This window comes from Burkholderia sp. Bp9004, from assembly GCF_003858025.1.
In the GTDB taxonomy this organism is placed as follows: domain Bacteria; phylum Pseudomonadota; class Gammaproteobacteria; order Burkholderiales; family Burkholderiaceae; genus Burkholderia; species Burkholderia diffusa.
Genome location: NZ_QTQD01000015.1, coordinates 57,672 through 154,531 on the forward strand (window position 1 = coordinate 57,672; position 96,860 = coordinate 154,531).

General features: G+C 66.1%; 93 protein-coding genes and 1 tRNA gene (1 of these 94 only partly in view). 44 read left to right on the forward strand and 50 right to left on the reverse strand.

Annotation, left to right across the window (positions count from 1 at the left end):
* Window positions 1–1,020, reverse strand: partial view of a uroporphyrinogen decarboxylase gene (gene hemE, locus DIE08_RS17830; protein ID WP_124627913.1) — the 5' portion only. It extends 75 nt beyond the left edge of the window; 1,020 of the gene's 1,095 nt are visible here — the first part of the coding sequence; it begins with the start codon at window positions 1,018–1,020; its stop codon lies off the left edge, out of view.
* 148 nt (window positions 1,021–1,168) lie between these two features.
* Here hemE and DIE08_RS17835 point away from each other — a divergent pair, with 148 nt between their 5' ends.
* A complete protein-coding gene (locus DIE08_RS17835; protein ID WP_124627911.1) occupies window positions 1,169–1,978 on the forward strand; it encodes a transporter substrate-binding domain-containing protein in 810 nt (269 codons plus the stop codon).
* A gap of 693 nt (window positions 1,979–2,671) precedes the next feature.
* Here the strand turns inward: DIE08_RS17835 and DIE08_RS17845 are convergent.
* The 26 genes from DIE08_RS17845 to DIE08_RS17970 form a co-directional block, all read right to left on the reverse strand.
* On the reverse strand, window positions 2,672–4,399 hold the full coding sequence (locus DIE08_RS17845) for an AMP-binding protein (protein ID WP_124902791.1): 1,728 nt from the start codon (window positions 4,397–4,399) through the stop codon (window positions 2,672–2,674).
* A 259-nt stretch (window positions 4,400–4,658) separates the two neighbouring features.
* Window positions 4,659–5,084: a F0F1 ATP synthase subunit epsilon gene (locus tag DIE08_RS17850; protein WP_006477288.1), complete on the reverse strand. Its 426-nt coding sequence runs from the start codon at window positions 5,082–5,084 to the stop codon at window positions 4,659–4,661.
* Between the two features lie 104 nt (window positions 5,085–5,188).
* Entirely contained in the window at window positions 5,189–6,583 is a 1,395-nt protein-coding gene (gene atpD / locus DIE08_RS17855) for a F0F1 ATP synthase subunit beta (RefSeq protein WP_034183838.1), read from the reverse strand.
* Window positions 6,584–6,649: 66 nt separating this feature from the next.
* Window positions 6,650–7,525 carry a F0F1 ATP synthase subunit gamma gene (atpG, locus tag DIE08_RS17860; RefSeq protein WP_059602072.1) on the reverse strand — a complete coding sequence of 292 codons (876 nt, stop codon included), beginning with the start codon at window positions 7,523–7,525 and terminating at the stop codon, window positions 6,650–6,652.
* Between the two features lie 69 nt (window positions 7,526–7,594).
* Entirely contained in the window at window positions 7,595–9,136 is a 1,542-nt protein-coding gene (gene atpA / locus DIE08_RS17865; RefSeq protein WP_059602075.1) for a F0F1 ATP synthase subunit alpha, read from the reverse strand.
* Window positions 9,137–9,180: 44 nt separating this feature from the next.
* Entirely contained in the window at window positions 9,181–9,720 is a 540-nt protein-coding gene (locus tag DIE08_RS17870) for a F0F1 ATP synthase subunit delta (RefSeq protein WP_014895498.1), read from the reverse strand.
* Window positions 9,721–9,722: 2 nt separating this feature from the next.
* The gene (locus tag DIE08_RS17875; RefSeq protein WP_006477283.1) at window positions 9,723–10,193 is read right to left on the reverse strand and encodes a F0F1 ATP synthase subunit B; all 471 of its coding nucleotides are present in this window, start codon (window positions 10,191–10,193) and stop codon (window positions 9,723–9,725) included.
* A gap of 129 nt (window positions 10,194–10,322) precedes the next feature.
* A complete protein-coding gene (atpE, locus tag DIE08_RS17880; protein ID WP_006482730.1) occupies window positions 10,323–10,592 on the reverse strand; it encodes a F0F1 ATP synthase subunit C in 270 nt (89 codons plus the stop codon).
* 75 nt (window positions 10,593–10,667) lie between these two features.
* Window positions 10,668–11,519 (reverse strand): F0F1 ATP synthase subunit A, encoded by an 852-nt coding sequence (gene atpB, locus DIE08_RS17885; protein ID WP_039351439.1) that lies wholly within the window; start codon window positions 11,517–11,519, stop codon window positions 10,668–10,670.
* Window positions 11,520–11,629: 110 nt separating this feature from the next.
* A complete protein-coding gene (locus DIE08_RS17890) occupies window positions 11,630–12,157 on the reverse strand; it encodes an ATP synthase subunit I (RefSeq protein WP_059682672.1) in 528 nt (175 codons plus the stop codon).
* Window positions 12,158–12,483: 326 nt separating this feature from the next.
* On the reverse strand, window positions 12,484–12,609 hold the full coding sequence (locus DIE08_RS36245) for a hypothetical protein (protein WP_260436541.1): 126 nt from the start codon (window positions 12,607–12,609) through the stop codon (window positions 12,484–12,486).
* A 123-nt stretch (window positions 12,610–12,732) separates the two neighbouring features.
* The gene (locus tag DIE08_RS17900) at window positions 12,733–13,863 is read right to left on the reverse strand and encodes an SLC13 family permease (RefSeq protein WP_124902795.1); all 1,131 of its coding nucleotides are present in this window, start codon (window positions 13,861–13,863) and stop codon (window positions 12,733–12,735) included.
* Between the two features lie 13 nt (window positions 13,864–13,876).
* Window positions 13,877–14,770, reverse strand: a complete 894-nt coding sequence (locus DIE08_RS17905) for a ParB/RepB/Spo0J family partition protein (RefSeq protein WP_059682910.1) — start codon at window positions 14,768–14,770, stop codon at window positions 13,877–13,879.
* A gap of 31 nt (window positions 14,771–14,801) precedes the next feature.
* Entirely contained in the window at window positions 14,802–15,581 is a 780-nt protein-coding gene (locus tag DIE08_RS17910) for a ParA family protein (protein WP_124902797.1), read from the reverse strand.
* Between the two features lie 51 nt (window positions 15,582–15,632).
* Window positions 15,633–16,319 carry a 16S rRNA (guanine(527)-N(7))-methyltransferase RsmG gene (gene rsmG, locus DIE08_RS17915; RefSeq protein WP_124902799.1) on the reverse strand — a complete coding sequence of 229 codons (687 nt, stop codon included), beginning with the start codon at window positions 16,317–16,319 and terminating at the stop codon, window positions 15,633–15,635.
* A complete protein-coding gene (mnmG, locus tag DIE08_RS17920; protein ID WP_124902801.1) occupies window positions 16,316–18,286 on the reverse strand; it encodes a tRNA uridine-5-carboxymethylaminomethyl(34) synthesis enzyme MnmG in 1,971 nt (656 codons plus the stop codon). The genes rsmG and mnmG overlap by 4 nt, the downstream gene beginning before the upstream one ends.
* A gap of 518 nt (window positions 18,287–18,804) precedes the next feature.
* Entirely contained in the window at window positions 18,805–19,560 is a 756-nt protein-coding gene (locus DIE08_RS17925; RefSeq protein WP_059602253.1) for an ABC transporter ATP-binding protein, read from the reverse strand.
* Window positions 19,560–21,344, reverse strand: coding sequence for an ABC transporter permease subunit (locus DIE08_RS17930; protein WP_124902803.1), 1,785 nt, complete (start codon window positions 21,342–21,344; stop codon window positions 19,560–19,562). Before DIE08_RS17930 ends, DIE08_RS17925 begins: the two co-directional genes overlap by 1 nt.
* A 4-nt stretch (window positions 21,345–21,348) precedes the next feature.
* The gene (locus DIE08_RS17935; RefSeq protein ID WP_059682658.1) at window positions 21,349–22,404 is read right to left on the reverse strand and encodes a branched-chain amino acid ABC transporter permease; all 1,056 of its coding nucleotides are present in this window, start codon (window positions 22,402–22,404) and stop codon (window positions 21,349–21,351) included.
* Window positions 22,405–22,605: 201 nt separating this feature from the next.
* The gene (locus DIE08_RS17940; RefSeq protein ID WP_124902805.1) at window positions 22,606–23,763 is read right to left on the reverse strand and encodes an ABC transporter substrate-binding protein; all 1,158 of its coding nucleotides are present in this window, start codon (window positions 23,761–23,763) and stop codon (window positions 22,606–22,608) included.
* Window positions 23,764–24,887: 1,124 nt separating this feature from the next.
* The gene (locus DIE08_RS17945; RefSeq protein ID WP_170296431.1) at window positions 24,888–25,862 is read right to left on the reverse strand and encodes a branched-chain amino acid ABC transporter permease; all 975 of its coding nucleotides are present in this window, start codon (window positions 25,860–25,862) and stop codon (window positions 24,888–24,890) included.
* A complete protein-coding gene (locus tag DIE08_RS17950; RefSeq protein ID WP_059602103.1) occupies window positions 25,862–26,746 on the reverse strand; it encodes a branched-chain amino acid ABC transporter permease in 885 nt (294 codons plus the stop codon). The genes DIE08_RS17945 and DIE08_RS17950 overlap by 1 nt, the downstream gene beginning before the upstream one ends.
* Before the next feature lie 114 nt (window positions 26,747–26,860).
* Window positions 26,861–28,060: an ABC transporter substrate-binding protein gene (locus DIE08_RS17955; protein WP_059682654.1), complete on the reverse strand. Its 1,200-nt coding sequence runs from the start codon at window positions 28,058–28,060 to the stop codon at window positions 26,861–26,863.
* Between the two features lie 76 nt (window positions 28,061–28,136).
* A complete protein-coding gene (locus tag DIE08_RS17960) occupies window positions 28,137–28,892 on the reverse strand; it encodes an ABC transporter ATP-binding protein (RefSeq protein WP_124902807.1) in 756 nt (251 codons plus the stop codon).
* Window positions 28,889–29,668: an ABC transporter ATP-binding protein gene (locus tag DIE08_RS17965; RefSeq protein ID WP_021160426.1), complete on the reverse strand. Its 780-nt coding sequence runs from the start codon at window positions 29,666–29,668 to the stop codon at window positions 28,889–28,891. Before DIE08_RS17965 ends, DIE08_RS17960 begins: the two co-directional genes overlap by 4 nt.
* 486 nt (window positions 29,669–30,154) lie before the next feature.
* On the reverse strand, window positions 30,155–31,840 hold the full coding sequence (locus DIE08_RS17970; protein WP_124902809.1) for a GMC family oxidoreductase: 1,686 nt from the start codon (window positions 31,838–31,840) through the stop codon (window positions 30,155–30,157).
* Between the two features lie 163 nt (window positions 31,841–32,003).
* Between DIE08_RS17970 and DIE08_RS17975 the strand changes: the two genes are divergently transcribed.
* Window positions 32,004–32,903 carry a LysR family transcriptional regulator gene (locus DIE08_RS17975; RefSeq protein WP_124902811.1) on the forward strand — a complete coding sequence of 300 codons (900 nt, stop codon included), beginning with the start codon at window positions 32,004–32,006 and terminating at the stop codon, window positions 32,901–32,903.
* A 233-nt stretch (window positions 32,904–33,136) separates the two neighbouring features.
* Window positions 33,137–33,670: a class IV adenylate cyclase gene (locus DIE08_RS17980; RefSeq protein ID WP_124902813.1), complete on the forward strand. Its 534-nt coding sequence runs from the start codon at window positions 33,137–33,139 to the stop codon at window positions 33,668–33,670.
* Window positions 33,671–33,724: 54 nt separating this feature from the next.
* On the opposite strand, the gene DIE08_RS17985 is transcribed toward DIE08_RS17980, so the two are convergent.
* Window positions 33,725–34,210, reverse strand: a complete 486-nt coding sequence (locus tag DIE08_RS17985) for an Lrp/AsnC family transcriptional regulator (RefSeq protein ID WP_006408082.1) — start codon at window positions 34,208–34,210, stop codon at window positions 33,725–33,727.
* A 106-nt stretch (window positions 34,211–34,316) separates the two neighbouring features.
* Here DIE08_RS17985 and phhA point away from each other — a divergent pair, with 106 nt between their 5' ends.
* Both phhA and DIE08_RS17995 read left to right on the forward strand, forming a co-directional pair.
* Window positions 34,317–35,243 (forward strand): phenylalanine 4-monooxygenase, encoded by a 927-nt coding sequence (gene phhA, locus DIE08_RS17990; RefSeq protein ID WP_124902815.1) that lies wholly within the window; start codon window positions 34,317–34,319, stop codon window positions 35,241–35,243.
* 156 nt (window positions 35,244–35,399) lie between these two features.
* The gene (locus DIE08_RS17995; RefSeq protein WP_059452552.1) at window positions 35,400–35,708 is read left to right on the forward strand and encodes a 4a-hydroxytetrahydrobiopterin dehydratase; all 309 of its coding nucleotides are present in this window, start codon (window positions 35,400–35,402) and stop codon (window positions 35,706–35,708) included.
* 92 nt (window positions 35,709–35,800) lie between these two features.
* Here DIE08_RS17995 and DIE08_RS18000 read toward each other — a convergent pair whose 3' ends face one another.
* Window positions 35,801–36,031, reverse strand: coding sequence for a DUF3717 domain-containing protein (locus DIE08_RS18000; RefSeq protein ID WP_006756491.1), 231 nt, complete (start codon window positions 36,029–36,031; stop codon window positions 35,801–35,803).
* Between the two features lie 123 nt (window positions 36,032–36,154).
* Here DIE08_RS18000 and DIE08_RS18005 point away from each other — a divergent pair, with 123 nt between their 5' ends.
* Together DIE08_RS18005 and DIE08_RS18010 are read left to right on the forward strand one after the other, a co-directional pair.
* Window positions 36,155–36,847, forward strand: coding sequence for a response regulator transcription factor (locus DIE08_RS18005; RefSeq protein WP_006401494.1), 693 nt, complete (start codon window positions 36,155–36,157; stop codon window positions 36,845–36,847).
* A 116-nt stretch (window positions 36,848–36,963) separates the two neighbouring features.
* Window positions 36,964–38,448: a sensor histidine kinase gene (locus tag DIE08_RS18010; protein ID WP_124902817.1), complete on the forward strand. Its 1,485-nt coding sequence runs from the start codon at window positions 36,964–36,966 to the stop codon at window positions 38,446–38,448.
* Window positions 38,449–38,543: 95 nt separating this feature from the next.
* Here DIE08_RS18010 and DIE08_RS18015 read toward each other — a convergent pair whose 3' ends face one another.
* The 7 genes from DIE08_RS18015 to mnmC form a co-directional block, all read right to left on the reverse strand.
* Window positions 38,544–39,065: an SET domain-containing protein gene (locus DIE08_RS18015; RefSeq protein ID WP_124627886.1), complete on the reverse strand. Its 522-nt coding sequence runs from the start codon at window positions 39,063–39,065 to the stop codon at window positions 38,544–38,546.
* Between the two features lie 188 nt (window positions 39,066–39,253).
* The gene (locus DIE08_RS18020) at window positions 39,254–40,366 is read right to left on the reverse strand and encodes an NADH:flavin oxidoreductase/NADH oxidase (RefSeq protein WP_124902819.1); all 1,113 of its coding nucleotides are present in this window, start codon (window positions 40,364–40,366) and stop codon (window positions 39,254–39,256) included.
* Window positions 40,367–40,571: 205 nt separating this feature from the next.
* Window positions 40,572–41,282, reverse strand: a complete 711-nt coding sequence (locus DIE08_RS18025; protein ID WP_124902865.1) for a glutamine amidotransferase — start codon at window positions 41,280–41,282, stop codon at window positions 40,572–40,574.
* A gap of 28 nt (window positions 41,283–41,310) precedes the next feature.
* Window positions 41,311–41,949: a MarR family winged helix-turn-helix transcriptional regulator gene (locus DIE08_RS18030; protein ID WP_059602129.1), complete on the reverse strand. Its 639-nt coding sequence runs from the start codon at window positions 41,947–41,949 to the stop codon at window positions 41,311–41,313.
* 505 nt (window positions 41,950–42,454) lie between these two features.
* The gene (locus DIE08_RS18035) at window positions 42,455–43,570 is read right to left on the reverse strand and encodes a YbdK family carboxylate-amine ligase (protein ID WP_006490006.1); all 1,116 of its coding nucleotides are present in this window, start codon (window positions 43,568–43,570) and stop codon (window positions 42,455–42,457) included.
* Window positions 43,571–43,585: 15 nt separating this feature from the next.
* Window positions 43,586–44,800 carry a cation:proton antiporter gene (locus tag DIE08_RS18040; RefSeq protein WP_059682635.1) on the reverse strand — a complete coding sequence of 405 codons (1,215 nt, stop codon included), beginning with the start codon at window positions 44,798–44,800 and terminating at the stop codon, window positions 43,586–43,588.
* 675 nt (window positions 44,801–45,475) lie between these two features.
* Window positions 45,476–47,437: a bifunctional tRNA (5-methylaminomethyl-2-thiouridine)(34)-methyltransferase MnmD/FAD-dependent 5-carboxymethylaminomethyl-2-thiouridine(34) oxidoreductase MnmC gene (mnmC, locus tag DIE08_RS18055; protein WP_124902821.1), complete on the reverse strand. Its 1,962-nt coding sequence runs from the start codon at window positions 47,435–47,437 to the stop codon at window positions 45,476–45,478.
* A gap of 389 nt (window positions 47,438–47,826) precedes the next feature.
* Between mnmC and DIE08_RS18060 the strand changes: the two genes are divergently transcribed.
* The gene (locus DIE08_RS18060; protein ID WP_006401505.1) at window positions 47,827–48,105 is read left to right on the forward strand and encodes an HU family DNA-binding protein; all 279 of its coding nucleotides are present in this window, start codon (window positions 47,827–47,829) and stop codon (window positions 48,103–48,105) included.
* Between the two features lie 144 nt (window positions 48,106–48,249).
* On the opposite strand, the gene DIE08_RS18065 is transcribed toward DIE08_RS18060, so the two are convergent.
* Together DIE08_RS18065 and DIE08_RS18070 are read right to left on the reverse strand one after the other, a co-directional pair.
* A complete protein-coding gene (locus DIE08_RS18065; RefSeq protein ID WP_124627879.1) occupies window positions 48,250–49,563 on the reverse strand; it encodes a GTP-binding protein in 1,314 nt (437 codons plus the stop codon).
* Between the two features lie 159 nt (window positions 49,564–49,722).
* Window positions 49,723–50,172: a lytic transglycosylase domain-containing protein gene (locus DIE08_RS18070; protein WP_124902823.1), complete on the reverse strand. Its 450-nt coding sequence runs from the start codon at window positions 50,170–50,172 to the stop codon at window positions 49,723–49,725.
* 367 nt (window positions 50,173–50,539) lie between these two features.
* Between DIE08_RS18070 and gspD the strand changes: the two genes are divergently transcribed.
* From gspD to gspF, 3 genes are read left to right on the forward strand one after another with little or no spacing between them, the layout of a single operon-like run.
* Window positions 50,540–52,864 (forward strand): type II secretion system secretin GspD, encoded by a 2,325-nt coding sequence (gene gspD, locus DIE08_RS18075; RefSeq protein ID WP_124902825.1) that lies wholly within the window; start codon window positions 50,540–50,542, stop codon window positions 52,862–52,864.
* Entirely contained in the window at window positions 52,861–54,360 is a 1,500-nt protein-coding gene (gene gspE, locus DIE08_RS18080; protein WP_059602146.1) for a type II secretion system ATPase GspE, read from the forward strand. Before gspD ends, gspE begins: the two co-directional genes overlap by 4 nt.
* Window positions 54,361–54,364: 4 nt before the next feature.
* Complete coding sequence (gene gspF, locus DIE08_RS18085) at window positions 54,365–55,582, forward strand: type II secretion system inner membrane protein GspF (protein ID WP_059602149.1); 1,218 nt, start codon at window positions 54,365–54,367, stop codon at window positions 55,580–55,582.
* Between the two features lie 30 nt (window positions 55,583–55,612).
* Here gspF and DIE08_RS18090 read toward each other — a convergent pair whose 3' ends face one another.
* The gene (locus DIE08_RS18090) at window positions 55,613–56,023 is read right to left on the reverse strand and encodes a type II secretion system protein N (RefSeq protein WP_059602152.1); all 411 of its coding nucleotides are present in this window, start codon (window positions 56,021–56,023) and stop codon (window positions 55,613–55,615) included.
* Window positions 56,024–56,201: 178 nt separating this feature from the next.
* Here DIE08_RS18090 and gspG point away from each other — a divergent pair, with 178 nt between their 5' ends.
* From gspG to DIE08_RS18130, 8 genes are read left to right on the forward strand one after another with little or no spacing between them, the layout of a single operon-like run.
* The gene (gene gspG, locus DIE08_RS18095; RefSeq protein WP_059531290.1) at window positions 56,202–56,654 is read left to right on the forward strand and encodes a type II secretion system major pseudopilin GspG; all 453 of its coding nucleotides are present in this window, start codon (window positions 56,202–56,204) and stop codon (window positions 56,652–56,654) included.
* A gap of 42 nt (window positions 56,655–56,696) precedes the next feature.
* Window positions 56,697–57,233 carry a GspH/FimT family pseudopilin gene (locus tag DIE08_RS18100; RefSeq protein ID WP_124627874.1) on the forward strand — a complete coding sequence of 179 codons (537 nt, stop codon included), beginning with the start codon at window positions 56,697–56,699 and terminating at the stop codon, window positions 57,231–57,233.
* The gene (gene gspI, locus DIE08_RS18105; protein ID WP_059602158.1) at window positions 57,230–57,634 is read left to right on the forward strand and encodes a type II secretion system minor pseudopilin GspI; all 405 of its coding nucleotides are present in this window, start codon (window positions 57,230–57,232) and stop codon (window positions 57,632–57,634) included. The genes DIE08_RS18100 and gspI overlap by 4 nt, the downstream gene beginning before the upstream one ends.
* Window positions 57,612–58,316: a type II secretion system protein J gene (locus tag DIE08_RS18110; protein WP_059602162.1), complete on the forward strand. Its 705-nt coding sequence runs from the start codon at window positions 57,612–57,614 to the stop codon at window positions 58,314–58,316. Before gspI ends, DIE08_RS18110 begins: the two co-directional genes overlap by 23 nt.
* A gap of 2 nt (window positions 58,317–58,318) precedes the next feature.
* Window positions 58,319–59,443 carry a type II secretion system minor pseudopilin GspK gene (gene gspK, locus DIE08_RS18115; protein ID WP_124627872.1) on the forward strand — a complete coding sequence of 375 codons (1,125 nt, stop codon included), beginning with the start codon at window positions 58,319–58,321 and terminating at the stop codon, window positions 59,441–59,443.
* Window positions 59,444–59,467: 24 nt separating this feature from the next.
* Window positions 59,468–60,832: a type II secretion system protein GspL gene (gene gspL, locus DIE08_RS18120; RefSeq protein ID WP_124902827.1), complete on the forward strand. Its 1,365-nt coding sequence runs from the start codon at window positions 59,468–59,470 to the stop codon at window positions 60,830–60,832.
* Window positions 60,829–61,335: a type II secretion system protein GspM gene (gspM, locus tag DIE08_RS18125; protein ID WP_124902829.1), complete on the forward strand. Its 507-nt coding sequence runs from the start codon at window positions 60,829–60,831 to the stop codon at window positions 61,333–61,335. The genes gspL and gspM overlap by 4 nt, the downstream gene beginning before the upstream one ends.
* 31 nt (window positions 61,336–61,366) lie before the next feature.
* Window positions 61,367–62,155, forward strand: a complete 789-nt coding sequence (locus tag DIE08_RS18130; RefSeq protein ID WP_124902831.1) for a type II secretion system protein N — start codon at window positions 61,367–61,369, stop codon at window positions 62,153–62,155.
* 29 nt (window positions 62,156–62,184) lie between these two features.
* Here DIE08_RS18130 and DIE08_RS18135 read toward each other — a convergent pair whose 3' ends face one another.
* Together DIE08_RS18135 and DIE08_RS18140 are read right to left on the reverse strand one after the other, a co-directional pair.
* Entirely contained in the window at window positions 62,185–63,744 is a 1,560-nt protein-coding gene (locus DIE08_RS18135) for an efflux transporter outer membrane subunit (protein ID WP_124902833.1), read from the reverse strand.
* Window positions 63,745–64,024: 280 nt separating this feature from the next.
* Complete coding sequence (locus DIE08_RS18140; RefSeq protein WP_124902835.1) at window positions 64,025–64,312, reverse strand: multidrug ABC transporter ATPase; 288 nt, start codon at window positions 64,310–64,312, stop codon at window positions 64,025–64,027.
* Between the two features lie 175 nt (window positions 64,313–64,487).
* Here DIE08_RS18140 and DIE08_RS18145 point away from each other — a divergent pair, with 175 nt between their 5' ends.
* Complete coding sequence (locus DIE08_RS18145; RefSeq protein ID WP_124902837.1) at window positions 64,488–64,976, forward strand: MarR family winged helix-turn-helix transcriptional regulator; 489 nt, start codon at window positions 64,488–64,490, stop codon at window positions 64,974–64,976.
* Window positions 64,977–65,150: 174 nt separating this feature from the next.
* Window positions 65,151–66,713 carry a DHA2 family efflux MFS transporter permease subunit gene (locus tag DIE08_RS18150; RefSeq protein ID WP_124902839.1) on the forward strand — a complete coding sequence of 521 codons (1,563 nt, stop codon included), beginning with the start codon at window positions 65,151–65,153 and terminating at the stop codon, window positions 66,711–66,713.
* Between the two features lie 53 nt (window positions 66,714–66,766).
* Here DIE08_RS18150 and DIE08_RS18155 read toward each other — a convergent pair whose 3' ends face one another.
* Window positions 66,767–67,693 (reverse strand): LysR family transcriptional regulator, encoded by a 927-nt coding sequence (locus DIE08_RS18155; RefSeq protein ID WP_059531322.1) that lies wholly within the window; start codon window positions 67,691–67,693, stop codon window positions 66,767–66,769.
* A 139-nt stretch (window positions 67,694–67,832) separates the two neighbouring features.
* On the opposite strand from DIE08_RS18155, the gene DIE08_RS18160 reads away from it, so the two are divergent.
* From DIE08_RS18160 to DIE08_RS18240, 17 genes are all read left to right on the forward strand, one after another.
* The gene (locus DIE08_RS18160; RefSeq protein ID WP_059602183.1) at window positions 67,833–68,309 is read left to right on the forward strand and encodes a CidA/LrgA family protein; all 477 of its coding nucleotides are present in this window, start codon (window positions 67,833–67,835) and stop codon (window positions 68,307–68,309) included.
* 13 nt (window positions 68,310–68,322) lie between these two features.
* Window positions 68,323–69,045 (forward strand): LrgB family protein, encoded by a 723-nt coding sequence (locus DIE08_RS18165; RefSeq protein ID WP_059531328.1) that lies wholly within the window; start codon window positions 68,323–68,325, stop codon window positions 69,043–69,045.
* A gap of 179 nt (window positions 69,046–69,224) precedes the next feature.
* Window positions 69,225–69,761: a flagellar basal body-associated protein FliL gene (gene fliL, locus DIE08_RS18170; RefSeq protein WP_059602185.1), complete on the forward strand. Its 537-nt coding sequence runs from the start codon at window positions 69,225–69,227 to the stop codon at window positions 69,759–69,761.
* A 22-nt stretch (window positions 69,762–69,783) separates the two neighbouring features.
* Window positions 69,784–70,782, forward strand: coding sequence for a flagellar motor switch protein FliM (gene fliM, locus DIE08_RS18175; RefSeq protein WP_059465946.1), 999 nt, complete (start codon window positions 69,784–69,786; stop codon window positions 70,780–70,782).
* Entirely contained in the window at window positions 70,775–71,266 is a 492-nt protein-coding gene (gene fliN, locus DIE08_RS18180; RefSeq protein ID WP_124627861.1) for a flagellar motor switch protein FliN, read from the forward strand. The genes fliM and fliN overlap by 8 nt, the downstream gene beginning before the upstream one ends.
* Complete coding sequence (gene fliO / locus DIE08_RS18185) at window positions 71,263–71,832, forward strand: flagellar biosynthetic protein FliO (protein WP_059602191.1); 570 nt, start codon at window positions 71,263–71,265, stop codon at window positions 71,830–71,832. The genes fliN and fliO overlap by 4 nt, the downstream gene beginning before the upstream one ends.
* Before the next feature lie 36 nt (window positions 71,833–71,868).
* Window positions 71,869–72,630: a flagellar type III secretion system pore protein FliP gene (gene fliP, locus DIE08_RS18190; protein WP_124627857.1), complete on the forward strand. Its 762-nt coding sequence runs from the start codon at window positions 71,869–71,871 to the stop codon at window positions 72,628–72,630.
* 16 nt (window positions 72,631–72,646) lie between these two features.
* Complete coding sequence (fliQ, locus tag DIE08_RS18195) at window positions 72,647–72,919, forward strand: flagellar biosynthesis protein FliQ (protein ID WP_006750427.1); 273 nt, start codon at window positions 72,647–72,649, stop codon at window positions 72,917–72,919.
* A 28-nt stretch (window positions 72,920–72,947) separates the two neighbouring features.
* A complete protein-coding gene (fliR, locus tag DIE08_RS18200) occupies window positions 72,948–73,730 on the forward strand; it encodes a flagellar biosynthetic protein FliR (RefSeq protein WP_124902841.1) in 783 nt (260 codons plus the stop codon).
* A 165-nt stretch (window positions 73,731–73,895) separates the two neighbouring features.
* Entirely contained in the window at window positions 73,896–74,900 is a 1,005-nt protein-coding gene (locus DIE08_RS18205) for an ABC transporter substrate-binding protein (protein ID WP_124627853.1), read from the forward strand.
* A 121-nt stretch (window positions 74,901–75,021) separates the two neighbouring features.
* Complete coding sequence (locus tag DIE08_RS18210) at window positions 75,022–75,819, forward strand: ABC transporter ATP-binding protein (protein WP_027788757.1); 798 nt, start codon at window positions 75,022–75,024, stop codon at window positions 75,817–75,819.
* 24 nt (window positions 75,820–75,843) lie between these two features.
* The gene (locus DIE08_RS18215; RefSeq protein ID WP_108064675.1) at window positions 75,844–76,701 is read left to right on the forward strand and encodes an ABC transporter permease; all 858 of its coding nucleotides are present in this window, start codon (window positions 75,844–75,846) and stop codon (window positions 76,699–76,701) included.
* Between the two features lie 73 nt (window positions 76,702–76,774).
* Entirely contained in the window at window positions 76,775–78,142 is a 1,368-nt protein-coding gene (locus DIE08_RS18220) for a sensor histidine kinase (RefSeq protein WP_124902843.1), read from the forward strand.
* Window positions 78,143–78,154: 12 nt separating this feature from the next.
* Window positions 78,155–78,832 (forward strand): response regulator, encoded by a 678-nt coding sequence (locus DIE08_RS18225; RefSeq protein ID WP_124902845.1) that lies wholly within the window; start codon window positions 78,155–78,157, stop codon window positions 78,830–78,832.
* 271 nt (window positions 78,833–79,103) lie between these two features.
* Entirely contained in the window at window positions 79,104–80,234 is a 1,131-nt protein-coding gene (locus tag DIE08_RS18230; protein ID WP_124902847.1) for a porin, read from the forward strand.
* A gap of 332 nt (window positions 80,235–80,566) precedes the next feature.
* Window positions 80,567–82,585 (forward strand): site-specific DNA-methyltransferase, encoded by a 2,019-nt coding sequence (locus tag DIE08_RS18235; protein ID WP_124902849.1) that lies wholly within the window; start codon window positions 80,567–80,569, stop codon window positions 82,583–82,585.
* Window positions 82,585–85,620, forward strand: coding sequence for a type III restriction-modification system endonuclease (locus DIE08_RS18240; RefSeq protein ID WP_124902851.1), 3,036 nt, complete (start codon window positions 82,585–82,587; stop codon window positions 85,618–85,620). The genes DIE08_RS18235 and DIE08_RS18240 overlap by 1 nt, the downstream gene beginning before the upstream one ends.
* 226 nt (window positions 85,621–85,846) lie before the next feature.
* Here DIE08_RS18240 and DIE08_RS18245 read toward each other — a convergent pair whose 3' ends face one another.
* The 5 genes from DIE08_RS18245 to egtB form a co-directional block, all read right to left on the reverse strand.
* Window positions 85,847–86,215: a hypothetical protein gene (locus DIE08_RS18245; protein WP_124902853.1), complete on the reverse strand. Its 369-nt coding sequence runs from the start codon at window positions 86,213–86,215 to the stop codon at window positions 85,847–85,849.
* Window positions 86,216–86,439: 224 nt separating this feature from the next.
* Window positions 86,440–86,694 (reverse strand): hypothetical protein, encoded by a 255-nt coding sequence (locus tag DIE08_RS18250; RefSeq protein WP_124627843.1) that lies wholly within the window; start codon window positions 86,692–86,694, stop codon window positions 86,440–86,442.
* A gap of 56 nt (window positions 86,695–86,750) precedes the next feature.
* Window positions 86,751–87,053, reverse strand: a complete 303-nt coding sequence (locus DIE08_RS18255) for a hypothetical protein (protein WP_059448027.1) — start codon at window positions 87,051–87,053, stop codon at window positions 86,751–86,753.
* 247 nt (window positions 87,054–87,300) lie between these two features.
* The gene (egtD, locus tag DIE08_RS18260) at window positions 87,301–88,314 is read right to left on the reverse strand and encodes an L-histidine N(alpha)-methyltransferase (protein ID WP_059602217.1); all 1,014 of its coding nucleotides are present in this window, start codon (window positions 88,312–88,314) and stop codon (window positions 87,301–87,303) included.
* A complete protein-coding gene (egtB, locus tag DIE08_RS18265) occupies window positions 88,298–89,527 on the reverse strand; it encodes an ergothioneine biosynthesis protein EgtB (RefSeq protein ID WP_124902855.1) in 1,230 nt (409 codons plus the stop codon). Before egtB ends, egtD begins: the two co-directional genes overlap by 17 nt.
* 581 nt (window positions 89,528–90,108) lie before the next feature.
* Between egtB and DIE08_RS18275 the strand changes: the two genes are divergently transcribed.
* Entirely contained in the window at window positions 90,109–90,585 is a 477-nt protein-coding gene (locus DIE08_RS18275; RefSeq protein ID WP_124902867.1) for a carboxymuconolactone decarboxylase family protein, read from the forward strand.
* Window positions 90,585–91,466: a sigma-70 family RNA polymerase sigma factor gene (locus DIE08_RS18280; protein ID WP_124902857.1), complete on the forward strand. Its 882-nt coding sequence runs from the start codon at window positions 90,585–90,587 to the stop codon at window positions 91,464–91,466. The genes DIE08_RS18275 and DIE08_RS18280 overlap by 1 nt, the downstream gene beginning before the upstream one ends.
* Before the next feature lie 195 nt (window positions 91,467–91,661).
* On the opposite strand, the gene DIE08_RS18285 is transcribed toward DIE08_RS18280, so the two are convergent.
* Window positions 91,662–91,738 (reverse strand) — tRNA-Val (locus DIE08_RS18285).
* Between the two features lie 94 nt (window positions 91,739–91,832).
* On the opposite strand from DIE08_RS18285, the gene DIE08_RS18290 reads away from it, so the two are divergent.
* Window positions 91,833–92,072 (forward strand): EamA family transporter, encoded by a 240-nt coding sequence (locus DIE08_RS18290; RefSeq protein WP_260436543.1) that lies wholly within the window; start codon window positions 91,833–91,835, stop codon window positions 92,070–92,072.
* A 493-nt stretch (window positions 92,073–92,565) separates the two neighbouring features.
* Window positions 92,566–92,841, forward strand: a complete 276-nt coding sequence (locus tag DIE08_RS18295) for a hypothetical protein (protein ID WP_124902859.1) — start codon at window positions 92,566–92,568, stop codon at window positions 92,839–92,841.
* Window positions 92,842–93,362: 521 nt separating this feature from the next.
* Here the strand turns inward: DIE08_RS18295 and DIE08_RS18300 are convergent.
* Window positions 93,363–94,124: an anti-sigma factor gene (locus tag DIE08_RS18300; protein ID WP_124902861.1), complete on the reverse strand. Its 762-nt coding sequence runs from the start codon at window positions 94,122–94,124 to the stop codon at window positions 93,363–93,365.
* The gene (locus DIE08_RS18305) at window positions 94,121–94,639 is read right to left on the reverse strand and encodes a sigma-70 family RNA polymerase sigma factor (RefSeq protein WP_124627827.1); all 519 of its coding nucleotides are present in this window, start codon (window positions 94,637–94,639) and stop codon (window positions 94,121–94,123) included. The genes DIE08_RS18300 and DIE08_RS18305 overlap by 4 nt, the downstream gene beginning before the upstream one ends.
* Window positions 94,640–94,796: 157 nt before the next feature.
* On the opposite strand from DIE08_RS18305, the gene DIE08_RS18310 reads away from it, so the two are divergent.
* Both DIE08_RS18310 and DIE08_RS18315 read left to right on the forward strand, forming a co-directional pair.
* Window positions 94,797–95,885, forward strand: a complete 1,089-nt coding sequence (locus DIE08_RS18310; protein WP_059602233.1) for a catalase family peroxidase — start codon at window positions 94,797–94,799, stop codon at window positions 95,883–95,885.
* A complete protein-coding gene (locus DIE08_RS18315) occupies window positions 95,882–96,415 on the forward strand; it encodes a cytochrome b (RefSeq protein ID WP_124902863.1) in 534 nt (177 codons plus the stop codon). Before DIE08_RS18310 ends, DIE08_RS18315 begins: the two co-directional genes overlap by 4 nt.
* Window positions 96,416–96,860: the final 445 nt, after the last annotated feature.

Genomic DNA, 96,860 nt, shown 5'->3' on the forward strand with positions numbered 1-96,860 from the left:
CGACGTGAACTGCGAAATGCCGTGGCCGAGGTTGAATACGTGACCGGGGTGATTGCCGTAGCTGTCGAGCACCGCACGCGCCTGCTCGCGCACCACGGCCGGCGGCGCAAACAGGATCGTCGGGTCGAGGTTGCCCTGCAGCGCGACGCGCCCGGCGACGCGTTCGCGCGCGGCGCCGAGATTGACCGTCCAGTCGAGGCCGACGGCGTCGACGCCGGTCGCCGCGATTTCCTCGAGCCACAGGCCGCCGCCCTTCGTGAACGTGATCACCGGCACGCGCTCGCCGTCGTGCTCGCGCTTCAGCTGCGCGACCACGCGACGGATGTAGTCCAGCGAGAAGCGCTGATATGCGCCGTCCGCGAGTGCGCCGCCCCACGTATCGAAGATCATCACGGCCTGCGCGCCGGCTTCGATCTGCGCGTTCAGGTACGCGGCCACGGCCTGCGCGTTCACGTCGAGGATCCGGTGCATCAGGTCGGGGCGCGAATACGCCATCGACTTCACCGTGCGGAAATCGTCCGACCCGCCGCCTTCGACCATGTAGCACGCGAGCGTCCACGGGCTGCCCGAGAAGCCGATCAGCGGCACGCGCTGGCGGCCCTGGCCGTCGGTCAGCGCGCGGCGGATCTCGCGCACGGCGCCCGTCACGTAACCGAGCGTCTCCTCGATGTCCGGCACCGCGAGCTTCGCGACGTCGGCCTCGGTGCGCACCGGATGCGCGAACTTCGGCCCTTCGCCGACCTGAAAGTCGAGGCCGAGGCCCATCGCGTCGGGAATCGTCAGGATGTCCGAGAACAGGATCGCGGCGTCGAGCGGGAAGCGCTCGAGCGGCTGCAGCGTCACTTCGGTCGCGTAGTCGGGATTCTTCGCGAGGCCGAGGAAGCTGCCGGCGCGCGCGCGCGTCGCGTTGTATTCGGGCAGATAGCGGCCGGCCTGACGCATCAGCCAGATCGGCGTGTAGTCGGTCGGCTCGCGCAGAAGCGCACGCAGGAAGGTGTCGTTGAGCAGGGTATGGGCCACGGTAGGAGCGACGAGCGAAGGCAAAGCGGCATTTTACCGGAGCGCGGCCGCACGGCTGCGTATGCCGATGCGATGGCGGCCATATGACGCGCGCGATGGCTCCGTTATGATCGGACGCTGATATCGAACCGACCGAAGGAGGAGACCGATGAAGACATTCGCCACGCTGGCTACGCTCGCCGCTGCCATGCTTTGCTGCGCCGCCGCGCACGCGCAGGGTACGACCACGACGGCGGCCCCGACCACTGCGGCCGTCGGCTCGCGGCTCGACGACGTGGTCGCACGCGGCACGCTGCGCGTGTGCACGACGGGCGACTACAAGCCGTATTCGTACTACCGCGCGGACGGCCGCTTCGAGGGCATCGACATCGACATGGCCGAGTCGCTCGCGAAATCGCTCGGCGTGAAGGCCGAGTTCGTGAAGACGAGCTGGTCGAACCTCACCAACGACTTCGTCGCGAAGTGCGATGTCGCGGTGGGCGGCGTGTCGACGACACTCGAGCGCCAGAAGCGCGTGTTCTTCACGCAGCCGTACGTGGTCGATGGCAAGACGCCGATCGTGCGCTGCGCGGACGCCGACAAGTACCAGACCGTCGCGCAGATCGACCGGCCCGAGACCCGCGTGATCGTGAACCCGGGCGGCACCAACGAGCGCTTCGCGAAGCAGTTCTTCACGCATGCGAACCTGAGCGTCTATCCGGACAACGTGACGATCTTCAAGCAGATCCTCGCGGGCAAGGCGGACGTCATGGTGACGGATGCGTCCGAGACGCTGCTGCAGCAAAAGCTGAATCCGGGCCTGTGCTCCGTGCATCCGGACAAGCCGTTCCAGTTCGGCGAAAAGGCATACATGGTGCCGCGCGGCGACGTCGTCTTCCAGCAGTACGTCGACCAGTGGCTGCATCTGGCGCTATCGTCCGGCGAATACCAGGCGATCTCCGACAAGTGGCTGAAGTGAGCACGATCGCTTGCGGAACGGGCGTCCGATAACGACGTGGACCCGTTGCCGCCGCCGGCCACGCCGTTACACATCGGCGTGGCGCGTGGCCGGCGTGAAATCGCGAAAACCGGCCGAATGGCCGACTATCGCGTGCCTCAATCACGTTTCAAAATCTTTCCGACGAATGAATCGTCATGTGCGGTATCTGCCGCGCGATGCACATTCCGGCGTGTAAATCGGCATTTCATCGACGCCGATACGCATGAAAAACGCATTATGCGCACCCGATGAAAACTCTGCGGAAATGACGAGTAAATATGACCTTCTTCAGGACCCCGAAAACAGAAAAAAATCCCGGAAAGCCTTATCTGGCGGGCGTTACAACCTGAAACACTTTGTTACCGTGAGGGATCATTAATTCGCCCACAATGGGCTCAACGGTTTCAACACGGATGCGGTCTCGTGTGCCAAGTGTGAGCGGACGCGAAGCGCTGCGAGCCAGTCGGTCACGTACCGAAGCCCTTCCGAGGGGCATCCCTGTTGGAGTCGTTTCCGGCTCCCGCCGGACTCGGTTTCATCTTTGGTCTCCTCGCGCTAACCCCGTAGCGTGTGGTTTTTAGCGGGCTTATAAGCCCGCTTTTTTTCGTCCATCGAAAACGCAACGGCCCGCAGGCCGCCGCGTTCGTCCCGCCGCCGGGCCGCTTGCTCGTATCAAGCGGTCTTCTGCACGTCGAGCTTCAGCTCGTCGATCATCCGTTCGCGCATCACGAATTTCTGCACCTTGCCCGTCACCGTCATCGGCAGCTCGTCGACGAAGCGGATGTAGCGCGGAATCTTGTAGTGCGCGATCTGGCCGCTACAGAACGCGCGCACGTCATCCTCGGTCATCTGCTCGTTCGCGCGCAGCACGATCCACGCGCACAGCTCCTCGCCGTATTTCGCGTCGGGCACGCCGAACACTTGCGCGCTCTGAATCTTCGGATGCCTGAACAAGAATTCCTCGATCTCGCGCGGATACACGTTCTCGCCGCCGCGAATGACCATGTCCTTCAGCCGGCCGACGATGTTGCAGTAGCCGTCGGCGTCGAGCGTCGCGAGGTCACCCGTATGCATCCAGCCGTCGACCAGCACCTCGCGCGTCTTCGCGTCGTCGTCCCAGTAGCCGAGCATCACCGAGTAACCCTTCGTGCACAGCTCGCCCGTCGCGCCGACCGGCACGATCTCGCCGGTTGGGTCGACGATCTTCACCTCCAGGTGCGGCTGGATGCGGCCGACCGTCGTCGTGCGCTTCTCGAGCGGGTCGTCGGTCGAGCTCTGGAACGACACGGGGCTCGTCTCCGTCATTCCGTACGCGATCGTGATCTCGGACAAATGCATCTGCGACACGACGCGCTTCATCGTCTCGATCGGGCACGGCGAGCCGGCCATGATCCCGGTGCGCAGCGTCGACAGGTCGAACTTCGCGAAGTCCGGATGATCGAGCTCCGCGATGAACATCGTCGGCACGCCGTGCAGCGCGGTACAGCGCTCCTCGGCGACGGCCGCGAGCGTCGCGACCGGATCGAACGCCTCGCCGGGGAACACCATCGCCGCGCCCTTCGACACGCACGCGAGCACGGCCAGCACCATCCCGAAGCAGTGATACAGCGGCACCGGGATGCAGAGCGAATCCTGCTCGGTGAAGCGCATCGCCATCGCGATCGAGCGCGCGTTGTTGACGACATTGCGGTGCGTGAGCGTCGCGCCCTTCGGGCTGCCGGTCGTGCCGCTCGTGAACTGGATGTTGATCGGATCGGTGGCCGCGAGCGTCGCGCCGATCGCGTCGAGTCGCGCGACATCGAGCGTGTCGCGGCCGCGCGCCATCACGTCCGCGAAGCGGAACATGCCGGCCGGCGCGACCTCGCCCATCGACACGACCGTGCGCAGGCTCGGCACGCGTGCCGCATGCAGGTCGCCCGGCGTCGCGCTCGCGAGCTCCGGCGCGATCGTCTGCAGCATCTCGACGTACGCCGACGTCTTGAAGCGCTCGGCCGCGATCACGGCCTTGCAGCCGACCTTGTTCAGCGCGTATTCGAGTTCCGCAAGTCGGTAGGCCGGGTTGATGTTGACGAGGACTGCGCCGATGCGCGCGGTCGCGAATTGCGTGAGCAGCCATTCGCTGCGGTTCGGCGACCAGATGCCGACGCAGTCGCCCTTCACGATCCCGAGCGCGGCGAGGCCCGCCGCGAGCACGTCGACCTCGTGCGCGAACGCGCGCCAGGTCCAGCGCACCTGCTGTTCGCGGAACACGACGGCCGGGCGATCGGGGAAGCGGCCCGCCGTGTCGAGCAGGAACCGGCTGATCGTCGCTTCGGATAGCGGCACGTCGGTCGCGCCGCGCACGTACGACAGTCCGTTTTCGGGCGCGATCAGCGCCCCCTTGCCAAGGTCTGCTGCCATCGATGTCTCCGTCCGTTTTTGTCTGATCGGCTCAACACGCGGCTGACGCGCGCGCCTGCTCCGCCACGATCGCGGCGGACTGCCTCTGCGCGGATGATGCCGCGTTCTGCTGACGACACTCTGACATCAAATCGCGGCGGGCGGATGAAATAGCACGACCGGACGATACGATCCGGCCCGCAAAAAACCGACGAAAACGACGGACGAAAAAAAAAGCAGCCCGAAGGCTGCTTTCTTTCGCGGGATACGCGCGCGCGGCTCAGTGCCGGCTGCGAATCTTCGCCAGACGCTGGATCGCTTCGAGCTGCGCCATCGCGGTCGCGAGCTCCGATTGCGCCTTTGCGAGGTCGAGGTCCGACTTCGCGTTCTGCAGCGTTTCCTCGGCACGCTTGCGCGCTTCCTCGGCTTTCGCCGCGTCGAGGTCCTTGCCGCGGATCGCGGTATCGGCGAGCACCGTCACGGCGCCCGGCTGCACTTCGAGAATGCCGCCTGCGACGAACACGAATTCGTCGTTGCCGCCCTCGACTTCGATGCGCACCGCACCCGGACGAATCCGCGTGATCAGCGGCGTGTGACCCGGCAGAATACCCAGCTCACCCGTTTCGCCCGGCAGCGCGACGAATTTCGCCTCGCCCGAGAAGATCTGCTCTTCCGCGCTGACGACGTCTACTTTGATGGTTGCCATATCGACTCCTGGTTGAGCGTATTACGTGGGCGCCCGTCCGTGAAAAGATGCCATCGAGACATCCTTCACGAACGCACGGGCGCCCGCTGCGTTACACCCGACCTTTACTGGATCTTCTTGGCCTTTTCGAAGGCTTCGTCGATCGTGCCGACCATGTAGAACGCCTGTTCCGGCAGGTGGTCGCACTCGCCGTCGACGATCATCTTGAAGCCACGGATCGTTTCCTTCAGCGGCACGTACTTGCCCGGCGAGCCCGTGAACACTTCAGCGACGTGGAACGGCTGCGACAGGAAACGCTGGATCTTACGAGCGCGCGCGACCGACAGCTTGTCTTCCGGCGACAGTTCGTCCATGCCCAGAATCGCGATGATGTCGCGCAGTTCCTTGTAGCGCTGCAGCGTCTGCTGAACGCGACGGGTGATCGAGTAGTGCTCTTCACCGATCACGTTCGGGTCGATCTGGCGCGACGTCGAGTCGAGCGGGTCGACCGCCGGGTAGATACCCAGCGAAGCGATGTCACGCGACAGAACGACGGTTGCGTCCAGGTGGCCGAAGGTGGTTGCCGGCGACGGGTCGGTCAAGTCGTCCGCAGGGACGTACACGGCCTGAACCGACGTAATCGAGCCCTTCTTGGTCGACGTGATGCGTTCCTGCAGCTTGCCCATTTCTTCAGCCAGCGTCGGCTGATAGCCCACTGCCGACGGCATACGGCCGAGCAGTGCCGACACTTCGGTACCGGCCAGCGTGAAACGGTAGATGTTGTCGACGAAGAACAGCACGTCGAGGCCTTCGTCACGGAAGTGCTCGGCCATCGTCAGGCCGGTCAGCGCAACGCGCAGACGGTTGCCCGGCGGCTCGTTCATCTGGCCGTACACCAGCGCGACCTTGTCGAGAACGTTCGAGTCCTTCATTTCGTGGTAGAAGTCGTTCCCTTCACGGGTACGCTCGCCCACGCCCGCGAACACGGAGTAACCGCCGTGTTCCTTCGCGATGTTGTTGATGAGCTCCATCATGTTGACGGTCTTGCCCACGCCAGCACCGCCGAACAGGCCAACCTTGCCGCCCTTTGCGAACGGGCAGATCAGGTCGATAACCTTGATACCCGTTTCGAGCAGTTCGGTCGACGGCGACAGTTCGTCGAACGCCGGAGCCTTCTGGTGGATCGAACGCGTATGTTCGCTCACGATCGGGCCGGCTTCGTCGATCGGACGGCCGAGCACGTCCATGATACGACCGAGGGTCGGCTTGCCGACCGGCACCGAAATCGGATTTGCCGTGTTCTTCACGGTCAGACCGCGGCGCAGGCCGTCGGATGCACCCAGACAGATGGTACGGACAACGCCGTCGCCCAGCTGCTGCTGGACTTCGAGCGTCAGTTCCGAGCCATCGAGAATGAGCGCGTCGTAGATCTTCGGCATGCTGTCGCGCGGGAATTCCACGTCGATAACGGCGCCGATGCACTGTACGATCTTGCCTTCTACCAAAGCAGCAGTACTCATCGCTTTTCCTTTAAATACCTGATTCTTTACTCGCGCAAAGGCGCAGTTGTCGTCCGTGGCGCGCGCTTAAACAGCAGCTGCGCCGCCGACGATCTCCGACAGTTCTTTCGTAATCGCGGCCTGGCGGCTCTTGTTGTATACGAGCTGCAGTTCGCTGATCACCGTCTTCGCGTTGTCGGACGCGGCCTTCATCGCGACCATCCGCGCCGATTGCTCGGACGCCATGTTTTCAGCGACGGCCTGGTACACCAGCGCCTCGACGTAACGCACGAGCAGTTCGTCGACGACTGCCTGCGCGTCCGGCTCGTAGATGTAATCCCACGACGTCGCCGGCGTACCGTCATCGGCTTCGAAGTGTTCCGACGACAGCGGCAGCAGCTGCTCGATCACGGCTTCCTGCTTCATCGTGTTGACGAAGCGCGTGTAAGCGATATAAACCGCCGACAGCTTGCCTTCCGAATACAGGTCGAGCTGCGTCTTCACTGCGCCGATCAGCTTGTCCAGATGCGGGGTGTCGCCGAGGTGCACGACCTGCGACATCACCTTCGCGCCGAAGCGGTTCAGGAAACCGAGGCCCTTGCTGCCGATCGCCGTGGCTTCGACCTTCTGGCCCTTCTCTTCCAGCTCCTTGAACTTCTGCACCGTCGCACGCAGCACGTTGGTGTTCAGCCCGCCGCACAGACCCTTGTCCGTCGTGACGAGGATGATGCCGGCCGTGTTCGCGCCGTCGTTTGCCACCATGAACGGGTGGCGGTACTCCGGGTTCGCGCGGCTCATGTGCGCGGCGATGGCACGGACCTTGTCCGCGTAAGGACGAGCGGCGCGCATGCGTTCCTGCGCGCGGCGCATCTTCGATGCGGCCACCATCTCCATCGCCTTCGTGATCTTGCGCGTGTTCTGCACGCTCTTGATCTTGCCGCGAATTTCCTTCATTCCAGCCATAGCTTGCTCCTTGACCGAAGCTGCGCGGGCGCATCAGCACCCGCGCGGCCTCAGTGTGTCACTCGCGGATCAATAGGCACCCGACTTCTTGAAGGATTCGATCGCCGCGCGCAGCGCGCCTTCGTCGTCCTTCGAGAGATCCTTGGTGTCTTCGATGCGCTTGATGAGGTCAGCGTGGCTGGTCTTCAGGTTGTCGCGCAGGCCCTTCTCGAACGGCAGCACTTGCTTCACGTCGAGGTCGTCGAGGTAGCCGTTGTTCGCGGCGTACAGCGACACGGCCAGTTCCCAAACCTGCAGCGGCTGGTACTGCGGCTGCTTCAGCAGTTCCGTCACGCGGCGGCCGCGCTCGAGCTGCTTGCGGGTCGCTTCGTCGAGGTCCGATGCGAACTGCGCGAATGCGGCCAGTTCACGGTACTGCGCGAGGTCGGTACGGATACCGCCCGACAGCTTCTTCACGACCTTCGTCTGAGCGGCGCCACCGACTCGCGACACCGACACGCCGGCGTTGATTGCCGGGCGGATGCCTGCGTTGAACAGGTCGGTTTCCAGGAAGATCTGGCCGTCGGTAATCGAGATCACGTTCGTCGGAACGAACGCGGTCACGTCGCCAGCCTGCGTTTCGATGACCGGCAGTGCCGTCAGCGAGCCGCTCTTGCCCTTCACTTCGCCGTTCGTGAACTTCTCGACGTACTCTTCCGACACGCGAGCAGCACGCTCGAGCAGACGCGAGTGCAGATAGAACACGTCGCCCGGATATGCTTCACGGCCCGGCGGGCGGCGCAGCAGCAGCGAGATCTGACGGTATGCCCAAGCTTGCTTGGTCAAGTCGTCGTAAATGATCAGCGCGTCCTGGCCGCGGTCGCGGAAGTATTCGCCCATCGTGCAGCCGGCGTACGGTGCGAGGTACTGCATCGCTGCCGAATCCGAAGCCGTGGCGGCGACGACGATCGTGTATTCCATCGCGCCCGTTTCTTCGAGCTTGCGAACCACGTTCATGATCGACGAAGCCTTCTGGCCGATCGCGACGTAGATACAGATCAGGTCCTTGCCCTTCTGGTTGATGATCGCGTCGAGCGCCACCGCGGTCTTGCCGCACTGACGGTCGCCGATGATCAGCTCACGCTGGCCACGGCCGATCGGCACCATCGCGTCGATCGACTTGATGCCCGTCTGCACCGGCTGCGACACCGACTTACGCCAGATCACGCCCGGGGCGATCTTTTCGATCGCGTCGGTCAGCTTCGCGTTGACCGGGCCCTTGCCGTCGATCGGGTTGCCGAGCGCGTCGACCACGCGGCCGACGAGTTCCGGACCAACCGGGACTTCCAGAATGCGGCCCGTCGTCTTGACGACGTCGCCTTCCGAGATGTGTTCGTATTCGCCGAGAATCACCGCGCCGACCGAGTCGCGCTCGAGGTTCAGCGCGAGGCCGAACGTGTTGCCCGGAAACTCGAGCATTTCGCCCTGCATCACGTCCGACAGGCCGTGGATGCGCACGATACCGTCGGTCACGGAGATCACGGTGCCCTGGTTGCGAACGTCTGCGCTCGCTTCAAGGCCCTGGATCCGGCTCTTGATCAGCTCGCTGATCTCAGAGGGATTGAGTTGCATTATTCGCTCCTGATAGTCAATTCTGTTGCGTGCCGGCGTGGCGCTCAGGCGGTCAAGGCAGCCTGCATCGATGCGAGGCGCGCGCGAACCGAGGTGTCGAGCACTTCGTCGCCGACCGTCACGCGCACGCCGCCGATCAGCGACGAATCGACTTCGACCGTCGGCTTCAGCTTGCGCTTGAACTTGCGTTCGAGGCCAGAGACGAGGCTTTCGAGATCCGCGCCGTTCAGCGGGAACGCGCTCACGATCTCGGCGTCGGCTGCACCTTCGCGTTCGTTCTTGAGCGCCTCGAACTGCTCGGCGATTTCCGGCAGCAGCGCGATGCGATGATTGTCGACCAGCATCTGCACGAAGTTCTTCGCTTCGGCGCCAGCCGCGACCGGCGACTTCACCGCAGCAAGCAGCAGCTCGGCCACTTGCGTGCGCGTCACCTTCGGGCTCGACGCGACCGACAGCACTTCCGGCAGACGCGCAACCTGGGCCAGCTCTTGCACGAGCGTGGACCAGGCGGCGATGTCACCTCCCTCGGCCACGCGGAACAGCGCTTCTGCGTAAGGGCGGGCGATGGTTGCAAGTTCGGCCATGATCAGAGCTCGGCTTTCAGTTGATTCAGCAGTTGGGCGTGGGCCGTTTGATCGACTTCGCGCTTCAGGATCTGCTCGGCGCCCTTCACGGCCAGCGCGGCGACTTCGCCACGCAGCGCTTCGCGCGCCTTCACGATTTGCTGTTCTGCTTCCGCTTTCGCCTGGGCGACGATGCGGGCGGCTTCAGCCTGGGCGTTGGCCTTGATTTCCTCGGCGACCGCCTGTGCACGCTTTTCAGCGTCGGCGATGCGCTGCTGGCCGTCGTTGCGGGCCTGCGCGAGTTCCTGGTCCACGCGCTTGTGCGCTGCGTCGAGTTCCGCCTTGCCCTTCTCCGCGGCGGCGAGGCCGTCGGCGATCTTCTTCGAACGTTCGTCGAGGGCGTTGATCAACGGCGGCCACACGAATTTCATCGTGAACCACGCGAGGACCAGGAACACGACCATTTGCGCAAACAGAGTTGCGTTGAGATTCACGGTGTTTCCTTATCTGCTATTCCGGAAAAATGAAACGGTAAGGCGCTCATCGAGTTGCATTCGATCAGCGCCCCAAGTCTCCGTTCCGCCCTGCGCCGGCTCACGCCGGGCGCATATTTCCGAGGAACCTTAGCCTGCGAGCTTCGACAGGAGCGGGTTCGCGAACGCGAACAGCATTGCGACACCAACGCCGATCAGGAATGCAGCGTCGATCAGGCCGGCCAGCAGGAACATCTTCGTTTGCAGCGGGTTGATGAGTTCCGGCTGACGTGCGCAGGCTTCGATGTACTTGCCACCCATCAGCGCGATACCGATACAGGCGCCGATTGCACCCAGGCCGATGATGATGCCGATACCGATGGCGGTCAGACCCTGGATGTTGGCGATGTAAGCTTGCATGATCACTCCTTTGTGAAAAGACTTGGAACTGAGATTTAAAAAACTAAAACGGAAACTCTTTTTTGCACGCCGCGCTTAGTGCTTGTCGTGCGCCTGGCCGAGATACACCAGCGTCAGCATCATGAAAATGAATGCCTGCAACAGAACAATCAGGATGTGGAAGATTGCCCAGACGCTACCCGCGATCACGTGACCAACGAAGCCGAGGAACGTTGCGTCGCCACCGAAGCTCCACATGCTGCCGAGCAGGGCGATCAACAGGAACAACAGCTCACCCGCGTACATGTTGCCGAACAGCCGCATGCCGAGGGAAACGGTCTTTGCGAGATATTCGACGATGTTCAACGCGAGGTTCGGGATCCACAGCAGCGGGTGCGCGCCGAACGGGGCCGACAGCAGCTCATGCACAAAGCCGCCCGCGCCCTTGATCTTGATGCTGTAGTAGATCATCAGGACGAACACGCCGAGCGCGATGCCGAGCGTGCCGTTCAGGTCGGCCGTCGGGACGATGCGGTGGTGGGAAATCACGTCCGACAGACCGAGCAGGCCGATGACGCGGCCCGGCAGGTCGACGGGGAGGAAGTCGAGGGAGTTCATCAGCGCGACCCACACGAACACCGTGAGGGCGAGCGGAGCGATGAAGGTGCGGTTGCCGTGGACGATGGCCTTCGATTGATCCTCGACCATTTCGACGAGCATCTCGATCGCACACTGGAAACGGCCCGGCACGCCCGAGGTCGCCTTGCGGGCGGCCAGACGCAGCAGGAGGATCGTCACGATACCGCACACGATCGACCAGAACAGCGTGTCGAGGTTCCAGACGTGGATGTCGAAAATCGACGTCTGATGCGAGGTGGAGAAATTCTGCAAGTGGTGCGCAATGTACTCGGACGGATCCGGACCGCGCGTGCCTTCGCTAGCTGCCATATCGTTAATGCCACCCAAATTGTCGAAAATCGTTTTGCCCCGTTCCGCAATACGCTATTGCGGGAACGGGCCGGTGCGGTTCATTGTCGAAACCGCACGCTGCTTGTTGCTTACCGCCAGGCCAGCGCGATCCAGTACGTCTTCAGCACGACGAGGTAGGTGACGAGGAGCGCCGGCCAATGCACGCCGGCATAGCCGTACGCCACTGCGGCGAACATCCCGATCGTCACGCCGAGCTTCAGGGCTTCGCCCATCACCCAGCTCATCACGGTGGCCGAACCACCTGCCTTCAGTCGTGCCACGAACAACGCGCTTGGCACCCAGCCGATCGCCCCGCCCAGAAACGCGGATTGCGCAGCGGCGCCCGGCGACTTCGAAAACAGCCACCACGCCAGCGTTGCAACCAGGGACAAGACCACCTGCGCGATCACCACCTTGTAGGGGGTTACGCGCGGCGGCTTGCTCACGTTCGGACCGAACAGCCTCTCGGCTTCCGTCCGCGTGAGCGGAACGATGTTGTTATCTTGCAGCTCGGCATCCCAGTCATCGCCATCGGACTCGCGCCGCTCGCCGGCCGCTGAAGCGGTGCGTTGCGCTCGGTGATCATCGTGCCTGTCGTTCGGCGCCTGACCCGCCATCGCAATCTTCCGCAAAATCCTTGAACCCGGCCCCAAGCTTTCTGAAAGCTTTCAGGGGTGCCTAGCTAACAAATCCGGGCGATTGTAAGCGATAGTTGCAGGTGATTCAAGGCTTTAGACGCGACAAAAACCTGCGTAAAACGACGCCTCATGATGTGAAAAAGCGTGCGCGTCGATGACGTACGATGACAGTTGTAAGGTCGGCTTTTTGCGCCGGCATTTCTTGCCCGAAAAAGCGCGGTCGCGATGAATTGAGGTGACAACGAAGTCTGGTGCAGGCGACACCGGTGCGACGTGATCGCAGCAGAAATCCTGCTGTGACGCGATCACGGGAAATGACCCGACGCGGCGACGGGTAACAGAGGAAACACTGTGGCCGCCACGTCGAGCGCGATGCGCGAAATGTGCTTGAACGTGAGCACGCCGATACCTGCAATCAGTTGTTGTGCCACCACAGTAGTTCGACTGTGGTGGCACAACACTTATCAACAGGACCGTCTTCGCAACGACCGGGAACGCTGTGCGCCCTTCCCGCCACGCTTGCGGCATGCATAAGCCGCACTGATCCGCATCGCTCAGCCGTGAACGAGCAACCACGCACCCAGCGCCGCGCTCAGGATCGCGAACGGAATCGACACGAGGTGAAACGGCAGCCACATACGAGGCTCCTTCGCAAGACGCACCGCGATCAGGTTCGCGAGCGAACCGATCGCGAAACCGAAGCCGCCGACCGATACGCCGAACGCGAGCGCCCGCCAGTCGCGCGTGAATTCCGACAGCAGGATCGCCGCCGGCACGTTGCTGATTCCCTGTGACACCACCGCGCCCGCTGCGAACACACGCAGCGGCGAATCGAGATGGGTTCGCGCGATCGCATCGTGGACGACCGGCAGCGCAGCCGCGCTGCGCAGCACGACGAACATCAGCACGAAGATCAGCAGCAGCAGCCAGTCGATCTTCAGGACCGCGTCACGTCTCGCCACCAGCAGCGCGATCACGACGGCGATCAGACCCGGCACGGGATTGTGCGCATCGGCGAGCAGCACGAACGCACCGAACAGCACCGCCGCGAGCAACGCATGCATGCGCTGTACGGGAACGGCCTGGACGTCTCCCGACAGATCGAGCGGCTTCGCGCGAAACGCGCACGCAGTCAGCACGAGCAGCAGCGCCATCAACGCCAGTGCGAGCGGCCCGAGCGTGACGACGAAGCGGCCAAACGACACGCCGCTCAATTGCCACAGGAAAAGGTTCTGGGGATTGCCGAGCGGGGTCGCGACGGACCCCGCGTTGACGGCCAGCGCGACCACGATCACGAGCCGCCGGAACGGCAGCGGCGTCAACGTGCGTAGCGATACCATCAGCGGCACGACGACGAACAGCGCGACATCGTTGGTAAGCCACATCGCGAGCGCCGCCGCGAACACGACGAGCAGCATCGCAAGCCCGCGCTCGGAATGCACGTGATGCACGATGCGATGCGCGAGCCACATCAGGCACCCGGACAGCTCGAGCGCCTTGGTCAGCATCAGCAGACCCGCGAGCGTCGCGACGGTCTGCCAGTCGACGAGACCGACCAGCGCGGCAATTGGTTGCGGACGCAACCATTGCAGAACAACCAGCGCAAGCGCCAGCACCGTTAGTACGGGTTCCTGCAAAAGCCAGCCAAGCCACCGGCGCGGCGCCGGTGCGCCCGTGTTTTCCATCGATCGTGCCTCGTTATTCTTCGGCCGCGACGTTGCCGCGCAAGCGCGCAAGAATGCCCTCGAGCGCGTCGAGGTTGCCGAAATCGATCATCACCTGCCCTCGCCCGCGGCGGCCGAGCTTGATCTTCACCGTCGACGCGAGCAGGTCGGACAACTCCTCCTCGAGACGACGCGTGTCGCGGCCGCCGTCATCCTTCGCGCGCGCCTTCACCGCCGGCGCTTCCTTCGTCGTATGCGCGACCAGCTTCTCGGTCTCGCGCACCGACATGCGCTTGTTGACGACCTGGTGCGCGAGCGTGATCTGCGTCGCGGCATCGACCGCAAGCAGCGCACGCGCGTGACCCATGTCGAGGTCGCCGGCCAGCAGCATCGTCTGCACCGGCGCTGCGAGGTTCAGCAGACGCAGCAGGTTCGATACCGCGCTGCGCGAGCGGCCGACCGATTCGGCCGCCTGCTCGTGCGTGAAACCGAATTCGTCGAGCAAGCGCTGGATACCGTGCGCCTCTTCCAGCGGATTCAGATCCTCGCGCTGGATGTTCTCGATCAGCGCCATCGCGGCGGCGGCCTGATCGGACACGTCCTTCACGAGCACCGGTACTTCGTCGAGGCCGGCCAGGCGTGCCGCGCGGAAACGCCGCTCGCCGGCGATGATTTCGTATTTGTCAGATGAAATAGGTCGTACCAGGATCGGCTGCATCACGCCTTGCGCGCGAATGCTGGCCGCCAGCTCCTGCAAGCTGCCTTCGTCCATCCGCGTCCGCGGTTGGTACTTGCCCGCCTGCAGCTTGCCGAGCGCGAGCGTGTTCGGCGCCCCTTCGATCTTCACCGCTTCGGTGATGTCCGCACTGCCGCCGAGCAGCGCTTCGAGGCCACGTCCCAAGCCCTTCTTCTTTGGTACCGCGTTCATGTCTTTCTTCCTCGCTTCGCTCATGTCCGGATCACGACACCTCGAACGCGCGCACGCGATCGATCATCTCGGCACCAAACTGGAGATATGCCTGCGCACCGCGCGAGTTACGGTCGAATACGACGCCCGGCAACCCGTAACTTGGCGCTTCCGCCAAGCGCACGTTGCGCGGAATCACCGCGTCGAACACCTTGTCGCCGAAGTGCGCTTTCAATTGATCGGAGACTTGCTGCTGCAGCGTGATGCGCGGATCGAACATCACGCGCAGCAAGCCGATGATCTTCAGGTCGCGGTTCATGTTCGCGTGAACCTGCTTGATCGTATTGACGAGATCCGACAGCCCCTCCAGCGCGAAGTATTCGCACTGCATCGGGATCACGACGCCATGCGCCGCGCACAGCCCGTTCAGCGTCAGCAGCGACAGCGTCGGCGGGCAATCGATCAACACGAAGTCGTAGTCGTCGGCCACGCGTTCGAGCGCGCCCTTCAACCGTCGCTCGCGGTTATCGATGCTGATCAGCTCGATCTCGGCACCGGACAGTTCACGGTTGGCCGGCAGCACGTCGTACGTGACGCCTTCCGGACGCACGCGCGCTTCCGTCACCGATACGCCGTCGACCAGCACTTCGTACACGGTCGACTCGCAGGCGGCCTTGTCGATCCCACTACCCATCGTCGCGTTGCCCTGCGGGTCGAGATCGATCAGCAGGACTCGTTGCTCCTGCGCTGCAAGGCTTGCGGCGAGATTGACCGATGTCGTCGTCTTGCCGACGCCCCCCTTCTGGTTCGCAACGCAGAAGATCTTTGCCATCGTTGGTGTGTTCCCTTTACCTTCAAACAAACGGCGCGCTACCGCGCGCCTTCAATTCGCCTCGTCGACGGTGACCTCGATCAGATGCCGTTCGGCATCGAGCATCGGTACCGCCAGCCGCATCGTCTGCTTTACATGACTGCCCTCCGGCAACCGTGCAATTTCGTCGTCCGGATGGACACCCTTCATTGCCCAGATCGATCCACCGGGCGCGACGAGATGTCGAGCAAGTTTAACGAAGTCGGATAGATCCGCGAAAGCGCGGGATACGATCATGTCGAATTTTTCCGGCACTTCGATACCCGGCTGCAGCGATTCGACACGCCCGGTGACGACAGACAGGTTCGCGAGCTTCAGCTCGGCGCGCATCTGCGTCTGGAATGCAGACTTCTTCTGCACGATATCGTTCAGCGTGACCTGCCAGTCCGGCTGGACGATCGCCAGCACGATACCGGGCAACCCGCCGCCCGAACCCACGTCGAGCACGCGCGCCGATGCATGGTCGCGCAGATGCGGAACGATGGAAAGCGAATCGAGAATATGCTGGATCAGCATCTGCTTCGGGTCGCGGATCGCGGTCAGGTTGTAGACCGCGTTCCACTTGCCGAGCAGCGCGACATAGTCGAGCAGCTGGTTCCGTTGTGCATCCGTCAATGTGATGCCGAGCTCGGCCGTGCCGTCGACGAGCATCTGTTCAAGTACGTCCCGATTAACCGCCGGCGCGCGACGCGCCGTCATTGTTGCGTCGGGACGGTGCCGTCCCCCTGTTCCGTCGCCTCTGCGGCCGTGCCGTTACGACGGCCAAGGCCTCGGCGTTTCAGGTGCACCATCAGCAGCGAGATCGCTGCCGGCGTGACGCCCGAGATTCGCGATGCCTGGCCGATCGTTTCCGGGCGGAACTCGTTCAGCTTCTGGCTCACCTCGAACGACAGGCCGCGCACCTCGCGGTAGTCGATACCGTCCGGCAAGCGTGTGTTCTCGTTCGCATCGTTGCGCTCGATCTCACTGGCCTGCCGCTCGATATAGCCCTGATATTTGATGCCGATCTCGACCTGTTCCTTGATCTGCTCAAGCAGCACCGGATCGTCGGCCAGCGGCTCTGCAGGCGCGCATTCACCGCCCTTCAGGCCGCACACACCGTCGTAGCTGATACCGGGGCGGCGCAGCAGTTCGGCGAGGCTGTACTCGTGATCGATCGCCTTGCCGAGCAACGCGGTCGCCTCTTCAGGCGGCAGCGTCTTCGGCGTGACCCACGTCGACTTCAGTCGTTCGGTTTCACGTGAAACAGCGTCACGCTTCCGGCTGAATGCGTCCCAGCGCACGTCGTCGACGAGGCCCAATTCGCGGCCGATCTCGGTCAGGCGCATGTCCGCATTGTCTTCACGCAGGCTCAGACGGTACTCGGCACGGCTCGTGAACATCCGGTACGGCTCGGCCACGCCACGTGTGACGAGGTCGTCGACCAGCACGCCAAGGTAGGCCTGGTCGCGACGCGGGCACCAAGCGTCCTTCTCCTGCACGTAGCGGCCCGCATTCAGACCGGCCAGCAGCCCTTGTGCGGCCGCTTCTTCGTAGCCGGTCGTGCCGTTGATCTGGCCCGCAAAGAATAGCCCGTTGATCGCCTTCGTCTCGAGCGATGCCTTCAGCGCGCGCGGGTCGAAGTAGTCGTATTCGATCGCGTAGCCGGGGCGCAGGATGTGCGCGTTCTCGAGGCCGCGCATCGAGTGCACAAGCTCGAGCTGCACGTCGAACGGCAGACTCGTCGAAATTCCGTTCGGATAGAACTCGTTGGTCGTCAGCCCTTCCGGCTCGAGGAAGATCTGGTGCGATTCCTTCGATGCGAATCGGTGGATCTTGTCCTCGATTGACGGGCAGTAACGCGGGCCGACACCTTCGATCACGCCTGTATACATAGGCGAACGGTCGAGGCCGCCGCGAATGATGTCGTGCGTGCGCTCGTTCGTGTGCGTAACCCAGCAAGGCAGCTGCTGCGGATGCTGCTCCGCACGGCCCAGGAACGAGAATACGGGGATCGGATCGAGGTCGCCCGGCTGCTCGTCCAGCTTCGAAAAGTCGATCGAGCGGCCATCGATACGCGGCGGCGTACCGGTCTTGAGGCGTCCCTGCGGCAGCTTCAACTCCTTCAAGCGCGCCGACAGCGACACGGCCGCCGGATCGCCCGCGCGACCGCCCGTGTAGTTGTTCAGGCCGACGTGAATCTTGCCGTCGAGGAACGTACCAGCCGTCAGCACGACCGCACGTGCGCGGAAGCGGATGCCGATCTGCGTGACGGCGCCGACCACGCGATCGCCTTCGACCATCAGGTCGTCGACAGCCTGCTGGAACAGCCACAGGTTCGGCTGGTTCTCGAGCCGATGGCGGATCGCAGCTTTGTACAGGATGCGGTCGGCCTGCGCACGCGTCGCGCGCACGGCCGGGCCCTTCGACGAATTGAGGATCCGGAACTGAATACCGCTCTCGTCCGTCGCGGAGGCCATCGCACCGCCGAGCGCATCGACTTCCTTGACCAGATGGCCCTTGCCAATGCCGCCGATCGACGGATTGCAGCTCATCTGGCCAAGCGTTTCGATGTTGTGGGTCAGCAGCAGCGTCTTCGCGCCCATACGGGCCGATGCCAATGCGGCTTCCGTGCCGGCGTGCCCGCCACCGACGACGATGACGTCAAATTCTGTGGGAAAAAGCATGGTGGATTCCGGGCGCAGAACTGCGCACGAACCTATCTGAGAAATGTATGGGCCGAATTATAGCGGGTTCGCTTTTCACCCGAAGACCGTCCGAATGGTAGGGCCGGTTCATTTGCCCACTTTTTTTGCCCGATCGGCTGAGCTGTGCCGTGCGGCCTGCTTCGGCGGCGCTGCTGCAGCCTCGGCGCACATCGTCACACTGTGCAAAATCGCGCACCCGGCAGTGGTTTGCGACCTCCGTCATCGCTGTGCCATCACAGCATTTCGGATCGACCTGCCCGAGCTTATCCCCTGTGCCGTTTGGCTCATGTCGATAGAACACTGTCACGTGTACAGCGCTCACTGCCCTGCGCAACCCGGCGCGATGATGCCCCCGCTCTCGTCACAGGGTTTCTGCTTGTTGCTCCGGCACTTATCCCCACGCCCGATTCACCGACGCATCGCCCCTCTCCCAGAAAACAAAAAGCGGCGTGTTTCACGTGAAACACGCCGCACGTTTCCCGCCGACCGCCCACCCATCAAGCCGTTTTTTTCACCAACCCCAGGTATGTTTCGATCACCCGAGGATTCTGCGCCAGCTCCGCCGCCGGTCCTTCCAGCGCAAACTCCCCCGTCTCCAGTACATAGCCGTAGTCCGAGATCTGCAGCGCAGCCCGAGCGTTCTGCTCGATCAGAAGCGTCGCGACGCCTGTGCCGCGTAACGCGCTGATGATATGAAAAATCTCCTTCACGATCAGCGGCGCCAGCCCGAGGCTCGGCTCGTCGAGCATCAGCAGATCGGGCTTGCCCATCAGCGCACGGCCCACCGCGAGCATCTGTCGCTCACCACCCGATAGCGTGCCGGCTGCCTGCTTGCGCCGCTCCTTGAGCCGCGGAAACAGTGCAAACACATGATCGAGCTGGTCGAGGAAGTTCGACTCGCCTGCGAGCTTGCGGCGATACGCGCCCAGCACGAGGTTATCCTCGACCGTCATCGTGCTGAACAGCTCGCGCTTTTCCGGCACAAGGCACATTCCCCGCGCGACACGCTGTTCGACCGGCAGCGCGCCCACGTCCTTGCCACGGTACACAACTGCCCCTGTCGCATGCCCGGTCACCGGCAACGCGCCCATGATTGCGTTCAGCAGCGTCGACTTGCCTGCCCCGTTCGGGCCGATCACGCTGACGATCTGTCCTGCGCCGACCTTGATCGCCGCTCCGTGTAACGCCTCTACCTTCCCGTATCGCACCGCCAGGCCGCGCACGTCGAGAATCGGCATCGTCGTCTCCGCCATCATTCCACCCCGCCCAGATACGCTTCGAGCACCGCCGGATCCTGCTGCACGTCCTGCGGCAGTCCTTCCGCGATCCGCGTGCCGAATTCCATCACCACCAGCCGGTCGGTGAGGTTCATCACGAAATCCATGTCATGTTCCACGAGCAACACGCTCATTCCTTCCGCCTTCAGGCGCCGCAGCAGGTGGGCGAGCTGCTGCTTCTCCTGGTAGCGCAGCCCAGCGGCCGGCTCGTCGAGCAGCAACAGCGTCGGATCGCAGCAAAGCGCGCGCGCGATTTCGAGAATCCGCTGCTGGCCGAGCGCGAGGCTGCCGGCTTCATCGTACATGTGCCTCTCCAGCCCGACGCGGCGGATCTGTCGTGCCGCCTCGGCCAGTAGCTGCGCTTCCTCGTGCGCATTGAACCGCGCGATGCTGCGCCACACGCCCGTATGGCCGCGCAGGTGCGCGCCGATCGCGACATTCTCGAGCACCGTCATCGTCGGCAGCAGCTTCACGTGCTGGAACGTACGACCGATCCCCCGCCGGACAATCTGGCGCGACGTGAGCCCGTCGATCCGCTCGCCGCGGAACGTGATCGTGCCGCCGGTCGGCTGCAGCACGCCGGTCACGAGGTTGAACGTGGTCGACTTACCGGCGCCGTTCGGGCCGATCAGGCCGATGATCTGTCCCGCCTTCACGTCGAAGCTGACGTCGTTGACGGCCACCAGTCCACCGAACTGCTTGCGCGCGTTGTCGACGACGAGCAGCGGCTCGCCCGCCACCGGCTTCGCGCGCTGCGGCAGCGGATCGGCATGGTCGGGCACATGCGCGCGCGGCCCGCGCGGAAACAGCTTCGCGACGAACGGCCACACGCCTTGGCGTGCGTACTGCAGCAGCAGCACCATCAGCACGCCGAACACGATGATCTCGAAGTTGCCCTCCGAGCCGAGCAGCTTCGGCAACAGCGTCTGCAGGTAGTCCTGAAGCACGGTGAGGATCGCGGCACCGAGCACCGCGCCCCACACGTGCGACACGCCGCCGACCACGGCCATGAACAGGAATTCGATCCCGTGGTTCAGGCCGAACGGGGTCGGGTTCACCGCGCGCTGCAAGTGCGCGTACAGGAAGCCCGAAACCGCAGCGAGCGCGGCCGCGTAGATGAAGATCACGACGCGCATCCACGCGGTGTTCACGCCCATCGCCTCTGCCATCACGCCGCCGCCACGCAATGCGCGGATCGCACGGCCTGGCCGGCTGTTGAGCAGGTTCTGCACGGACACGATCGCGGCCAGCACGACGGCCCAGATCAGGAAGTACAGGCTTCGGCCGCTTCCGAGCTCGATGCCGAACAGGTTCAGTGCCGGAATCCCGTTGATACCGTCGTACTTGCCGAGCAGTTCGAGGTTTCCGAAAAGATAGAACAGCGCGAGACCCCACGCGATCGTGCCGAGCGGCAGGAAGTGCCCGGACAGGCGCATCGTGACCGCACCGAGCACGAGCGCGACGAGCGCCGTCAGCACGACGCCGACGATCAGCGCGAGCCACGGCGACACGCCGTAGCGCGTCGTCAGGAATGCGGTCGCATACGCGCCGATGCCGACGAATGCGGCCTGACCGAAGCTCGTCATGCCGCCAACGCCCGTCAGCAGCACGAGGCCGATCGCGACGATCGCGTAGAGGCCGATGTAGTTCAGCAGCGTGATCCAGTATTCGGGTACCTGCAGCGCGCCGGGCAGCACCGGCAGCGCGAACAGCACCACGAGAAACACCCAGAAAGTCTTGTTGCGTACCATCGTCTTCATCGCGTCACTCCTCTTCCTCTTCCGTGTGCGGCGTCGCGAAACTGCGCCACAGCAGCACCGGGATGATCAGCGTGAACACGATCACTTCCTTGTACGCGCTCGCCCAGAACGACGAATACGATTCGAGCACGCCGACCAGCAGCGAGCCGGCGGCCGCGAGCGGATAGCTGACCAGCCCGCCGATGATCGCGCCGACGAAACCCTTCAGGCCGATCAGGAAGCCGGAGTCGTAATAGATCGTCGTCAGCGGACCGACGAGGATGCCGGACAGCACACCGAGCCCGGCCGCCAGCGTGAACGCGAGCCGCCCTGCTTCGGTCGTGCCGATGCCGACGAGCCGCGCGCCGAGCCGGTTCACGGATGTCGCACGCAGTGCCTTGCCGGCGATCGTGCGGCCGAAATACACGTAGAGCGCGCCGATCAGCACCAGCGCGGTCACGACCACGAGGATGCTCTGTACCGACACCGTCATGCTGCCGACCGACAGCGACGCATCCGCGAAGCCGTTGGTGCGCGAGCCTTCCGCCCCGAACATCACAAGCCCGAGGCCGACCATCGCGAAATGGACGGCGACGGACACGATCAGCAGCAGGAGTGTCGTGCCTTCGGCGATCGGCTGATAGACGAGCCGGTAGACGAACGGCCCCATCGGCACGACGATCGCGAGCGTCAGCGCGATTTGTGCAAGCATCGGCATCGGCTGCGCGGCAAAGCCGCGCGTAATCGCGAACACCGCGAGCGGCAGAAGCACGTAGCGGCTGCCGAGCGTCGCGAGCGTGCGGCCGAGCTGATGACGGCGTTCGCGATGGCGAATCAGGCCGCCGACTTCCAGCAGGAAGCACGCGATGCCCATCACGAACAGCAGCCAGCAGGTGGCGGGAAATTTCTGCGCCTGCAGCGCCGCAAGCGTGAGCGCACCGTAGGCGACGAATTCGCCCTGGGGAATGAAGATCACCCGCGTGACGGAAAACACCAGCACGAGCGCCAACGACAGCAATGCATAAATGGCGCCGGTCGTGATGCCGTCTTGCGCGAGGATCGCCGCAATCGAGAGATCCATACGTTTCGGGTATCGAAAATGCTGCGAAGAAACGAAAGACGGGAATGGCCGCGGCGCACGAACGGCAAAATCGGCGCGTCGGGCGCCACGCGGCGGGCCCCGGTGATTCCATGCGGCACGGGAGCGGCCCGTCAGGCCCGCTCCGCTGCCGACGGCGCGCACGGCGCCGTTCGCGCCGCGCCCGCCGGTTTCACGTGGTGCTTACTCGGCCTGCAGCTTCCACTTGCCGTCGACGATCTGCACCATCACGCGCGCACGCGTGTCGAAGCCGTTGTGATCGGTCGGCGTCGTGTTGATCACGCCGTGCGACACGGGCAGGTCCTTCACGCTCTCGAGCGACGCGCGCAGCGCCTCGCGGAACGCCTCGGTGCCCGGCTGGCCCTTCTTCAGCGCTTCGGGGATCGCACGCTGCAGCAACAGCCCCGCATCCCATGCGTGGCCGCCGAAGGTCGACAGCGACCCCGCGCCGTAGGCCTTCTCGTACGCGGCCTTGTAGCCGAGCGCCGGCTTCTTCACCGGGTTCGAATCGGGCAGCTGGTCGGTCACGAGCACCGGGCCGGCCGGGAGGATCTCGCCCTCGCAATCCTTGCCGCACACGCGCAGGAAGTCGTTGTTCGCGACGCCGTGCGTCTGATACACCTTGCCCTTGTAGCCACGCTCCTTCAGCGTCTTGGCGGGCAGCGCGGCCGGCGTGCCGGACCCGGCGATCAGCACCGCATCGGGATTCGAACCCATCAGCTTCAGCACCTGCCCCATCACCGACGCGTCGGTGCGGTTGTAACGCTCGTTCGACACGACCTTCAGCCCGTTCTTCGCAGCAGCCGCATTGAACGTGTTGTACCAGCTGTCGCCGTACGCATCGGCGAAGCCGATGAAGCCGACCGTCTTCACGCCGTGCTTCGCCATGTAGCCGGCAATCGCATCGGCCATCAGCTGGTCGTTCTGCGGCACCTTGAACATCCATGCGCGCTTCGTGTCCATCGGCGAGATGATCTGCGCGCTCGCCGCGAGCGAGATCGTCGGCGTCTTGCCCTGCGATATCGGATCGAGCATCGCGAGCGAATTCGGCGTGACGGACGAACCGATGATCGCGTCGACGTGATCCTCGTCGATCAGCTTGCGCACGTTCTGCACCGCGCGGCTCGTGTCGGACGCATCGTCGAGCACGATGTACTGGACGCTCTTGCCCGCGATTTCCTTCGGCAGCAGCGCGATCGTGTTCTTTTCCGGAATCCCGAGCGACGCGGCCGGCCCGGTGGCCGACAGCGTTACACCGATCTTCACCTGCGCCGACGCCGTGGCCGCCGCGCACACGAGGCCCGCGGCAAGCAGAACCTCCATCCATCGATTCATCTTCATTTACGTTGTCTCCAAACGCTGCTCGAAAAATCCGCGGGTCGCTCGGGCGGCTCCCGGTCCTCAAACAAGTTAATAATTTAACTATCTCGCCGTACCGCGCCTACACTCGTTTTCCCGTGAAATGCCTGAACCGCCATCAAGCCCCGGTGATACTGCGCGCGCACGCGCCGCGGCGCGCTCCGAAACGGTCGCGCGACCGCCACGATGCGCGGCAGTAATGTCGTCTGGATGAACCAACCGGAGAAATGCGACGTTGCGCGAGACACGATCGATGCGGACGCAACGATCATCGGAAGGTCGGCCGGCCGGGCCGGGTTCGGCTCCACAAGCGGGCGATGCAGGATCGAAAAATCGGCCGTTCATGCGAACGCGAACGACACGTCGGATGCGAACGCAACGACCGCGGAGACCGTCGTGCCGGCAAATCGCACCGGAACGCGCATGCCGGCCGCAGGACGGCTCGTGAACGCCGGGGTATATCCGTGCACCGCCGCCCCCGAACGAGCGGCGCCAGCCGCCCCCCTGCACCCCGATCCATCGTCCCGCGCTTCTCATCCAACCGCACTCCCTCTTCTGCATTTTGCTTGTAGGAGAACTGCCGACCGTTTTCCCGACCGCACGGTCGGCGAAAGCTGAGTGTAACGGACGCTTTTTGCGCACGCCAACCGGGTAAGCCCGGACGGCAATGCACGTGGCTGCGCGCCAGCGGCGATCGACCGGCAGGAAGGAAGGACGAAAACGGAGGAAGACGGGATGAGACGCGAGCGCGGTCGGCCAGAATGTGGCGGCACGCCTTTGCACCAGCAACGGAAATTCGCGCACCAAATGAAAAAGCGCTGTTGGATTCCGTCCAACAGCGCTTTTGGGGTCCGGGCACTTTGTGCCTCGATTGTCTCCTCGTTCTCCACCTGCAAATTCGTTTCGCGGTGCATCAGAACTGAAACGAAGATTAAAGGACCTTTCACCCTGCGACAACTTAGCATTTACCCCTATGGTGCATCGCCGCACGAAAATGGGGCACCAGCCCTGCCGCGCGGCACCGGCGCGAGGCCGCCGAAACGCCCTTCCCGGCTGCGCCGGATGGTGCTTCGCATCAACGCGCCGCAACGGCCGCTGCGATGCAATCAGGACGGCCTGAGCGTCTTCACCCGCGCGACCATCTCGCCGACGATCCCGCGCCGGAACGCAAGCACGCATGCGATGAAGATCAGCCCCGTGACGATCGTCGCCGATTCGCCGAGCGAGTGGAACCAGCCGATGCCGGTCGCCGACGCGAGCCATTCGCCGATGTCGCCGAGCCGGTCCTCCAGCGCGACGATCAGCGCCGCGCCGAGCAACGGGCCGAACAGCGTACCCATCCCGCCGACGAGCGTCATCAGCACGACGAGGCCCGACATCGTCCAGTACGCGTCGGACAGCGTCTCGAAACCGAGCACCAGCACCTTCAGCGAACCGGCCAGCCCCGCGAGCCCGGCCGACAGGATGAACGCGAGCAGCTTGAAGCGATCGGTGTCGTAGCCGAGCGAGATCGCGCGCGCCTCGTTCTCCTTGATCGCGACGAGCACCTGGCCGAACGGCGAGTGCACGATCCGCACGATGAAGGCGCACGCCGCGACGATCACCGCGAGTACGACGTAGTAGAGCGCGACGTCGTTCGACAGGTCGACGACCCCGAACAGGTGCCCGCGCGGCACGCCCTGCAGGCCGTCCTCGCCGTGCGTGAACGGCGCCTGCAGATAGATGAAGTAGACCATCTGCGCGAACGCGAGCGTGATCATCGCGAAGTAGATGCCCTGCCGGCGGATCGCGAACAGGCCGACGACGAGCCCGAGCAGCGTCGCGGCAACGGTACCGACCAGCACGCCGAGCTCCGGCGTGAAACCGAGCGTCTGGATCGCATAGCCGGTCACATAGCCGGCGGTCGCGAGGAACATCGCATGACCGAACGACAGCAGCCCCGTATAGCCGATCAGCAGGTTGAACGCGGCCGCGAACAGCGCGAACGTGAGCACCTTCATCACGAACACCGGATACGCGCCGATGAACGGCGCGACGAGCAGTGCCGCGAGCAGCACGCCGTAGAGCACTTTTCTCTGCATCATTTTTCCTTGCCGAACAGGCCCGCCGGGCGGAACAGCAGCACGATCGCCATGATCACGAACACGACGGTGGCCGATGCTTCCGGATAGAACACGCGCGTGAAGCCCTCGATCACGCCGAGCAGCAGGCCGGTGATGATCGAGCCGAGGATCGAGCCCATCCCGCCGATCACGACCACCGCGAACACGGTGATGATCATCGGCTGGCCCATCAGCGGCGACACCTGGATCACCGGCGCCGCGAGCACGCCCGCGAACGCCGCGAGCGCGACGCCGAAGCCATAGGTGAGCGTGATCATCATCGGCACGTTCACGCCGAACGCCTCGACGAGCTTCGGGTTCTCGGTGCCGGCGCGCAGATAGGCGCCCAGGCGCGTCTTCTCGATCACGAACCAGGTCGCGAGACACACCGCGAGCGACGCGACGACCACCCACGCGCGGTAGTTCGGCAGGAACATGAAGCCGAGATTGGTCGCGCCGGACAGCTGCGACGGCACGTCGTACGGCTGGCCGGACGATCCGTAGATCGACCGGAACACGCCTTCGACGACCAGCGTGAGCCCGAACGTGAGCAGCAGCCCGTACAGGTGATCGAGCTTGTACAGCCAGCGCAGCATCGAACGCTCGATCAGGATCCCGAACGCACCGACGATCAGCGGCGCGAGCACGAGCATCGCCCAGTACGGCAACGCGAAGTACGACAGCCCCATCCACGCGAGCATCGCGCCCAGCATGAACAGCGCGCCGTGCGCGAAGTTGATCACGTTGAGCAGCCCGAAGATCACCGCGAGCCCGAGGCTCAGGATCGCGTAGAACGAGCCGTTGACGAGCCCGAGCAGCAACTGGCTCAGCATCGCCGGCAACGGAATGCCAAAGATTTCCATCGACTTAGCCGTCAGAATGAGTTTTGTTGCGCGCGCAACGTTCAAGCCGTCGCGCGCACGGGCGGCGCAGCGGGCACATCGCTGCGGCCGCCACCACGCGCCGCTATGTCGCGCTTACTTCCACATCGCGCAGCGCGATTCCTGCTTGGTGCCGAATGCCTGGTCGCCCGGAATCGTGGCGAGCACCTTGTAGTAGTCCCACGGCTCCTTCGATTCCGACGGCTTCTTCACTTCCATCAGATACATGTCGTGAATCATGCTGCCGTCCTGGCGAATGAAGCCCTTCGCGTAGAAGTCGTTGATCTTCATCTTCTTCAGCTCGGCCATCACCTTGTCGGAGTCGGTCGTGCCGGCCGCCTGCACGGCCTTCAGGTACGTCGTCACCGACGAATAGTCGGCCGCCTGCAGGCTCGACGGCATCTTCTTCATCTTGCCGAAGTAGCGCTGCGCCCACTGGCGCGATGCCGCGTCGCGGTTCCAGTACCAGCTGTCGGTCAGCACGAGGCCCTGCGTCGTCTCCAGGCCGAGGCTGTGCACGTCGTTGATGAACATCAGCAGCGCGGCGATCTTCATCGTCTTCGTGATGCCGAATTCCTTCGCGGCCTTGATCGAGTTGATCGTGTCGCCGCCCGCGTTCGCGAGGCCGAGGATCTGCGCCTTCGACGACTGCGCCTGCAGCAGGAACGACGAGAAGTCCGACGCCGACAGCGGGTGGCGCACCGTGCCGAGCACCTGGCCGCCATTCGCCTTCACGACATCCGACGTGTTCTTCTCGAGCGCCTTGCCGAACGCGTAGTCGGCGGTCAGGAAGAACCAGCTCTTGCCGCCCTGCTTCACCACCGCCGAGCCGGTGCCCTTCGCGAGCGCCATCGTGTCGTACGCGTAGTGGACCGTGTACGGCGTGCACTGCTCGTTGGTCAGCGTGTCGGCGCCCGCGCCGATGTTGATGTAGACCTTCTTCTTCTCGGCCGCGACCTGGTTCATCGACAGCGCGGTCGCGGAGTTCGTGCCGCCGACCAGCAGGTCGAGCCCGCCGCGGTCCATCCACTCGCGCGCCTTCGACGCGGCGATGTCGGCCTTGTTCTGGTGATCGGCATAGACGACCTCGATCGGCTTGCCGAGCACCTTGCCGCCGAAGTCGGCGACCGCCATGCGGATCGCCTCGAGGCCGCCCTGCCCGTCGATGTCCGCGTAAAGGCCCGACATGTCGGTGATGAAGCCGATCTTCACGGTATCCGCGGCCTGCGCGGCGCCGGCGGTGAACGCGGCAGTCGCGAGGGCGAGACAGGCGTGTGCGAGGGTCTTCATTTTCATTGACGTCTCCTGTTGTTCTGATGCGTTGTGGTTGTTCGAAGCCGCCACGGCTAGCGGCGAGAGAGGCGGGGCGGCGTCACACCCCGAGCAGGTCGTGCAGGGTGGGCATCTTGCTTTCCAGTTCGGCCGCGCGGAAATGCTCGACGATGCTGCCGTGCTCCATCACGTAGAACCGGTCGGCAAGCGGTGCCGCGAAGCGGAAATTCTGTTCGACCATCACGATCGTGTAGCCGCGCGCCTTCAGCGCGACGATCATCCGCGCCAGCGCCTGCACGATCACCGGCGCGAGGCCTTCGGAAATCTCGTCGAGCAGCAGCAGGTTCGCGCCGGTGCGCAGGATCCGCGCGACCGCGAGCATCTGCTGCTCGCCGCCGGACAGCCGTGTGCCCTGGCTCTGCCGGCGCGACGCGAGGTTCGGGAACATCGTGTAGATCTCGTCGATCGACATCGCGTGGTCGCGCGGCCCGATCGGCGGCGGCAGCATCAGGTTCTCCTCGCACGACAGGCTCGAGAAGATCCCGCGCTCCTCCGGGCAGTAGCCGATGCCGAAATGCGCGATGCGGTGCGTCGCGAGGCCGATCGTCTCGTTGCCCGCGACCTTGATCGACCCGCTGCGGCGGCCGGTGAGGCCCATGATCGCGCGCAGCGTCGTCGTGCGGCCCGCGCCGTTGCGGCCGAGCAGCGTGACGACCTCGCCGCGATGCACCGTCAGGTCGACGCCGTGCAATATGTGGGATTCCCCGTACCAGGCCTCCAGGCCCGTGATCTCCAGCGCGGGCGTACCGCTCTCGACGCCGCTCAATTCGCGTTCCTCCCGTTCGCTGTGCTTCATGCGTGCGCCCCCGCGAGCGCCGCGTCGGCGCTGCCCATGTAGGCCTCGATCACGAGCGGATTCTTCGACACTTCCGCATACGAGCCTTCGGCCAGCACCTCGCCGCGTTGCAGGACGGTGATCGTGTCGGAGATGCCCGCGATCACGTTCATGTTGTGCTCGACCATCAGGATCGTGCGGCCGCTCGCGACCTTCTTGATCAGCGCGGTCACGCGATCGACGTCCTCGTGGCCCATCCCCTGCGTGGGCTCGTCGAGCAGCATCAGTTCGGGTTCCATCGCGAGCGTGGTCGCGATCTCGAGCGCGCGCTTGCGGCCGTATGCGAGCTCGACGGTCGGCACCTGCGCGAAATCAGTGAGGCCGACCTGCGTGAGGAGGTCCATCGCGCGGTCGTCGAGCCGCTTCAGCGTGCGTTCGCTGCGCCAGAAATGGAATTCGGTGCCGAGCGCGCGCTGCAGGCCGATACGCACGTTCTGAAGCGCGGTCAGGTGCGGGAACACGGCCGAGATCTGGAACGAGCGGATGATGCCGCGCCGTGCAACCTGCGCGGGCCGCTCGTCGGTGATGTCGATGCCGTTGAAGACGATCTGGCCGGCCGTCGGTGTCAGGAACTTGGTGAGCAGGTTGAAGCAGGTGGTCTTGCCCGCGCCGTTCGGTCCGATCAACGCATGGATCGCACCGCGCCGCACACGCAGGTTGACACCGTTCACGGCGGTGAAGCCCCTGAATTCCTTCGTCAGTCCGCGTGTTTCGAGAATCGTGTCGCCGAGAATCATGTTCCCTTCCGTACGAAGTCAGGCGAAGCACCGGGAAGATTCGCGAGAAGCGTCCGCGAACAGGTCCGCGGATCAGCGGGCTGCCCCCCGGGCGCCGAATTACGCCTCGAGGGTGGTCTCCCGCGCCGACGCGTATGCACACTGCGCAACATTGTCGCGCCGTTGGTGCAGTGCAATCATCGGGATTTGCACTTATAGGGCTGGCCGCCATATGACACGCGGCTGAGCGCGAATTTCGACGCGTTTTTTTTGACGCGCGCATCATCGAAGGTCGCTCAATCGCACGACGCGTGCCTGCGCGAACGCGGGCACGTTACGCCGCGCGTCATGTCGTCGCGCAACGAGAAGGCCGCGAGCAATGCGCGGCTTGCGGCGCAATCGCCGTGCGTGTCGTCGATCCGTTGCGATCCGCACGCCGGCTTGTTTCGCATAGCGAATCAGCGGGCACCCGCATGACGGCCCGCTGTCGTGCCTGTCAGCGTGGCGTCATGCAGCCGTCATCGTCGCTTCCGTTCGCACCTGCGTCGCGTCGTGCGCAGCACGTCGATCGGCGCGGATCATGTCGCTCGCGCGCTCGGCGATCATCAGCGTCGGCGAATTCGTGTTGCCCGACGTGATGAACGGCATCACCGATGCATCGACGATCCGCAGCCCGGCGATGCCGCGCACGCGCAGCCGGCTGTCGACGACGGCACGCTCGTCATCCGTGCGCCCCATCCGGCACGTACCGACGGGATGGAAGATCGTCGTACCGACCGCACCCGCCGCTTCGATCAGTTCGGCTTCGGTCTGGTACCGCCTGCCCGGCAGGATCTCTTCCGGATGGTAGCGCGCGAGCGCCGGCGCGGACGCGATGCGCCGCGTGAGGCGCAGCGCATTCGCCGCGACATGACGATCGTGGTCGGTCGACAGATAGTTCGGTGCGATCGACGGCGCCGCGCCCGCATCGGGGCTCGCGATGTGCACGCTGCCGCGCGAGCTCGGCCGCAGATGGCAGACGGACGCCGTAAAGGCGTTGAAGCCGTGCAGCGGCTCGCCGAAACGCTCCAGCGACAGCGGTTGCACGTGGTATTCGAGATCGGGGCGCGTGAGCGCGGGATCGTCCGGATCAGACTTCGCGAACGCGCCGAGCTGCGACGGCGCCATCGACATCGGCCCGCGCTGCAGCAGTGCATATTCGGCGCCGATCATCAGCTTGCCCCACCAGTGCGCGGACAGCGTGTTCAGCGTGCGCACGCCTTCGACGCGAAATGCCATCCGCAACTGCAGGTGATCCTGCAGGTTCTCGCCGACACCCGGCAGATCCTGCACGACGTCGATGCCGAGCGCCTGCAGCCGCGCGCCCGCACCGACGCCCGACAATTCGAGCAGCTGCGGCGAATTCACCGCGCCGGACGTGAGCAGCACTTCGGCCCGCGCGCGCGCGACGTAGTCGGTGCCACCGCCGCGATATTCGACGCCGACCGCGCGCCGCCCGTCGAAGATCACGCGCTGCGCATGCGCGCCGGTGATCACCGTCAGGTTCGGGCGCGTCATCGCAGGCCGCAGGAACGCCTTCGACGTATTCCAGCGCACACCGCGCTTCTGGTTCACCTCGAAATAGCCGACCCCGGCATTGTCGCCGCGGTTGAAATCGTCGGTCGCCGGGATGCCCGTCTGCTGCGCGGCCTGTGCGAACGATTCGAGGATCTCCCAGCGCAGCCGCTGCTTCTCGACACGCCAGTAGCCGCCTGCGCCGTGCGCATCGCTCGCGCCCGCGTGGTGATCCTCGCTGCGCTTGAAGATCCGCAGCACGCTGTCCCACGACCAGCCGGCATCGCCGGTTTCCTGCGCCCAGCTGTCGTAATCCTCGCGCTGGCCGCGCATGTAGATCATCCCGTTGATCGACGAGCAGCCGCCGAGCACGCGGCCGCGCGGATACGACAGCGCGCGGCCGTTGAGCGCCGCCTCGGGCTGCGTCTTGTACAGCCAGTCGGTGCGCGGATTGCCGATGCAATATAAATAGCCGACCGGGATGTGGATCCAGTGATAGTCGTCCTTGCCGCCGGCCTCGAGCAGCAGCACGCGGATCTCGGGATCCTCGGTCAGGCGGTTCGCGAGCACGCAGCCCGCGGTGCCCGCGCCGACGATCACGTAATCGAATTCGCCCTCGAGCGTGCGTTGAGTACTCACGAGTGTCTCCATCAATTGTTGTGCACCGCGCGCGCGATTCCGCGCGTCGTTTTCAGCATAGTGCGTCGCGGGCGATGCGGTCGATGAAGCGTACTCCGGCCGCCCGCCGCCGATCCAATGAGTTATGCTGAATCGCGTTATAAGCTGCACTCATATCACGACGATGGATCTCACCCTGCTCCGTGCGTTCGCGACGGTCGCCCGCGAAGGCAACCTGACGCGCGCCGCCGTGCAGCTGCACCTGACGCAGCCGGCCGTCAGCCTGCAGATCAAGCATCTGCAGGAAACGCTCGGCGTCACGCTGTTTACGCGCACGTCGCGCGGGCTTGCGCTCACGCGCGACGGCCAGACCCTGCTGCCGCACGCCGAGCGCGCGCTGGCCGCGGCCGCCGACGTGCAGCGCGCCGCTGCTGCGCTGCGGCACGAGGTGCGCGGCCGGCTGCGGATCGGCACGATCCTCGATCCCGGCTTCCTGAGGCTCGGCGGCTTCCTGCGCGCGCTGGTCGAAACCCATCCGCAGATAGAAACCGCATTGCGGCACGGGATGTCCGGCTGGGTGCTCGAACAGGTGCGTGCGCAGGCGCTCGACGTCGGCTATTACATCGGCCGGCCCAACGAGGACGATCCGCGCGACGACACGCTGTTCCACACGATCACGCTCACACGTTTCCAGTACCGCGTGCTCGCGCCGGCCGGCTGGAAGGAGCGCGTGCAGCGCGCGCACGACTGGCGCGCGCTCGCCGCGCTGCCGTGGATCTGGACGCCGCCGGCGTCCGCCCATCACCGGCTGCTGTCGCGGCTGTTCGCGGCGGCCGGCGCTCAGCCGGTGAAGGTCGCCGAGGTCGACCAGGAGCAATCGATGCTCGATCTCGTGAAATCGGGGATCGGGTTGACGCTCGCGCGCGACTCGACCGCGCTGGCCGAAGCGCACGCGCATGCGCTGGCCATCGTCGAACACGTGACGGTGCCGACCGAGCTGACCTTCGTGACGCTCGCCGCGCGGCGCGCCGAACCGGCGATCGCGGCCGCGCTGCGGCTGATCGAGACCCAATGGGCGATATGAATGCCGCTGATGCCGATGCGGCCGGTCGTGCATCGGGCTCAGGACGCAGGCCTGCGACGCGCCGCGGATGTCCAATCGACGCCCGCAGATGACGGGTTTTGTCGCGAACGGGCTCGAATCGCGTGCCCCGCATCGCGTCGCCGATTCCCGCTTGCGCGTCACGCCACCATCGCAGGCTTTTTGCTAGATTGTGCCTTCGCACACCGCGAGACCCCTGATTGAAGGAGACCCGCATGGCCCGCAACATCGAGATCAAAGCCCGCGCCCGCGAATTCGACCGGCTGCGCGAACAGGCGGCCAGGCTCGCCGCCGAAGCGCCGCTCTTCTACCGCCAGCAGGATTTCTTCTACGACGTGCCGCGCGGCCGGCTGAAGCTGCGCCGCTTCGAGGACGGCACGCCGGCCGAACTGATCTTCTACCAGCGCGACGACCGTGACGGGCCGAAGGCGTCGTACTACACGCGCAGCCCGGTGACGAACCCGGACGCGATGCACTCGCTGCTCGCGACCGCGCTCACCACGCGCGGAATCGTGACGAAGGAACGGCACGTGTACCTCGTCGGCCGCACGCGAATCCATCTCGACCGCGTCGACGGCCTCGGCGACTTCATCGAACTGGAAGTGGTGCTCGGTCCCGACGACGACGAAGCCGGCGGCGAAGCCGAGGCCCATGACGTGTTCGCGAAGCTCGGCGTGGCGCAGGAGGATCTCGTCGCGGTCGCGTACGTCGACCTGCTGAACGCCGACGCACGATCCGAAGCGGCCTGATCCGGCCCTGTCAGCAGCGGCGCCTCGCGCCCCGCCGCCGGCCCGGCCGCCGCGTCAGGCGGCGCCAGGCGCCAGGTGCGCGAGCGGCAGCGCGCCGTTGCGCTTGAAGGTCGTCAGCACGATGTTCGAGCGCACGCTGTCGACGCCCGGCACGCGCATCAGCTTCTTCATCACGAACTGCGACAAGGCGTTGAGATCCGGCGCGACGATCCGCAGCAGATAGTCGGCGTCGCCGACCACCGCATGACATTCGAGCACTTCGGGCAGCACGTCGATCTGTTGCTGGAACTGCTCGATGATCGAATCGCCGTGGTGCTTGAGCTTCAGGCTCGTGAACGCCGTGACGCCGAGCCCGAGCTTTTCGGGGCGCAGCATCACGCGGTAGCCTTCAATCACGCCGGCCGCCTCGAGCCGCTGCAGCCGCCGGCCGATCTGCGACGGCGACAGCGGCACCTCCTCGCCGAGCTGCTGGTGCGTCGCACGGCCGAAGCGCTGCAGCACGTCGAGAAGCGCGAGATCGAAGTGATCGAGTTCCAGCATGAGCGTTCTCCGCATTGATTCCTGTTTTGGTGCGCGATTATCGCATCAACAGGCGAATTCACGCCATCTTTGCGCTCATTCCGCACGCGACTCGCTCTACACTTGCATGGTTCCCAACCACAACGTGCAGAGCCTCACCATGTCCACCGTCGTCACCGCGAAACTGCAGGAGCAGTTCGACGCGGGCCTCGAAACCCGCGCCGATTTCACCATCGACCAGCCGCTCGAACGCTACGGCCAGGTCGACCACGCGGTGTGGCAGCAGCTCTATGCGCGCCAGTCGGCGCTGCTTCGCGGACGCGCATGCGGCGCGTTCATCGCAGGGCTCGGGAAGATCGACCTGCCGGCCGATCGCGTGCCGTCGTTCGCCGACGTGAATCGCCAGCTGAAGCCGGCCACTGGCTGGGAGATCGTCGCCGTGCCGGGCCTCGTGCCCGATCGCGTGTTCTTCGAGCACCTCGCGAACCGGCGGTTTCCGGTCACCTGGTGGATGCGCCGCCCCGATCAGCTCGACTACCTGCAGGAACCCGACTGCTTCCACGACCTGTTCGGCCACGTGCCGCTCCTGATCGAGCCGGTATTCGCTGACTACATGCAGGCATACGGCCGCACCGCGCTCGCGGTCGCGGACGACGAAGCGGCGCTCGCGCGCCTGGCGCGCCTCTACTGGTATACGGTGGAGTTCGGGCTGATCCGCGACACGAATGGCACGAACGGACTGTCGATTTACGGCGCCGGGATCGTGTCGAGCAGGGGCGAGAGCCTGTACAGCCTCGAAAGCGCGGCGCCGAACCGGCTCGGTTTCGACCTCGAGCGCGTGATGCGCACGCGCTACCGGATCGACACATTCCAGAAGACCTACTTCGTGATCGATGATTTCGCGCAATTGTTCGCGCTGGCTGACGTCGATGGCCGTGCGCTGGCCGACCGGCTGGCCCCGCTGTCCGAGTTCCCGGCCGGCGCGGTGGTCGACCGCGATCTCGTGCTGCATCGCGGCACGGGCGAAGGCTGGCCGGACGACGCCGACGCGTAAGGCCGCGGGCCACGCCGGCATGATTCCCGCGCCGGCGCCCGCTCCCGGATGCCCGTTGCCGGATGGCCATCCCGCAACTATGAAACAATGACCGGTACCGGTTTTGCCGCGTGGCCTTTGCCCGCGTGCGGGCGCCGTTACCGAACGAGGTGCAACATGATTCACAAGCTCACATCAGAAGAACGCAAGACCCGACTCGAAGGCCTGCCTCACTGGACGGCCGTGCCGGGCCGCGACGCGATCCAGCGCAGCCTGCGCTTTGCCGATTTCAACGAGGCCTTCGGCTTCATGACGCGTGTCGCGATCAAGGCGCAGGAAATGAACCACCATCCGGAATGGTTCAACGTGTACAACCGCGTCGACGTGACGCTGTCGACCCACGACGCGGACGGCCTGACCGAACGCGACATCGCGCTCGCAACGTTCATCGACCAGGTGTGCGCACACACCGATCCGGCCGCCTGAGACCTTCCTCTACCGCCGCGCATCTTTCGACGCGCGGCGCGTCAACTTTTCATTTCGATGAACGTTTTCTAGGATGTACTCAGCGAAAGCCTTCAGCTTTCCAAGCCATCCTTAAGGCGCACGTAAGTCTCGTACGCTTTCCGCGCCTTGGGGTCCAAACCTTCCAGTTGCAGCGCGCCTTCGCGCTGTACAATCAGCAGCGCATACGGCTTGGAGAGCGCGCTGGCCTCTTCGCAGAGTTTGAGTTCGTCGCCGCTCGACGGCGAGCGGGCGCGCCAGAAATTGATCGCGGCTTCGAGGTCGTGAATCGAAATATCGGACATGATTGGATTTAATCGTTCGCTGGCCGCCATGCTTGATTGTCAGGCGATGCGTCGCCCCTGTGGAAACGGCGTCGTGCTGTCCGCGTGCCTGAACCGCCAACCCATTGTACTTGAGCGAACTTCATGCGACTCCTTCTGATCGAAGACGACCGCCCCATCGCACGCGGTATCCAGAGCAGCCTCGAGCAGGCTGGCTTCACCGTCGACATGGTGCATGACGGCATCTTTGCCGAACAGGCGCTGGCACAAAACCGCCACGAACTCGTGATCCTCGACCTCGGCCTGCCGGGCATCGACGGTATGACGCTGCTCACACGCTTTCGCCAGACCAATCGCCACACGCCGGTCATCGTGCTGACCGCGCGCGACGAATTGAACGACCGGATTCAGGGCCTGAACTCCGGCGCCGACGATTACATGCTCAAGCCGTTCGAGCCGGCCGAGCTCGAAGCGCGCATCCGCGCGGTGATGCGCCGCAGCGGCCCGCACAGCGACATGCCGCGTCCGGAAGTGTCGCTCGGCGGCGTCCGACTGTCGGGCGTCGATCGCCGCATCTTCAACGACGACAAGCCGCTGGAACTGTCGCCGCGCGAATTCGCGGTGCTCGAAATGCTGCTGCTGCGTCACGGCCGTGTGGTCAGCAAGGCCCAGCTGCAGGATCACCTCACGCACTTCGGCGGCGATCTCGGCGACACCGCGATCGAAGTCTACGTGCACCGGGTGCGCAAGAAACTGGAGCAGTGCCGTGTCGAAATCGTCACGGTGCGCGGCTTCGGCTACCTGCTGCAGGAAATCCGCCAGACCGCGAGCGTCTGAGCGGCGCCGCACGCCGGCCGGCCGCGTGCCGCCGGCAAGCCGCCCTGCCCGCGTCGCCGTCCGACGCACGTCCGCGCCGCTCCCCGTGAGCGGCGCTTATCCATTTGCCCGTCGAAATGTCTTCTGATCCGGCTGTCACCACCAGCCTGCGCCGCTCGCTGCTTCGGCGCCTCGCCGCGCCGCTGTCGATGCTCGCGCTGATGAGCGGCCTGATCGCCTACTGGCTCGCGTGGCAATACACGCAGCACGTGATCGACCGCTCGCTCGCCGATCTCGCCACCGCCATCTCCAAACAGATCCAGATCGCCGGCCCCGACGCGCCGTTCACGGTGCCGCCGCTCGCGCAGGCGATGTTCTCCGATCCGGCGGAGGCGCTGATCTACCGGATCAGCGACGGCGAACAGGAACTCGCCGGCGACCCGAAGCTGCCGCTGCGCGGCATCAACGTGCGCCGCATGCATCACGCGTACGTGTTCGAGGCCGAGTACGACAATCGCGCGGTGCGCGTCGCGCAGGTGCGTGTCGACAATGTCGAGGGCGGCAAGCCGATGGTGGTCGAGGTCGCGCAGCCGGTGCGCCACCGTTACCGGATCGCGGCCGAATTCCTCGTCGCGATCATGATGCCGCTGTTGCTGTTGCTGCTCGCGGGCTGGGGCATCGTGTGGCGGGTCGTGAACCAGCAGCTCGGCCCGCTCACGCATCTCGCCGATTCGCTGAACCGGCAGACCCACACGTCGCTGGAGCCGGTCGACGAAACCGACGTGCCGCTCGAGATCCGGCCGCTGACGAGCGCGATGAACGCGCTGCTCGGCCGCCTGAAGACCGCGCTCGACGCGCAGCGCAAGTTCATCGCCGATGCCGCGCACCAGTTGCGCACGCCGCTCACGGCCGTGAAGCTGCATGCGGAACAGGCCGCCGTCGCGCGCGACCCGCAGCAGACCTATGCCGCCGTGCGCGAACTGCGCGCGGCCGCCGACCGCGCGGTGCGGCTGTCGAACCAGTTGCTGTCGCTCGCGCGTGCGGAGCCGGGCGAACAGGCCGCGCGTTTCGTCGACGTCGACCTGGCCGCGATGGCGTTCGAGACGGGTGCCGAGTGGGTGCCGCGCGCGCTCGCCTCGCATGTCGATCTCGGCTTCCAGCGCAGCGACGATCCCGGCGAAGACGAAACGCTGAACGTGCGCGGCAACCCCGTGCTGCTGCGCGAAGTGATCGCGAACCTGCTCGACAATGCGCTGAAATACGTGCCGCTCGCACGGCCGGCGGGCGCGCGGATCACGGTGAACGTCGCACGCGGCGCGCTCGAGGACGGCCAGCCAGCCGCCGAGATCGTCGTCGAGGACAACGGCCCGGGCGTGCCCGCCAGCCAGCAGGCCGACCTGTTCAAGCGCTTCTTCCGCGGCGATGCGCAGAGCGGCAACGGCGTCGAGACGGGCGCCGGACTCGGCCTCGCGATCGTGCACGACATCATCGCGATGCACGGCGGCACGGTGTCGTACGAGGATGCAGCGGAAGGCGGCTCGCGTTTCGTGGTGCGGGTGCCGCTCGCCAAGCGCACCGCGAAGCCGGCGAGCGAGACGCCGGCCGCCGCGCCGACGCACTGAGGCGCGTGCTGGCCCGTATCGGGCAGGACGGACGGCCGCGCGGCGGCCATCCTGGTGAAGGTGAAGCAGCCGCGCACGATGCACGGCCGCGCCGGTCACTTCTTCTTTTTCTTGTCCTTCGCGACGGACTCTGACTTCCTGTCCTTCTTCTTTTTCTTCTTGCCGTCGTCGTCCGGCGTGGCGAGCAGCGTGCCGCGACACGCGGCCGCGCCGCAATGGCACGCGTATTCGCGCTTGAGCTTCTTCGTCAGCTTCTCGTCGATCACGAGGCCGTAGTCGTAGAACAGCTCTTCTTCTGGCCCGATATCGCGCAGCGCATGGATGAACACGCGGCCCTCGATCTCCTCGGCCTCGCAGTTCGGCGCGCACGAATGGTTGATCCAGCGCGCGCTGTTGCCGTCGATCTTGCCGTCGATCACGCCGCCCTCTTCCAGTGCGAAGTAGAACGTATGGTTCGGCTCGTTCGGGTCGTGCGGATGGCGGCGCAGCGCTTCCTTCCACGAAATTCGCTCGCCCTTGTATTCCACTACGCGTTCGCCGGCCTTGATCGGCGCCACCGCGAACACGCCCTTGCCGTGTACTCCCGAGCGGCGCACCGCGATCCTGCGTGAACTCATCGAACGAATCCTTTGAAGACGACTTGAATGGAAGACGGCCGCGCTTTCGATTTGCGCGGCCCTGCGTCGCGCGAAACGAAAACGCGGCACCGGTTGGTGCCGCGTCGGGGCATGCGGCGAATCACCCGCATCCTACACGTTCACGATTGCTTCGTTCAACATCGCGCGCAATATCGCGCGCATGCCGCTCAGCGCTGGCCGAATGCGATGTCGCCGAACAACGCCTTGTGCTCGCGCGGCTGCGAACGCCAGTACTGCGGCGGCGCCGACACCTGTGCGCCGAGCTCGGCGGCCGCATGCCACGGCCAGCGCGGGTCGTACAGCATCGCGCGCGCCATCGCGACGAAATCGGCGTCGCCGGCCTCGATCAGCTGGTTCGCATGCGCGGGCTCGTTGATGAGGCCGACCGCGATCGTCGGCATCCCGACCGCGCGCTTCACGGCCTTCGCGAACGGCACCTGGTAGCCGGGCGACAGCGGGATCTTCTGCAGCGGCGACACGCCGCCGGACGACACGTCGATCCAGTCGCAGCCGCGCTCCTTCAGTTCATGCGCGAACGCGATCGTATCCTCGAGTTCCCAGCCGCCCTCGACCCAGTCGGTCGCCGACACGCGCACGCCCACCGGCCGGTCCGCCGGAAATGCCGCGCGCACGATGTCGAAGATCTCGAGCGGAAAGCGCATCCGGTTTTCTCGCGAGCCGCCGTATTCGTCGGCGCGCTGGTTCGAAAGCGGCGACAGGAACTGATGCAGCAGATAGCCGTGCGCCGCGTGCACCTCGATCGCATCGATGCCGAGGCGCGCGGCGCGCTTCGCTGCGGCAGCGAACGCTTCGCGGATCCGGTTCAGGCCGGCCGCGTCGAGCGCGAGCGGCGGCGTCTCGCCGTCCTTGTGCGGTAACGCCGACGGCGCATGCGGCAGCCACCCGCCATCGGCGACGGACACGAGCTGGCCACCCTTCCACGGCACCTCGCTCGACGCCTTGCGCCCGGCATGCGAGAGCTGCATCGCGACACGGACCGGCGAATGCTTGCGGATCGCCGCCAGCACGGGCTTGAGCGCCGCTTCGGTCACGTCGTCCCACAGGCCGAGGTCGCCGGCCGTGATGCGCCCGTCGGGTTCGACGGCGGTCGCTTCGATGCAGAGCAAGCCCGCACCGGACAGCGCGAGATGGCCGAGGTGAATCATGTGCCAGTCGGTCGCCTCGCCGCGCTCGGCCGAGTACTGGCACATCGGGGAGATCACGATCCGGTTCGGAAGGGGCACGCCGCGCAGCGTGAACGGAGAAAACAACGCAGTCATGGATGCCGCTCGCCAGGAAAGGGAAACAGCGGACCAGCGTAGCATGCGGGCTCGAAGCCTGCTCGTAGCCGGCTCGGCAGTAAGCGGATGGTCAGGGAGGGGGCCGGCGTGCAGCCGGCCGCGAGGCAACGCGCACGCGGCGTGCGGCGGTGCGCCGACCCGCAATGCCCGCGGGCCGGTCACGCGCGGTGCCGCTCGCCCGGGATCAAAGCCCGACGCTGTCGAGCCACTCGCCGAACATGCGTCGTGCGGCCGTCTCCAGCGCAGGACCGTGCTGAACGGTGTCGGCGCGCAACTGGCGCGCGTCGATGCCGGGCGTCGACGCGATTTCGCCGGCGTTGCCGATCAGCCAGGGTTCGAAGCGGTCGGCGCGGATTTCAGGATGACATTGCAGCGCCAGCACGTGCTGCCCCCACGCGAACGCCTGATGGCGGCACGCCGGTGTCGATGCAAGATGGATCGCGCCGCCCGGCAGGTCGAACGTATCGCCGTGCCAGTGCAGCATCGAGGTCGCCGCGCCGTCGAGGTGGCGCAGCGGCGACGCGCGGCCCGCGTCGGTGAGCGTCAGCGGCGCCCAGCCAAGTTCCTTCTGCGCAGCCGGATAGACGCGCGCACCGAGCGCGCGGGCGATGAACTGCGCCCCGAGGCAAACGCCGAGGATCGGCAGTCCGGCATCGATGCGCTGGCGCACGAGTGCCGCGAGCGGCGCGATCGACGGATACTGCGCATCCTCGTACACGCTGAGTGGCCCGCCGAGCATCACGATCAACGCAGGCTTGAGCGCGTCGAGCGCCTCGACGCGCGACGATCCGACGTCGACGTATCGCACCCGCCGCCCGCGCTCTCCGAGCACCTGCTCGAAGCTGCCGAGGTCCTCGAAATGCACGTGGCGGATCGCCACCACTTCAGCGTTCATCATCGGCCTCCCGGTCGATCGACGGACGTCAGCCGGCGAACAACTTCCAGGTCTTCTTTTGCGTCGCCGCGTCGGCTTCTTCGTGCACCGAACAGTCGAGACGCAGATCGCTGTCGGCCATCGACAGATCGAGCGCCGCGCAGTGATGCACGGTCTTCTTCGACTGCTTGCCCGGCTGGAAATGCGCGCACGTCAGGCACATGCGCTGCGGCGGCGTCGCGCCGGCCACCTGCAACTCGCGCAGCGTCTTCAGCAGCGCGCGGTACAGCGTGCCCTGCTCGTCCGCGCCGAGCTTGCCGACTGCTTTCGTCAGGAATTCAGGCCATTGCAGCGCCTTCTTCGCCGCGGTGCGGCCGCGGGCCGACAGGCGCACGGCGAGCGCACGGCCGTCGTCCAGTGCACGACGCTTCTCGACGAGCCCCTTCGTCTCGAGCGTGCTGACCGCATCGCTGGTGGTCGCAGCCGTGAGTTGCGTCTCGCGGGCGATCTCGCCGAGCCGCATCGGGCCCTTGCGTTGCAGCAGCAGCACGAGGATCTCGCCCTGCGTCGGCGTGAGGCCTGCACCTTCCGCCCAATCCCATGCCTGGCTTCGCATGGCCGTACTCAACCGCAGCAAGCTGTGGGTCACACGTCCCGAAGCCTGATTCCCGTAAACGCCTTCGCTCATAGTCTTTTCGCTTTGCCGCCGCCCGGATCGCCGAGCAGCCGTAGTGTGGAGATCGAATGTCTATCTCAAAACAGACGCTCGTTGAAGAGCGTCGACACGGCCGTCGCGAGGCACACGCGGCGGTCGCGTTCGCGGCGACCGGTGAGACACGGGTCGTTCCGGTGTCCGCAAAGCCGACATTCTAAGCGAGAGCGGAAAATCGCACAGCTAAGTTATCCCCTTCAATCTGTGGAAAATCGCTGGATAACCGGATTTTTTCGTTGTGCCGGCAATCTCTGCCGACCCCACAACCGAACGCGCAAACATTTTCCTGTTGGAATCGGCCATCGTGCCGACGGTACCGATCCACCGGGTTATCCATCCCGCAGAGCATTGACTTTGAAGCGGAATATCAGGTTATCCACAGATTTTCAGGACGACTGGCGACGCGCTGCGCACGAATCGGCGTCGAACGGCGTTCAGCGAATCGGCGCGCGGTCGAGCCTGTAATCTGCAAAACATTTTTTCATTCACGCCAGCGCAGGCACTGCTGACGGACGGTCTCGTTCAGCGATTTTTCCTGTTTGAAAACGGTTCTCAACCACGATGCGTCATTCACCCGCGCCTTCGCGAGCGCGCCGATCTCGTCGAGCGCCGCGCGCGAGCCGAGCGCGGCCGCATGCGGCGCGATCCGGTCGAGCGTGTCGAGGATGTCTTCCGCGATCGTCCGGCGCTCACCTGTCTGAGGATTGACGCAGGTGCCCTCGAGCCCGAAGCGGCACGCTTCGAAACGGTTGAATGTGTAGACGAGATAGTCGTCCTCCGACAGCTTCAGCGGCCGGTCGGTCAGCAGGTAGCGCGCGAGCGTCTGGATGTAGCAGGCAATCGCGGCCGCGCGATCGACCGACAGCGGCGTGTCCATCACGCGCACTTCGATCGTCCCGTAGCCGGGCTTCGGCCGGATGTCCCAGTAAAAGTCCTTCATCGAGTTGACGACGCCCGTGTTGACCATCTTCGTGAAGTACTCCTCGAAGCTGTCCCAGGTCAGCACGAACGGCGCGCGGCCCGACAGCGGGAATGCGAACACCGAATTCAGGCGCGCCGAATGGAAGCCGGTATCGACGTTCTGCACGAACGGCGACGACGCGGACAGCGCGATGAAGTGCGGAATGAAGCGTGACATCGAGTGCAGCAGGAACAGCGCGCTGTCCGGATCGGGGCAGCCGATGTGCACGTGCTGGCCGAACACGGTGAACTGCTTCGCGAGATAGCCGTACAGCTCGGAGATGTACTGGAAGCGCGGCGCGTCGTAGATCTGCCGGTCGCTCCACTGCTGGAACGCGTGCGTGCCGCCGCCGGCGAGCCCGACGTTGAGCTGGTCGGCCGCCTTCACGAGCACGTCGCGGATCGCGTGCAGCTCGCTGACCGCCTGTTCGTGCGAATGGCAGATGCCGGTCGACAGCTCGATCATGCTCTCGGTGATTTCGGGCGTGATGTTGCCGGGGAAGGTCTCGCCCTGGATCAGGCGCATCAGGTCGGATGCCGCCTTGGTCAGGTCGTAGTTGTGCGTGTTGACGACCTGGATCTCCAGTTCGACGCCGAACGTGAACGGTTCGGAATTGACGAAAGTTTCGAGTGCCATGGCAGGTTCCGGAAATCAGTTGCCGTCGCTGCGTTCGCTGACCGCCGACAGGCAGCGGTAGACGACGAACGGGCTGACGAGCTGCAGGATCACGATCGTGCACATCACGATCGCACGCAGGTGCGGGTCGAAATTCGGATAGAGCTGGTAGGTGTCGTCGACGAGCAGGTACGACAGCGCGGACATCGGTGTGAGCGCGATGCCGAGCGCGATGCCTTGCTTCATCCCGATGCCGCTCGGCTTCGCGAACGCGACGACGCCGGCCAGCTTCGCAACGAGCCGCGTGACGATCAGCACGATCGCGAGCAGCCCGCCGAGTGCGATGTCGCCCCACGTGAACGACGTGAGCGTCAGCACGAACAGGACCACCGTCAGCAGCCAGCCGGCCGTGCCGAAATGCTCGGGCCACAGCTGCGGCCGCGCTTCGAGGTTCTTCACGATGATGCCGGCGAGCAGCAGCGTGAGCAGCGTCGACAGCTTCAGCGCCTGCGCCACCGCGATCGCCAGCATCACGAGCCCGAACAGCGCGACGAACGAATGCTCGTCGCGCATCGTCGAGGTCATGTGGCGGAACAGGTAATTGCATGCACGCGCGACCAGGTACGCGACGATGAACGAACCGGCGATCAGGTAGACGGGTTGCAGGATCGTCGCGAAAACGTTCCCGTACGCCTCCTGGTGGAGCCAGCTCGTGACGAGCTTGGTCAGCACGATCGCGTACACGCTGTTCAGCGCGGTCAGCGTGATGAGGCGCTGCGACACCTGCCCTTCCGCGCGCAGTTCGGTCTTGAGCTGGATCACCATCGACGGCGACGTCGCGATCGCGATCGCCGACAGCACGAGCGCGACCATGCCCGACACGCCGAGTGCGAGCATCACGAACAGCACGAGTACGAATGTCAGCGTCGCCTCGGCAAGGCTCGACGCAATGAGCCACGGATTGCGGCGAATCCATTTCAGGTCGAGACGGCTGCCGAGCTCGAACAGAAGCAGCCCGAGCGCGACGTCGATCAGCAGCCGGGAGGTTTCGTCGGTGCTCGCGTCGATCACGCCGAATCCGAACGAACCGGCGACGAGGCCGATCACCGCATAGCCGGTGATGCGCGGCAACCGCCATGCGCGGTAGCACAGCTCGCCGCACAGACCGGCCGCGAACAACGCGAGCCCGGCCCAGAACACGGCATCCGGTGCAAGCGGCCAGTTGGGCAGGAATGAAAACGCCGACTTCATCGTGGTGACTTCTCCTTTGGAAGCAATCGCCAGCGGCGCGGGGTCAAGCGTCAGAAATGAGATGCACGCCGGCTGGGTATCGCCCCGAATGTGATTGTTGTGGTCGACGACGGCGGGACATGGGATCCGCCTTTTTCCGCCGTCCGGCGGAACTGTCGTTCAGGCTGCCGATCTGGATTGTCGGCCTGGTGTGTGAACGGACTGCGCAGTCTCGAAGATTCAGATTCGAAATCGAGCAGACCGTTCCATTGAAGCACGTTCGGCGCCTGGCCGAACGAACGCGAAGGAAACCGATTGTGCCACAGCTTTTTCGCTCCGGAGCCGATCGAATCGACTCGCGGCCCTGTGAGGCACCACAGGTCTTTGGTTTCAATGGTTTACTTGTATATATACGTAGTAGAAGTTAACAAGGCTTGCACAGTTCTGTGGATAACTTCGGTTTACGCAACAAGATCAAAGCGTTGGCACAGCCATAACCCGTTGCACAGGCTGTTTGCTCACAGAGGTTTGAGTTGAGCAACTTTTGGGCCGCTCGACGGCTGTGCCGAGTTGCCCAGTTTACGTCCACTGTGATTACACACGAACCGCGCGTGGATTCCGCGCGGTTATCCACAGCATCGAGTGGATAACCTTGCGCGAAAAAATCGAAGCACTGTGAGGATTCGGCTGACGAGATCAGCCGATCTGGCGGCCGCGCAGCGCGCGGATCAGGAACCGGGCCGGGTCGACGGCATCGGCGAGCTCACGCTCGAGCGGCAGCGGCTCGCCTTCGAGTTGCGACGCGATCAGCTCGGCGCCGAGCGCCGCCCACACCAGGCCGCGGGAGCCGTAGCCGAATGCGCCATAGAGGCCCGCGGTGCGAGGCAGGTCGCGCGCCTTCGCGCCGCTCAGTGCGCGTGCGTTCGCGACGGTCTGCGCTTCGTCGGCAAGCGGGCCGATCACCGGCACACGGTCGGCGACGACCCAGCGAAACGCGACGCGCCCGCGCAGCGTCCCGACGTCCGGTAACTCGCCGATCAGGCCGGGCAGCAGATGCCGCACGCGCTCGATATTTTCGATATGTCCGGCGGGGCGCATCGCTGGATCGAGGTCGTCGGGTTCGAACGTTGCACCGATCAGCAGCGTGCCGTCGTCGAGCGGCACCGCATAGCCGTCGCCGATCGCCGGGCACGGCAGCGGCGCCGCGCTGCCGGGCGGCAGCAGCGTCAACTGGCCGCGCACCGGCTGCAACGAGACATGCCGCAGGCCGGCGAGACGCACGGCATCGCCCGCGTTCGCAAGCACGACGACCGGCGCTTCGGCGAGCGTTGCGCCTGCCGCGTCGACAGCGCGCCACGTGTCGCCATCACGCTCGAGTCGATCGACTTCGGTGCCGGCCAGCAGCTTCACGCGCTCACCGGCCGCCGCGACTTGCGCGGCGCAGAGCCCTGCCGGCCATACGGCGCCGCCGTGCGGAAACAGCAGGCCACCATGTGCGACGGGCAGGTTCAGATGCGCGCGTGCGGCGTCGGTGTCGAGCAGCGACACATAATCGGACGGTGCGCCGAGCGCGTCGAACGCATCGCGCATCCGCACGAAATCGTCGGCCGATTCCGCAAGGTGAATCATCCCGCGCGTGCTGCGCGCGAACGCATGGCCTGCCTGCTCGAGCGCGCGCCAGCGTGCGAGCGCATGCAGGAAACCGCTGCGTGTGAGGCGGCTCGCGACGTTGTCGTCGCGTGTCATCAGTGGATGAAATACACCGGCCGGATTGCCCGATGCGTCGCTCGCGATCCGCGCGTGCCGCTCGATCAGCGTGACGTTCCAGCCGCGTGCGGCGAGCCGTTCGACGATCGCGCAGCCAGCCAGGCCCGCACCGATCACGATCGCATCGCGCGCGGCAACCGGGAATGCGCGTGGTGGTTCGTGCCGGCGCATCCGCCAGCGCGGTGCATATTCGCCCGCGAGCATCGCATGCTTGCCGGCCAACCCGGTGATCTCGCGGTACGTGAAACCCGCTTCGAGGAGCGCCTTTTTCACCACGCCCGCGCTCGAATACGTCGCAAAGGTCGCATTGTCGGCGGCGACGCGCGCGAGTGCGCGGAACACATCGACCGACCAGAGATCGGGATTTTTCGCGGGCGCGACGCCGTCCAGATAGAACGCATCGGCGCGTGCGACCAATTTCGGCAGCATCTCGCGCGCGTCGCCCAGCGCGAGCGTGAGCACGACCCGGCCGGCGTCGAATTCGAGGCGATGAAAACCTGGAACGAGCATCGGCCACGCATCGGCGAGCATCCCTGCTTCTGTCGAGATGGTTGTGTTCGCAACGATATGGGACAGTGCCTGGCGCAGGTCGTCGCGCGAAAACGGATGTTTCTCGAACGACACGAAATGCAGCCGCTCGCAGCGCGCGGGATCGTCGCGCCAGGCGGCCCAGGTCGCGAGGAAGTTGGCGCCCGCGCCGAATCCCGTCTCGACGATGGTGAACGTGCGGCGGCCTTGCCAGCGCGCGGGCAGCGCGTTGCCCGCGATGAACGTGTGGCTCGCCTGCGCGAGCGCGCCCGCGACATTGTGATAGATGTCGCCGTACTCGGGCGAGACGAGGATGCCGTCGTCGCGAAACGCGAGCGTGGCGGGAACGAGTCGGTCGGGCATGCGAAACAAAAAACGTGGCAGCCAAGCCTGGCAAGGGATTGCGCGGAGGCGTCCGGCGGGCCGTTGGCAAAAACCAACGGCGTTGCGCGACGGCGGACCCGGCTGCGTACCCTGTCCGGTTGGCGCAGGTCAAAAAACGGGCAATCGACGATTCATTCGGCGAAATACCGATGAAAATCTTTGAAACCCTTGTCGTTATTGGGTTTGCGCTGCGCTATCATAGCAACGCCGTACCGCGGGGTGGCCGCCGGCAAGCCGGACGGCACGTCGCGCGGGCCAGGATTCGGCGCTGTGCCGTCGGAGTCTGACTCTCGACGGCACGGTTCGCGCACGTATAATCGGCGCGTTCGCGCTGTTCGTGTCAAACCTAACCTGAAAAAGGAACCTTAATGAACAAACAGGAACTGATCGACGCCGTCGCCGCCCAAACGGGCGCCAGCAAGGCTCAAACCGGCGAAACGCTGGACACGCTGCTCGAAGTCATCAAGAAGGCCGTGTCGAAGGGTGATGCGGTTCAGCTGATCGGCTTCGGCAGCTTCGGTTCGGGCAAGCGCGCAGCACGTACGGGCCGCAACCCGAAGACGGGCGAAACCATCAAGATCCCGGCAGCCAAGACGGTCAAGTTCACGGCTGGCAAGGCGTTCAAGGACGCCGTCAACAAGCGTTAATTCAGCGCCTGTTCCAGGAAAAAAACCCGCCGGAAGGCGGGTTTTTTGTTGGGGGCGCGCGACATTTTTGCCACAGTTCGCGTCACTCTTGCAAGATTTAACGGTTACTTTTCACTGACCGTCTTCGCCGAGTTTTACCGCGTATTACGCGTGCACGATCTGCGTGTCGCCGGGATCTTCGTCGTCATGCGCATCGACATCCCACACCGGAAACGGATCGTCGAACGCAGTCCATTGCGCCGCGCCGAGCGCGAATTCCGCATCGGTGAGCAGGCACGTGTCGAGTTTCGCGCGCCATGCGTCGGCATCGAGGCCGATGCCGATCAGCACGAGTTCCTGACGGCGATCGCCGACCGAGCGGTCGTCGAGGTCGCCCTGCCACTCCGTGCGAATTTCGGCGAGCAACTCGTCGTCGTCCGGCCATTCCGCGCGATCCTGCGCGGCCCACCAGAGACCTGCCGGGCCATGCCGGCACACGCCGCCCGCCTGCGACAGCGAACCGGCGATGTCGTTGCGCGTCGCGAGCCAGAAGAAGCCCTTGCTGCGCAGCACGCCCGGCCACTCCTGATGCAGCAGCGCCCAGAGTCGCGCCGGATGAAACGGCCGGCGCGCGCGGTAAACAAAGTTGCCGATGCCGAATTCGTCGGCTTCGCCATGCACGTGCGCGTGATGCGGATCGTGGCACTCGGGATCGTCGCAAGGCGTGTGATCGTGATCGAGCGACGCGAGCCAGCCCGGCGCGTTCGCGGCTTCGTCGAAATCGAAGCGGCCGGTGTTCAGCACTTCGTCGAGCGGCACGTTGCCGAACGTCGACACGACCTGATGCGCGCGCGGGTTGAGCCGCGCAAGGATGTGCTGCAGGCGCGCGAGTTCGTCCGCGCCGACGAGGTCGGCCTTGTTGATCACCAGCACGTCGCAGAATTCGATCTGCTCGATCAGCAGCTCGACGAGCGTGCGATCGTCTTCGTCCGATGCGGCGATGCCGCGCGTCGCGAGCGCGTCGTCGGAACCGTAGTCGCGCAGGAAATTGTAGGCGTCGACCACGGTGACGAGCGTGTCGAGGCGCGCGACGCTCGACAGCGACGCGCCGTCGTCGTCGACGAACGTGAAGGTTTCGGCGATCGGCATCGGCTCCGCGATGCCGGTCGATTCGATCACGATCGCATCGAAGCGGCCGTCCGCCGCGAGATTGCGGATCTCGACGAGCAGGTCGTCGCGCAGCGTGCAGCAGATGCAGCCGTTCGACATCTCGACGAGGCGTTCCTCGACGTGCGACAGCGCCTGCGCATCGCGCACGAGCGACGCGTCGATGTTGACCGCAGCGAGATCGTTGACGATCACGGCAACTTTCAGGCCCGCGCGGTTCGCGAGGATGTGATTGAGCAGCGTGGTCTTGCCGGCGCCGAGAAAACCGGACAGCACGGTGACGGGCAACGGCTGGTTCATTGCCGGATTCATAACGATTTGCACCAACGGAAAAGAGGGAAAAGCGGCCGCGGCGCCCTGGCGGGGCGCGATCGGCCCGGAGCCGGTCGAAACCGCGGCGTGAGATGCGCATTGTGCATCAAACGCGCGCCGGCCGAGCGGCACGGCGTCAGCTGGCGCTGCGGCGCGGCGTCACTGCTCGGGCGGCAGCAGCTTCCACTGCGCCAGGATCGAGGCGATCTGCCGCGCGTACTTGTCGCGCAGCGACGGCGTTTCGGAATGATAGGCGCCGACGGCCTGCCATGTGTTGCCGTAGCGATTCATCTTCTGGCGCAGGTGCCACGCGGCGATGTAGACGTTCTTGCACGGCTGCATCAGCGTGTCGCGGCCGATGCCGTAGCGCGACAGCGTCGGCAGGTGGATCGAATTGATCTGCATCAGGCCGTAGTCGACCGAGCCGTTCGTATTCTTGTTCAGCGCGTCGGGCCGGTTGCGCGACTCCTGCCACGCGATCGCGCGCAGGATCAGCGGATTGACCTTCTGGTACCGGGCGGCCTCGTCGAAACAATCCGCGCGAGCGTTTCCGCAGGCGAACCACACGCCGGCGGCGATCAACACGATCGAAGCGAACCGTCTGCTCATGTTGCGGAAACGAAAAGGAAATGACGCAAGGATCGGGAAAACCCGTGTCTGTTATTCGTACGACTGGAAACGCGCCGCCCGTATCATACAGACAGTCCGTCACGTGGCGACAAGCGAAAGGCGGCAGCCCGTTTATACCGCATTTTCGTGTCGATTCATCGCAAAACGACGGCGATGGCCTGAATGCCGGGGCATTGCCGAAATCTTACATATTGCATACGGTGTGCCGGATACATGTCGTATGTGAGACAGTCCTCGGATCAATGTGATATTTCGGACATGAAAAACTGCTAATGTCGCGCCTTTAGGACTTGGATCCCAGCACTACCGCCGGAAGTGGCCTGAGCCGGCATCGACCCATTCATCCATGACAAGAAATCGCTTCGTTATGCGGCGCATCGCCACGACCCTGATGGTCGCCGGCATCATCGTCTCGCAGGCCGCCTACGCTCAGGTCACGCTCAATTTCGTGAATGCGGATATCGACCAGGTCGCCAAGGCGATCGGCGCCGCAACCGGCAAGACGATCATCGTCGACCCCCGCGTGAAGGGGCAGCTCAATCTCGTGGCCGAACGGTCGGTGCCGGAAGACCAGGCGCTGAAGACGCTGCAGTCGGCGCTGCGCATGCAGGGCTTCGCGCTGGTGCAGGATCACGGCGTGCTGAAGGTCGTGCCGGAGGCCGACGCGAAGCTGCAGGGCGTGCCGACCTATGTCGGCAATGCGCCGCAGGCGCGCGGCGACCAGATCATCACGCAGGTGTTCGAGCTGCGCAACGAATCGGCGAACAACCTGCTGCCGGTGCTGCGGCCGCTGATTTCGCCGAACAACACGGTCACCGCCTACCCGGCGAACAACACGATCGTCGTCACCGACTACGCGGACAACGTGCGCCGCATCGCGCAGATCATCTCGGGTGTCGACAGCGCCGCGGGCGCGCAGGTTCAGGTCGTGCCGCTGCGCAACGCGAACGCGATCGACCTTGCCGCGCAGCTTCAGAAGATGCTCGACCCCGGCGCGATCGGCAACAGCGACGCGACGCTGAAGGTGTCGGTCACGGCCGACCCGCGCACCAACTCGCTGATGCTGCGCGCATCGAGCGCCTCGCGCCTCGCGGCGGCGAAGCGCCTCGTGCAGCAGCTCGATGCGCCGAGCGCCGTGCCGGGCAACATGCACGTCGTGCCGCTGCGCAATGCCGACGCGGTGAAGCTCGCGAAGACGCTGCGCGGGATGCTCGGCAAGAGCAGCAACGACAGCGGCTCGTCGGCGTCGTCCAACGATGCGAACAGCTTCAACCAGGGCGGCGGCTCGTCGTCGAGCGGCAACTTCTCGACCGGCACGTCGGGCACTCCGCCGCTGCCGTCGGGCGGCCTCGGCGGTTCGTCGTCATCGTCGTACGGCAGCGGCGCGTCGGGCAGCGGCGGGCTCGGCAGCGGCGGCCTGCTCGGCGGTGACAAGGACAAGGGCGACGACAACCAGCCGGGCGGGATGATCCAGGCCGACGCGGCCACCAACTCGCTCATCATCACCGCGTCCGATCCGGTCTACCGGAACCTGCGCTCGGTGATCGACCAGCTCGACGCACGGCGTGCGCAGGTCTATATCGAAGCGCTGATCGTCGAGCTGAACTCGACGACCCAGGGCAACCTCGGCATCCAGTGGCAGGTCGCGAGCGGCCAGTTTCTCGGCGGCACGAACCTGAGCCCCCAGCTAGGCCTGGGTAACAGTATCGTCAACCTGACGACGGGCTCGGCGGGCAGCACCGGGGCCGGCCTGGCGGCCAACCTCGCTTCGCTGACCCCGGGCCTGAACATCGGCTGGCTGCACAACATGTTCGGCGTGCAGGGCCTCGGCGCGCTGCTGCAGTATTTCGCGGGCGTGAGCGACGCGAACGTGCTGTCGACGCCGAACCTGATCACGCTCGACAACGAGGAAGCGAAGATCGTCGTCGGCCAGAACGTGCCGATCGCGACCGGTTCGTATTCGAACCTGACGAGCGGCACGACGAGCAACGCATTCAATACCTACGACCGTCGCGACGTCGGCCTGACGCTGCACGTGAAGCCGCAGATCACCGACGGCGGGATTCTGAAGCTGCAGCTCTACACGGAGGATTCGGCGGTCGTCAGCGGTACCACCAACGCGCAGACCGGCCCGACCTTCACGAAGCGCTCGATCCAGTCGACGATCCTGGCCGACAACGGCGAGATCATCGTGCTCGGCGGCCTGATGCAGGACAACTACCAGGTATCGAACAGCAAGGTCCCGCTGCTCGGCGACATTCCGTGGATCGGCCAGCTGTTCCGTTCGGAATCGAAGGTGCGCGCGAAAACCAACCTGATGGTGTTCCTGCGCCCGGTGATCATCTCCGATCGCAGCACCGCGCAGGAAGTCACTGCCAACCGCTACGACTACATCCAGGGCGTGACGGGCGCGTACAAGTCGGACAACAACGTGATCCGCGACAAGGACGATCCGGTCGTCCCGCCGATGCCGCTCGGTCCGAGCCAGGGCGGCACGCCCGCCGGGAACCTGTTCGACCTCGACAAGATGCGTCGCCAGCAGATGCAGCGCCAGGTGGCGCCGGTTCCGGCCCAGCCGTTGCCGGAGGCGACGCCCGCGCAGCCGCAGAGCGTGCCGCAGCAGGCGGTGCCGCAACAACCGCTGACCGCCACGCCGGGAGCTTCGCAGTGACGGACGTGCTCGCGTCCTCCGCCCACGACGGTGCGCCGGGCGAACGGCAGCCGCCGTCGCCGCTCGCCGCGCGCCTGTTGCCGTACGGCTTCGCGAAGAGCGGCCAGGTGCTGATCGCGCACCAGCTCGACGACACGCTCGAGGTGTGGATCAGCGAACGCACGAGCGACGCCGCGCTCGCGGAGATCGCGCGCAACTTCGGCTCGATCTCCGTGCACCGCGTGCCGGCCGACGAACTCGCGCAGGCGATCAACCAGGCCTACGCGCGCCAGGACGGCAGCGCCGCGCAGGTGGTCGGCGAGGTTGAAGGCGAAGTCGACCTGTCGCGCCTGATGCAGGACATCCCCGAGGTCGAGGATCTGCTCGAATCGGAAGACGACGCGCCGATCATCCGGATGATCAACGCGCTGCTCACGCAAGCGGCGCGCGAACAGGCATCGGACATTCACATCGAGCCGTTCGAGAACGCATCGGTCGTGCGGTTTCGCGTCGACGGCACGCTGCGCGACGTCGTGCGCCCGAAGAAGGCGCTGCATGGCGCACTGATCTCGCGGATCAAGATCATGGCGCAGCTCGACATCGCCGAGAAACGCCTGCCGCAGGACGGCCGCATCACGCTGCGCGTCGGCGGCCGGCCGGTCGACGTGCGCGTGTCGACGCTGCCCACCGGGCACGGCGAGCGCGCGGTGCTGCGTCTGCTGGAAAAGGATGCGAAGCGCCTGAATCTCGAAGCGCTCGGGATGGGCCGCGACACGCTCGTCCAGTTCGACAAGCTGATCGCGCGACCGCACGGCATCGTGCTCGTCACGGGCCCGACGGGCTCGGGCAAGACGACGACGCTGTATGCGTCGATGTCGCGGCTCGAAACCGCGACGACCAACATCATGACCGTCGAGGACCCGATCGAGTACGACCTCGGCGGCATCGGCCAGACGCAGGTGAACGAGCGGATCGGGATGACCTTTGCCCGCGCGCTGCGCTCGATCCTGCGCCAGGATCCGGACGTGATCATGATCGGCGAAATCCGCGACCTCGAAACCGCGCAGATCGCGGTGCAGGCGTCGCTGACGGGCCACCTCGTGCTCGCGACGCTGCACACGAACGATGCGGCATCGGCCGTCACGCGTCTGACCGACATGGGTGTCGAGCCGTACCTGCTCGCATCGTCGCTGCTCGGCGTGCTCGCGCAGCGCCTGGTGCGGCAGCTCTGCCCCGTCTGCAAGGAAGAGCGGCACGAGGATGGCCGCACGCTGTGGCATCCGGTCGGCTGCGACAAGTGCGGGCATTCGGGCTACGCGGGCCGGCGCGGCGTATACGAGCTGCTGCTGGTCGACGACTCGATCCGCGCGCTGATCCATCGCAACGCGGCCGACGCGGAGATTCTGGCCACCGGCCGCGCGGAAGGGATGCGCACGCTGCGCGACGACGCCGAACGCTGGCTCGCAGCCGGCGCGACGTCGCTCGAGGAAGTGCTGCGCGTGACGGGAGGCGCATAGCGCGATGCCGGCATTCCGTTTCGAAGCGATCGATGCGGCGGGACACGCGCAGAAAGGCGTCATCGATGCCGACAGTGCGCGTGCCGCGCGCGGCCAGCTGCGCACGCAGGGGCTCACGCCGCTCGTCGTCGAGCCGGCCGCCAGCGCAACGCGCGGCGCGCGCTCGCAGCGCCTCGCGTTCGGCCGCAAGCTGTCGCAGCGCGAGCAGGCGATCCTCACGCGCCAGCTCGCGAGCCTGCTGATCGCGGGGCTGCCGCTCGACGAGGCGCTCGGCGTGCTGACCGAGCAGGCCGAGCGCGACTACATCCGCGAACTGATGGCCGCGATCCGTGCCGAGGTGCTCGGCGGCCATTCGCTCGCGAATGCGCTGGGCCAGCATCCGCGCGATTTTCCGGAAATCTACCGCGCGCTCGTCGCGGCCGGCGAGCACACGGGCAAGCTCGGCATCGTGCTGTCGCGCCTGGCCGACTACATCGAGCAGAGCAACGCGCTGAAGCAGAAGATCCTGCTTGCGTTTACGTATCCGGGCATCGTCACGCTGATTGCATTCGGCATCGTGACGTTCCTGCTGAGCTACGTGGTGCCGCAGGTCGTCAACGTGTTTGCGAGCACGAAGCAGCAGTTGCCGATCCTCACCGTCGTGATGATGGCGCTGTCGGAATTCGTGCGGCACTGGTGGTGGGCGATCCTGATCGTGGTCGCGCTCGTCGTGTGGTTCGTGAAGGCGACGCTGTCGCGCGACGGGCCCAGGCTCGCGTTCGACCGCTGGGTGCTGACCGCGCCGCTCGCGGGCAAGCTCGTGCGCGGCTACAACACGGTGCGCTTCGCGAGCACGCTCGGCATCCTGACCGCGGCCGGCGTGCCGATCCTGCGCGCGTTGCAGGCGGCCGGCGAGACGCTGTCGAACCGCGCGATGCGCGCGAACATCGACGATGCGATCGTGCGCGTGCGCGAAGGCTCCGCGCTGTCGCGCGCGCTGAACAACGTGAAGACGTTTCCGCCGGTGCTCGTGCACCTGATCCGTTCAGGCGAAGCGACGGGCGACGTGACGACGATGCTCGACCGCGCGGCGGAAGGCGAGGCGCGTGAACTCGAGCGGCGCACGATGTTCCTGACGAGCCTGCTCGAGCCGCTCCTGATCCTCGCGATGGGCGGCATCGTGCTCGTGATCGTGCTGGCCGTGATGCTGCCGATCATCGAGCTGAACAACATGGTGCAGTGACGGCCCGAGCGTCGGTCGGGCCGCCGCCGTTCAACGCATGTAGATCGCGGGGGACGGTGTGTTCGCGGGGAGCTGGATTTCGGCGCGGGCGCCGTTGCGGTCGACGATGATCGAGCGGCTGCGGACTTCGGCGAGCTTCGCGCCGGGCGTGACTTCCGCGCCGAGCGACACGGCCCGCGGCGGTTCGCCGCCGACGCCGACGATCGCGGCGCCGCCATGATTGAGCGCGAGAATGCCGAACAGGTGGATGTCCTGCACGGGATTCTTGTCGAGCTGTCCGCCGAAGAGCGCGGCGGCGTCCTCGGTGCGGATCGGCAACCGCGCGGCGGCGGCGGGCAGCGGCGCTTCGCGGGCCGACAGCGTGACGACCCAGTAGGTGGCCGTCGCGCACAAACCCGCGAAGAGGGCTAGGGAGAGGATCCGGATCGAGAGCGCGTTCATGCGCGCTATTGTACGGATGTATATGAAATTTGCGTTGGGTGAAAGCCCTCGGCAATGCGCGCCTTACAATGCGTGCTCCGCGCCCGGGGTATCGGAAGCTTGCCGTCAGGCAGGCATGCCGCGATCCGCAGGGTGCGTCACTCAATCGACGATATTTTTTGGAAAGAGGTAGTCAGTCATGCAAACGTGGATCACTCGCCGTAATGCGGCCGTGCGCCGTCAGCGCGGTTTCACGCTGATCGAGATCATGGTGGTGGTCGCGATCCTCGGGATCCTCGCGGCACTGATCGTGCCGAAGATCATGAGCCGTCCCGACGAGGCGCGCCGTATCGCCGCGAAGCAGGACATCGGCACGATCATGCAGGCGCTCAAGCTGTACCGTCTCGACAACGGCCGCTATCCGACCCAGGAACAGGGCCTGAACGCTCTGACCCAGAAGCCGACCACCGATCCGATCCCGAACAACTGGAAGGACGGCGGCTATCTCGAGCGCCTGCCGAACGATCCGTGGGGCAACGGGTACAAGTACCTGAACCCGGGCGTGCACGGCGAGATCGACGTGTTCAGCTACGGCGCCGACGGCAAGGAAGGCGGCGAGAGCAACGATTCCGACATCGGTTCGTGGCAGTAAGCCTGCGCTGACCGGACCGACGTTCTCCCCGTTCCTCATTTCATGCCCGCCCTTCGCACGCCCTTGCGCGCCGCTCGCCGCGATGCCCGCGACGGTCGCGTTCGTCGCGGTGTGCCCGTGACCGCGGCGCGTGCGCGCGGCTTCACGCTGCTCGAGATGCTGGTCGTGCTCGTGATCGCGGGCCTGCTGGTGTCGCTCGCGTCGCTGTCGCTCACGCGCAATCCGCGTACCGACCTGCGCGAGGAAGCGCAGCGCATCGCGCTGCTGTTCGAAACGGCCGGCGACGAAGCGCAGGTGCGCGCGCGCCCGATCGCGTGGCAGCCGACCGCACACGGCTTCCGTTTCGACGTGAGCTCGCCCGACGGCTGGCGCACGCTGCACGACGACGTGCTGCGCCCGCGCGACTGGGACGGCGGCGTCACCGGCGCCGATATCGACTACCCCGGATCCGACGTGCGCGCGAGCCGCGTCGTGTTCGGCATCGAAAGCGTCGACACGCCGGTGCGCGTGACGCTGCATTCGGCGGTCGGCAGCGCGACGATCGTCGGCACCGGCAACGGCCGCTACGAGGTGCAATGACGATGCGTCGTCGCCTGCCCTTCCCGGCTTCTTCCCGAGGCTTCACGATGATCGAGGTGCTGGTCGCGCTCGCGATCATCGCGGTCGCGCTCGCCGCATCGATCCGCGCGGTCGGCACGATGGCGACCAATGCGTCCGATCTCCATCGCCGGCTGCTCGCCGGCTGGAGTGCCGACAACGCACTCGCGCAGTTGCGGCTCACGCATGCGTGGCCGGAGGTCGGCGAGCAGAATTTCGACTGCTCGCAAGGCAACGTGCAGCTCGTCTGCACGCAGCGCGTGAGCACGACGCCGAACCCGGTGTTCCGGCGCGTGCAGGTGTCGGTGAGCATGCCGGGGCAAGCCGGCGTGCTCGCGCAAATGGTGACGGTGGTCGCGAATGAAACCAGCCGTCCGCTCTGACGCGCCGATGCGGCGCCGGCCCGTGCGTTCCGTCGGCTCGCGCCGCGTGCGCGGCTTCACGCTGATCGAACTGATGATCGCGATCGCGATCCTCGCGGTGGTCGCGATCCTCTCGTGGCGCGGGCTCGACCAGATCATGCGCGGCCGCGACAAGGTCGCGTCCGCGATGGAGGACGAGCGCATCTTCGCGCAGATGTTCGACCAGATGCGCATCGACGCGCGGCTCGCCGCCACCGACGACGAAGCCGGCCAGCCGGCCATCGGCGTCGCCGGCAACACGCTGCAGATCGTCCGCGAACTCGACGTGCCGGGCGCCGCGCCACGGCTGCAGGTGGTCCGCTACCGGATCGCCGGCGGGCGTGTCGTGCGCTATGCGTCGCCGCCGCTCGACGACGCGAACCGCCTGCGCGACGTGCTGAAGGACAGCAGCGTCGACGGCTGGAGCTGGGTCGCGCTGATGGGCGGCGTCGGTGCGATCGACGCGAAGCTGTACGTGCCGCGCGTCGGCTGGACCACCAATCTGCAGGCGGCCAGCGACGCGCTGTCGCAGAACAACGATGCGCTGAAGGTGCCACAGATCGGCAACGCGCCGCCGACGCGCGCGGTGACGGGCCTGCAGGTCAGCATCGGTGCGACGTCGCTGCGCGTGCCCGTCACGCGCATCTTCCTCGTCGGGGAATGACGATGCGCGCGCGCCCTCACCGTTCCCGGTTCGCCGCTCGCGGCAGCGCAAGCGCGCATGCCCGCACTCGCCGCGAGCGCGGCGCGGCGATCATTACGGCGCTGCTCGTCGTCGCGCTGTCGGCGATCCTCGTGTCGGGGATGCTGTGGCGCCAGCAGGTGCAGATTCGCCGCATCGAGAACCAGCGCGTGATCGCGCAGGCGCAGTGGGTCGCGCGCGGCGCGCTCGACTGGACGCGCATGATCCTGCGTTCCGAAGGCGACACGGCGCCCGGCATCACCTATCTCGGCGGGATCTGGGCCGTGCCGATCGCGAAGACCAAGCTGTCCGACTTCCTTGGCCGGATCGGCGCGCCGAACGACAACGGCGGCGAAGACACCTACATCTCCGGATCGATCGAGGACGCGCAGGCGAAGTACAACCTGCGCAACCTCGTGTCGTCGCCGGCGCCCGGCGTGCTGCAGCTCAACGTGATGCAGCTCCAGGCGTTCCAGCGGCTGTTGACGACGCTCGGCTACGACGGCGCGTTCGCGAAGCGGATCGCGCTGCAGATGCGCGCCGGCCTGATGCATTCGGCGACGCGCTTCCAGACGCCGACGCTGCCCGGCGCCGGTACGGCCGCGACCGCGCCGGTGCCCGGCGGCGACATGACCGGCAACATCACCGACGAACCGGGAATGTCCGACAGCGATCGCGGGCCCGCGCCGCTCGTGATGACCGGCGTCGACAGCCTGCTCGACGTCGACGGCGTGACGCCCGAAATGGTCGCGCGGCTGCGCCCGTTCGTCACCGTGCTGCCGACCACCACGCCGGTGAACATGAACACCGCGCCCGCCGAGGTGATCGCGGCGCTGGTGCCTGGGATGAGCGTGTCGTCCGCGCAGGCGCTCGTGGCGCGCCGCGAGACCGTGTTTTTCCGTAACGTCGGCGACGTGCAGCTCGCGCTGCGCGGTGCCGGCGCGCCGAACGTGACGATCGACTCGAGCCTCGTCGACGTCAATTCGAGTTATTTCATCGTGCATGGCCGGATTCAGCACGATCGCGCGGAGGTCGATCGCACCTCGCTCGTGTATCGTGATTCGACCACGCACTCGACGCGGGTCGTGCGCATCCGCGACCAGCTATAACGACGCCATTCGGGAGAGGAGCTCTTGAGCACGCTGATTGTTTCTTTGCCGCCGCGCGAGCCGGCCGTGCCATTGCAGGAACGGCAGTGGCCCGAGCTGCCGTTCACGCTCGTGGACAAGGCCGGCCAGGTGCAGCGCGCGGGCCGCGCCGCGCTCGCGCTGCTGCCACGCGCGAACGCGACGGTGCTGATCGTCGCCGCGCGCGACGTGCTGCTGCTGGCCGCGACCGTGCCGCCGCTCAAGGGGCCGAAGCTGCGCCAGGCGCTGCCCAACATCGTCGAGGACCAGCTGATCCAGGATCCGCTCGGCTGCCATATCGCGCTCGATCCGGTCGCGCTGCCCGACGGCCGCCGCGTGCTGGCCGTCGTCGATCGCGCCTGGTTCCGCGCGATCTGCGACGCGTTCACCGCCGCCGGCCACCGGCACCTGAGCGCCGTGCCCGCGACGCGCTGCCTGCCCGCACCGCGTGCGCCGGCGGCGGACGCTGCGCGTGCCGACGGTGAGGCCACGCCGGCCGACGCGATCACGACTGCGACCGAGCCGCCCCTCCGCCCGACGGCGGTGGCCGCGGTGCTCGGCCTCGCGACGACGGTCGAACCCGTGCTCGTGGAAGCCGGCGCGCTGCCGGCCGCGGCCGGTGCGCCGCGTCTCGAGCTCGCGATCGCGCGCGGTGCGCTCGGCGAAGGTTTCGCGGCGCCGGCATCACGCGCGGGCGGCACGCTGGCCGCGCTCGCCGGTGGTGGCGACGTCGAGCTGTACGAACTCGGCGAACCGGGTGCGGAGCCGCGCCTCGCGTCGGTCGGACGTGCCGACGGCCCGCTGCTGCCCGGCGCGCAACCGCTGTCGTTCGACGCATTCGCGCGGCGTGCGCTGACCGAGCGCTTCGATCTGTGCCAGTTCGAATTCGAATCCCAGCCGTGGCGCTTCGACCGCGCGACGGTGAAGCGCCTGCGCGTGCCGATCGCACTCGTCGCGGCCACGCTCGGCGTCGCGGTGATCGGGATGAACCTGCACTGGTGGAAGCTGTCGCGTGAGCGCGACGCACTGTCCGCACAGATCACCGAGACGCTGCTGTCGGCCTTTCCGAAGACGACGACGGTGCTCGATCCGCCCGCGCAGATGCAGCGTCAGCTCGACCAGCTGCGCCTCGCGGCGGGCGAGCTGTCGCCGAACGATTTCCTCGCGTTGTCGAGCGGGTTGACCCGTTCGATGGGCGCGCTGCCGCTGAACGGAATCGCGTCGCTCGATTATCACGACCGGCGGCTCGACGTCGGCTTCAAGCCGGAGGTCAAGGTCGACCCTGATTTCCCGCAGCGTCTCGCGCGCAACGGGCTGTCCGGCGAAGTCGACAGCAGCACCGGCAAATGGACGATCCGGAGCCGCTCATGAAGACCGAACAACTGAACCAGACGCTTGCCCAGTTCTGGGGCGAACGCACGCCCCGCGAGCGGACGCTGCTCGGCTGGGGCGGCGCCGTGCTGGCCGTCGCGATCGCGTATTCGGTGTTGTGGTCGCCCGCGCAGGAAGGCCGCGCGCGGATCCGCAACGAACTGCCGACGATGCGCCGCGAGCTCGCGCAGATGACCGCGCAGGCCACCGAGGCGAAGTCGCTGACGGCCGCCGCGCAAGGCGTCGCGCCGACCGGCCTGGCGCTGAAGGACGCGCTCACCGCGTCGCTGTCCGATCACGGGCTGCAGGGCGCGCAGGTGCAGGTCGTCGGCAACGGCGTGCAGGTCCAGATGAAGAACGTGCCGTTCCCGGTGTGGACGCAGTGGCTCGACGACGCGCACCGGCAGTTCAAGGTGCAGGTCGGCGAAGCGCACGTGACCGCGCTGAAGGAAGACGGCCAGGTCGACCTGACGGCCGTGATGCAACCCTCGACGCAGAAATGACGCAGTGGATGAAACAAGCGACGGTCGGCCGATGAGGCCAGGGATCCGGCGGCTCGTCGCCGCATTGCCGTGGGTGGTGGCAGGCGCGCTTGCGACGGCGCTGACGCTCGTCGCGCTCGCGCCTGCCGCCTGGATCGCACCGCAGTTCGCGCGCGCGACCGGCGGGCACGTCAATCTCGTGGATCCGGACGGATCGCTGTGGCACGGTTCGGGCACGCTGATGCTCGCGCCGGGCGCGGACCAGAGCGCGGCGACGCTGCTGCCGGGCCGGGTCGAGTGGACCACGGGCTTCTGGCCGCTCCTCACCGGGCGCGTGCAGATGCGCATGCGGCAGACCGAGGCGATGCCCGACGCCGTCACGCTCGACGCGACGTGGCGCGGCGCGGTGCTGTCGGCGGGCTCGATGGCCGTGCCCGCGTCGCTGCTCGCCGGGCTCGGCACGCCGTTCAACACGCTCGACCTGCAGGGTGACGTGCGGCTCCGCTGGACCGACTGGCGGATGATCGGCAACAACGCGTTCGGCCAGTTGACGGTGACGATCGATTCGATGAGTTCGCGCGTGTCGCGCGTGAAGCCGCTCGGGTCGTACCGGGCGGTGCTGCAGGCGAAGGGGGCGGACGCCGATCTCGACCTGTCGACGACGCAGGGCCCGCTATTCCTCGACGGGCACGGCACGTTCGGTCCCGGCCAGGGTTCGTTTCGCGGCACCGCGCATGCGGCGCCCGAGCAGCAGGCGAACCTCGCCGGGCTGCTGAACCTGCTCGGCCATCCGATCGGCAACAACCAGGTGTCGCTGATCTTCGGTGATGCGGTGCGCTGACGCGCGCGCCGTGCTCGCCTTTTCCCGTCTTACTTCTGCGCGAGCGGTGCGGCGGCCGACGGTGCAGTTGCGGCCGGCGCTGCCGCCGCGGATGCCGGCACCGGCGCGGGCGCAGCCACGTCGCCCGTTTCACGCGCCATGTCCGACGCATCCCAGCCGCCGCCGAGCGCCTTCACGAGCCCGACCGACGACACCATCCGCTGCCCGCCGATCGTCGCGAGCTTCTGCTGCGCGGTAAACGCGGTGGTCTGCGCGGTCAGCACGTTCAGGTAGGCGACCGTGCCGGCCTTGTACTGGTTCGTGACGATCGCGAGCGCGTGCTCGGCGCTGTCGACGGCCTGCCGCTGCACGTCGACTTCCTGCGCGAGGATGCGCTGCGATGCGAGGTTGTCCTCGACGTCCTGGAATGCGGTGAGCACCGCGAGGCGGTACGCGGCGACGTCCTGGTCGTAGGTCGCGCGCGCGGCATCGGTCTGCGCGGCGCGCAGGCCTGCGTCGAACAACGTCGCCGCGAGCTGCGGGCCGACCGTCCAGAACCGCGCGGGCAGCGTGAACAGCTGCGACCACACCGAGCTCTGGAAGCCGCCGGTGGCCGACAGCGTGAGCGTCGGGAAGAAGGCGGCGATCGCGACGCCGATCTGCTCGTTCGCGGCAGCCGCGCGACGCTCGGCCGCCGCGATGTCGGGCCGGCGCTCGAGCAGCGCGGACGGTACGTCGACCGGCATGATCGGCGGTTGCGCCGAGAGCGGGCTCGGCGGCAGCGAGAACGTCGAGGCCGGTTCGCCGATCAGCGTCGCGATCGCATGTTCGTACTGCGCGCGCGCGACGCCGTTGTCGATCGACGCGGCCTGCGCGCTCTGCAGCTGCGTCTGCGCCTGGATCACGTCCGCGCGCGCGGCGACGCCCTGCGCGTACTGGTTCTGTGTGAGCTTCAGCGATTCGCCGTACGACTTCACGGTGTCGTCGAGCAGCTTCTGCAGCGCATCGGACGTGCGCAGCTGGAAGTAGGTCTGCGCGAGCAGCGCCTGCTGCGACAGCCGCGCGTTCGCGAGATCGGCCGCGGCGGCTGCCTCGCCGGCGCGTTGCGCGCTGACGCTGCGGCTCACCTTGCCCCACAGGTCGGGCTCCCAGCTCGCATCGAGACCGACGCTGTAGCTATTGCTGATCGACGAGCTGCTGCCGAAACCCGACGTGCTCGACGTGGACGTGCGCCCCGTGCGGGAGCGCGAGCCCGACGCGGTCAGCCCGACGGTCGGGAAGTACGCGGCACGCGCTTCGGCGACGAGCGCGCGGGCCTGCCGGTACGCGGCGGCCGATTGCGCGATGGTCTGGTTCGATGTGTTGAGCTTGCCGATCAGCGCGTCGAGCTGCGGATCGTTGTAGACCGTCCACCACGGGCCGCGGTCGGTCCGGTCGGCGGGCTGCGCGACCTTCCACCCAGCCGGCGCTTCCTTGAAGGCGGCGGGGATCGACGTGTCGGGCCGGTGATAGTCGGGCCCGACGGCGCAGCCGGCGAGCAGCACGGCCGTCGCAACGGCGACGGCGGCGCTCAGCGGGCGAAGGGCGCGCGGGAGGGGGGCGTACGGCATCGTGGTATTCCTGTCTGGGCGCGATGGCCAGCGAGCGGCGTCGCGTGATGCGGTCGTTGTGCCGCTGGCGGACAAATGGTAACTGACGGCGGGAAAGCTGCGCAGCCCTTAGGGTACGGTGCGCGGCGGCACGAATGTGTTACCGGCGCGGCCGGCCGGTTTACCGGTCATTACGGATCGCTTGCGCGCAAGACGGGCGACGAATGCGGCGCGGACGGCGCCGGGCCGCGGGGATGCAGCCGGCGTTCAGTCCGGATGACGGGGGTGGGGTGGTGCGGTGTCAGTGGCAGTGCACGGGCACCGGGACAGGTTCGGCGGCGGCGGACCGCCATGTCGACGGCTCCGTTGCCGCCGGCTGGCTCGCGCGGCGGGCGGTGTGCTTCGCGTTGCGCTGCCGGCGATGATCGAACCATGCGAACCCGAGCGCCGCGAGCGATCCGCCCGGCACCACCAGCATCGTCACGTACAGCGCGATCTTCCAGCCGCGGTGCGGCCCGGAGAACACATGATGAGCGGTATCGGTCAGGTTGCGGCGCAGCGCGCCGGCGGCATTTTTCAGGAACAGCATCGCGAACATCCTCGGGTGCCCGGCAGCGCGGGCTAAGCGGTCAGAACATCGTCTCCGGCAGTGCAACATGCACGTCGTAACTGGTTGCCTGAAATAATATTGACTAAGCAATCAATTTTCAAGATACTGGGCGCGTTTTGACCTGAAACGCACTATTGCTGCGCGCGCAATTCGCATGAACGGCGGCCTCTACGATCCCGACACCATCGCACTGGAAACGAGCCTCGGTTACTACCTGGCCAAGGCTCGGCAGGCGCTCGTCGAGCGAATGGACCGCGCACTCGAGCCGTACGACCTCACCGCGCAGCAGATCGGCGTGATCCTGCTGTTGTCGCGCGGCTATGCGCGCACGCCGTTCGAGCTGTCGCGCAAGATGTCGTACGACAGCGGCTCGATGACCCGGATGCTCGACCGTCTCGAGCGCAAGGGCCTGATCGCACGCTCGCGCAGCGAACAGGACCGCCGGGTGATCGAGCTGACGCTGACCGAACGCGGCGCCGAAGCGGCCCGTGCGCTGCCGTCGTTGATCGCGACCGCGCTGAACGCGCAGCTTGCCGGCTTTTCGGCCGACGAACTCGCGCTGCTCACCGGCCTGTTGCAGCGGTTCATCGCCAACGGGCCCGGCGACACCGGCTGCCCGAAGCCCGACGAACCGGACTGCTGAGTGCGGAGGCCCCATGTCTAGGTTAAGCATTCGCTTATTTCTCTGTCTGGGCAGAAGATGACAAGGCACGTGCTACGTCTCTTCCCTCACCTGTTCCAACCAGCCGGGCCGCGCGGTATCGTGCGCCCGTGCGCTGTGCCGGCGCGTTGCGCGCGCCGCGTCTAGGAGATTCCGATGTCAGCCACCACGGCATCCGCCGCGCCCCGTGCCGCCGAACCCGCGCCGCTGACCGGCGGCGCGCTCGCGCTCCTCACCGTCGGGCTCGCGCTCGGCACCTTCATGGAAGTGCTCGACACATCGATCGCGAACGTCGCGGTGCCGACCATCTCGGGCAGCCTCGGCGTCGCGACGAGCGAAGGCACGTGGGTGATCTCGTCGTATTCGGTCGCGTCCGCGATCGCGGTGCCGCTGACCGGCTGGCTCGCGCGGCGGGTCGGCGAAGTGCGCCTGTTCACGCTGTCGGTGCTCGCGTTCACGATCGCGTCGGCGCTGTGCGGCCTCGCGGAGAACTTCGAGACGCTGATCGCGTTCCGGCTGCTGCAGGGCCTCGTGTCGGGGCCGATGGTGCCGCTGTCGCAGACGATCCTGATGCGCACCTATCCGCCCGCGAAGCGCGGGCTCGCACTCGGGCTATGGGCGATGACGGTGATCGTCGCGCCAATCTTCGGCCCGTTGCTGGGCGGCTGGATCAGCGACAACTACACGTGGCCGTGGATCTTCTACATCAACCTGCCGATCGGGATCTTTTCGGCGGCCTGCGCGTACTTCCTGCTGCGCGGCCGCGAGACGAAGACGACGAAGCAGCGGATCGACGCGGTCGGCCTCGCGCTGCTCGTGATCGGCGTGTCGTGCCTGCAGATGATGCTCGACCTCGGCAAGGACCGCGACTGGTTCAACTCGACCTTCATCGTCGCGCTCGCGCTGATCGCGGTCGTATCGCTGGCGTTCATGCTCGTGTGGGAGGCGACCGAGAAGGAACCGGTGGTCGATCTGTCGCTGTTCAAGGACCGCAACTTCGCGCTCGGCGCGATGATCATCTCGTTCGGCTTCATGGCGTTCTTCGGCTCGGTCGTGATCTTCCCGCTGTGGCTGCAGACGGTGATGGGCTACACGGCCGGAAAGGCCGGCCTCGCGACCGCGCCGGTCGGGCTGCTCGCGCTCGTGTTGTCGCCGCTGATCGGGCGCAACATGCACCGGCTCGACCTGCGGATGGTCGCGAGCTTCGCGTTCATCGTGTTCGCCGGCGTGTCGGTCTGGAACTCGACGTTCACGCTCGACGTGCCGTTCAACCACGTGATCCTGCCGCGGCTCGTGCAGGGGATCGGCGTCGCATGCTTCTTCGTGCCGATGACGACCATCACGCTGTCGAGCATCTCCGACGAGCGGCTCGCGAGCGCGTCGGGGCTGTCGAACTTCCTGCGCACGCTGTCCGGCGCGATCGGCACCGCGGCCAGCTCGACGTTCTGGGAGAACGACGCGATCTACCATCACGCGCGGCTGTCGGAATCGGTGAGCATCTACGCGCAAAACACGACCGACTACCAGGGCGCGCTCGCGCAGCTCGGGATCGTCGGCCAGACGGCCAACGCGCAGCTCAACCAGCTCGTCACGCAGCAAGGCTTCATGATGGCGACCAACGACTTCTTCCACCTGTCGGCGGGGGTGTTCATCGCGCTCGCGGCGCTCGTGTGGATCACGAAGCCGAAGAAGGGCGCGGGACCGGCGATGGGGCACTGAACGCGCTGGGGGGCCGCGCCGGCCCCTCCCCCCGTTCCCCTTCCGTCGCGGCCTCACTCCCGCGCCAGCAATCCGCCGAAGGCCAGATCGTCGCCCGACGCGATCGGCAGCGTCGCCCGCGCGACCTCGAGCCATGCACGCGCCGCGTGCGACAGATAACCCTTCTTCAGCCAGCCGAGCGCGATCGCCCACGTGATTTCCGGCTCGACGATCGGCCGGCACGTGAACTGCCGCGCGTCGAGCCGCCGGCAGTACGGCTCCGGCAACAGCGCGATGCCGACGCCCGCGTGCACGAGGGCCGCCATGAAATCCCAGTGTCCGCTGCGGCTCACGATCGACGGCGTGAAGCCGGCCTGGCGGCACGCGTCGAGCACCGCATCGTGCAGCGCGAGGCTCTCCGCGTAGAACACGAACGACTCGCGCGCGAGATCGGCGAGCGGCACGGCCTTGTGGTCCTCCCAGCGCGACTCGCGCGGCGCGACGAGCCATAGCGGCGCGCGTACCATCGGCAACCGCTCGAACGTGGCGGGATCGACCGGCTCCAGCAGCCCGCCGAGCTCGAGCTCGCCCGACATCAGCGCGGCCTCGATCATCCGCGCGCCCTGCTCGAACAGCTTCAGCTCGATGTTCGGATAACGCTGCTTGTACGCGGCGATGATCGGCGTGAACAGCGACCCGCCGAGCGGCGGAATGCCGATCGTCAGTTCGCCGCGCCCGAGCGTGCCGAGATCCTTCAGCTCCGACTGCAGCTGCGCCTGCGCGGCGAGCACATCCTGGCCGCGCTGGAACACGATCCGCCCCGCGTCGGTCAGCACCATCTGCCGGCCGTCGCGCAGCAGCAGCGGCGATCCGATCTCGTCCTCGAGCGCCTTCACCATCTTGCTGATGGTCGGCTGCGTGACGAATAGCCGATCGGCGGCCGCCGTGAAACTTTGCTGACGGACCACCTCGACGAAGTACCGCAGCGCGCGCAATTCCATCGATCACTCCCCAGATTGGTGCAGCGAACACAACTGAATTCCGAATTGGAATGACAAGGATAGAGACAAGTCATTTTATTTATGGTTAGGGGAAACCCTATACTCACACCATCGACGAAATACCTGTATGGAGCCCGCCATGAACAAGCCGATCGCCACTGCCGCCGCCCGCCCTGCCGCTTCGGGCAACGTTGCGCGTACGGGCCGGATCGTGCTTCAGGCCGCCGCGCTTGGCGTGCTGTGGATGGCCGTCGACTGGACCGTGCGTGCGGTCGGGCTGCCGGTGCCGTCCGGCGTGATCGGCCTCGCGGTGCTGCTCGCGCTGCTGTTCTCGGGCCGCGTCGCGCCCGCGTGGGTCAAGGACGGCGCGAACTGGCTGCTGTCCGACATGCTGCTGTTCTTCGTGCCGGCCGCCGTCGCGGCCGTCCAGTACGGCGGTCTGTTCCGCGAGGACGGCTGGCGTATCGCGCTGGTCATGCTCGCCGGCACCGCATTCGTGATGGTCGCGGTGGCGGTGGCGGTCGACCTCGCCGCGAAGCTCGAACGCCGGCTTGCCGCGCAGCGCGTGTTCGCCGAGCGCCGCCGCGCGCGCCTCGCCGCCGTGACCGCCCACTGAGCCGGAGCCCGGGATGCCTGCGCTGCTGTCGAACCTGTCCGCCGACCAGGTGAATACCGCGATCTCCGTCGGCTGCTTCGTGCTGACGGTCGTCCTGTATTTTGTGTCGAAGCGGCTCTACGCGTACAGGAAGACGCTGCTGTTCTCGCCGCTCGTGTTCGTGCCTGGCGTGCTGGTGCTGCTGGTCCTGCTGACCGGCATCCCGTATTCGGTCTACTTCCGCGACACGCGCTGGCTGATGTGGCTGCTCGGCCCGGCAACGATCGCGTTCGCGGTGCCGATCTACGAGTACCGCGACCTGATCCGCCGCCACTGGCTGTCGCTGTCGGTCGGCGTCGCGGTCGGGATCGGCGCGGGCGTATGCGGGTCACTGCTGCTCGCGAAGCTGCTGCACCTGTCGCCCGAGCTGCAGCGCTCGCTGATGACGCGCTCGGTCTCGACCCCGTTCGCGCTCGCCGTATCCGACAAGATCCATGCACCGAAGGACCTCACCGCCCTCTTCGTGATCGCGACCGGCATCTGCGGGATGCTGCTCGGCGAAATCGTGCTCGCGCTGGTGCCGATGCGCACGCGGCTCGCGCGCGGCGCGCTGTTCGGCGCGGCCGCCCACGGCGTGGGCACCGCGAAGGCGCGCGAGATCGGCAGCGAGGAAGGCGTCGTGTCGAGCCTCACGATGATGATCGCGGGCGTCGCGATGGTGCTGATCGCGCCGCTCTTGTCGCTGTTGCCGATCTGACGATGCGCGGGCGGGCGCCGCTGTCAGCCCGCCCCGCCTCGCTGCCCCGGCGCCCGCCGGCCGCGCCTCGCCCCGCCGTTCCCGACCTGCATCGAGCCGACACCCGGCCGACAATCGGCTGAGATAGCCGCAATTCCCCCCTCTTTTCCACCCATCGGGCTCGGCCCGGATGCCGAACAATGCATGCTACGAGACATCACGCACGCACTCACATGGCCTCCACGACCGCAAACCCGACCGCCGACAAGCCGGCTTCGTCCGGCAAGTTCAAGCGCATCGCGCTCATCGCCGTCATCGCGCTGGGCGCGGCCGCCGCCGCCGCGGGCGGCATGTACGTGTTCCTGAGCAAGGCAGGCGTCGGCCATGCGAGCGCGCCCGCCGAACCGGCGCCGCTTGCCGCGCCGGTGTTCTTCCCGCTCGACCCGCTGACCGTGAACCTGCAGTCGGACGACGGCGTGCAGCACTACCTGCGCGTCGGCCTGTCGCTGAAGCTCACCGATCCGAAGGCGCAGGAGCAACTGACCGCGCGCATGCCGGAGATCCGCAGCCGGATCCTGCTCGCGCTGTCGAACAAGCATCCCGAAGATCTCGCGACGCCGGACGGCAAGCGTTCGCTCGCGACGGAACTGCGGGAGCTGATCGAACAGCCGACGCAGCCGGGCAACCAGCGCGCGAAGGTCGACGACGTGCTGTTCACCGAATTCGTCGTCCAATAACGCGGCCGGACAAGGAGCGCGCATGGGCCACCAGGAGTTCATGTCCCAGGAGGAGGTCGACGCCCTCCTCAAGGGCGTCACGGGCGAAACCGATTCAGTCGACGAGCAGCGCGACACGTCGGGCGTCCGCCCCTACAACATCGCGACGCAGGAGCGGATCGTCCGCGGCCGGATGCCCGGCCTCGAGATCATCAACGACCGCTTCGCGCGCCTCTTGCGGATCGGCATCTTCAACTTCATGCGGCGCACGGCGGAAATCTCCGTGAGCCAGGTGAAGGTGCAGAAGTACAGCGAGTTCACCCGCAACCTGCCGATCCCGACGAACCTGAACCTGGTGCACGTGAAGCCGCTGCGCGGCACGTCGCTGTTCGTGTTCGACCCGAACCTCGTGTTCTTCGTCGTCGACAACCTGTTCGGCGGCGACGGGCGCTTTCACACGCGCGTCGAGGGCCGCGACTTCACGGCCACCGAGCAGCGGATCATCGGCAAGCTGCTGAACCTGGTGTTCGAGCACTACACGACCGCGTGGAAGAGCGTGCGGCCGCTGCAGTTCGAATTCGTGCGCTCGGAGATGCATACGCAGTTCGCGAACGTCGCGACGCCGAACGAGATCGTGATCGTCACGCAGTTCTCGATCGAGTTCGGGCCGACGGGCGGCACGCTGCACATCTGCATGCCGTACTCGATGGTCGAGCCGATCCGCGACGTGCTCGCGTCGCCGATCCAGGGCGAGGCGCTCGAGGTCGACCGCCGCTGGGTGCGCGTGCTGTCGCAGCAGGTGCAGTCGGCCGAGGTCGAGCTGAGCGCGGATCTCGCCGAGATCCCGTCGACCTTCGAGAAGATCCTGAACCTGCGTGCGGGCGACGTGCTGCCGCTGGAGATCGAGGACACGATCACGGCGAAGGTCGATGGCGTGCCGGTGATGGAATGCGGCTACGGCATTTTCAATGGTCAATATGCGTTGCGCGTGCAGAAGATGATCAGCGCGGGCGACACGATGAAGGAAGGTGGATATGAGTGAGCTGAACCCGACGCCCGAACTCGACCCGCAGGCGCTCGCCGACGCGGCACTCGCCGAATCGGCCGCAGCCGTGCAGGCGGCGCCCGCCGCGGCGGACGAGGAATCGGGCCTGGACGACTGGGCCGCCGCGCTCGCCGAACAGAACCAGCAGCCGGTGCAGGCGGGCGCGACCGGCGCCGGCGTGTTCCAGCCGCTGTCGAAGGCCGCGGCCAGCTCGACGCACAACGACATCGAGATGATTCTCGACATCCCGGTCAAGATGACCGTGGAGCTCGGCCGCACGAAGATCGCGATCCGCAACCTGCTGCAGCTCGCGCAGGGTTCGGTCGTCGAACTCGACGGCCTCGCCGGCGAGCCGATGGACGTGCTCGTGAACGGCTGCCTGATCGCGCAGGGCGAGGTCGTGGTCGTCAACGACAAGTTCGGCATCCGGCTGACCGACATCATCACGCCGGCCGAACGCATCCGGAAGCTGAATCGGTGACCGTCATGAAGTCCGGCCGCGGCGTGCATCCTTGGCCGAGCCTGGCGGCGCTGGCCATCGTCGCGTCGTTCGTCTGCGCGCCGGCCGGCGCCGCCGACATGAACGCGGTGAACAACGCCGGCGCCATCGCGTCGAGCGTGACAGTCGGCTCAGCCGTGCCGTCGCTCGGCGTCGGCGCAGTGCTGCAGACGCTCGTCGGGCTCGCGGTCGTGATCGGCCTCGTGTTCGGCTGCGCGTGGCTCGCGCGCCGCTTCGGCTTCCAGCCCGCGCGGCGCGGCGGCCCGCTGAAGGTCGTGTCGAGCGTCGGGCTCGGCGCGAAGGAAAGCGCGACGATCGTCGAGATCGGCGATACCTGGCTCGTGCTCGGCGTCGCACCGGGCAACGTGCGGCTGCTGCATACGCTGCCGGCCGGCTCGGCGGCGGTCACGACGGCGCCGGCGTCGGCCGACGCCTCCGCCCAGGCCGTATCGGACGAACGCGGCCAGAGCGGCACGTTCGGCGCGCGGTTTCGCGACGCGCTCGCGGGCGAAGCCGCGAAGCGCTTCGGGCGCGGCAAGGACCGCTGACATGGCGTCGCGCCCTCTTTCCGTATTCGCATCTCGATGAAACATGAATTCCTGCGTCACGCGGCGCGCTTCGCGCCCGTGCTGATCCTCGGCTTCGCCCCCGCGCTCGCATGCGCGCAGGCGGCCGGCCTGCCCGCGTTCAACACCAGCCCGGGCCCGAACGGCGGCACCACCTATTCGCTGAGCGTGCAGACGATGCTGCTGCTCACGATGCTGTCGTTCCTGCCGGCGATGCTGCTGATGATGACGAGCTTCACGCGCATCATCATCGTGCTGTCGCTGCTGCGCCAGGCGCTCGGCACCGCGACGACGCCGCCGAACCAGGTGCTGGTCGGCCTCGCGATGTTCCTCACCTTCTTCGTGATGTCGCCGGTGCTCGACCGCGCGTACGCCGACGGCTACAAGCCGTTCTCCGACGGCGCGATGCCGATGGAGCAGGCCGTGCAGCGCGGCGTCGCGCCGTTCAAGGGCTTCATGCTGAAGCAGACCCGCGAGACCGATCTCGCGCTGTTCGCGAAGATTTCGAAGGCCGCGCCGATGCAGGGCCCGGAAGACGTGCCGCTGTCGCTGCTGGTCCCCGCGTTCGTCACGAGCGAGCTGAAGACCGGTTTCCAGATCGGCTTCACGATCTTCATCCCGTTCCTGATCATCGACATGGTCGTCGCGAGCGTGCTGATGTCGATGGGGATGATGATGGTGTCGCCGTCCACCGTGTCGCTGCCGTTCAAGCTGATGCTGTTCGTGCTCGTCGACGGCTGGCAGCTCCTGATCGGCTCGCTCGCGCAGAGCTTCACGTAAGCGGAGGAAGCGCGCGATGACGCCCGAACAAGTGATGACGCTGGCGCACCAGGCGATGATGGTCGGCCTGCTGCTGGCTGCCCCGCTGCTGCTGGTCGCGCTCGCGGTCGGCCTCGTCGTGAGCCTGTTCCAGGCCGCGACGCAGATCAACGAATCGACGCTGTCGTTCATCCCGAAGCTGCTCGCGGTGGCCGCGACGCTCGTGATCGCCGGCCCGTGGATGCTGACGACGATGCTCGACTACCTGCGGCAGACGCTGCTGCACGTCGCGACGCTCGGCGCCGGCTGAGCCGCGCGCCCGGCTCCTTTACTCCGCGATGTTCTCGGTCACCTACGCGCAGCTCAACGGATGGCTGACGGCTTTCCTGTGGCCGTTCGTGCGGATGCTCGCGCTCGTCGCGACGGCGCCCATGATCGGCCACGCGGCGGTGCCCGTGCGCGTGAAGATCGGCCTCGCCGCGTTCATGGCGCTGGTCGTCGCGCCGACCCTCGGCGCGATGCCGGCCGTCACCGTGTTCTCCGCGCAGGGCGTCTGGATCGTCGTCACGCAGTTCCTGATCGGCGTGGCGATGGGCTTCACGATGCAGATCGTGTTCGCGGCCGTCGAGGCGGCCGGCGACTTCATCGGCCTGTCGATGGGACTCGGTTTCGCGACCTTCTTCGACCCGCATTCGAACGGCGCGACGCCGGCGATGGGCCGTTTCCTGAACGCGATCGCGATGCTCGCATTCCTTGCCGTGGACGGCCACCTGCAGGTGTTCGCGGCGCTGGCCGCGTCGTTCCAGTCGCTGCCGGTGTCGGCCGACCTGCTGCACGCGCCCGGCTGGCGCACGGTCGCCGCATTCGGCGCGACCGTGTTCGAGATGGGGCTGCTGCTTGCGCTGCCGGTGGTCGCGGCGCTCCTGATCGCGAACCTCGCGCTCGGGATCCTGAACCGCGCGGCGCCGCAGATCGGCATCTTCCAGATCGGCTTTCCGGTCACGATGCTGGTCGGGCTGTTGCTCGTGCAACTGATGATTCCGAACCTCGTGCCATTCGTGTCGCACCTGTTCGACATGGGGCTCGATGCGATGGGGCGGGTATTGCTCGGCTGGCGCTGAGCGCGTCCCGCCCCGTTTCCCGCCTGTTCCGGCCCTTCGTTGCTGGAAAACCCCTAAAGGAATCGCCAGCTCACGAAAGGTTGCGGAAGGTTTCGCCTCCCTATACTCGTCATGACGATGCAGCAAGCATCGCGCCATACGAATACAACGAAGGAGACGACCCCGATGCGACCCATCCTGCGCACCCTCGCCGTTGCAGCCAGCCTGAGCTGCGCGCTTGCCGCTCATCCCGCTTTCGCCGACGACGGCGGCAAGATCACGATCATGGTCGGCGGGATCGCGAAGCTGATCTACCTGCCCGCGCGGCTCACGCAGGAGCTCGGCAACTTCAAGGCCGAAGGGCTCGACGTCGAACTGCTGTCGCAGCCGGCCGGCGTCGATGCCGAGAACGAACTGCTGGCGGGCGCCGTGCAGGGCGTCGTCGGCTTCTACGACCATACGATCGACCTGCAGAGCAAAGGCAAGGAAGTGAAGGCGATCGCCGTGTTCGGCCAGGTGCCGGGCGAGGTCGAGATGGTGTCGACCAAGGCCGCCCCCACCTTCAAGTCGATGGCCGACGCGAAAGGCAAGACGCTCGGCGTGACCGGCCTCGGCTCGTCGACGAGCTTCCTCACGCAATACCTCGCGCTCGCGCACGGCGTGCCGTCGACGCAGTACACGATGCTGCCGGTGGGCGCCGACGCGAGCTTCATCGCCGCGATCAAGCAGGGCCGCATCGACGCCGGGATGACGACCGAGCCGACGGTGTCCGCGCTCGAGAAGATGGGCGACGCGAAGGTGCTCGTCGACATGCGCACCGTCGACGGCACGCGCGCCGCGCTCGGCGGCACCTATCCGGCCGCGAGCCTGTACGTGCAGTCGGCGTGGGCCGATTCGCACAAGGCCGAGGCCACCAAGCTCGCGCACGCATTCGCGAAGACGATGCAGTTCATCCACACGCACAGCGCGGAGGAGATCGCCGCAAAGATGCCGGCCGACTACCAGAAGGACAAGGCGCTGTACGTGTCCGCGCTGAAGGCGTCGCTGCCGATGTACACGGCCGACGCGAAGATGCCGGCCGACGGCCCGGCGACCGTGCTGAAGGTGCTCTCGGCATTCAACCCGTCGGTGAAGGGCAAGCACATCGACCTGGCGCGCACCTACACCAATGATTTCGTGAACGCGAAGTAATCGATATCGGCACAGGCGCCGGCGGCGGCGATCCCGCCGTCGCGCGTTCCCCGTTCCGGCCCGGCTGACCGGCCCGGCGTCGCCACGATGCGGCGCCCTCCTCACCCGCAGGACGAATGCGATGAATCAGGCAGTTTCCCCGAGCACACCGGCGATCGAGTTTCGCAATGTGTCGTGCCGCTTCATTTCGCCGGAAGGCAAGGCCACCGTCGCGTTGCGCGACTTCAGCATGAGCGTCGCACGCGGCGAGTTCATCGCGATCGTCGGGCCGACCGGCTGCGGCAAGTCGACCACGCTGAACCTGATCACCGGCCTGCTCAAGCCGGCGTCGGGCGAGGTGCGCGTGATGGGCCGCCCGGTCGACGGGATCGACCCGCGCATCGGCTTCGTGTTCCAGGCCGACGCCGTGTTCCCGTGGCGCAACGTGATCGACAACGTCGCGGCGGGCCCGCTGTTTCGCGGCCGCTCGAAGGACGTCGCGTACGCGCAGGCCGAGGAATGGATCCGCAAGGTCGGCCTCGACAAGTTCACGAAACACTATCCGCATCAGCTCTCCGGCGGGATGCGCAAGCGCGTCGCGCTCGCGCAGACCTTCATCAACCAGCCGGAAATCCTGCTGATGGACGAGCCGTTCTCCGCGCTCGACATGCAGACGCGCACGCTGATGCAGGACGAACTTCTGCAGTTGTGGTCCGCGAACAAGGGCTCGGTCGTGTTCGTCACGCACGACCTCGAGGAGGCGATCGCGCTCGCCGACCGCGTGTTCGTGCTGACCGCGCGCCCCGCGACGCTCAAGCGCGTGTATGAGATCGACCTGCCGCGCCCGCGCGTCACGTCGGAGATTCGCTACGACACGCGCTTCATCGAAATTTCCAAGGACATCTGGCACGACCTGCGCGAAGAAGTGCAGATCGGCTGACAGCAGCAAGGACAGGACAGGAGCATGACCGACATGACGCTTCCCCCCACCGCCATTCCGGCAACGTCGCTCGAGGACGAGTCGCGCGCCGCTCAAACCCGGCTGCGTCGCCGCCGGCAACTGATCATCGGCCTGCGGATCGCCGTGCTCGTGCTCGTGCTGGGCGGCTGGGAACTCGCCGCGCGGCTCAAGTGGATCGATCCGTTCTTCTTCTCGCAGCCGACGCTGATCTTCGCGCAGCTCCAGGACTGGTTCGCGAACGGCACGTCGCAGGGGCCGCTGCTCACGCAGGTATGGGTCACGCTCGAGGAAACCGGCATCGGCTTCGTGATCGGTTCGGTCGCCGGCGTGATCTGCGGGATCGTGCTCGGCCGCAACAAGCTGATGGCCGACGTGTTCGGCCTCTACATCCAGATCGCGAACTCGATTCCGCGCGTCGTGCTTGGCTCGATCTTCGTGATCGCGCTCGGCCTCGGGATGGCGTCGAAGATCGCGCTGGCCGTCGTGATGGTGTTCTTCGTCGTGTTCGGCAACGCGTTCCAGGGTGTGCGCGAAGCCGACCGCTACCTGATCGCGAACGCGCAGATCCTCGGCGCGTCGCGCCGGCAGATCACCACGTCGGTCGTGATCCCGTCCGCGCTCTCGTGGATTCTCGCAAGCCTGCACGTGAGCTTCGGCTTCGCGCTGGTCGGTGCGGTCGTCGGCGAATTCCTGGGTTCCAAGCAGGGCATCGGCCTGCTAATCTCCACCGCCCAGGGCGCGTTCAACGCGAGCGGCGTGTTCGCGGCGATGATCGTGCTGGCCGTGGTCGCGCTGGCCGCCGACTACCTGCTGACCTGGCTCGAGAAGCGCTTGCTCAAGTGGCGCCCCGCCGCGTTCTGAGCAGCGCACGCATCAGATGACACGCCAGAACCGCGCCGGTTGCCCCGGCGCGGTTCGGCATTGAGGAGAAGGAATGGCGCACAGCCTGCGCGGGCGGCTCTTGTGGTGGCTGCTGCTGCCGCTCGCGGTGTTCGTGCTGATCGCGGGCGCGATGTCGTACGACACCGCGCGGACCACAGCCGGGCTCGTGCAGGACAGCGCGCTCGTCGCGTCCGCGCGCACGATCGGCGAGGACGTCGAATGGCGCGACGGCTACCTCGCGGCCGACGTGCCGCCCGCCGCGCTGGAGATCTTCGAGTCGCCGTCGGCAGATTCGGTCTACTACAAGGTGGTCGACAGCCGCGAGCGCCTGCTCACCGGCAATCCGGCGCTCGCCCTGCCCGAACGGCACGGCATCGAGCCGACGCTGTACGGCACGGCGCTCGACGGCGTGCCGCTGCGCGCGGTGGTCTACGACCGCCAGCTGTACAACGAGGGCAAGATCGAGACGGTCACGGTGGTCGTCGCGAAGACGACGCGCTCGTACGACGCGATGATCGCGACGATCTGGCGGCCGCAACTCGTGCGCCTGTCGCTGATGCTGGTGCTCGCGGTCGTGCTCGTCTATCTGGGCCTCACGCTCGAGCTGCGCCCGCTGATGAAGCTGAAGGACGACGTCGCCGACCGCGGGCCGATGGAACTGGAGCCGATTCGCCCGGAGCGGCTGCAGCACGAGCTGCGGCCGATCGTCGACGCGATCAACCAGTGCATCGCGCGGCTCAATACGCATACGGCCACGCAGCGCCGCTTCATCGCCGATGCCGCGCACCAGCTGCGTACGCCGATCGCCGTGCTCGACACGCAGATCCAGTACGCGCAGCAGCGCGAGCACAATGACGTGGAACTCGCGTCGGTGCTCGACAGCATGCAGCGCAGCAGCCGCAAGATGGCCGACGTGACCGACAAGCTGCTGCTGCTCGCGCACGCGGAAGCGACGCCGTCGACGCTGCTCACGCATCGCGTCGATCTCGCCGCCGTCGTGTCGAGCGTGCTGGAGGAAACGATCGTGCTCGCGCAGCAGCGCGACATCGATCTCGGCGCCGATCTCGGCGAGCGGCTCGACGTCGCGGGCAGCGACAGCCTGCTGACCGCGCTGGTGATGAACCTTGTCGACAACGCGGTGCGCTATACGCAACCGGGCGGCTGCGTGACGGTCGCCGCGCGGCGCGACGGCGACGCCGTCGTGCTCGACGTGGTCGACAACGGCCCCGGCATTCCGGCCGAAGCGCGACCGCACGTGTTCAAGCGGTTCTACCGCGTGTCGGCCGACACCGAAGGCTCGGGCCTGGGCCTCGCGATCGTCCGCGAGATCGCGCAGGCGCATGGCGGCAGCGCGTCGCTCGCGCCGGGGCCCGGCAATCGCGGTATCGTCGTGACCGTGCGGCTGCCCGCATACGCCTGAAGAGAAGTCGCCATGAAACTCCTGCTGGTCGAAGACAACGCCGAACTCGCGCACTGGATCGTGAACCTGCTGCGCGGCGAGGATTTCGCGGTCGACTGCGTCGGCGACGGCGAACGCGCGGACACGGTATTGAAGACCGAACGCTACGACGCGGTGCTGCTCGACATGCGGCTGCCGGGCATCAGCGGCAAGGAAGTGCTCGCGCGATTGCGGCGCCGCAACGACAACGTGCCGGTGCTGATGCTGACCGCGCACGGCTCGGTCGACGACAAGGTCGACTGCTTCGGCGCGGGCGCCGACGACTACGTGGTCAAGCCGTTCGAGTCGCGCGAGCTGGTCGCGCGGATCCGCGCGCTGATCCGCCGGCAGGCGGGCGTCGGCACGACGCAGCTTGTGTGCGGCGATCTCGTCTACGCGTTCGGCACGCGCGAATTCCGTTGCGGGGGCGCGGTGCTCGCGCTGCGTCGCCGCGAGCATGCGATTCTCGAGACGCTGATGCTGCAGCAGAACAAGACGGTGTCGAAGGTGCGGCTGATGGACAGCGTGTTCGCGCTCGACGACGAACCGAGCGCGGATGCGATCGACATCTACATCCACCGGTTGCGCAAGCATCTCGCGGGCAGCACGGCCGAGATCATCACGCTGCGCGGGCTCGGCTACATCCTGCGCGAGAAGAGCGCGCAGGACTGACGGGCCTGCCTCCAGGTTCGATTCGTAGCACGTAACGTGTCGGCAGCCGCTGGCTGCCGGCCAGGCTCGCGTTCGCCCGCCTGCCCGATTCACGATTATTGCGCGTTCGGTGTTTTCACCGATCCGATTCTTTCCTCCGGGAAAGCGGCGTGAAGGATTGCACCCTCTACGATGCTACATGTCGGCCCCCTCGCTGTGGCCGGCAACAGCCGGCATACATTACGTACTGCCAACGAACAGATTTCAATGCGGCAGCTCGGAGGAGACGATCTTGAAACGAAAAACCCTTGCCCTTTCCATCGCGGCGGCAGGCCTGTGCGCCGGCACCCAGGCGCATGCGCAGTCGAGCGTGCAGCTCTATGGCCTGATGGACCTGAGCTTTCCGACCTATCGTACCCACGCCGACGCGAACGGCAATCACGTGATCGGCATGGGCAACGAAGGCGAACCGTGGTTCAGCGGCAGCCGCTGGGGCCTGCGAGGCGCCGAGGACATCGGCGGCGGCACGAAGATCATCTTCCGCCTCGAAAGCGAATTCGTGGTCGCGAACGGCCAGATGGAAGACGAAGGCCAGATCTTCGACCGCGACGCGTGGGTCGGCGTCGAGGACGAGCGCTTCGGCAAGCTGACGGCCGGCTTCCAGAACACGATCGCACGCGACGCATCGGCGATCTACGGCGACGCGTACGGTTCCGCGAAGCTCACGACCGAGGAAGGCGGCTGGACCAACTCGAACAACTTCAAGCAGATGATCTTCTACGCGGCCGGCCCGACCGGCACGCGCTACAACAACGGCCTTGCGTGGAAGAAGCTGTTCAGCAACGGCATCTTCGCGAGCGCCGGCTACCAGTTCAGCAACTCGACCGCGTTCGCGACCGGCTCCGCGTACCAGGTCGCGCTCGGCTACAACGGTGGGCCGTTCGCCGTGTCGGGCTTCTACAACCACGTGAATCACGGTGGCTTCACGAACCAGACGTTCTCCGTCGGCGGCAACTACGCGTTCAGCATCGTGCGCCTGAATGCCGGCTACTTCCGCTACAACGGCGACCAAGGCTCGCTCGGCCAGCGGCACGACGATTCGTGGACCGTGTCGATGAAGATCGCGCCGAAGGGCCCGCTCGATTACGAGCTCGGCTACCAGCAGATGCGCGTCAAGAACGCCGCGTACAACTCGGACGGCTTCGTGCCGAACGCGAACCTCGGTGCGTTCAGCCTGACGAATGGCGTCGGCAATGGCTTCAAGGAGACGATCTACGGGTCGGTGTTCTATCACCTGAGCAAGCGCACCGAGCTGTACCTGGCCGGCGACTACATGAAGCTGCATGGCGGCTACACGGTGTCGTCGACGTTCGGCGCGAAGAACCAGCTCGAACTGACCTCGGGCATCCGCACGCGTTTCTGACCCCGCGGCCGGGGCGCGCCCCGGCCGTACCCTTCGTTCGGGATTCTCCATGCGGGCACGCCGGCGCATTGCGCTGAACGTGCCCTTTTTTCGTCGTCTTCGGCCGGTGTGGGGTATCCCGGAAGCCCCATGTGCGCGGCGCCGCGACAACCCGGCCCGAAGCCGCTTGCGGCCCGTCGGACGGGCGATCGCGGCCGATGCCCGCACGATCGCCTCACATCGGTGCTTGACCTGCGCCGACCGACTCGCTAGCGTTTCGGGTTTGCCCGGGTGGCCATTGCCGCCGGTGCCGTGAGTGCGCCCGACGTCCTGGCGCACACGGCCGGGCTCCGATGGAAAAAACGATGCAGAAACTCGATGCGGCGAGCCCGCAGGCGATGTCGACGGATTTCACCGCCGACAACGTCGCGCGCCTGAAGGCGCTGTTCCCCGAACTCGTGACCGAAGGCCCGGACGGCGCGTCGGTCGACGTCGACGTGCTGAAGGCGCTGGTCGGCGAGCGCACCGTCGGCGACGCCGACGAGCGCTACGGCTTCCACTGGCATGGCAAGCGCAGCGCGCGCCAGGCCGCGCTCACGCCGTCGACGGGCACGCTGCGTCCGTGCCCCGGCGACAGCGTCGCGTGGGACGACACGCGCCATCTCGTGATCGAGGGCGACAACCTCGACGTGATGAAGCTGCTGCACAAGAGCTACGCGGGCAAGGTGAAGCTCGTCTACATCGACCCGCCGTACAACACGGGCAGCGATTTCGTCTATCCGGACGACTTCAGCGACAGCATCCGCCACTACCTGGCGATGACGGGCCAGACCGAAGGCGGCGTGAAGCGCAGCACCAACACCGAGGCGAACGGCCGGTTCCATACCGACTGGCTGAACATGATGTATCCGCGCCTGAAGCTCGCGCACGCGCTGCTGTCCGACGAAGGGCTGATCGCCGTGCACATCGACGAGCATGAAGTGCATGCGCTCGTGCTGATGCTGCGCGAGATCTTCGGCGAGGAGAACGAGCTCGGCGTCGCCGTGTGGGACAAGCGCAACCCGAAGGGCGATGCGCGCGGCGTCGCGTACCAGCACGAGTCGCTGGTGCTGTTCGCGCGCAACGCCGAGACGCTGCTCGAGCAGGCACCGCTGAGGCGCCCGAAGCGCAACGCGCAGCGCATGCTGGATGCCGCGCACGACGCGGTGTACCGCAGCGGCAACGTGAAGGATGCGCAAAAGGCCTACCGCGCATGGATGAAGGCGCAGACCAACCTGTCGGGCGGCGAGGTGATGTACGACCGGCTGTCGGCCGACGGGCGCGTGTACCGCCTCGTGTCGATGGCATGGCCGAACAAGAAGAAGGCGCCGGAAGAGTATTTCACGCCGCTGATCCACCCGGTCACCGGCAAGCCGTGCGCGATGCCGGCGCGCGGCTGGCGCAACCCGCCCGCGACGATGCAGGCGCTGATCGAGCGCGGCCAGATCGAATTCGGTCCGGATGAAACCACGCAGCCGCAGCGGATCTACTACCTCGACGAGAACATGTACGAGAACGTGCCGTCGGTGCTGCCGTTCGCCGGCTCCGACGACGCGCTGCTGAAGACGCTCGGCATCCCGTTCGACCAGCCGAAGCCGGTCGATTTCGCGGCGGCCGTGATCGGCTGGTGCACGCGCGGCGACGACATCGTGCTCGACTGCTTCGCCGGCTCCGGCTCGACCGGCCACGCGGTGATGCAGGTGAACGCGACCGACGGCGGCGCGCGCCGCTACATCCTCGTGCAACTGCCCGAGGCGCTCGACCGCCGCGACAAGACGCAGCTGGCGGCCGCCGATTTCTGCGCGAAGCTGAAGAAGCCGCAGACGCTCGCCGAAATCACGAAGGAGCGCCTGCGCCGCGCGGCCCAGCAAGTGGCGCGCGACTATCCGGAAAGCTATGGCGACCTGGGCTTTCGCGTGTACCGGCTCGACACGACCAACGTGATCGAGTGGGATCCGCGCCGCGACGACTTCGACCATGCGCTCTTCGCGTCCGTCGAGCACGTGAAGACCGGCCGCAGCGAGGACGACCTGCTCGCCGAGCTGACGCTGAAGCTCGGCCTCGACCTGTGCACGCCGGTCGAGCATCACCCGATCGCAGGCAAGACCGTGCACCTGATCGGCCGCTCGATCGTCGCGTGCTTCGATGCGCGCATTTCGCGCGACGACGCGGGCCCGCTCGCCGACGGCATCGTCGAACTGCTCGACGCGACCGGCGCGACGCGCGATGTCACGTGCCTGTTCCGCGACAGCGGCTTCGTCGACGACGTCGCGAAGCTCAATCTCGCCGCGCTGCTCGAACAGCATGGCGTGAAGCGCGTGCGGAGCCTGTGATGCGGCTGCATTTCGAAGCGGATCTCGACTACCAGCGCGAGGCGATCGACGCCGTCTGCGACCTGTTTCGCGGCCAGGAATCGTATCGCGGCGACTTCAGCGTGCTCGCGAACGCCGCGCCCGGCACCACGGCCGCGGCTCAAGGCTCGCTCGGCTTCGCGGTGTCGGAGCAAGGCGTCGGCAACCGGCTGTCGCTGACCGACGACGCGCTCGCGCGCAATCTCGCCGACGTGCAGCTGCGCGGCGGGCTGCCGCCGTCCGGCTTGCCCGGCTCACGCGACTTCACCGTCGAGATGGAGACCGGCACCGGCAAGACCTACGTGTACCTGCGCACGATCTTCGAGCTGAACCGCCGCTACGGCTTCACGAAGTTCGTGATCGTCGTGCCGTCGATCGCGATCAAGGAAGGCGTGCACAAGACGCTTTCGATCACCGAGGACCATTTCCGCGCGCTGTACGCGGGCGTGCCGTACGACTACTTCCTGTACGACTCCGCGAAGCTCGGCCAGGTGCGCCACTTCGCGGCGAGCGCGGCGATCCAGATCATGGTGATGACGGTCGCCGCGATCAACAAGAAAGAGATCAACAACCTCTACAAGGACAGCGAGAAGACCGGCGGCGAGAAGCCGATCGACCTGATCCGCGCGACGCGGCCGATCGTGATCGTCGACGAGCCGCAAAGCGTCGACGGCGGGCTCGAGGGGCGCGGGCGCGAAGCGCTCGCCGCGATGGCGCCGCTCTGCACGCTGCGTTATTCGGCGACGCACGTCGACCGCCACCACATGGTGTACCGGCTCGACGCGGTCGACGCGTACGAGCGCAAGCTCGTCAAGCAGATCGAGATCGCGTCGGCGATCGTCGAGGACGCGCACAACAAGCCGTACGTGCGGCTTGTCAGCGTGTCGAACCGGCGCGGCGCGATCAGCGCGCGCATCGAGCTCGACGTCGCGACCGCGGCCGGCGTGAAGCGCCAGATCGTGTCGGCGACCGACGGCGACGATCTCGAACGCCTGACCAAGCGCGCGCTGTACGCGGGGCTGCGGATCGGCGAAGTGCATGCGGTGAAGGGTGCCGAATACGTCGAGCTGCGCCATCCGGAAGGCGAGGCGTTCCTGTCGCTCGGCGAGGCGTTCGGCGACATCGACACGCTCGCCGTGCAGCGCGAGATGATCCGCCGCACGATCCGCGAGCACCTCGACAAGGAATTGCGTCTGGCCGAGCGTGGTGTGAAGGTGCTGTCGCTGTTCTTCGTCGATTCGGTCGAGCGCTATCGCCGCTACGACGAGAACGGGATGCCCGTGAAGGGCGACTACGCGCTGATCTTCGAAGAGGAATATGCGCGCGCGGCGCGCGTGCCGGCCTACCGTGCGCTGTTCGACGGCGTCGACGTCGCGCTCGAAGTCGAGCGCGCGCACAACGGCTACTTCTCGATCGACCGCAAGGGCGGCTGGACCGACACGAGCGAAAGCAGCGCCGCGGCGCGCGAGAACGCGGAGCGCGCATACGGCCTCATCATGCGCGAGAAGGAAGCGCTGCTGTCGTTCGACACGCCGCTGAAGTTCATCTTCTCGCACTCAGCGCTGAAGGAAGGCTGGGACAACCCGAACGTGTTCCAGATCTGCACGCTGCGCGACATCCAGACCGAACGCGAGCGCCGCCAGACGCTCGGCCGCGGGCTGCGCCTCGCGGTCGACCAGGACGGCGAACGCGTGCGCGACCCGGGCGTGAACACGCTCACGGTGATCGCGACCGAACGCTACGAGTCGTTCGCGGAGAACCTGCAGAAGGAAATCGAGGCCGATACGGGCATCCGTTTCGGGATCGTCGAGGAGCACCAGTTCGCGGCACTGCCGGTGCAGGAAGGCGACGGGCCCGCGCACGCGCTCGGCATCGAGCTGTCGCGCGCGCTGTGGACGCATCTGCATGAGCAGGGCTACGTCGACGCGCAGGGCAAGGTGCTCGACCGGCTGAAGGATGCGCTGCGCCAGAGCGCGCTCGTGCTGCCCGACGCATTCGAGTCGCTGCGCGCGCCGATCGTCGCGACGCTGCGCAAGCTGTCGGGCCGCTTCGCGGTGCGCAATGCGGACGAGCGTCGCGCGATCGCGTTGCGGCGCGATGCGTCGGGCAAGGCCGTCGTGTTCGGCGACGACTTCCGGGCGTTGTGGGACCGCATCCGCCATCGCACCGTGTACAGCGTCGAGTTCGACAACGCGAAGCTCGTGCGCGATTGCACGGCCGCGCTGCGCGACGCGCCGGACATCGCGCGCGCACGGCTGCAGTGGCGCAAGGCCGAGATCGATATCGGCAAGGCCGGCATCGAGGCGATCGAGGTGGCGGGCGCCGGCACGGTGCTGATCGACGAAGGCGAGTTGCCGCTTCCCGACCTGCTCACCGAACTGCAGGACCGCACGCAGCTCACGCGCCGCTCTCTCGCGACGATTCTGGCCGACAGCGGCCGGCTCGACGACTTCCGCGTGAATCCGCAGCAGTTCATCGCGCTGGCCGCCGATGCGATCAACCGCTGCAAGCGGCTCGCGCTGGTTGCGGGCATCGCGTACCGCAAGCTTGGCGAGCGCCACGTGCATGCGCTCGAGTCGTTCGAGAGCGAGGCGCTGACCGGCTACCTGCGCAACCTGCGGTCCGATGCGCGGAAGTCGATCCACGAGGCGGTCGTGTGCGAGACCGACGCGGAGCGTGCATTCGCCGATGCGCTCGAAGCGCACGACGGCGTGAAGCTGTACGCGAAACTGCCCGCGTGGTTCCGCGTGCCGACGCCGCTCGGCAGCTATCACCCGGACTGGGCGGTGCTCGCGGAGCAGGACGGCGGCGAACGGCTGTATTTCGTCGTCGATACGCCGAATGCCGACGGCGACGTGACGAGCGAGCACGAGCGCGCGAAGCTCGCGTGCGGCGAGGCGCATTTCCGTGCGCTGGTGGACGGCGGAGAGGCTGCGCGGTTCGTCCGCGTCAGGCAGGCCGATGCGTTGTTCGAGCCGGTTGCAGCCGTCGCGCCCCTGGCGGGCGCGGGACGCTGAAACGAAGGGCGGCGACGAGCCGCCCTTTTTTCATTTCATCGATCCGGTTACGGCGGATCCGTTTGTCATTCGAATGAAAGCGATTCGTATCCTCGCCGGTTCGCGCGCGTCGTTACCGCTGGTTGCAAATCGGGGTCGATGCGACGCCGGCGCGCGACACCTCCGTTTCGCCACTGCCATGAAAAAGGGCGCCGAAGCGCCCTTCCTCCCCATGCGTACGCCGCAGTTACAGCGTGCGGCCGAACGCGTTGCGATGTGCGTGATGCGTGGACGTCGACGCATGCGCGGTATGGCCGTGCGTGTGCCCATGGCCGTGGCCCGGCTGCGTGCCTGCACGATCGGCGATCGTGTCGGAGCGGTCGGCTGCACGCGCGAGGCCCTTGTCGCGGTCGCCCGAGCGGAAGCCGTTCGAGTTGCTCAGCGCTTCGCCGCTCATGTGGCCGCCGGACATGCCGCCGGCGTTGCCGCCCATGCCGCCAGCGCCATGACCACCGCCGTTGCCCCCACCGTTGCCACCGGCCGCGGCACTCGCGGAAACGGCACCGAGTGCGAGGAGCGCGGCGGCCAGTACGGACAGATATCGTTGCGTTTTCATTGTTTGCTCCCTGGAGCGTGTTCGGATGATTGCATTCTAGGAACACGCGATTTCCGCGCGACTCGACGTTGTAAATGATCGTAACGGTGCGCGTGATGCGCATTCGTCGGATCAATGTGCGACATGCCGGATGCGTGCGCGGAATGCGCGGCCGGCCGTCGTCGGACGAAGCAAGATGAAAGGCGGGAACGGCACTGTCGCGCCGTTTCCGCCGGTGAGCGCGCTTACTGCGCCGGCTGCACGCCCTGCGCGGCGGCCTTGCGCTGCGCCGCCATCTCCTGCTCGTGCTTCTTCGCCATGTGGTGGCCGACGATACAGCCGCCGACCGCACCGACCACGGCGTGATGTCCCGCGTAGTGGCCGGCGACGCCGCCCACCACCGCGCCCTTCATGCAGCCTGCCGCGTGCGCGCTGCCGATCGTTGCGAGCGCAACGACGGCGGCCGCTGCGCACGACCTGATGTGTCGAATGGGCATCATGCGATCACTCTCCTCTTGTCGTCGTGATCAGTATTCTCGTGAGCCGGCCGCCCGGTTCAGTTCCAGCGGCCGCGCCAGCCGTCGCCGTCACGCCAGGCGCGCTCGCGCCACTCGTGCTCGCGCCATTCACGGCGACGCCACTCGTGTTCACGCCATTGACGCGCACGCCAGTCGTCGTCGCGATAGCCCACCGGCGCGTACATCACCGGCGGCGGCGGCGCGACGTAGACCGGCTCGGGCGCCGCATAGACGCCTGGCACACCGATCCCGACCGACAGGTCGACGTGGGCCGATGCGACGCCCGAAGCTGCCAGCGCCGCTACACCGAGAACTGCACCGAGGATAAGTTTCTTGCTCATTTCGCGACTCCCTGCACGTGTCGTGCGTCATGTGACTACGGTTCGGAGTCTAGGCATCGGGCGCCGACACAGGTGAAACCGGTCTGCGAGACCGGTAACGGACGTTTACGGCGGGGTGCGAAGCGTTGCAGGACAAGGGTGGCGGGCGATTCGACACGCCGTTGCAACGGCGCATCGAATCGGTAAAGGCGGGAATTTTTGCCGGAAAACGCGCCGGCGCCGCACGCCGCACGCGAATCGAACGAAGTTACGCGCGGATATCGTCGACGCTGCGCAGCCAGTGCACGCTGAACAGGCTGTCCGCGTCGGTCCACACGGTGTCGGGCTCGAAGCCCGCACGGCGCGCGATCGCATGGAAGCCGTCGATCGTGAACTTGTGAGAGTTCTCCGTGTGGATGTGCTCGCCCGCCTCGAAGCGGAACGCGTGGCCGCGCACGTGCACCGTTTGCGCGATATCGCTGACGAGATGCATCTCGATGCGCTGCCGTTCGCGGTCGTAGAACGCGCAATGCGAAAACGCGTCGAGATCGAAGTCCGCGCCGAGTTCCGCGTTCGCGCGGGCGAGCAGGTTCAGGTTGAACCGTGCGGTCACGCCCTGCGCGTCGTTGTACGCGCGATGCAGCGTGCGCTCGTCCTTCACGAGATCCACGCCGACCAGCAGGCCGCCGCCGCGCAACAGCCGCGCGGCGTCGCGCAGGAACGCGTCGGCTTCCTCCGGCGAGAAGTTGCCGATCGTCGAGCCGGGGAAGAAGCCGATGCGCCGGCGCGGCGTCTCCGTCAGTTCGGCCAGTTGCTCGGCCTTCGTGTAGTCGGCCGCGATCGGCGCGACGTCGAGCCACGGATACGCGTCACGCAGCCGCGCCGCGGCGCCGTGCAGGTAGTCGGCCGAGATGTCGATCGGCACGTAGCGCGCCGGCGCGTTCGCGTAGTTGTCCGCACACGCGTCGAGCAGCACGCGGATCTTCTCGAGCGAGCCCGCGCCGAATTCGACGATGTCCGCATGCGGGCCGACGCGCCGCACGATCTCGGCCGCGCGATCGCGCAGGATGCCGAGTTCCGTACGCGTCGGGTAGTACTCGGGCAGCTCGCAGATGCTGTCGAACAACGCCGACCCGGCCGCATCGTAGAAGTATTTCGGCGAAATGCTGCGCGGCGTGCGCGACAGTCCGTCGATCAGGTCGCGCTCGAACGCGCTCGGCCGCGAATCGCGGGCGGGTTGCAGGCCACCGCTCGTGGCCGTCAGATCAGACGTCTCGCGCAAGTCGCACTCCCGTGAATTGCCAGCGCGCGGCCGGCGGAAAGAAATTGCGGTACGTCGGCCGTTCGTGCCCCGGCGGCGTCGCGATGCTGCTGCCGCGCAGGACCTGCTGGCCGACCATGAACTTGCCGTTGTATTCGGCGGCGACTCCCTCGAGCGGCCGAAAGCCCGGATACGGCTCGTAGGACGAACGGGTCCACTGCCACACGTGCCCGAGCATCTGCTGAATACCATCCGCGCCGAATGCGGCTTCCCATTCGAATTCGGTCGGCAGGCGTGCGCCGGCCCACTCCGCGTACGCGGCCGCTTCGTAGAAGCTCACGTGACACACGGGCGCATCGGGCGCGAGCGTCTCCACGCCGTGCAGACCGAACGCGCGCCATGCGTGTACGGCTTCCGGCCCACCGTCGTCGTCCGGAATCCAGTACGCGGGCCCTCGCCAGCCTTCCCGCTGCACCGTCGCCCAGCCGTCCGACAGCCAGTATTCAGGGCGGGCGTAGCCGCCGTCCGCGATGAAGGCCGCGAATTCCGCATTCGTCACGAGACGGTTCGCGATCTCGTACGGACGCACGAGCGCCGCATGGCGCGGCCGTTCGTTGTCGAACGAGAACGCGTCACCGTCGTGGCCGATCTCGACGAGCCCGCCCGGCTGATGCAGCCAGCGCAACGGGCCGGCATCGCCCGCGGCCAGGGCCGCGTGCCCATCGGCGCGATTGAGCGGCCGGAACGCAGGCTTGAGCGGGTTGCACGAGAACGCATGCAGCATGTCCGTGACGATCAGCTCCTGATGCTGCTGTTCGTGATGCAGGCCGAGTTCGATCTCGGGCGCGATCGTGGCGAGCATCGTCGGATCGGCGCCGTCGAGCGCGCGCAGCATCGCGTCGTCGACATACTGACGGTACGCACTCACCTCGTCGAGCGACGGACGCGTGAGCAGCCCGCGCTGCGGCCGCGGATGGCGCGGGCCGAGCGCTTCGTAATAGGAATTGAAGAGGAACTGGAATGCGTCGTCGAACGGCGCGTAGCCATCCACGCGGCGCATCAGTACGACGGTTTCGAAGAACCAGGTCGTATGCGCGAGATGCCACTTCACCGGACTCGCGTCGGGCATCGACTGCACGGCCTGGTCTTCGGCGGATAGCGTCGCCGTCAACGCGACACTATGGGCGCGCACGTCCTGGTAACGGCGCTGAAGCTGGGATGCAAGGAGGCTCATCGGTTTACCGTCCACGTCGCGATTCGCTGCGTTGCGTTGCCGGAAAAAGGAAAGCCTTGCGCTCGGATGCGCGCGGCTGGCGTGCGACCTTCATTGCTGCGATGTCGGGCAGCCGGCGCGCGCGCCGGGCCGCTGGTGCGGCGTCACATCATCTGCCCGTGCAGAACAGTATGGGCCAGAAATGTGAACGTCGCGAATCGGATTTCGGGCGAAACAAGTGCGAAAGACAAATGAAAGCACTCGCGCTTCGAGCGGCGACGTTGGCGAACCGTCGATGCCCGAGATGGCGGGGCCCGGCAGGCGATCGCAATGGGCATGCCTGCGCGTCGGCATTACCGCCGCCTCATGACAGTCGCGCGGCACGCATGAAAGGTCGACGACCCGCGTTCACCGGCGCAACGGCGCCATGCGGTCGATATCGGCCCCGATCCGCACGCCGGCATCACGGCCGTCGGTGCGATGTTCGACTGCCCTGCCCTCCGTGCGCTTCCCGACTTTTGAAAAATTTTTCGCGCCGATGTCACACGCGCGGGGGCCTCGCTCGTCATATCACCGGAACCCACACGAAAGGAGAAGGAACCATGACTGCGAAACTCAATCCGTTCGCCGCCGCCCCCGCGCTGATGAAGAACTGGATGACCGTATCGGTCGCCGCTGCCGGGAGCCTCGAGCCGACGCTGATCGAGCTGGTCAAGATCCGCGCGTCGCAGATCAACGCGTGTGCGAACTGCCTTAACATGCACACCGTCGAGGCCCGCGAGCAAGGCGAGACCGAGCAGCGCATCAATCTGCTGGCCGCGTGGCGCGAAGCACCCTGCTACACCGACCGCGAACGCGCGGCGCTCGGCTGGACCGACGCGCTCACTCGGCTGTCGGATGGCCATGGCGCGCACGAAGCCGCGTATGCGGCGCTCAACGACCACTTCAGCCAGGAGGAGCAGGTGAAACTCACGGTGATGATCAACGTGATCAACGGCTGGAACCGGCTGGCCGTCGGCTTCGGGCTGTGGATCGATCCGGCTGAAGCGAAAGCCGCTGCCGCGAAGATGGTGGCCTGATGACCAGCCTCGATCCGGCCGCGGGCAGCGCCGAAGACCGGGCCGACGCAGCGGCGAGCTTCGATCCGCTGCGTCGCACGCTGATCCGCGTCGCGTACCGGATGCTCGGTTCCGTCGCGGACGCCGAGGACATGGTGCAGGAGGCGTTCATCCGCTGGATGGGCGTCGATCGCACGGAGGTGCGCGTGCCCGAGGCGTTCCTGCGCCGCATGGTGATGCGCATGTGCCTCGATCAGCTGAAGTCCGCGCGGCACCAGCGCGAGACCTATATCGGCCCGTGGCTGCCGGAGCCGGTCGTCGAGGAGGATGAACAGGAGGACGTCACGCTGCCGCTGATGCTCGCGCTCGAACGGCTGTCGCCGCTCGAGCGTGCTGCGTTCCTGCTGCACGACGTGTTCGGCCTCGAGTTCGACGAGATCGCGGCGACGATCCAGCGTGACCCGGCCGCATGCCGGCAGCTCGCCGCGCGGGCGCGCACGCATGTGCGCGAGGCGCGGCCGCGGTTTCATGTCGAGAAGCAGCGCGGGATCGCGCTGGCCGAGGCGTTCTTCGCGGCGTCACGCAGCGGCGACATGCGCGCGCTCGGCGCGATGCTCGCCGAGGACGTGAGCCTGCATTCGGACGGCGGCGGCAAGCGCGCGGCCGCGGGCAAGCCGGTGTTCGGCTTCGAGCGCGTGATGAAGGTCCACGCATACCTGGCCGAACTGTTCGCCACGCATGCGTCGAAGCTCGTGCGGGCCGGGTTCATCAACGGGTTGCCTGGTTTCGTCACGCTGGAGTCCGACGGCGAGCTGCAGACCACGGCGCTGGAGATCGAAGACGGGAAAATCGTCGCGATCTATGTCGTGCGGAATCCTGACAAGTTGAAGCATCTGCATTGATGCTTGACGAGCGGGGGCTCTACGCCCTGCCTTGCCGATTACCCGCTGCTTGCCGCACGAAGCATCGCCCAGGCATGCACGATTTCGTGCCGCAAAAAGAAAAACGCCACGCGATGTTGCCGCGTGGCGTTTGTATGTTGGCGAGCCGGATTGCCTGTAGGCAATGCGTGCTGCCAGACCCCTTCTTTTGTTCGTTGGTAGGCTCGATTGGATTCGAACCAACGACCCCCACCATGTCAAGGTGGTGCTCTAACCAACTGAGCTACGAGCCTAAGAAGCCGCGAATTATAGAGAGGGTTTTGGAGGTGCGCAAGTCCCTTTTGTGAAATTTATTCGATCGAGCATGGCGCGCATGGGCGGCGCACCGTGCGCGAAGCGAATTGCGATCGCATCCGGGTTGATCCCCACTGCGGGCTGCTTTGCTACGGCGCGGGCACGGTGCTCTGGATCTTCGCGTTGAGCAAGGCCGGGCTCACCGTCGTATATCCGTTTACCGCGCTCACGTTCGTGCTCGTCTTTCTGGCTGGAATCGTGTTCTTCGGCGAGCGTGTGTCGTACGCGCAATGGGGAGGCGTCGCCATGATCCTCGGCGGCCTGATGCCGTAACTTATCCACAGCGCGCTATGGATAACCGTTCGGCAAGCCTCTGGATTCACAGTGGAACGATTGAGGATATGTCGCCGCGGCTGTGAATCGGCGGGAAGTTGTTCTGTGATGCACAGCGATTTTCCTGTGCATCACCTGTGGTTATGCATTCCGTTTCATGTTGAAAATTCATGGTGTTACGGAAGTTATCCACTGTGAGGTGGCGGGCTTGTTAACTATCACTACGTATATATACGAACCCTGTTAATACCTTTGGATAAGCACAGTTCGTCGACTGTGATCCGGGAAGGATATGCACTGCGCGCGGTGGATGACTCACGCGAAGTCGAAGCCGGTGACCCGCCCGAACTCGCCAGGTTCACGACAGGCCTCGTCAATGAGACGCTGGTGATGGATATTGCTGGCCGCGTAGCGGAGCTCATGACCGATGTGGCCGCGGTTGTACGAGGATCCGTTATGACAATCACTTCATCGTCGTACCGGATGTGAGCTCGTGACTCGGGCCGTTTCCGATCTCGTCAACGATCGTAGCAACGGCCAGAGTGGGCATCGGGTCGTGCCATTGACGCTGGCGCGTGATGAAGTCGAATTTCCGGGCTACATGCTCGAATCCGAAGAGACGAAAATTCTGGAGTTGCGCGGGAAGTATGAAGGGGGCGGCGTCTATCGGTTCGACGATGACGAGTCGATGGAATCAGCTATCGGTCTATTGACGGCACCTTGTGCTGAATGCCTGAGGGAATTGATTGCAAGGCAGGAAGAAAGGTAGGAGGACGAGTGCCTCAGGGAGCGGGATGACCGGATTGAGATTCGACAAGGTCGATCGGTGTTCCGTCCAGTTCGATATCGCGACGCTGCTCGGCCTGAAGACTCCGTCGTGGTGGAATGCCTTGTGGATATCGAGCAGTCAAAGCACCCGAAGGCCTGTGCGCTCGACGGATAAGGTAATCGAATTCGGTGCAGATGTTCGCGGCACCTTGCGGGTTGTGGAGATATCACGCCAAAAACAACCCGAAACACTGTGCAGGCCGAAGATGAGCGAGTCGACCGATGACCGTGCGCGGTGTCGACATGATTGATGTGGATATCCCGTTCCGCAGCGACTCGAAACGCTGTGATTCCAAAAGGGCGAGGATGCCGGTGTTGCTTCGATGTGGACAACAAACCGCGAAAGTCAGTCGAAACGCTGTGCAAGCGAGTGGAGACAGTAAGCACGCACAAGTCAGAAGCCGCATCATTCGGGGCTCGACGGCCACCCACCGACCACCAGCCCCGCGCGCGTCGTACCGCTCAAGTCTGCTGATCGAGCGCCTGCGCGATCGCTTTCTCCGCGAGGCTTCCGGCCGGCCCGACCACCGCGAAATTGAGCCCGTTCACCGACCCGTACCGCGCGAGCAACGGCCCATCCACGCGTTGTCCGGCCGGCAGCAGCCGGTGTTTCGATTCCGCCGGCCGGAGATAGAAGCTCAGTGTTCGCCCGGTATCGTCCTCATAGAGCACCATCGCGGCAGTGGCTCCGCTGTCCGTCGTAAACAGCCGCCCGCCAACCGGCCTGAACCCGGCCGCACTCAAATCCGGCAGCCGCGCCGATGCGCCGACGCGTCTGGTGAGCCACCCTTGCAAATCTCCCGCACGGGTTGGCCGAAAATCCACCTTCGCGGCTTGATCGACGACCATCATCCGGTAAGCCTCGACCGCATCGCTCATCGGCGCGATCGGAGGTGGCGCGTTCCATCCATGCGCCTGCCACCCGCCAAACGTCCCCAGCCCGATACAGAACACGAACGAAGCCGCCATCGCGAATCGCATCCGCGAGCGCTCCACACGCTTCGCCCGAATCGCAGCTGGATCGAGCTCAGGATTGTGACCGGGCATCCGCACGCTCTCGAGCGCGGCCCGCAATCGTTGCGCATCCTGCTGCCATTGCCTTACCTGTTCCGCACGCTCCGGATGCAGCGCGAGATATCGCTCGACCGCGGCGCGCGCGTCGTCGTCGAGCTGGCCGTCGACATAGGCCTGGAGATCGTGTTCGTCGGGACGGAGGTGGTTCATTTCATCACGCGGAGAGAAGGAGCGGGAAGTTCGCCGTCGCTGAGCTGGCGCAGCGCCTGGCGCGCGCGGGAGAGTCGCGACATCACGGTGCCGATCGGCACGCCGAGCAGGTCGGCGACTTCCTGATACGTAAAGCCCTCGACCGCGACGAGCAGCAGCAGGCTGCGCTGCTCGTCGGAGAGCCGGCCGAACGCTTCGAGCGTCGCGCGTGCGGCCACCTCACGTTCGGCGGACGGCCAGTGCGCTTCGTCGTCGTCGCGAATGCGGCCGAGCAGCCATGCGTAGCGCTTCGCGCTGCGTTTGCCGTCGAGAAACTGCCGGTAAAGGATCGTGAAGAGCCAGCTGCGCAACGACGCGTCGTCGCGGCGGCTTGCCCAGCGCGACAGCGCGCGCTCGAGCGTCGACTGGACGAGATCGTCGGCGGCGTGGACGTCGCGCGCCAGCCAGAGCGCGAAGCGTCGCAGCCTGGGGATGAGTTCGCGCAATGCGTCGTCGTCGGGGGCGTTTGAGGGCATGGCCGGGGCGCGAGCCGATAAGCGTGGAGATGCCGCGTAGGACGCCGGTCGGCGTCGCTTATTCCGTCAGCATACGAAAAATTTCTTCATGGAATAAAGCGGCGCGGGTGGCGTCCTACACGCGTTCGACAATGATCAGACGATCGGGAGTGCATCCATGAAGCAATCTTCCTCTTCTTCGCCGCCGAGCGAACCCGGGCGCGGGTGGTGGCGCTGGGCCGTGATCGGCGGCGCGGTGGCCGGCGTGGCCGTGGCGTTCGGGTATGTCGGCGGCTGGCTTGCGCCGGCGCGTCTGACCCCGCACCGGCTCGTCGACGCGCTGCAGACGGCCGGCGGCGAGCATCCGGGCTTCCGGCGCAATCACGCGAAGGGCGTGTGCGTGACCGGTTACTTCGAAGGCAATGGCGCCGCGAGCGCGTATTCGGTCGCGCCGTTCTTCAAGGCGGTGCGCACGCCGGTGGTCGGGCGCTTCGCGCTGCCGGGCGGGAATCCTTATGCGCCCGACAGCAGCGTGCCGATCCGCAGCCTCGCGCTGAAGCTCACCGCACCGGACGGCCAGCAATGGCGGACCGGGATGAACGCGATGCCCGTGTTTCCGGTGGCGACGCCGAAGGCGTTCTACGCGCAGTTGCTGGCGACCCGGCCGGATCCCGCGACGGGCAAGCCCGATCCGGCGAAGGTGAAGGCGTTTTTCGGCGCGCATCCGGAGACGGCAGCGTTCCGCGCATGGGTGAAGGGTGCGAAGCCGAGCGCGAGCTACGTCACCGAAAGCTATTACGGATTGAACGCGTTCTACTTCGTCGATGCTGCCGGCAAGCGCCAGGCGGTGCGGTGGCGCGTCGTGCCGGAGCAGATGACGGGCGCCGGCGACGTCGCGACGGCCGCGGATCCGAACGTGTTGCAGCAGGACCTGACGCGGCGCATCGCGGACGGTGCGCAGAAGTGGAAGCTGCTGGTCACGCTGGCCGAGCCCGGCGACCCGGTGGACGACGCGACGAAGACCTGGCCCGCGCAGCGGACGACGATCGACGCGGGGACGCTCGTGCTCGATCGCGTGGAGCCGCAGGACAGCGGGCCGTGCCGGGACGTGAATTACGACCCGACGGTGCTGCCGCAGGGGATTCAGGTGTCGGGGGATCCGTTGCTGGCGGCGCGGTCCGCGGCGTATGCGGATTCGTATCTGCGCCGGACGAGTGAAGAGGCCGGCGTGGCCGGCGCGGCGCGACTGAGTGCGGAGGGACGATGATGAAGGCTACGACGACGTTTAGCTTGCCGGCGAGGCTGCTGCATTGGGTGATGGCCGCGATGATCGTCGCGATGCTGTTCATCGGAGTGGGGATGGTGGCGTCGGTTTCCGGGCGGCACGATTTCCTGGTGGCGTTGCACAAGCCGCTGGGGATTGCCGTGCTGGTGCTGGTTTGCGTACGGATCGTGGTGCGGTTCGTGTCGAAACCGCCCGCGTTGCCCGATGATCTGCCCTGGTGGCAGAAGCTTGCCGCGCATGGGTCGCATCTCGTGCTGTACGCGCTGATGCTGGCGATGCCGCTGATCGGATGGGCGATGCTGTCGGCGGGCGGGTATCCGGTGACGCTGGGTGGCGGCGTGCAGTTGCCGGCGCTGGTCTCGGCCGACCCGGTGACGTTTGCCTGGCTCAGGGTCGCGCACCGGGTATTGGCTTACCTGTTCTTCGTGACGTTCCTCGCACACTTTGCGGCGGCGCTGTATCACGGGTTGATTCGGCGGGATGGGGTGGTGAAGGCGATGGTGGGGAGCTGAGCGACGCAGCGTTACGCTCGATGCGGGCGAGGTTGCTCAAAGGCTATCTCGCCTGGATCGAGTCGAGCGGCTTCCGTGGCCACCCGTGGGGGGCGGCTCGACTGTCCCGGGCCCGCTTGTAAAAATATTTTCACAAAGTGCTTGCGGAGACCGGGGCAGGTGCATAGAATCACGCCTCTTTCGCGCTAACGGAAACGCAGCGCGGAGGAAGAAGGGAAGCGGTGCGGTTGGGATCGGTTGTAGCGACTCCAGTGCACACGAAATTAAACCGCAGTCGTCGCAACGAAGTAGTTAAAAAAGTTGTTGACGAGTTTTAAAAAACGGTTAATAATCTCGCTTCTCTGCTGCTGAAAACGCAGCGCTGCTGAGAAACTTCAGGTTTCTCGCAGAAATGCTCTTTAAAAATTAACAGCCGATAAGTGTGGGCGCTTGATGGAAGCGAGCT

Coding starts and splice junctions, on each gene's coding strand:
- DIE08_RS17835 (WP_124627911.1), top strand. CDS start 1,169: ATGAAGACATTCGCCACGCTGGCTACGCTCGCCGCTGCCATGCTTTGC.
- DIE08_RS17845 (WP_124902791.1), bottom strand. CDS start 4,399: ATGGCAGCAGACCTTGGCAAGGGGGCGCTGATCGCGCCCGAAAACGGA.
- DIE08_RS17850 (WP_006477288.1), bottom strand. CDS start 5,084: ATGGCAACCATCAAAGTAGACGTCGTCAGCGCGGAAGAGCAGATCTTC.
- atpD (WP_034183838.1), bottom strand. CDS start 6,583: ATGAGTACTGCTGCTTTGGTAGAAGGCAAGATCGTACAGTGCATCGGC.
- atpG (WP_059602072.1), bottom strand. CDS start 7,525: ATGGCTGGAATGAAGGAAATTCGCGGCAAGATCAAGAGCGTGCAGAAC.
- atpA (WP_059602075.1), bottom strand. CDS start 9,136: ATGCAACTCAATCCCTCTGAGATCAGCGAGCTGATCAAGAGCCGGATC.
- DIE08_RS17870 (WP_014895498.1), bottom strand. CDS start 9,720: ATGGCCGAACTTGCAACCATCGCCCGCCCTTACGCAGAAGCGCTGTTC.
- atpE (WP_006482730.1), bottom strand. CDS start 10,592: ATGCAAGCTTACATCGCCAACATCCAGGGTCTGACCGCCATCGGTATC.
- atpB (WP_039351439.1), bottom strand. CDS start 11,519: ATGGCAGCTAGCGAAGGCACGCGCGGTCCGGATCCGTCCGAGTACATT.
- DIE08_RS17890 (WP_059682672.1), bottom strand. CDS start 12,157: ATGGCGGGTCAGGCGCCGAACGACAGGCACGATGATCACCGAGCGCAA.
- DIE08_RS17900 (WP_124902795.1), bottom strand. CDS start 13,863: ATGGAAAACACGGGCGCACCGGCGCCGCGCCGGTGGCTTGGCTGGCTT.
- DIE08_RS17905 (WP_059682910.1), bottom strand. CDS start 14,770: ATGAACGCGGTACCAAAGAAGAAGGGCTTGGGACGTGGCCTCGAAGCG.
- DIE08_RS17910 (WP_124902797.1), bottom strand. CDS start 15,581: ATGGCAAAGATCTTCTGCGTTGCGAACCAGAAGGGGGGCGTCGGCAAG.
- rsmG (WP_124902799.1), bottom strand. CDS start 16,319: ATGACGGCGCGTCGCGCGCCGGCGGTTAATCGGGACGTACTTGAACAG.
- mnmG (WP_124902801.1), bottom strand. CDS start 18,286: ATGCTTTTTCCCACAGAATTTGACGTCATCGTCGTCGGTGGCGGGCAC.
- DIE08_RS17925 (WP_059602253.1), bottom strand. CDS start 19,560: ATGGCGGAGACGACGATGCCGATTCTCGACGTGCGCGGCCTGGCGGTG.
- DIE08_RS17930 (WP_124902803.1), bottom strand. CDS start 21,344: ATGAAGACGATGGTACGCAACAAGACTTTCTGGGTGTTTCTCGTGGTG.
- DIE08_RS17935 (WP_059682658.1), bottom strand. CDS start 22,404: ATGGATCTCTCGATTGCGGCGATCCTCGCGCAAGACGGCATCACGACC.
- DIE08_RS17940 (WP_124902805.1), bottom strand. CDS start 23,763: ATGAAGATGAATCGATGGATGGAGGTTCTGCTTGCCGCGGGCCTCGTG.
- DIE08_RS17945 (WP_170296431.1), bottom strand. CDS start 25,862: ATGCAGAGAAAAGTGCTCTACGGCGTGCTGCTCGCGGCACTGCTCGTC.
- DIE08_RS17950 (WP_059602103.1), bottom strand. CDS start 26,746: ATGGAAATCTTTGGCATTCCGTTGCCGGCGATGCTGAGCCAGTTGCTG.
- DIE08_RS17955 (WP_059682654.1), bottom strand. CDS start 28,060: ATGAAAATGAAGACCCTCGCACACGCCTGTCTCGCCCTCGCGACTGCC.
- DIE08_RS17960 (WP_124902807.1), bottom strand. CDS start 28,892: ATGAAGCACAGCGAACGGGAGGAACGCGAATTGAGCGGCGTCGAGAGC.
- DIE08_RS17965 (WP_021160426.1), bottom strand. CDS start 29,668: ATGATTCTCGGCGACACGATTCTCGAAACACGCGGACTGACGAAGGAA.
- DIE08_RS17975 (WP_124902811.1), top strand. CDS start 32,004: ATGGATCTCACCCTGCTCCGTGCGTTCGCGACGGTCGCCCGCGAAGGC.
- DIE08_RS17980 (WP_124902813.1), top strand. CDS start 33,137: ATGGCCCGCAACATCGAGATCAAAGCCCGCGCCCGCGAATTCGACCGG.
- DIE08_RS17985 (WP_006408082.1), bottom strand. CDS start 34,210: ATGCTGGAACTCGATCACTTCGATCTCGCGCTTCTCGACGTGCTGCAG.
- phhA (WP_124902815.1), top strand. CDS start 34,317: ATGGTTCCCAACCACAACGTGCAGAGCCTCACCATGTCCACCGTCGTC.
- DIE08_RS17995 (WP_059452552.1), top strand. CDS start 35,400: ATGATTCACAAGCTCACATCAGAAGAACGCAAGACCCGACTCGAAGGC.
- DIE08_RS18000 (WP_006756491.1), bottom strand. CDS start 36,031: ATGTCCGATATTTCGATTCACGACCTCGAAGCCGCGATCAATTTCTGG.
- DIE08_RS18005 (WP_006401494.1), top strand. CDS start 36,155: ATGCGACTCCTTCTGATCGAAGACGACCGCCCCATCGCACGCGGTATC.
- DIE08_RS18010 (WP_124902817.1), top strand. CDS start 36,964: ATGTCTTCTGATCCGGCTGTCACCACCAGCCTGCGCCGCTCGCTGCTT.
- DIE08_RS18015 (WP_124627886.1), bottom strand. CDS start 39,065: ATGAGTTCACGCAGGATCGCGGTGCGCCGCTCGGGAGTACACGGCAAG.
- DIE08_RS18020 (WP_124902819.1), bottom strand. CDS start 40,366: ATGACTGCGTTGTTTTCTCCGTTCACGCTGCGCGGCGTGCCCCTTCCG.
- DIE08_RS18025 (WP_124902865.1), bottom strand. CDS start 41,282: ATGAACGCTGAAGTGGTGGCGATCCGCCACGTGCATTTCGAGGACCTC.
- DIE08_RS18030 (WP_059602129.1), bottom strand. CDS start 41,949: ATGAGCGAAGGCGTTTACGGGAATCAGGCTTCGGGACGTGTGACCCAC.
- DIE08_RS18035 (WP_006490006.1), bottom strand. CDS start 43,570: ATGGCACTCGAAACTTTCGTCAATTCCGAACCGTTCACGTTCGGCGTC.
- DIE08_RS18040 (WP_059682635.1), bottom strand. CDS start 44,800: ATGAAGTCGGCGTTTTCATTCCTGCCCAACTGGCCGCTTGCACCGGAT.
- mnmC (WP_124902821.1), bottom strand. CDS start 47,437: ATGCCCGACCGACTCGTTCCCGCCACGCTCGCGTTTCGCGACGACGGC.
- DIE08_RS18060 (WP_006401505.1), top strand. CDS start 47,827: ATGAACAAACAGGAACTGATCGACGCCGTCGCCGCCCAAACGGGCGCC.
- DIE08_RS18065 (WP_124627879.1), bottom strand. CDS start 49,563: ATGAATCCGGCAATGAACCAGCCGTTGCCCGTCACCGTGCTGTCCGGT.
- DIE08_RS18070 (WP_124902823.1), bottom strand. CDS start 50,172: ATGAGCAGACGGTTCGCTTCGATCGTGTTGATCGCCGCCGGCGTGTGG.
- gspD (WP_124902825.1), top strand. CDS start 50,540: ATGACAAGAAATCGCTTCGTTATGCGGCGCATCGCCACGACCCTGATG.
- gspF (WP_059602149.1), top strand. CDS start 54,365: ATGCCGGCATTCCGTTTCGAAGCGATCGATGCGGCGGGACACGCGCAG.
- DIE08_RS18090 (WP_059602152.1), bottom strand. CDS start 56,023: ATGAACGCGCTCTCGATCCGGATCCTCTCCCTAGCCCTCTTCGCGGGT.
- gspG (WP_059531290.1), top strand. CDS start 56,202: ATGCAAACGTGGATCACTCGCCGTAATGCGGCCGTGCGCCGTCAGCGC.
- DIE08_RS18100 (WP_124627874.1), top strand. CDS start 56,697: ATGCCCGCCCTTCGCACGCCCTTGCGCGCCGCTCGCCGCGATGCCCGC.
- gspI (WP_059602158.1), top strand. CDS start 57,230: ATGACGATGCGTCGTCGCCTGCCCTTCCCGGCTTCTTCCCGAGGCTTC.
- DIE08_RS18110 (WP_059602162.1), top strand. CDS start 57,612: ATGAAACCAGCCGTCCGCTCTGACGCGCCGATGCGGCGCCGGCCCGTG.
- gspK (WP_124627872.1), top strand. CDS start 58,319: ATGCGCGCGCGCCCTCACCGTTCCCGGTTCGCCGCTCGCGGCAGCGCA.
- gspM (WP_124902829.1), top strand. CDS start 60,829: ATGAAGACCGAACAACTGAACCAGACGCTTGCCCAGTTCTGGGGCGAA.
- DIE08_RS18130 (WP_124902831.1), top strand. CDS start 61,367: ATGAGGCCAGGGATCCGGCGGCTCGTCGCCGCATTGCCGTGGGTGGTG.
- DIE08_RS18135 (WP_124902833.1), bottom strand. CDS start 63,744: ATGCCGTACGCCCCCCTCCCGCGCGCCCTTCGCCCGCTGAGCGCCGCC.
- DIE08_RS18140 (WP_124902835.1), bottom strand. CDS start 64,312: ATGCTGTTCCTGAAAAATGCCGCCGGCGCGCTGCGCCGCAACCTGACC.
- DIE08_RS18145 (WP_124902837.1), top strand. CDS start 64,488: ATGAACGGCGGCCTCTACGATCCCGACACCATCGCACTGGAAACGAGC.
- DIE08_RS18150 (WP_124902839.1), top strand. CDS start 65,151: ATGTCAGCCACCACGGCATCCGCCGCGCCCCGTGCCGCCGAACCCGCG.
- DIE08_RS18155 (WP_059531322.1), bottom strand. CDS start 67,693: ATGGAATTGCGCGCGCTGCGGTACTTCGTCGAGGTGGTCCGTCAGCAA.
- DIE08_RS18160 (WP_059602183.1), top strand. CDS start 67,833: ATGAACAAGCCGATCGCCACTGCCGCCGCCCGCCCTGCCGCTTCGGGC.
- DIE08_RS18165 (WP_059531328.1), top strand. CDS start 68,323: ATGCCTGCGCTGCTGTCGAACCTGTCCGCCGACCAGGTGAATACCGCG.
- fliL (WP_059602185.1), top strand. CDS start 69,225: ATGCATGCTACGAGACATCACGCACGCACTCACATGGCCTCCACGACC.
- fliM (WP_059465946.1), top strand. CDS start 69,784: ATGGGCCACCAGGAGTTCATGTCCCAGGAGGAGGTCGACGCCCTCCTC.
- fliN (WP_124627861.1), top strand. CDS start 70,775: ATGAGTGAGCTGAACCCGACGCCCGAACTCGACCCGCAGGCGCTCGCC.
- fliP (WP_124627857.1), top strand. CDS start 71,869: ATGAAACATGAATTCCTGCGTCACGCGGCGCGCTTCGCGCCCGTGCTG.
- fliQ (WP_006750427.1), top strand. CDS start 72,647: ATGACGCCCGAACAAGTGATGACGCTGGCGCACCAGGCGATGATGGTC.
- fliR (WP_124902841.1), top strand. CDS start 72,948: ATGTTCTCGGTCACCTACGCGCAGCTCAACGGATGGCTGACGGCTTTC.
- DIE08_RS18205 (WP_124627853.1), top strand. CDS start 73,896: ATGCGACCCATCCTGCGCACCCTCGCCGTTGCAGCCAGCCTGAGCTGC.
- DIE08_RS18210 (WP_027788757.1), top strand. CDS start 75,022: ATGAATCAGGCAGTTTCCCCGAGCACACCGGCGATCGAGTTTCGCAAT.
- DIE08_RS18215 (WP_108064675.1), top strand. CDS start 75,844: ATGACCGACATGACGCTTCCCCCCACCGCCATTCCGGCAACGTCGCTC.
- DIE08_RS18220 (WP_124902843.1), top strand. CDS start 76,775: ATGGCGCACAGCCTGCGCGGGCGGCTCTTGTGGTGGCTGCTGCTGCCG.
- DIE08_RS18225 (WP_124902845.1), top strand. CDS start 78,155: ATGAAACTCCTGCTGGTCGAAGACAACGCCGAACTCGCGCACTGGATC.
- DIE08_RS18235 (WP_124902849.1), top strand. CDS start 80,567: ATGGAAAAAACGATGCAGAAACTCGATGCGGCGAGCCCGCAGGCGATG.
- DIE08_RS18240 (WP_124902851.1), top strand. CDS start 82,585: ATGCGGCTGCATTTCGAAGCGGATCTCGACTACCAGCGCGAGGCGATC.
- DIE08_RS18245 (WP_124902853.1), bottom strand. CDS start 86,215: ATGAAAACGCAACGATATCTGTCCGTACTGGCCGCCGCGCTCCTCGCA.
- DIE08_RS18250 (WP_124627843.1), bottom strand. CDS start 86,694: ATGATGCCCATTCGACACATCAGGTCGTGCGCAGCGGCCGCCGTCGTT.
- DIE08_RS18255 (WP_059448027.1), bottom strand. CDS start 87,053: ATGAGCAAGAAACTTATCCTCGGTGCAGTTCTCGGTGTAGCGGCGCTG.
- egtB (WP_124902855.1), bottom strand. CDS start 89,527: ATGAGCCTCCTTGCATCCCAGCTTCAGCGCCGTTACCAGGACGTGCGC.
- DIE08_RS18275 (WP_124902867.1), top strand. CDS start 90,109: ATGACTGCGAAACTCAATCCGTTCGCCGCCGCCCCCGCGCTGATGAAG.
- DIE08_RS18280 (WP_124902857.1), top strand. CDS start 90,585: ATGACCAGCCTCGATCCGGCCGCGGGCAGCGCCGAAGACCGGGCCGAC.
- DIE08_RS18300 (WP_124902861.1), bottom strand. CDS start 94,124: ATGAACCACCTCCGTCCCGACGAACACGATCTCCAGGCCTATGTCGAC.
- DIE08_RS18305 (WP_124627827.1), bottom strand. CDS start 94,639: ATGCCCTCAAACGCCCCCGACGACGACGCATTGCGCGAACTCATCCCC.
- DIE08_RS18310 (WP_059602233.1), top strand. CDS start 94,797: ATGAAGCAATCTTCCTCTTCTTCGCCGCCGAGCGAACCCGGGCGCGGG.
- DIE08_RS18315 (WP_124902863.1), top strand. CDS start 95,882: ATGATGAAGGCTACGACGACGTTTAGCTTGCCGGCGAGGCTGCTGCAT.